This is a genomic window from Allobosea sp., assembly GCF_035999205.1.
Taxonomy (GTDB): domain Bacteria; phylum Pseudomonadota; class Alphaproteobacteria; order Rhizobiales; family Beijerinckiaceae; genus Allobosea.
This window is the reverse complement of record NZ_DASYHA010000015.1, coordinates 169547-258023: the sequence shown is the minus strand read 5'-3', so window position 1 is coordinate 258023 and position 88477 is coordinate 169547. Positions and strand designations below refer to the sequence as shown.

The 88477-nt window shown below is 65.9% G+C and carries 80 protein-coding genes (1 of these 80 only partly in view); 46 read left to right on the top strand and 34 right to left on the bottom strand.

Translation table 11 applies throughout. The features are described from left to right. On the bottom strand, positions 1-753 hold a 753-nt coding region (locus tag VGN82_RS05490; protein WP_327525984.1), incomplete at its 3' end, for an enoyl-CoA hydratase/isomerase family protein. A 121-nt stretch (positions 754-874) separates the two neighbouring features. Here VGN82_RS05490 and VGN82_RS05485 point away from each other — a divergent pair. Genes VGN82_RS05485 through VGN82_RS05470 form a run of 4 tightly spaced genes read left to right on the top strand, consistent with a single transcriptional unit; the run spans position 875 to position 4607 of the window. Then, positions 875-1699 (top strand): IclR family transcriptional regulator, encoded by an 825-nt coding sequence (locus VGN82_RS05485; protein ID WP_327525983.1) that lies wholly within the window; start codon positions 875-877, stop codon positions 1697-1699. 16 nt (positions 1700-1715) lie between these two features. After that, a complete protein-coding gene (locus tag VGN82_RS05480) occupies positions 1716-2099 on the top strand; it encodes a (2Fe-2S)-binding protein (RefSeq protein WP_327525982.1) in 384 nt (127 codons plus the stop codon). Then, entirely contained in the window at positions 2092-3456 is a 1365-nt protein-coding gene (locus tag VGN82_RS05475; RefSeq protein ID WP_327525981.1) for an FAD/NAD(P)-dependent oxidoreductase, read from the top strand. The genes VGN82_RS05480 and VGN82_RS05475 overlap by 8 nt, the downstream gene beginning before the upstream one ends. Then, complete coding sequence (locus VGN82_RS05470) at positions 3453-4607, top strand: NAD(P)/FAD-dependent oxidoreductase (RefSeq protein ID WP_327525980.1); 1155 nt, start codon at positions 3453-3455, stop codon at positions 4605-4607. Before VGN82_RS05475 ends, VGN82_RS05470 begins: the two co-directional genes overlap by 4 nt. Positions 4608-4765: 158 nt before the next feature. On the opposite strand, the gene VGN82_RS05465 is transcribed toward VGN82_RS05470, so the two are convergent. Next, positions 4766-5476, bottom strand: coding sequence for a fumarylacetoacetate hydrolase family protein (locus tag VGN82_RS05465; RefSeq protein WP_327525979.1), 711 nt, complete (start codon positions 5474-5476; stop codon positions 4766-4768). Positions 5477-5641: 165 nt separating this feature from the next. On the opposite strand from VGN82_RS05465, the gene VGN82_RS05460 reads away from it, so the two are divergent. From VGN82_RS05460 to VGN82_RS05445, 4 genes are read left to right on the top strand one after another with little or no spacing between them, the layout of a single operon-like run. Beyond that, a complete protein-coding gene (locus tag VGN82_RS05460) occupies positions 5642-6655 on the top strand; it encodes an ABC transporter substrate-binding protein (protein WP_327525978.1) in 1014 nt (337 codons plus the stop codon). Beyond that, the gene (locus tag VGN82_RS05455) at positions 6652-7452 is read left to right on the top strand and encodes an ABC transporter ATP-binding protein (RefSeq protein WP_327525977.1); all 801 of its coding nucleotides are present in this window, start codon (positions 6652-6654) and stop codon (positions 7450-7452) included. The genes VGN82_RS05460 and VGN82_RS05455 overlap by 4 nt, the downstream gene beginning before the upstream one ends. After that, complete coding sequence (locus VGN82_RS05450; protein ID WP_327525976.1) at positions 7449-8327, top strand: ABC transporter permease; 879 nt, start codon at positions 7449-7451, stop codon at positions 8325-8327. The genes VGN82_RS05455 and VGN82_RS05450 overlap by 4 nt, the downstream gene beginning before the upstream one ends. Positions 8328-8341: 14 nt before the next feature. Continuing rightward, entirely contained in the window at positions 8342-9034 is a 693-nt protein-coding gene (locus VGN82_RS05445; protein WP_327525975.1) for a GntR family transcriptional regulator, read from the top strand. Positions 9035-9222: 188 nt separating this feature from the next. Here VGN82_RS05445 and cynS read toward each other — a convergent pair whose 3' ends face one another. The 4 genes from cynS to VGN82_RS05425 are packed head-to-tail and all read right to left on the bottom strand — an operon-like array spanning position 9223 to position 12877. Beyond that, a complete protein-coding gene (gene cynS, locus VGN82_RS05440; RefSeq protein ID WP_327525974.1) occupies positions 9223-9711 on the bottom strand; it encodes a cyanase in 489 nt (162 codons plus the stop codon). Positions 9712-9770: 59 nt separating this feature from the next. Next, positions 9771-10655 carry an ABC transporter ATP-binding protein gene (locus VGN82_RS05435; RefSeq protein ID WP_327525973.1) on the bottom strand — a complete coding sequence of 295 codons (885 nt, stop codon included), beginning with the start codon at positions 10653-10655 and terminating at the stop codon, positions 9771-9773. Between the two features lie 3 nt (positions 10656-10658). Then, positions 10659-11504: a nitrate ABC transporter permease gene (gene ntrB / locus VGN82_RS05430; RefSeq protein WP_327525972.1), complete on the bottom strand. Its 846-nt coding sequence runs from the start codon at positions 11502-11504 to the stop codon at positions 10659-10661. After that, complete coding sequence (locus tag VGN82_RS05425) at positions 11501-12877, bottom strand: CmpA/NrtA family ABC transporter substrate-binding protein (RefSeq protein WP_327525971.1); 1377 nt, start codon at positions 12875-12877, stop codon at positions 11501-11503. Before VGN82_RS05425 ends, ntrB begins: the two co-directional genes overlap by 4 nt. Before the next feature lie 177 nt (positions 12878-13054). On the opposite strand from VGN82_RS05425, the gene VGN82_RS05420 reads away from it, so the two are divergent. Then, entirely contained in the window at positions 13055-14929 is a 1875-nt protein-coding gene (locus VGN82_RS05420) for a sigma 54-interacting transcriptional regulator (RefSeq protein WP_327525970.1), read from the top strand. Positions 14930-15344: 415 nt separating this feature from the next. Here the strand turns inward: VGN82_RS05420 and VGN82_RS05415 are convergent, their stop codons facing one another. Continuing rightward, complete coding sequence (locus VGN82_RS05415; protein ID WP_327525969.1) at positions 15345-16388, bottom strand: helix-turn-helix transcriptional regulator; 1044 nt, start codon at positions 16386-16388, stop codon at positions 15345-15347. Between the two features lie 180 nt (positions 16389-16568). Here VGN82_RS05415 and VGN82_RS05410 point away from each other — a divergent pair, with 180 nt between their 5' ends. From VGN82_RS05410 to VGN82_RS05400, 3 genes are all read left to right on the top strand, one after another. Further along, on the top strand, positions 16569-16976 hold the full coding sequence (locus VGN82_RS05410; protein ID WP_327525968.1) for a hypothetical protein: 408 nt from the start codon (positions 16569-16571) through the stop codon (positions 16974-16976). 816 nt (positions 16977-17792) lie between these two features. After that, entirely contained in the window at positions 17793-18542 is a 750-nt protein-coding gene (locus tag VGN82_RS05405) for an ABC transporter ATP-binding protein (protein ID WP_327525967.1), read from the top strand. A 1-nt stretch (position 18543) separates the two neighbouring features. Beyond that, positions 18544-20076, top strand: coding sequence for a hypothetical protein (locus VGN82_RS05400; protein WP_327525966.1), 1533 nt, complete (start codon positions 18544-18546; stop codon positions 20074-20076). A 126-nt stretch (positions 20077-20202) separates the two neighbouring features. Here the strand turns inward: VGN82_RS05400 and VGN82_RS05395 are convergent, their stop codons facing one another. The 4 genes from VGN82_RS05395 to VGN82_RS05380 form a co-directional block, all read right to left on the bottom strand. Continuing rightward, positions 20203-20928: an MOSC domain-containing protein gene (locus VGN82_RS05395; RefSeq protein WP_327525965.1), complete on the bottom strand. Its 726-nt coding sequence runs from the start codon at positions 20926-20928 to the stop codon at positions 20203-20205. Then, on the bottom strand, positions 20928-21818 hold the full coding sequence (locus tag VGN82_RS05390; RefSeq protein WP_327525964.1) for an ABC transporter permease: 891 nt from the start codon (positions 21816-21818) through the stop codon (positions 20928-20930). Before VGN82_RS05390 ends, VGN82_RS05395 begins: the two co-directional genes overlap by 1 nt. Continuing rightward, positions 21815-22771 (bottom strand): ABC transporter permease, encoded by a 957-nt coding sequence (locus VGN82_RS05385; protein ID WP_327525963.1) that lies wholly within the window; start codon positions 22769-22771, stop codon positions 21815-21817. Before VGN82_RS05385 ends, VGN82_RS05390 begins: the two co-directional genes overlap by 4 nt. Before the next feature lie 66 nt (positions 22772-22837). Further along, positions 22838-24541 (bottom strand): peptide ABC transporter substrate-binding protein, encoded by a 1704-nt coding sequence (locus tag VGN82_RS05380; protein WP_327525962.1) that lies wholly within the window; start codon positions 24539-24541, stop codon positions 22838-22840. Between the two features lie 445 nt (positions 24542-24986). Here VGN82_RS05380 and VGN82_RS05375 point away from each other — a divergent pair, with 445 nt between their 5' ends. From VGN82_RS05375 to VGN82_RS05365, 3 genes are all read left to right on the top strand, one after another. Further along, complete coding sequence (locus tag VGN82_RS05375; protein WP_327525961.1) at positions 24987-26309, top strand: NAD(P)/FAD-dependent oxidoreductase; 1323 nt, start codon at positions 24987-24989, stop codon at positions 26307-26309. 358 nt (positions 26310-26667) lie between these two features. Further along, entirely contained in the window at positions 26668-27687 is a 1020-nt protein-coding gene (gene ltaE / locus VGN82_RS05370; protein ID WP_327525960.1) for a low-specificity L-threonine aldolase, read from the top strand. Between the two features lie 232 nt (positions 27688-27919). Next, positions 27920-29353, top strand: coding sequence for an MltF family protein (locus VGN82_RS05365; RefSeq protein ID WP_327525959.1), 1434 nt, complete (start codon positions 27920-27922; stop codon positions 29351-29353). Between the two features lie 33 nt (positions 29354-29386). On the opposite strand, the gene VGN82_RS05360 is transcribed toward VGN82_RS05365, so the two are convergent. Further along, a complete protein-coding gene (locus VGN82_RS05360; protein WP_327525958.1) occupies positions 29387-30379 on the bottom strand; it encodes a 2-hydroxyacid dehydrogenase in 993 nt (330 codons plus the stop codon). Between the two features lie 38 nt (positions 30380-30417). Next, positions 30418-31974, bottom strand: a complete 1557-nt coding sequence (locus tag VGN82_RS05355; RefSeq protein ID WP_327525957.1) for an ABC transporter substrate-binding protein — start codon at positions 31972-31974, stop codon at positions 30418-30420. Positions 31975-32207: 233 nt separating this feature from the next. On the opposite strand from VGN82_RS05355, the gene VGN82_RS05350 reads away from it, so the two are divergent. From VGN82_RS05350 to VGN82_RS05325, 6 genes are all read left to right on the top strand, one after another. Continuing rightward, positions 32208-32945 carry a FadR/GntR family transcriptional regulator gene (locus tag VGN82_RS05350; RefSeq protein WP_327525956.1) on the top strand — a complete coding sequence of 246 codons (738 nt, stop codon included), beginning with the start codon at positions 32208-32210 and terminating at the stop codon, positions 32943-32945. 10 nt (positions 32946-32955) lie between these two features. Further along, positions 32956-33897: an ABC transporter permease gene (locus VGN82_RS05345; protein ID WP_327525955.1), complete on the top strand. Its 942-nt coding sequence runs from the start codon at positions 32956-32958 to the stop codon at positions 33895-33897. Positions 33898-33922: 25 nt separating this feature from the next. Further along, positions 33923-34804 (top strand): ABC transporter permease, encoded by an 882-nt coding sequence (locus VGN82_RS05340; RefSeq protein ID WP_327525954.1) that lies wholly within the window; start codon positions 33923-33925, stop codon positions 34802-34804. Further along, a complete protein-coding gene (locus VGN82_RS05335; RefSeq protein ID WP_327525953.1) occupies positions 34797-35558 on the top strand; it encodes an SDR family NAD(P)-dependent oxidoreductase in 762 nt (253 codons plus the stop codon). Before VGN82_RS05340 ends, VGN82_RS05335 begins: the two co-directional genes overlap by 8 nt. Positions 35559-35573: 15 nt before the next feature. Further along, complete coding sequence (locus VGN82_RS05330; protein ID WP_327525952.1) at positions 35574-36764, top strand: enolase C-terminal domain-like protein; 1191 nt, start codon at positions 35574-35576, stop codon at positions 36762-36764. A 79-nt stretch (positions 36765-36843) separates the two neighbouring features. Further along, positions 36844-37584, top strand: coding sequence for a ribonuclease activity regulator RraA (locus VGN82_RS05325; RefSeq protein ID WP_327525951.1), 741 nt, complete (start codon positions 36844-36846; stop codon positions 37582-37584). A gap of 371 nt (positions 37585-37955) precedes the next feature. Here the strand turns inward: VGN82_RS05325 and VGN82_RS05320 are convergent, their stop codons facing one another. Continuing rightward, the gene (locus VGN82_RS05320) at positions 37956-39290 is read right to left on the bottom strand and encodes a dicarboxylate/amino acid:cation symporter (RefSeq protein ID WP_327525950.1); all 1335 of its coding nucleotides are present in this window, start codon (positions 39288-39290) and stop codon (positions 37956-37958) included. A 209-nt stretch (positions 39291-39499) separates the two neighbouring features. On the opposite strand from VGN82_RS05320, the gene VGN82_RS05315 reads away from it, so the two are divergent. The 3 genes from VGN82_RS05315 to VGN82_RS05305 all read left to right on the top strand — a co-directional run bounded on the left by VGN82_RS05315 (position 39500) and on the right by VGN82_RS05305 (position 44869). Then, positions 39500-41323, top strand: coding sequence for a sensor histidine kinase (locus VGN82_RS05315; RefSeq protein WP_327525949.1), 1824 nt, complete (start codon positions 39500-39502; stop codon positions 41321-41323). Next, positions 41320-42687, top strand: coding sequence for a sigma-54-dependent transcriptional regulator (locus tag VGN82_RS05310; RefSeq protein WP_327525948.1), 1368 nt, complete (start codon positions 41320-41322; stop codon positions 42685-42687). The genes VGN82_RS05315 and VGN82_RS05310 overlap by 4 nt, the downstream gene beginning before the upstream one ends. 100 nt (positions 42688-42787) lie before the next feature. Further along, on the top strand, positions 42788-44869 hold the full coding sequence (locus VGN82_RS05305) for an ATP-dependent helicase (protein ID WP_327525947.1): 2082 nt from the start codon (positions 42788-42790) through the stop codon (positions 44867-44869). Here the strand turns inward: VGN82_RS05305 and VGN82_RS05300 are convergent. Continuing rightward, entirely contained in the window at positions 44866-45135 is a 270-nt protein-coding gene (locus tag VGN82_RS05300; protein ID WP_327525946.1) for a hypothetical protein, read from the bottom strand. The two genes, VGN82_RS05305 and VGN82_RS05300, sit on opposite strands and share 4 nt — an antisense overlap. 197 nt (positions 45136-45332) lie before the next feature. On the opposite strand from VGN82_RS05300, the gene VGN82_RS05295 reads away from it, so the two are divergent. From VGN82_RS05295 to VGN82_RS05285, 3 genes are all read left to right on the top strand, one after another. After that, on the top strand, positions 45333-45590 hold the full coding sequence (locus VGN82_RS05295) for a hypothetical protein (protein ID WP_327525945.1): 258 nt from the start codon (positions 45333-45335) through the stop codon (positions 45588-45590). A 204-nt stretch (positions 45591-45794) separates the two neighbouring features. Next, positions 45795-46613, top strand: coding sequence for a glutamine amidotransferase (locus tag VGN82_RS05290; protein ID WP_327525944.1), 819 nt, complete (start codon positions 45795-45797; stop codon positions 46611-46613). Beyond that, complete coding sequence (locus tag VGN82_RS05285; protein ID WP_327525943.1) at positions 46610-47851, top strand: NAD(P)/FAD-dependent oxidoreductase; 1242 nt, start codon at positions 46610-46612, stop codon at positions 47849-47851. The genes VGN82_RS05290 and VGN82_RS05285 overlap by 4 nt, the downstream gene beginning before the upstream one ends. A 149-nt stretch (positions 47852-48000) precedes the next feature. On the opposite strand, the gene VGN82_RS05280 is transcribed toward VGN82_RS05285, so the two are convergent. The 6 genes from VGN82_RS05280 to secA form a co-directional block, all read right to left on the bottom strand. Beyond that, positions 48001-48786: a succinate dehydrogenase iron-sulfur subunit gene (locus VGN82_RS05280; RefSeq protein ID WP_327525942.1), complete on the bottom strand. Its 786-nt coding sequence runs from the start codon at positions 48784-48786 to the stop codon at positions 48001-48003. A 14-nt stretch (positions 48787-48800) separates the two neighbouring features. Beyond that, positions 48801-50633: a succinate dehydrogenase flavoprotein subunit gene (gene sdhA / locus VGN82_RS05275; RefSeq protein ID WP_327525941.1), complete on the bottom strand. Its 1833-nt coding sequence runs from the start codon at positions 50631-50633 to the stop codon at positions 48801-48803. Between the two features lie 4 nt (positions 50634-50637). Then, positions 50638-51030: a succinate dehydrogenase, hydrophobic membrane anchor protein gene (sdhD, locus tag VGN82_RS05270; RefSeq protein ID WP_327525940.1), complete on the bottom strand. Its 393-nt coding sequence runs from the start codon at positions 51028-51030 to the stop codon at positions 50638-50640. An 11-nt stretch (positions 51031-51041) separates the two neighbouring features. Then, complete coding sequence (gene sdhC, locus VGN82_RS05265) at positions 51042-51437, bottom strand: succinate dehydrogenase, cytochrome b556 subunit (protein WP_327525939.1); 396 nt, start codon at positions 51435-51437, stop codon at positions 51042-51044. 261 nt (positions 51438-51698) lie between these two features. After that, entirely contained in the window at positions 51699-52772 is a 1074-nt protein-coding gene (locus VGN82_RS05260) for a MaoC family dehydratase (protein ID WP_327525938.1), read from the bottom strand. A gap of 247 nt (positions 52773-53019) precedes the next feature. Continuing rightward, a complete protein-coding gene (gene secA / locus VGN82_RS05255; protein ID WP_327525937.1) occupies positions 53020-55788 on the bottom strand; it encodes a preprotein translocase subunit SecA in 2769 nt (922 codons plus the stop codon). Between the two features lie 381 nt (positions 55789-56169). On the opposite strand from secA, the gene VGN82_RS05250 reads away from it, so the two are divergent. The 5 genes from VGN82_RS05250 (at position 56170) to mutT (ending at position 60253) form a co-directional block, all read left to right on the top strand. Continuing rightward, a complete protein-coding gene (locus VGN82_RS05250; RefSeq protein WP_327525936.1) occupies positions 56170-57027 on the top strand; it encodes a peptidylprolyl isomerase in 858 nt (285 codons plus the stop codon). A 113-nt stretch (positions 57028-57140) separates the two neighbouring features. Beyond that, a complete protein-coding gene (argJ, locus tag VGN82_RS05245; protein WP_327525935.1) occupies positions 57141-58391 on the top strand; it encodes a bifunctional glutamate N-acetyltransferase/amino-acid acetyltransferase ArgJ in 1251 nt (416 codons plus the stop codon). Further along, positions 58372-59301 carry a DMT family transporter gene (locus VGN82_RS05240; protein WP_327525934.1) on the top strand — a complete coding sequence of 310 codons (930 nt, stop codon included), beginning with the start codon at positions 58372-58374 and terminating at the stop codon, positions 59299-59301. Before argJ ends, VGN82_RS05240 begins: the two co-directional genes overlap by 20 nt. Further along, positions 59298-59822 carry a carboxypeptidase regulatory-like domain-containing protein gene (locus VGN82_RS05235; protein WP_327525933.1) on the top strand — a complete coding sequence of 175 codons (525 nt, stop codon included), beginning with the start codon at positions 59298-59300 and terminating at the stop codon, positions 59820-59822. The genes VGN82_RS05240 and VGN82_RS05235 overlap by 4 nt, the downstream gene beginning before the upstream one ends. Positions 59823-59848: 26 nt before the next feature. Then, a complete protein-coding gene (gene mutT / locus VGN82_RS05230; RefSeq protein ID WP_327525932.1) occupies positions 59849-60253 on the top strand; it encodes an 8-oxo-dGTP diphosphatase MutT in 405 nt (134 codons plus the stop codon). Positions 60254-60275: 22 nt separating this feature from the next. On the opposite strand, the gene VGN82_RS05225 is transcribed toward mutT, so the two are convergent. Together VGN82_RS05225 and VGN82_RS05220 are read right to left on the bottom strand one after the other, a co-directional pair. Beyond that, positions 60276-60950 carry a DUF930 domain-containing protein gene (locus VGN82_RS05225; protein WP_327525931.1) on the bottom strand — a complete coding sequence of 225 codons (675 nt, stop codon included), beginning with the start codon at positions 60948-60950 and terminating at the stop codon, positions 60276-60278. Between the two features lie 156 nt (positions 60951-61106). Continuing rightward, positions 61107-62321 carry a winged helix-turn-helix domain-containing protein gene (locus VGN82_RS05220; RefSeq protein ID WP_327525930.1) on the bottom strand — a complete coding sequence of 405 codons (1215 nt, stop codon included), beginning with the start codon at positions 62319-62321 and terminating at the stop codon, positions 61107-61109. 202 nt (positions 62322-62523) lie between these two features. On the opposite strand from VGN82_RS05220, the gene VGN82_RS05215 reads away from it, so the two are divergent. After that, the gene (locus VGN82_RS05215; protein WP_327525929.1) at positions 62524-62745 is read left to right on the top strand and encodes a hypothetical protein; all 222 of its coding nucleotides are present in this window, start codon (positions 62524-62526) and stop codon (positions 62743-62745) included. Here VGN82_RS05215 and VGN82_RS05210 read toward each other — a convergent pair. The 8 genes from VGN82_RS05210 to VGN82_RS05175 form a co-directional block, all read right to left on the bottom strand. Next, the gene (locus VGN82_RS05210) at positions 62724-63020 is read right to left on the bottom strand and encodes a hypothetical protein (RefSeq protein ID WP_327525928.1); all 297 of its coding nucleotides are present in this window, start codon (positions 63018-63020) and stop codon (positions 62724-62726) included. The genes VGN82_RS05215 and VGN82_RS05210 overlap by 22 nt on opposite strands. Positions 63021-63028: 8 nt before the next feature. Further along, on the bottom strand, positions 63029-64039 hold the full coding sequence (locus VGN82_RS05205; protein ID WP_327525927.1) for a WD40 repeat domain-containing protein: 1011 nt from the start codon (positions 64037-64039) through the stop codon (positions 63029-63031). Positions 64040-64164: 125 nt separating this feature from the next. After that, positions 64165-65127: a CobW family GTP-binding protein gene (locus VGN82_RS05200; protein WP_327525926.1), complete on the bottom strand. Its 963-nt coding sequence runs from the start codon at positions 65125-65127 to the stop codon at positions 64165-64167. A 189-nt stretch (positions 65128-65316) separates the two neighbouring features. Beyond that, positions 65317-66258, bottom strand: a complete 942-nt coding sequence (locus tag VGN82_RS05195; RefSeq protein WP_327525925.1) for a metal ABC transporter substrate-binding protein — start codon at positions 66256-66258, stop codon at positions 65317-65319. A 37-nt stretch (positions 66259-66295) separates the two neighbouring features. Next, positions 66296-67171, bottom strand: a complete 876-nt coding sequence (locus VGN82_RS05190; protein ID WP_327525924.1) for a metal ABC transporter permease — start codon at positions 67169-67171, stop codon at positions 66296-66298. Positions 67172-67341: 170 nt separating this feature from the next. Continuing rightward, entirely contained in the window at positions 67342-68076 is a 735-nt protein-coding gene (aztA, locus tag VGN82_RS05185; protein ID WP_327525923.1) for a zinc ABC transporter ATP-binding protein AztA, read from the bottom strand. A gap of 14 nt (positions 68077-68090) precedes the next feature. Then, on the bottom strand, positions 68091-68240 hold the full coding sequence (locus VGN82_RS05180) for a hypothetical protein (protein ID WP_327525922.1): 150 nt from the start codon (positions 68238-68240) through the stop codon (positions 68091-68093). A gap of 113 nt (positions 68241-68353) precedes the next feature. After that, positions 68354-69973 carry an OpgD/OpgG family glucan biosynthesis protein gene (locus VGN82_RS05175; protein ID WP_327525921.1) on the bottom strand — a complete coding sequence of 540 codons (1620 nt, stop codon included), beginning with the start codon at positions 69971-69973 and terminating at the stop codon, positions 68354-68356. Positions 69974-70241: 268 nt separating this feature from the next. Between VGN82_RS05175 and VGN82_RS05170 the strand changes: the two genes are divergently transcribed. The 3 genes from VGN82_RS05170 to VGN82_RS05160 all read left to right on the top strand — a co-directional run bounded on the left by VGN82_RS05170 (position 70242) and on the right by VGN82_RS05160 (position 74002). Next, positions 70242-71210, top strand: coding sequence for a TAXI family TRAP transporter solute-binding subunit (locus VGN82_RS05170; RefSeq protein WP_327525920.1), 969 nt, complete (start codon positions 70242-70244; stop codon positions 71208-71210). A 100-nt stretch (positions 71211-71310) separates the two neighbouring features. Further along, positions 71311-73626 carry a TRAP transporter permease gene (locus VGN82_RS05165; RefSeq protein WP_327525919.1) on the top strand — a complete coding sequence of 772 codons (2316 nt, stop codon included), beginning with the start codon at positions 71311-71313 and terminating at the stop codon, positions 73624-73626. Positions 73627-73636: 10 nt separating this feature from the next. After that, positions 73637-74002 (top strand): DUF1850 domain-containing protein, encoded by a 366-nt coding sequence (locus tag VGN82_RS05160; RefSeq protein ID WP_327525918.1) that lies wholly within the window; start codon positions 73637-73639, stop codon positions 74000-74002. Positions 74003-74005: 3 nt separating this feature from the next. Here VGN82_RS05160 and VGN82_RS05155 read toward each other — a convergent pair whose 3' ends face one another. Next, positions 74006-74245: a hypothetical protein gene (locus tag VGN82_RS05155; RefSeq protein WP_327525917.1), complete on the bottom strand. Its 240-nt coding sequence runs from the start codon at positions 74243-74245 to the stop codon at positions 74006-74008. 133 nt (positions 74246-74378) lie between these two features. On the opposite strand from VGN82_RS05155, the gene VGN82_RS05150 reads away from it, so the two are divergent. The 5 genes from VGN82_RS05150 to VGN82_RS05130 all read left to right on the top strand — a co-directional run bounded on the left by VGN82_RS05150 (position 74379) and on the right by VGN82_RS05130 (position 78913). Then, the gene (locus tag VGN82_RS05150; protein WP_327525916.1) at positions 74379-75968 is read left to right on the top strand and encodes a gamma-glutamyltransferase family protein; all 1590 of its coding nucleotides are present in this window, start codon (positions 74379-74381) and stop codon (positions 75966-75968) included. A 16-nt stretch (positions 75969-75984) separates the two neighbouring features. Next, on the top strand, positions 75985-77181 hold the full coding sequence (locus VGN82_RS05145) for an amidase (protein ID WP_327525915.1): 1197 nt from the start codon (positions 75985-75987) through the stop codon (positions 77179-77181). Between the two features lie 61 nt (positions 77182-77242). After that, positions 77243-77884: a nitrile hydratase subunit alpha gene (gene nthA, locus VGN82_RS05140; protein ID WP_327525914.1), complete on the top strand. Its 642-nt coding sequence runs from the start codon at positions 77243-77245 to the stop codon at positions 77882-77884. Beyond that, positions 77881-78540 (top strand): nitrile hydratase subunit beta, encoded by a 660-nt coding sequence (nthB, locus tag VGN82_RS05135; protein WP_327525913.1) that lies wholly within the window; start codon positions 77881-77883, stop codon positions 78538-78540. The genes nthA and nthB overlap by 4 nt, the downstream gene beginning before the upstream one ends. Further along, on the top strand, positions 78527-78913 hold the full coding sequence (locus VGN82_RS05130) for a nitrile hydratase accessory protein (RefSeq protein WP_414644206.1): 387 nt from the start codon (positions 78527-78529) through the stop codon (positions 78911-78913). Before nthB ends, VGN82_RS05130 begins: the two co-directional genes overlap by 14 nt. 11 nt (positions 78914-78924) lie before the next feature. On the opposite strand, the gene VGN82_RS05125 is transcribed toward VGN82_RS05130, so the two are convergent. Continuing rightward, positions 78925-79899, bottom strand: coding sequence for a KpsF/GutQ family sugar-phosphate isomerase (locus tag VGN82_RS05125; protein WP_327525912.1), 975 nt, complete (start codon positions 79897-79899; stop codon positions 78925-78927). A gap of 174 nt (positions 79900-80073) precedes the next feature. Between VGN82_RS05125 and VGN82_RS05120 the strand changes: the two genes are divergently transcribed. Both VGN82_RS05120 and VGN82_RS05115 read left to right on the top strand, forming a co-directional pair. Further along, positions 80074-80955, top strand: coding sequence for a hypothetical protein (locus tag VGN82_RS05120; RefSeq protein ID WP_327525911.1), 882 nt, complete (start codon positions 80074-80076; stop codon positions 80953-80955). A 112-nt stretch (positions 80956-81067) separates the two neighbouring features. Beyond that, entirely contained in the window at positions 81068-82597 is a 1530-nt protein-coding gene (locus VGN82_RS05115) for an outer membrane beta-barrel protein (RefSeq protein ID WP_327525910.1), read from the top strand. Positions 82598-82618: 21 nt separating this feature from the next. On the opposite strand, the gene VGN82_RS05110 is transcribed toward VGN82_RS05115, so the two are convergent. After that, the gene (locus VGN82_RS05110; RefSeq protein WP_414644204.1) at positions 82619-84466 is read right to left on the bottom strand and encodes a M3 family oligoendopeptidase; all 1848 of its coding nucleotides are present in this window, start codon (positions 84464-84466) and stop codon (positions 82619-82621) included. 231 nt (positions 84467-84697) lie between these two features. Between VGN82_RS05110 and VGN82_RS05105 the strand changes: the two genes are divergently transcribed. The 3 genes from VGN82_RS05105 to VGN82_RS05095 all read left to right on the top strand — a co-directional run. Beyond that, on the top strand, positions 84698-86191 hold the full coding sequence (locus VGN82_RS05105) for a sigma-54-dependent transcriptional regulator (protein WP_327525909.1): 1494 nt from the start codon (positions 84698-84700) through the stop codon (positions 86189-86191). 106 nt (positions 86192-86297) lie between these two features. After that, the gene (locus tag VGN82_RS05100; protein ID WP_327525908.1) at positions 86298-88256 is read left to right on the top strand and encodes a L,D-transpeptidase scaffold domain-containing protein; all 1959 of its coding nucleotides are present in this window, start codon (positions 86298-86300) and stop codon (positions 88254-88256) included. A 177-nt stretch (positions 88257-88433) separates the two neighbouring features. Further along, positions 88434-88477, top strand: the 5' portion of a protein-coding gene (locus VGN82_RS05095; protein ID WP_327525907.1) for a peptidoglycan L,D-endopeptidase MepK. Its footprint extends 1771 nt past the window's final position; 44 of the gene's 1815 nt are visible here — the first part of the coding sequence; it begins with the start codon at positions 88434-88436; its stop codon lies beyond the right edge, outside the window.

Below are 88477 nucleotides of genomic sequence, written 5' to 3'. Positions count from 1 at the left end.
GCGCTTGGCGAGGAACTCTTCCATCATCCGGGCGGGCTCGCCGGTGGCGTAGGCCTCGCGCTGGTTGCGGATGCCGGCGGCCAGGCACTCGCGGAAGCTGGCCTCCGTCACCTCGCGGAAGCGGGCCTTGTTGAGGCGCATCGCGACCGGCGGCTTGCCGGCGAGCTCGGTGGCCAGCGCCAGTGCGGCCTCCATCACCTGCTCCTGCGGCACGATGCGGTTGATCAGCCCGATGCGGAAGCTTTCCTCCGCATCCATCATCCGGCCGGTCAGCGTCAGGTCGATGGTGCGGGCGATGCCGATCATCTCGCGCATGATCCAGGGTCCAGTCACCGAGGCGATGCCGGAGTTGATTTCCGGCTGGCCCATGGTGACGCCGGGATGGCCGATGCGCAGGTCGCAGAGCAGCGAGACCTGAAAGGCTGAGCCGGCAGCGACACCGTTCAGCGCCGCAATGATCGGCTTCGAGAGCGAGCGGATGCGGTCGTAGAGGCGCTCCCACTCACCCATCCAGACTTCGGCACGGTCGGCGTCGAAAGTCTTGGTCTCGTTGAGATCCTGGCCGGCGCCGAAGGCGCGCTCGCCAGCACCCGTGAGAATGATGGCGCGGACCGCCTCATTCGCCTCGAGCTCATCCAGCGCCTCGACGAGACGCGCCCGCATCGGCGCGTTCCAGGCGTTCAGCTTGTCAGGACGGTTCAGCGTCAGGACGCCGACCGGACCACGGATCTCACTGAGAACGGAATCCTTCACGCCTGTCTCCTGTTGAGTTTTTATCGCTATGAGATAAATCTTATCGTATTCTCGACATGAGCTATCTCCCTTGTCAAGTTGGATTGGGCCAGCCATTCAAACGGTGAGGAGTGAGCCACCGATGTCGATTTCCGAGACGCCCCCGCGCACCCGCCGCCAAGCCGCGCCCGACGAAGCGCAGCAGACGCGCAAGGAAGACGCGCTGATGGTGAATTCGGTCGAGAAAGCCTTCCGCGTCCTTTCGGCCTTCGGCCGCCAGCATCAGACGCTCAGCCTCTCGCAGGTCGCATCCGAGACGGGCATGGACATCAGCTCGGCCCAGCGTTTCACGCACACGCTCAACAAGCTCGGCTACCTGCGCAAGGACGCGCAGACGAAGCGCTTCGAACTGACCGCGCGCACGCTCGACCTCGGCTATCACTTCGTCCGCAGCAGCCGCCTGGTCGACCGGGCGATGCCTTACCTGATGCACCTCAGCAAGGAGACTGAGGAGACCATCAACCTGACGGTGCGCGACGGCACGGAGATCATCTTCGTCTCGCGCTTCCTCAGCCGGAACGTCCTCAACACGGATGTGATCATCGGGACGCGCATGCCGGTTTACTGCACGGCCCCCGGCATCGCCATGCTGTCGCGCCTGCCGGAGGACGAGGCGATGGCCGTCATCGATGCCAGCGACCTCAAGCCCTACACGGCCTCGACGGTCTGGCAGCGTGACGCGCTGCGGGAGAAAATCCGACAAGCGGCCGCACAGGGCTACGCGACGGCATTCGAGGAAGTCTATCTCAGCGACGCCTCGATCGCGGCCCCGATCCTCGACCATCGCGGACAGCCCGAGGGCGCCGTCAACATTGCGGTGTCCTGCTCGCGCTTCAGCCGCGAGGAGGTCATTTCCCGCTTTTCCTCACTGGTCGTGGCCACCGCCCACGCCGTCTCGCGGATCTGAAGCCGATCAAGTCCGCTTGACAGCGCGCGACTGCATTCTATCAATATTCGAACAACTCTATTGCATTGAAATAAAACTGGGGTTCTGGACGATGGGCGGAGGCGGCGCTCAGTTGTTTCGCGTCGCGAAGCGCGACGGCGCTCGGGTGACGCTCACCCTCGACGGCGAACCCATCGGCGCGACGGCCGGGGACAGTGTCCTGGCCGCCCTGCTGAGCCACGGACCGATCTTGCGCCGGCTCGAGTTTGGAGGCGAGCCGCGGGCCGGCTTCTGCCTGATGGGCGCCTGCCAGGATTGCTGGGTCTGGAGCGAGGCCGGCGGCCGGATTCGCGCCTGCACGACGCCCGTGGCTGAGGGGATGCGGCTCTTCACCGAAGCGCAGGTGCAGGCGCGTGGCTGAGATCGTCATCGTCGGCGCTGGGCCCGCGGGCATCGCGGCGGCGGAGGTTCTGGTGGCGCAGGACCAGCGTGTGACGCTGCTCGACGAGGCGGCGCAAGCCGGCGGACAGGGCTATCGCAGGCCGTCGCCCAGCCTCGCCATCGACATGGCCGGCCTGATGGGCAGCGAGGCTGGCAAATATGCCGGGCTGCATGCCCGCTTCGAACGCCTGCGCCCGCAGCTTGACTATCGTCCGGGCACACTGGTCTGGGCGATGGACGGAGACCGTCTGCATGTCCTGACCGGCGGACGTGCCGGGACAGTCCGGTTCGACATGCTCATGCTCGCCACGGGCGCGATGGACCGCATCGCACCACTGCCGGGCTGGACCCTGCCGGGGGTCTTCACGCTCGGCGGCGCGCAGGTCGTGCTGAAGGACCAGGGTTGCCTGATCGGCCGGCGTGTCGCCTTCCTCGGCTCGTCGCCGCTGCTGACGCTCGCAGCCAAGCAATATCGGGCGATGGGTGGCGAGGTCGTCGTTATCGCCGACACCACCCCTCTGTACGCCAAGATCGCGACCTCGCCGGCCCTGCTGCGCGCACCACGGACCTTGCTGCGCGGACTAGCCTACACGGCGCAGGCCATGATTGCCGGCACGCCTCTGCTGAACGGTGTTAAACCAATCGCAGTCGAGGGCACCGAGCGCGTCGAGGCTCTGGTCCTGCGCGATGCGTCAGGCCGCGAGCGACGCTTCGCCTGCGATGCCGTGGCGCTCGGCTACGGGCTGAAGCCTGAGACCCAGCTCGCCGATCTGGCCGGCGCAGAATTCGCCTACGACCGGGACTTTCGGCTGTTCCTGCCAAAGGCCGATGCCTTCGGGCGCGTCCGCCGCGGCCTCTATCTCGCCGGCGACGGTGCCCGGATCGGCGGTGCCGACGCAGCGGAGGCGAGCGGCGCGCTTGCGGCGCATGCGGTGCTCGCCGATCTCGGCCTGCAGCAGGACATCGCCGCGATCCGGCCTCTCGCACGCCGGGTGCAGCGGCTGCGCGATTTCCAGCGCGGGCTGGCGCGCGCCTTCGCCTGGCCGTCACGGCAGATCGGCGCGTTGCCGGACGAGACCGTGCTCTGCCGCTGCGAGCGCGTCACGGTCGGCGAGGTGCGCGGCGCCATGACGAAGGGGCTCGGCCCAGTCGAGGTCAATCGGGTCAAGGCGATGACCCGCTGCGGCATGGGCCGCTGCCAGGGGCGCGTCTGCGGACCGGCTCTGCAGGAGGTAGTAGCAGCGGCCGCCGGTCATGACGTCGAGGCAGGCGGCCGGCTGCGCGGGCAGGCCCCGGTCAAGCCGATCGCGCTCGTCGCAGCCGAGGAGACGCCGTGACCGCCGCGACCACCGATGTCGCCATCGTCGGCGGCGGCCTGATCGGCGCCTGGACGGCGTTCTTCCTCGCGCGCCGCGGCCAGCGCGTGACGCTGATCGAGAAGGGCGTCGTCGGCGCACAGTCGAGCGGAGTAAATTTCGGCAATCTGCGGCTGCAAGGCCGTTATCCCGCACAGTATCCGCTATCCCTGCGCTCCCAGGCGCTCTGGGAGGATCTGGAGGCCCTGATCGGCGAGGACTGCGAGTTCGCGCGGACCGGGCATCTCTACCTCGCCTATGACAAGGAGGAGAGCGAAAAGCTCGAAGGCTACGCCAAGGTCTCGGACTCCTACGGCCTGCAGATCGAGCGCGTCGGCCCGGCGGAATTGCGGAAGCGCTGGCCATGGCTCGGCGAACGCGCCGTGGCAGCGACCTTCTCGGAGCGGGACGCCACGGCCAACCCTCGTCTCGCGACACCTGCCATCGCCAGGGCCGCACTGGCCCAGGGCGTTGAGATCAGGGAGGAAACACGCGTCAGCGACGTTGCGCGCCAGGGCGAGGGCTTCCTGCTGACAATGGCGGACGGATCGCAGCTGAGCTGCGGCGCACTGGTCAACAGCGCGGGCGCCTGGGCGCTGGAGATCGCCGAGCGCTTCGGCGAAACGGCGCCGCTTTTCCCGGCGGGGCCGCCGCAATTCGTCACCGAGCCCGTGCCCTACCAGATCGAACCCTCCATACAGGCGATCGACGGATCGGTGATCTTCCGCCAGATTCCGCGCGGCAACATCATCCTGGCAGGCTATCCGCGAACGGCGGCCGACCCGGTCTCCAACCGCGCGCCCGTGCCGCCGGCAAAGACCCTAGCCGCGATGCGGGCGCTGGCACGTGTCGCGCCCGGGCTCGCGCATTGCCACGTCATTCGCGTCTGGTCCGGCATCGAGGCCTATCTGCCGGACATGATCCCCGTCATCGGGCCGAGCCTGACGCAGCCCGGTCTTTTCCACGCCTTCGGCTTCTGCGGCCACGGCTTCCAGATCGGCCCAGGAGTCGGGCTTTGCCTGAGCGAGATGATTCTCGACGGCGGCACACCGACGCCGCTCGACGCCTTCTCGATCGGGCGCTTCCGGGCCGAGGCGACGGTCAGCGAAAAATTCCGCAAGGAGTTCGATTGAGCGACCGTGCGAGCTCGCCGCGTCGGGCAGCTGACGGCAGGCAGATCAAGCTCGGCCCATTGCTGTTTCGAACCAGCATTGGTTCTGAACCCGGCAACGCGGCTGCTGCGAAGCTGATACAGACAAGTCCGATCAGCCGCGTGCTGGCACTGGCGTAATCAGGCGGCGGCCTCGCCGATCGTGACCGTCAACTGGCCAAGCCCTTCGATCGACCCCACCAGAACATTGCCCGGCATGACTGCGCCGACGCCGTGCGGCGTGCCGGTCATGATAAGATCGCCAGGCTCCAGCGAATAGTACTTCGACAGCGTCGAGATGATCTCGGGCGTGCGCCAGATCATCAGCGAGAGCACCGAATCCTGGCGCGCCACGCCATCGACTTCGAGCTTGATGCCACCCGACGCGGGATGTCCGACCGTCTCGACTGGGTAGATCGGTCCGCAGGGTGCTGAATGGTCGAAGGACTTCTTCAACTCCCAGGGAATGCGCGGGCCATCAGGTGTATCGAGCAGTCGCCGCCGGGTCATATCGAGGCAGATGCCATAGCCGAACACGTGCGACAGCGCCTCTTCCTGCGGAATGTTGTAGCCGCCGCCCTTCATCGCCACCATGAGCTCGAGCTCGAAATGGAAATCGTCGGTCATCGGGGGATACGGCACCGTTCCGCCATCCTGCACGATCGAATCCGCGGGCTTCTGGAAGATCAAAGGAAAGTCACGGGTCTCATCGCCTCCCATCTCGCGGACATGCGCGACATAGTTGCGGCCCACGCAGTAGATTCGCCGCACGGGATAGCGCGCCGATGAGCCGATGACCGGAAGGCTGGACTGAACAGGTGCCGGGACGGCGAATTCTGCGAGCGTGGACATCGAGCGACCATGGCTGATTGACGACGATCGCGGAGCATAGGGCGGACACACGGCGTGTCCAGAAGATTATGCATATTTTTTTCATTTGGCGCAGAATGTGAATTTAATTGACACGTAGCCACGATGATGCATCGTTTCGCTACGAAAAAATGTAAGGGGAATGGCATGAAGCGTAGGCAGTTCATCAAGGGGGCTGCAGCGCTGCCCCTCGCGCTCGCGGCGCCCAAGGCACTGGCGCAGGCTACTGACGAGCTCACCATTGTCTATCCGAGCCCTGGCGGTCTGGGATATTTCGCGGTCTATGCAGCAATCGGCGAAGGCTACTTCGCCGAGGAAAAGATCAAGATTACGCCACGTAGCGTCAACGGCTCTGCGGCTGCGATCCAGGCGCTGCTCGCCGGGCAGGCGCAACTAGCCCACCCCGGGCCGGGACCGCTGATGGCGGCTCGCGAGCGCGGGCAAGACCTCGTCTACATCTATAATTACTTCACGCGCAGCCAGTTCAATCTGGTCGTGCCCGAGACCTCCTCCTTCCAGAAGCCGACCGACCTGAAAGGCAAGGTCATCGGCGTCGGGACGGCCGACGGAGCCGAAGTCGCCTTCGTTCGCTCGATCTTCGATGCGGAAGGCATGAAGGAGGGACAGGACTACAAGTTCATCACGGTGGGCGAAGGCGGCATGGCCGTGGCCGGCTTCATGCAGAAGTCGATCGACGCCTATGCCTCGGATACGGCCGGAGCGGCGACCCTGAACCTGCGCGGAATCAAGCTGCGCTCGCTGACCCCGCCGCGCTTCCAGTCCTTCTTCGGCAACGGCTACGTGGTCACGCGCAAGTATCTGGACGAGAACCGCAGCATTCTTGAGCGCTTCGGTCGCGCTCTGGTGCGCGGCAGCAAGTTCGGCCTCGACCCGGCCAACAAGGCGGCCGTCCTGAAGCATGCGCGCATGGGCAATCCGCAGCAGCTCGAGAATATGCCCTTCGCGGAAGCGCTGATGGACGTCTATTACCGCCTGGCGGCGCCGCTCGATCCCGCCAAGGGCTTCGGATACAACAACCCCGAAGCTTGGGAGCTGTGGCAGAAGACCCTCCTGGCCTCGGGCGATCTCAAGAAGCCGCTCGACGATCTCAGCAAGGCCTACTCCAATGATCTCGTGGCGGCCTGGAACGCGCCGAAATGACATTGGCCTCCGTCGCAACGGCCGGGCACGTAGCCCGGCCGGTCTATGAACTCAGCCGCGTATCGAAAGTCTATGGGGAGCGGGTCGTTGCGCTGGAGAGCGTCGACCTCACCTTGCGCGAAGGCGAATTCCATTCGGTCATCGGTTCGAGCGGTTGCGGCAAGTCCACCCTGCTCAAGATCATGGCCGGGCTGACGCCCCCGTCCAAGGGCAGGGTTATGCTGGCGGGCACGCCGGTACTGGGCGCGCGCGCCGACATCGGCATGATGTTCCAACAGGCGACACTGTTTCCGTGGCGCACAACGCTGCAGAATATCCTGTTGCCAATCGAGGTACGCGAAGGGCGTGCTGCGGCCGAAGCCGCGGCACAGCGTGCGAAGAGCCTGCTCGAACTCGTTGGCCTCAAGGGCTTCGAGACGACCTATCCCTCACAGCTTTCCGGCGGCATGGCGCAGCGCGCTGCGATCTGCCGGATGTTGATTTCCGAGCCGAACGTGCTGCTGCTCGACGAGCCTTTCAGCGCGCTCGACGAGATCACGCGCGATTTCATGAACATGGAATTGCAGCGGATTTGCCGCGAGCGGAACGCCTCGGCCTTCCTGGTAACGCATTCGATCGCAGAAGCGGTGATCCTGTCCGACATCGTGCATGTGATGTCAGCGCGGCCCGGCCGGATCGTCCGCAGCATTGCGATCGACTTGCCGCGGCCGCGCACGCTCGACATGGCGACCCTTCCGCGATTTGGGGCCTATGTCAGCGAGATCCGCGAGTTGCTCGACAAGGGGGCCTTCCTGTGAGCCAAACCGCCGAAACATCATCTGCCGGGCTGCCGGCCGACACCGTCTGGGCGGAGAAGGTCTCGGTCACGTCCAAGCTCCCGCGCTGGATCCTGATGCTCGGGCTGCTCGCTCTCTTTCTCGGCTTGTGGCAGGGCGTCACCGCATCGGGCATCGTCTCGCCTTTGATCCTGCCGTCCCCAGCGGACACGATCCGCGACATCGGGTTTGTCGGTCGCAACCTCACCTCTGGCGACTACATGCTGCCGGCCTTGTGGGTCACCGCGAGCGAGGTCGTCTGGGGCTTCGTCCTGGCGCTGGCGATCGGCGTCTCGCTCGGCGTCCTCGTCGGCGAAACCAGCTTCGGCGAGCGGGCCGTGATGCCCTACATCGTCGCGATCGACACCATGCCAAAGCTTGCCTTCGCGCCGCTCTTCGTCGCCTGGCTCGGCTTCGGCATCATGTCGAAAGTGGCGCTGGCTGCTTTCATCTCGGTCTTCCCGATCATCGTCGGCACGGCTGCAGGCCTGCATGCGGCGGACGAGAATGCCCGAATGCTCTTTAAGAGCATCGGCGCCTCGCGGCTGCAGACGCTGGTCAAGCTCAAGATTCCCACGGGCCTCCCACAGTTCTTCACCGGCCTGAAGATCGCGGCGATCAGTGTGGTGTCGGGCGCGATAGCCGGCGAGTTCCTCGGCGGCGGCGCAGGCTTCGGCGAGCTCATTCGCGTGGCGGCCTCGCAGCTCGATACCCCGAGGGTGTTTTCGCTGATCATCTATCTCAGCCTGCTCGGGCTCGCCATGTTCGGCCTCGTCTCCTGGCTACAATATCGGTTCGTGTTCTGGCAGCGTTCGAGTAACAGCATCTCTGCTAAGACGACACGAACAGCGGCTTGAACCCGAGAACACGCATGGCGAAGGCAAGCGAAAAGACCACGCTGTCGACGACAGTTTACCAAAAGCTGCGCAACGCCATTATTCAGGGCGAATTCCGACCGGGCGCGAAGATGCGGATCGAGTCGCTTGCCGACAGTTATGGCGTCGGCAGCAACGCGGTGCGCGAGGCGTTGTCCCGGCTTTCGGCGGAAAGGCTGGTCGAACGTTACGAACATCGCGGCTTCGCCGTGCCGGCGATTGCGCTCGAAGACTGGCGGATCCTGGTGCGCACGCGCTGCTGGCTCGAGACGAAGGCGCTCGAAGAGGCAATGGCTCATCGCACGGAGAGTTGGGAAGAGGCCATTGTCCTGGCGCTTCATCGGTTGTCACGATTTCGGTCGGACAAGGAGGACGAGCGGGCAGGCTGGGAGGATGCGCACCGGAATTTCCATCGCGCGTTGCTGGCAAATTGTGGCTCACCCTGGCTGCTCGAATTCTGCGATGTCCTTGCAGACCATGCAACGCGCTACGTTTTCGTCTCACATGCTTATGGCAACAAGAAGCGCCAAGGGTTCAGCGAGCATGAAGCCTTGATGAAGGCAGTCCTGCATGGGACATCGAGCCATGCCTGCGATTTACTTCAGTCACACTACATGAAGACATTCGAGAGCGTTGAATCACTTTTCAAAGGCGGAATTCTTGAAGAACTCTCCGATGTGAGCAACTGATTGCGGGAAGCCGCAGGTGATCGGCTTTCGTCTCACGAACACCCCAAATCAAACTTCAGCTTCCCTGCAATGACCCAACGCCCGCGCAAAACGCAACGCGATATTCTGCATATGCGTGGAGCTTAACAACTGTTGGCTGCGCGGGCGCGCCATTCGGCCGGTTGAACGACGCGGTTGGTGCCGAGCGGTCAGGTTTCCTTGAAGCCGTAGTCCGGGATGCCCTGCTCGTTGCCGTAGTATTTGTAGGGCAGGAACTTGCCGGACATTCCGATCTTGACGCGATCGCCCTTGGGATTGGCCTCCCGCTCGAAGGTGATGTTGAAGTCGATCGCCGACATGATGCCGTCGCCGAACTCCTCCTCGATCAGGGCCTTCCAGGCAGGACCGTTGACCATCACCATCTCGTAGAAGCGGTAGATCAGCGGGTCGGTCGGCGGCATCGGCGTGCCGGTGCCGCGATAGGGCACCTCGTTCAGCATCCGCTCTTCCATCTCGGTGAGGCCGAAGAGCTCGCGCGCTGCCTTGGCCAGCGGCTTGGGGAGCTTCATCTGGCCGAGCAGCGCACCGATGATCAGCACCTCCGACATGCCGCCGATTTCGCTGGTGATGTGTTTCCAGCTCCAGCCCTTCTCGCGCTTGATGTCGAGGATCTTCTCGGTGAGTTCTTCGCGCTTCATTGGTTTCGTCCTCCTTGGTGCCGCGCCTGAAGCCCGGCTTGCGATGGGATGAGAGTTGATCAGGCCGCCGCGCGGCCGGCATCAGGGCCGTGGTCGCCGGCGGTTGGACGCACCACGGGCGGATGCCTGCGGTCGTAGCCTTCGGGAATCGCGTCCTTGAACGACTTCGAACGGGTTACGAGGAAGTCGATCAGATGGTTGCGGATGGCGTAGTAATCCGGGTGGTGATGGACCTCCGCACGAACGCGCTCGCGCGGCAGCGGGTTCTCGACGATCTCGGCGATCATTGCCTGCGGGCCGTTGGTCATCAGCACGATGCGGTCGGCGAGATAGATCGCCTCGTCGACATCATGGGTGATCATGAAACCGGTCTGGCCGGTCTCCAGGCAGATGCGGCGCACCTCGTCCTGCAACGTGCCGCGCGTCAGCGCGTCGAGCGCCGAGAAGGGCTCGTCCATGAGCATGATCTTGGGCTCGATCGACAGGGCGCGGGCGATGCCGACGCGCTGCTTCATGCCCCCGGATAGCTCGGACGGCTTCTTCAGCTCCGAGCCCTTGAGGCCGACCTTCTCGATAAAGGCCATGGCATGCGCGGTGACCTGCGCCCGGGACCAACCCTTGTTCCGGGCCGCAACTGCATAGGCGACATTGCCGAGCACGCTGCGCCAGGGCAGCAGCGCATGGCTCTGGAAGATCACGGCCCGGTCGAGCGAGGGCCCTTCGATGGCGCTGCCGTCGACGATCGCCGCTCCTTCATCCGGTGCGTCGAGGCCATTAAGGATGTTGAGCACGGTCGTCTTGCCGCAGCCGGAATGGCCGATGATGCAGGCGAACTCGCCCTTCCGCATCGAGAACCAGAGATCCTCGAATACCGTGGTCGTGCCGCCGCCCGCCTTCGGATAGCGCCGGGCAATTCCCTCGATGGAGATGAACTTCTCGGTCATGGCTCAATCCGGATAGGTCACGGCGCGCTGCAGGCGGGCGAGCGTCTGGTCGAGGATCATGCCCATCAGGCCGATCACGGTGATCGCGACGATCACATTGGTGATCGAGAGGTTGTTCCATTCGTTCCAGACGAAGTACCCGATGCCGGTGCCGCCCACGAGCATCTCGGCCGCGACGATGACGAGCCAGGCGATACCGATCGAGATGCGCATGCCGGTCAGGATCGTTGGCGCCGCCGCCGGCAGGATGACGGTGAGCGCCCGCTTCATCGGTCCGACTTCGAGCGTGCGCGCGACGTTGACCCATTCCCTGCGCACCGCCGAGACCCCGAAGGAGGTGTTCAGCAGCATCGGCCAGACCGAGCAGATGAAGATCACGAAGATCGCCGAGATGCTCGAATCCTTGATCGTGTAGAGCGCGAGCGGCATCCAGGCCAAGGGCGAGATCGGCTTGAGAACCTGGATGAAGGGGTCGAGCGCCTTCGAGATCAGCGGCGAAAGCCCGATCAGGAAGCCGAGCGGCACGGCCACCAGCACAGCAAGCGCATAGCCGAGGAGCACGCGGCCGAGCGAGTAGGCGAGCTGGATGCCGAGCCCCTTGTCGTTTGGCCCCTTGTCGTAGAACGGATCTTTGAGGTGGCCCCATATCGTCTTGCCGACATCGAGCGGGCCGGGCATCGCCGATTTGCCCTGCGTGACCTGCTGGCCCATCAGCTTGGCGTATTCGGGATCGATGTTGGCGGCCGGCGCGCCGCCGCCCGACTGCGTCGCGACGTGCCAGGCCATCAGGAACACGGCGAAGATCGCAAGCGACAGGACGAAGGCGCGGATATTGAGGGGAAGGGTCATGTCCGCTTGATCGCGAAGCTCTTGACGTAGTCCTCCGGCTTCGAGGCATCGAAGCTCTTGCCCATCACGACGATGGTCTTGGAGCCGGGCGTCGGCGGCGTCAGACCCGCCTCCTTCATCAGCTTGGTCGTGTCTGTCTCCAGGAAGACCTGCTTCGCGATGCCGGCATAGTCGACATCGCCCTTGATCTGCCCCCAGCGCTTCATCTGGGTCAGGATCCAAACCGCGAAGCCATCCCAGGGGAAGGGGTCGAAATCGATGCGCTTGGGATCGCGCTGGACGCTGCCGAGCCCATCCGCATAGGTGCCGGTCAGGATCTGCTCCAGAACCGTCACCGGCTGGTTGATGTAGTTCGCCGGCGCGATGGCCTCGGCGATCTGCTTGCGGTTATCGGGGTTCGAGGCGAAGGCGGTGGCGTCGATGATGCCTTTGAGCAGTGCCGCATAGCTGTTCGGCGTCTGCGTGACGAACTCCCTGGATGCCGCGAAGGCGCAGCAGGGATGCCCGTCCCAGATCTGCTTCGACAGGATGTGGATGAAGCCGACGCCGTCGAAGACCGCGCGCTGGTTCATCGGGTCTGGACCGAGGAAGCCGTCGATATTGTCGGCGCGCAGGTTCGCGACCATCTCCGGCGGCGGCACCGCGCGGATCTGCACGTCCGTATCCGGGTCGATGCCATGCTCGGCGAGATAATAGCGCAGTAGGTAGTTGTGCATCGAATAGTCGAAGGGCACGGCAAATTTGAAGCCCTTCCACGACTTCGGATCGCGCTTGTCCTTGTGCTTGACCGAGAGCGTGATCGCCTGGCCGTTGATGTTCTCGATCGCCGGGATCGTATAGGGCGTCGCGGTCGAGCCGACACCCATCGTGATCGCCAAGGGCATTGGCGAGAGCATATGCGCGGCGTCGTATTCCTTGTTCAACGTCTTGTCGCGGATCACCGCCCAGCCGGCCGTCTTGATGACTTCGACGTTGAGACCGTGTTTCGAATAGAAGCCCATCGGATGGGCCATGATGATCGGGGTCGCGCAGGTGATCGGGATGAATCCGACCTTGAGGTCTTTCTTCTCAGGAACGGCCTGAGCGAAGGCCTCGGTGGCCGCTGCGATCGGCAGCAGACTGGAGATCGCCGCCATCGCAGTCGAGGCGCCGACCTGCTGGAGGAAGAGGCGACGCTGCGCGTCGCGCGGGAAGAGCGCTCGCATCACGGCGTTCTCGACGATGCGCCCGTAGCGCGTCTCCTCGTGCTGGGCAGCCTCTACGGATTCGGCCCGCAGTGCGCGCTCATGAGCATCCTGGCTGTCATGCTGGCCGCAGGTGCAGCCGCGGACGATGCGTCGGGTGGCGTCGAAGGCATTCTTGAACAGCGACATACGTGTCTCCTCGGCGACCGCGGAAAAGGCTCGCATTGCTGAGCAAAGAGCGGGCCAGAGCGGAGGCGCCGGTCAAATTCAATGAAATCAGCTGGTTGTTTGAAATTCGGAAATCGCGAAATCTCGCAAAAAACGATATTCCGTGACCTCATTCACGAATTATCGTAATCCTTCCGCATGGAGCATTCATTCGCCGAGCTGTCTTTCGAAAGCGCCTCGGATCCGGCTCTGGCCGTCGAGGCCGGGTCCGGCCGCATCCTTGCCGTCAATGGGCCGGGACGCCGCCTCTTCGCGGCCGATGGCAATCTTGACGGCGCTCGCGTGGTGGAATTGTTTCCGGGGCAGGTTCCGGCACTGACGGTCTTCACCGAGGCCGTCCTGCACAAGGGGAGCTACGTCACGCGCGCGCTGGCTCCCCGACGCGCAGACGGCCTCGCTGGGGCATTCGAATGTCTCGGCACTGTGATCGAGGGCGCGCCGGTTCCCTCGATCCTGCTGTCCTTTTCCGACCTCGACGCGCGCCGACAGCGGGATCTCGACGCCGATGCCGAGGACCACATGCGCGGCGGCATCGCCGAATGGCGGCGAACCGAGCGTCTATTCCAGGACATCGAACGGGGCAACCAGCTCATCCTGCGTGCGGCAGGCGAGGGCATCTTCGGCGTCAATGACGAAGGCCGGACGACCTTCGTCAACCCGGCAGCAGAAGCCATGCTCGGCTGGGAGCCCGGCGCGCTCGTCGGCCGCGACATGCATGCCTGCGTGCATCATCACCGGGCCGATGGCAGCCACTACCCGCATCAGGAATGCCCGATCTACGCCGCCTTCCGCGACGGCTCCGTGCATCATGTCGAAAACGAGATGTTCTTCCGCCGCGACGGCTCCGGCTTCTGGGTCGAGTACACCTCCACGCCGATCCGCGACCGCGGCCGGCTCGTGGGCGCGGTGATCATATTTCGCGACGTGACCGCCCGCCATGAAGCCGACGAGCGGCTGCGCGCCGCGCTCGCCGAGGTCGACAGCCTGCGAGAGCGTCTGCAGAACGAGAATGCCTATCTGCAGGAGGAAATCCGCAGCGAGCGCAGCCATCGCGGCATCATCGGCAGCTCGGCGGCGATCCAGGCCATTCTGAGGCAGGTCGAGCTGGTCGCGCGCACCGACGCCGCCGTCCTGATCACCGGCGAATCCGGCACCGGTAAGGAACTGATCGCCAGCGCGATCCACGAGGCGAGCGAGCGCGGCGCCCGCCCGCTGATCCGTGTCAACTGCGCTGCCGTGCCGCGCGACCTGTTCGAGAGCGAGTTCTTCGGCCATGTCAAAGGCGCCTTCACCGGCGCTTTGCGCGATCGTCTCGGCCGGTTCGAACTCGCCGATGGGGGCACACTCTTCCTCGACGAGGTCGGCGAGATCCCGCTCGAACTGCAGGGCAAGCTGCTCCGCGTTCTGCAGGAGGGCGAGTTGCAGCGCATTGGCGAGGAGCGCACCCGCCATGTCGACGTGCGCGTCGTCGCAGCGACCAACCGCGACCTGCGCCGCGAAGTGCGCGAAGGCCGCTTCCGTGAGGATCTGTTCTTTCGGCTCGCCGTCTTCCCGATCGTCTCCGTGCCGTTGCGTGACCGGCTGGACGATGTCCCTGCCCTCGCCCTGCATTTCCTGGCGATGGCGGAACGCCGGCTGCGCACGAGCGGGCTAAAGCTTTCGAAGAGCGACGTCATGCGGCTCTGCGCCTATGATTGGCCCGGTAATGTCCGCGAACTCCAGAACGTCATCGAGCGCGCGGCCATTCTGGCTCGTGACGGCCGCCTAGCAATCGACCTGCCGGGAGCGCCGCAGCTCCCGCCGAAGGACGAGTCACATCTGATTCCGACCGGCGTCCTGCTCACCGAAACGGATCGGCGTGAGCGTGATCGAGCCGCGCTGGCGGCGGCCCTGGAAGCTGCGCGAGGGCGCGTCAGCGGGCCCGGCGGCGCAGCCGAACTGCTCGGGCTCAGGCCGACGACGCTGGCCTCTCGCCTGAAGAAGCTCGCAATCGACCCGCGCAGCTTCAAATAGCGCATGCTGCGGGACTTGCAGTTTTTCTAACAGAAACACCGAAGCATTCTCAGATTGTCGAATGACGGACAGCCGTCAGCTAGTCTGCGAAAGCTTCCGCTTCCCGGCAGTCAGTGAATGTCCGCACTTGGCGCCGGCTACGCCCCTGCTTCTTCCCACGACAGAGCTCGATATCGGCGCCTTTTCCGTCGTTGGGGCCGGACGCATCTCATCTTGCGTTGCCCGGGAGCGAATGCGGGCAACCAGACCGCGGACATCCGAAGCCTCGACCCGCAGCCTGGCGCTCCAAGGCCTCGCGTCGAGAGCCATAACCTTGGCTCCTTATTGGCGCGAGCGAAAGCTTACGGCCACCTTCATTCCGGTTAGACGGCTCAGCATGCCAGCAACCGGCTCAATTTAATGCCGTTTGGCCACATCAACCGACTTCAGGCTTGGCCCGAGCGGAGGCGTTCCGGACCGTCTCGCTGGGCGTCTTTCCGAACCGGCGGCCATAAGCAGCAGAAAACCGCGTTGTGTTGGTGAAACCGTATCGGCGGGCGATCGTCGTGATCGACGCGTCACTGATGTTTCGTGTGAGTTCGCCTCGCACCAGATCAAGCCGGATGGCATGGAGCACGGCCAACGGGGTCTTGTTGCGGAAGTGTTTGAAGACGGTCGCCAGCGTTCGCAAACTGCAGCCGGCCGCCTCGGCGACATGTGCCATTCGAATTGGCTGCGCTCCATGGGCGCGCATGAAATCCTCCGCGCGTCGGACATAGGCTGGGATCGCCGCGTCTCCTGTGCAGGCGAGTCGATCGCTGTAGTTGTGGCGGGCGCCGTGCAGGACCAGCGAGATCATCGAATCGGTTAGTGATGCCAAGGCGACCGGGCTGCTGGGCACACCGTCCTTCCTTTGAAGTTCAAGCATGACGAAATCGAGCTGGTGTTTCAGGCTGGCCGTGAGGCCCATGCTCCAATCGAGGCCGGTGTCGAATTCGAGTGGCTGGCGTAGCGGCTCGTCCAGCATGTGCTCCAGCGCGATCTCCAGATCGGCGACTTTGAAGAAGACATTGTTGCGCGCATTGTCGTTGCTGATCGAAAGCAGGCCGCCCGGCCCGGGCCTCCAAACAAGCCCTGACCGGGTTGTAGCCGTCGTGGCCGCACCGCCTCTGGTCAAGGTGATTTGGCCAGCCAGCATCGTCGTGAAGCAATACAAGCTGCCATCGTCACCATCGACGGACACGTCGGTTGCAAAACTGCTCTCGGCATAGCTCGCCAGGATCGAGCCCGTTCCCCGCGTGGCGATCGTGAAGATCGGCTGTTCGAACCGCCGGCGCCACAGCGCGCGATCCTGCAGTTGATAGGTATAGATGCGGTTCGAGCGTTCGGCCCGTTCCCGAACGCGAAAATGGCCGTTCAGATCTTCCGGATCATTCGCCCGGACAACATCGAACATCGCCAGTCGGGCGGAATCGGTCATCGGCGCCCCCATCGACATCCCCCGCGCCGGTCGTCATTCCCGCGTCTCGCGCAGCCTTCGACAAAATCGGCAGCGGATCGACAAATTCGGCAACGAAATCCGGCATGTCATCAAAATCATCATCGCCGATTTCGGGCGATATGCAAACGTGAGTTCAGTCGCTTGCCAGTGGGGCTCCCAATGCCTGACGTCTTTCAGACGACGCCAATGACATCACTGAAGTGCCTCCCTGCCTGGCGCGGAAGAGCGACTGCTGGCCTGGTCGCGACTGCCGCGCTCGTGAAATGGTCGATGTTGCTCACGGCGGGGGCGGCCCTGGCGACTGCCGAGCCAAGCCCGTCGAAACAGCACCTGACACGGATTCAGCACGCCTGCCTGAGCTGGGATCTAAACCTGCAGCAGATGCTGAACTGGAGTGAGGCGTATGCGATCCATCCCCACGCTCTGCGATCAGCCGTGCATCAAGAGGCCGCCAAGTTGCGCGAGCGATGCACTCGCGATGTTACGCCTGCAACGATCAATCGCTACGTTGTACTCAGCAAAATGCTGCACGACGACGAAGCAGATGAGGTAGAAAGCTTCGATTGACAATACTCGACAGAAATTTAATCGAGACATTGTGTGCATTTATTAACTCCAACCATGAATTATATCTCGTATATTCAGATGCCAATCTAAAAATGAATTAGATTAACTCCATAATCACACTACAAATTTCACATTATCGACGCCTCTATATTTTAAGTATATCAAATTATTATTTATTAACGCGTCAGGAGGCATTGCCATGGTCGAATTTGCTATGCTCATCGCAGGATTCTTACCCGCATTTGGAGGTGATTATATCAACAACTCAGTCACTCCTTCCCCCGTTATTTATTGTAGAACGAATAGAATAGAATTCTACGACGCAAGCGCCAAATTGACATCAACAAGTACGATCACTAATGACTTATTCAAGCAATATTGCAGCCGACCAAACAGCAGAAAGCAAGTTTGAGCACGGCAGATCAACCGGCGCTTGATGTCATATTGCGAACGAATAGATTGATCCGATCTCGCCGGATTGCACCGGCGCTCCGAGAGCAGTGCAGACCACAGTACGGCTGGGCTTTTGAACGTGTAAGCGACTGGTGTCGGGCGTCCAACGCAATGTCCGCAGGCGGCGCAAGCTGGCCCTCCGTCCTCTCGGGAGGGAATGTCTGCTTGCGAGGCGCGAGCCAAGTTCCGTTAGTGGCGCTAAGCTCAAACGCAGACAGTGCCGGCAGGATTTTGCCTTGCGAGGGCGATAGCTGGTAGCAGGCTGCGAAGTCATCGTGAGCCAGCTCCATCTGGGGGATGTCAGTTTAACCTGAACGTCACCAGCGATGCCGCATAACGCCCCACATTGATGGGAGCGTTCGAATGAGTGGCCATGACGCGCTGGTTGTCCGCGGCCTGGTGAAGCGCTTTGGCGGCTTCACAGCTGTCAACAGCCTTGACCTCAGTGTACGGCGCGGCGAGCTATACGCATTGCTGGGGCCGAACGGGGCGGGCAAGACCACCTCGCTCAGGATTGTCGCGGGGCTGCTCTCTCCGGACGCGGGCGAGATCAGCATTTGCGGGATCAACCGCCTGCGTGATCCGGTGGCGGCAAAACGCGTGGTGGCGTGGCTCCCAGATGAACCGATGGTTTATGACAAGCTCACGCCTGTCGAGTATCTCGATTTTGTCGCCGGCCTCTGGCAAGTAGAGCCAACCGTCGCAAAGCCGCGCCGCGACGCCCTGCTTGAGACCCTCGACCTAACCCGCGTGGCAGATCAACGCTGCGAGGGCTTTTCCAAGGGCATGCGCCAGAAGGTTGCTCTTGCTGGCGCGTTGATTCACGAACCCGAGTTGCTGATCCTTGACGAGCCTCTGACAGGCCTCGATGCCTCGATGGCACGTCACGTGAAGGAACTGCTTCAGGAACGTGTCGCAACTGGCGTGACGGTGATCCTCACCACGCATATCCTCGAGGTCGCTGAACGGCTCAGTGACCGCATCGGCATCATTCGCAATGGCAGGCTTGTCTGCGAAGGCACGATGGCCGAACTGCGCAATGGCGGCGCCTCCCAGGGTTCCACCCTTGAAGATGTTTTCCTCGATGTCGTCGCGCGCGAAGAGGCGGCCTGAGATGAAGGCCCTTGCGTCCGGTGCAACCCGCGCCGTGCTGGCACTCGAAGCCCGTCTGGCATTGCGCGGCATTGCCGACATGGCAGGCCCGAAAACGGCGACGCGTCCCTGGCGCATCGCGGGCGTGTTGGCTGTTGTCTGCACGATCATTTTCGGCGTGTCGCAACTTCTGCTGATGACGGCTGGCGAACTGGACCCTGCCGATCCGCGCCTGCAGATCACGTTGACGATCAATCTCGCCTTCCTGTTCGTCCTCATGATCTCAGCCGCGCTCGATTCCGCCGCCTATGCGCTTTACGCGCGCGGCGACTATGACCTGATGTTCTCCGCGCCCCTGCCTCCGCAAACGGTGCTGCTGGTCAGGGCTCTCAACGTCTTTTGTTTCACGCTTACAAAGGCCGGTCTTTATGGCGCGCCGATGCTAATCCTGTTGGCGGTGCAGCGCGGACCTCATTGGTTGGCTGGCCTGCCCCTGATCCTGGCCCTTGCGCTCAGCGCAACGGCCATCGCGATCGGACTGGCAATGGGCCTGGTTCGCCTTATCGGTATCCGGAGCACGCGCGTCGCCGCGCAGGTGGCGGCAGCGCTGGCCGGTCTGCTGGTGCTTGTGATGGTGCAGTGGGACGCGATTTTTGGGCCAGGCCCAAAGGACGCCCTCGTCGCGGACTATGTGGCCAACCCTCAGTCTCTTGTTTGGCAATTGGCGATGCTGCCTGCCCACGCCATGACAGGCAACGTCGTTGCCCTGTTGGCTGTGGTTGCCTGCGCGGGGCTGATGGCCGTGCTGATGTTCACCGGACTTGCCGAGAGCTTCGTGCGCAATGCGGTCCTCGCAGCAGGATCTGCGTCTGCAGTTCCATCCCGCGCCAGGCGGAGTCGTGCATCCTTCGGTGCGTCACCATTGGCGGCACTGATGCTCAAGGAACGGCGCATCATTCTGCGTGATCCGTGGCTGTTGTCGCAGATCCTGATGCAATGCATCTTTCTGATCCCGATCGCCGTCGTGACAGTCTATCGGGTCGCGAGCGGTGCTGACGATGCCTCGGCGCTCGTGCCGGTCCTGATCATTCTGTGTGGCCAGATTGCCGGTGGTCTGACCTGGATCGCGATATCAGCAGACGAAGCAGCCGAACTTGCCTTGACCGCACCGCTGGACCCGCGCTTACGCGAGCGCGCCCGTTTCGGCGCCATCTCCTGGCTTGCAGTCACATTCGCCGCACCGCCGTTGATGCTCTTGCTGATATTCGATGCCAGGGCCGGCCTGGTCAGTTTACTCGGTGTCGCATGCGCCATCGCCTGCGGCATCTTCGTCAACATCTGGCATCAACCAAGACTGGCGAGGACCGGCATGATCAGGCGGCGCATGAAGAGTCCCATCTCCGTGACGCTCATAGAGCTTCTGGCCTTGACGATGGTCGCGGTCGGACTCTGGCCTTTGCTGGCTGGCGACTACTTGGCGGCGATGCTGGGCGGGCTCCTGGCCATGGCAACGATGGGCGTGCTGTATGCGGCGCGCCCACGCGCAGCAGCCTGAGCAGGGGCGCCATCTTCCACTCCCTCTCGAAGCGGTTCGAGAGGAGGAAGAGCCGACGATTGCAGTGCTGAAGGAGGACCAAGCCGGGATTGCGGTGGTGGATCCTTCCCGCCGCGGACGTTGCCCTTATGACAGCGCCACCGCGTCACCGGGCCTGATCTCGCCCGGCGTCACCACATCACAATAGATGCCGAAGTTGCGGCCATGGCGCCTCACCACGTTGCGCAGCAGTTCGACGTCGAGCGGGATAGCCTCCTGCTCGATGGTGATGAAGCCGCAGCGGCCGCAAGGCTCGCGACCCCTCAAGACGACCGCGCCGATGCGGATGTCCCGCCCGATCCAACCCTGCTCCGGCATCGCTTCGGCCTCATCTGGCCAGTCGACAACGATGTTGGGGCGGAAGCGGCGCTCGTCGATCACGCTGCCCGGCATGTCGCGCTCCAGGCTGCGCATGCCCGCCGTGGTGATCAGATGGATCGGCGCATGCTGGTAGCGCGGCCGGAAGCCCTCGCCGCCGAACGGCGCGAAGGGCCTGAGCACCGGCATGAAGCCGAAGAGCGACGACAACGCCTGCAGCGCGGCCGCATCGTCTGGTGGCGACCATTGCCGGCCGTCCGCCGAGATCGCGACGCCTGCTCCGGTGAAGCGGGCATGGCCGTGCGGAACCTTGACGAAATGCTTCTCCCGGCCCGGCGAGGCGATGCGCTCATTCGCTGCGTCGAGCAGCCCCCAGATCCGGTCGCCGTCGACCCCGGACATGGTGACCGGCGCGCGAACGAGCCGCTCGCCGCCCATCGAACTCACCGGGTAACGCCAGAGCGACGAGACCGAACCGGCGAGGCCAGCTTCCATCACGGCAGATCCATGCGCGGGTCGAGCGCGTCGCGCAGGCCGTCGCCAACGAAGTTGAAGCTCGTCACCGCCAGCGTGATCGCGGCGCCCGGGATGATCGCAAGCCAGGGCGCGCTGGTCAGGTAGCTCTGGGCGTTCTCCAGCATGTTGCCCCAACTCGGCGTCGGCGGCTGGATGCCGTAGCCGAGGAAGGAGATGTAGCTCTCGGCGAGGATCGCATGGGCGACGTTCAGCGTCGCGGCGACGACGATCGGCGCGATCGCGTTGGGCAAGAGCTCGCGCATCATGATGCGCAGATTGCTCGAACCCATCGCCACCGCGGCCTGAGCGAATTCGCGCGTCCTTAGCGAGCGGATCTGCGCCTCGACGACGCGCGCCACCTCCATCCAGGACGTCATCGCGATCAGGAGCACGATCGAGGGGACCGAGGGCTGGATCAGCGCCGAGATCGCCAGCAGCAGGAAGATCGACGGAAAACACAGCATCGCATCGACGAAGCGCATCAGCGCGGCGCCGAGGACGCCCTCATAATACCCGGCGGTGAGTCCGACCATGATGCCGATGCCCATCGCCAGAACCATCGCGCAGAAGCCCACGGAGAGCGAAATCCGGCCCGCCATCAGGAGCCGGGCGAGGATGTCGCGACCGAGCGGATCCGTGCCCAGGATATGAGGCCCGGCGAAGGGCGGAGCGAAGCGCTGGCGGATGTCGATGAAGGTGTCGGTGTAGGGTAGCAGCCACGGCCCGACGACGCAGGCCAGCGTCATCAGCACAATGGTGATCGCGCCGAAAACGGCGAGCTTGTGGCGGCGGAAGCGGCGCATGCCGCGCCTGTTCCAGAAGCCCTCTTCGCGGACGACGAGGGCCTCGACGGTGGGTTCGAGGCTCATCGGCCGCTCCTGGCGATGCGGGGATCGGCGACGCCGTAGAGCAGGTCGGCGAGCAGCGAGCCGAGCAGCACCATCACGGCCGTGAACATCAGGATGCCCATGACGACGGGGTAGTCGCGATAGCTGATCGAATCCAGGAAGAGCCGGCCCATGCCCGGCCAGGTGAAGACCGTCTCCGTGACCAGCGCGCCCGAGAGCAGCGACGGCACATGCAGGCCGGTGATGGTGATCATCGGCAGGAGTGCGTTGCGCAGCACATGCGTCAGCAGGATGCGCCGCTCCGGCACGCCCTTGGCGCGGGCCGTGCGGACGAAATCCTGGTTGATCACGTCGAGCATCGAGGAGCGCATGTAGCGGCTCCAGACCGCGGTCGAGACCAGGGCCAGCACGATGCAGGGCCCGACCAGATGGTGCAGCCGATTCAGGAAGGAGCCGTCGCCTATCGTGAAACGGTTGCCCGAGGGCAGCCAGCCGAGCCCGACCGAGAAGACGTAGATCACGACGAGCCCGAACCAGAAGGTCGGGATCGAGAGCGCGATCATCGTGCCGATGGTCGCGATGGAGTCGAACAGCGAATAGCGCTTAACCGCGCCGATGATCCCGATCCAGGCGCCGATCAGCATGGCGAGCAGCGTCGAGGTCAGCATCAGCTCCAGCGTCGCGCCGAGATGGCTGGCGATGATGTGGAGCACCGGCTGCTGGTCGCGATAGGAGTTGCCCCAGTCGCCGCTCAGCATGCGCCAGAGCCACTCGGCATATTGGATCGGCAGCGGCCGGTTCAGGCCGAGCTGTTCCGCGATGCGGTCGAGATCGGCCTGGGTCATGTCGCCGCCGGCCGCGAATTGCGACATCGGCCCGCCCGGAGCCAGGTGCAGGATTGCGAAGCCGATCATCGAGACGATGAGCAGCAGCAGCAGGGCCTGCATCAGCCTCTGCAGAAGAAAGGAGCTCATGTCGGACACGAGCCCATTTCGAGATGTGGCAGAGGCACGTTCACCCGGACGGAGCGCGTCATCGGCTCACTTCGCCCAGTACCAGGAGCCCATGTTCCAGGTATTCTGGCGTGCATTGACGTTGGGCTCGTAGCCGATGAGGCCCTCCTTGTAGCCCTCAACCGGAGCGTACTGGTAGATCGGCAGGATCGGCAGCTCCTCCCGCACAAGTTCCTGCAGCTTGTAATAGATCGCCTTGCGCTTTGCCTGGTCGAAGGTGGTCTGGCCGTCCTTCATCAGAGCGTCGGCCTCGGCATTCTGCCACTGCATCTGGTTGGCGCCGTTGCCGTTCTTCGCCGGGATCGCGTCCGAACCGAAGCGATGCGCCGGGTCGGGATCGATCACGGTGCGGAAGGCGGTGCCGACGAGCAGCGAGTCGAATTTCGAGCGGGTGTAGAAGTCGCCCCAGATCACAGCGGCCGGCATGTTGTTGATCGTCATCTTCACGCCGATCTGCTGCCAGTCCTGCATCATCAGCTGCTGGGCCTGTTCGCGCAGCGCCGCGCCCGTCGTGGTCGAGACAGCGAAGGTCAACGGCACGCCGTCCTTCATGCGCGTGCCCGAGCCCGAGCGCTTCCAGCCGGCATCGTCGAGGATCTTGTTGGCGAGTGCGAGATCGTAGCTCTGCTTCGGCAGCCCGGGGTTGTAGGCCCAGGACTCTTGCGGCGCGAAGGACTCCGTCGGGGTGTGCAGGCCGTAATAGATGATGTCGATGATCGCCTGCTTGTTGATCGAGGCGTAGAGCGCCTTGCGGACGGCCTTGTCCTTCAGCACCGGGTTCTCGAGGTTCGGCATCAGGATCTCGAGCGAGGCGCTTGGGATCTTCATGACCTTGCGGCCCGGCAGCTTCACCGCCTCGGCATAGAAGTTCGCCGGAATGCCGGTGCCGATGATGAGGTCGACCTGCCCGGTGCGGAACTGTGCGTAGAGCGCCGTCTGGTCGGGCACGTATTTGAGGACCGCGCGCTCCAGATAGGGGCCCTTGCCGTGATACTTCTCGTTGGCGACGAGCTGGATGTTGTCGCCCGGCGTGCGCGTGCCCCATTTGAACGGGCCGGTGCCGACGGGGGCCGCGTTATACGGCGCGGTGTTGGGGTCGGCAGCCTTCTCCAGCAGGTGCTTGGGCACGATGAAGGTGTTGGAGAGCAGCGCGAGATAAGGCGCATAGGCTTTCTCCATCCGCCACGAGATTTCCAGCGGGCCGGTCACCTTGATGTCCTTGACCAGCGAGTGGCCGACGCGGGTGCGCGCCTTGAAGCCCGGCGCATTGATCAGTTCGAGCGTGTATTTGACGTCCTCGGCGGTGAAGGGCGTGCCGTCATGCCAGGTCACGCCCTCGCGCAGCTTCACCTTCCAGGCGAGGCCGCCCTCGGAGATGCCGCCATTGGCCTCGCTGGGGATCTCGACCGCCAGATCCGGCACGAGCGAGCCGTCGGGCTGTGCCAGCCACATCGTGTTGAAGATCTGCATCCAGACGGTCTCGTCGACCTCGATGCCAGGCATCAGCGGGTTGAAGGCGGTCGGCTCCTGCGACAGCCCGACCACGACCTGCCCCGTGGGCTTGGACGGCGGCGGGGGCGCGGCCTTGGTCTGGGCGCGGGCGCCACGGAAACCGGAAGCGGCGAGCAGGCCGCCCGCACCGAGCGCGAGCAAATCGCGGCGATGGATGGCGGGCATCGGCAAGGCCAGGCTCGATGTGCCGCGAGAATTGCGGTCGGAATTCTTCGTCATCGGAAACCCCTCGTTATGAGCGACGAGCCTGCTTCTGCGGCAGGTGATCGCGGTTGACCGATTTTTCGGCCTTCCTCTCAGGCTATGCGGCACCGGCGCTATCGAACACCGATCGTCTGCTGCAGGTGCATAGAATATGCCGATTCAACCGGCGCCCTTGGCATAGGCTTCTGTCAGGATGCGACGACGCCGGCCCCCTGGGGTGCGCCGGTGGCGCACTCTCTGCAGCGCCATGCCGGCACCGCCAACTTCCGCGACCGCTGATCGATCGGCCTGCCGTGCCCGCGGCCGAGCGCGGCGCCGGTCGGCTTGATGCAGACGGACGAAACCGGCAGCAACATAACCTCGTTCGCGGCCGCTCGGGCTCAGCGATGCGAAAATGTTCCAAGGCAGGCCGGTTCAAGCCCGCTAGACCTCGCAGCTTCGACCCGCCCGGAGACCACGCATGAGTCCGACGATCAAGGTCATCGACAGCGACAGCCGGCTGCCGGCCGAAGTCGATATCGCCGTCATCGGCGGCGGCATTGTCGGCGCCGCAGCCGCCTATTTCCTGGCAAAGCGCGGCCGGTCCGTCGCCCTCGTCGAGAAGGGCGTGGTCGGCGGCGAGCAGTCTAGCCGCAACTGGGGCTGGTGCCGCCAGCAGAACCGTGATGCCCGCGAACTGCCGCTCGCGATCCGCTCGATGGAGTTGTGGGACGGGTTTGCCGGCGAGATCGGGGAGGACCTGGGCTTCCGCCGTTGCGGGTTGGTCTATGCCACGAACGATGCCGCACAGATTGCGCAATGGGAGCGCTGGCGTGAGACTGCGAAGCAGTTCGGCGTGGAAACGCGAATGCTGACCGGCCCGGAAGCCTCCGCAATGACGGCCGGGACCGGCCGCGAATGGCTCGGCGGCGTCCATTCGTTCACGGACGGCAAGGCCGAGCCGGCCCTGGCCGCGCCGGTGCTCGCGCTCGGCGCCCGCAAGCATGGCGCGACCATTCATCAGGGCTGCGCCGCACGCGGGCTCGATATCACCAATGGCACGGTCACCGGCGTCGTGACGGAAAGGGGCGTGATCCGCACCAATTCCGTGATTCTGTCAGGTGGCGCCTGGGCGTCCGGCTTCTGCCGCCATCACGGCATCATCTTCCCGCAAGCGTCCATTCGCGCGACCAGCCTGCGCACCGAAGTCGCGCCGGCCTGGCTCGACGCCTTCTACACGCCTGAGATCGCGCTGACGCGCCGGACCGACGGCAGCTACACCATCGCGATCAGTGGCAAAGGCACGCTCGAACTGACGCCGCAGGGTATCCGCTACGCCCGTCAGTTCATGCCGATGTTCATGAAACGGCTGAAGGCCGTGGAACTCGGGATCGGCTCCTCCTTCTTCAACGGCCCCGAAGCTTTCGGCGGCTGGAGCCTCGACAAGGAGACGCCCTTCGAGCGTATCCGCGTGCTCGATCCGACGCCGAGCCGCAAGGCGATGGCGACTCTGCTGGAACGCGCGCATGCGCTGGTCCCGGCACTGCGCAATGTTGCGGTGCGCGAAAGCTGGGGCAGCTACATCGATTCCACCCCCGATGCCGTTCCCGTGATTTCACCGACAGTGGGCTTGAAGGGCCTGGTCCTGGCCGCTGGCCTCAGCGGGCACGGTTTCGGGCTCGGCCCGGGCGCCGGCCATCTCGCCGCGGACCTGGCAACTGGCGACACGCCTATCGTCGATCCCCGCCCCTTCCGCCATGCAAGGTTGCTCGATGGTTCGAGGGGCGAGGTCGGCGAATTCTGAGACCCACGCTCACGGCGCGGCGATCCATGCAGCCGGAGCGGGGCGGTCAACTCCTGCCGACGCGTGCAGCAGCGGGACATGCTTGCGGAGATCGCGCGGCGCAGCCGCCCTGACCTCGTGAGCAAGTGTCGCTGCAGCGCCCACCTCCAAGCAACGACTCTGAGTCCACTCCTGCCGCTACACCGCCGTGAGCCTGATGGCTTCCGGAATGCCCAGCTTCTGTGGGAGGCAGACAATGGCGACCGGACTGGAACCAGAATTCCGGGATGCATCCTCTGATCTTCGCCGCCCCATTTTTGCATGATGGCCCGGACGATCTCTCGATAGGGTGGGCCGATAGCCTGCGAGGATCGGATCGATGATAGTAGATGACTTCCGCTCGGACACGGTGACGCGCCCCGGCGAAGGCATGCGTGCCGCCATGGCGGCTGCCGAGGTGGGCGACGCGGTCTATGACGATTGCCCGACGACCAAGCGTCTGGAATCCATGACCGCCGAGCGGCTGGGCAAGGAAGCCGCGCTCTTCTTCCCCACCGGCACCCAAGCGAATCTCGCCGGGTTGATGGCCCATTGCGGCCGTGGCGATGAATATCTCGTCGGGCAGATGGCTCATACTTATCGGCTGGAAGGCGGCGGAGCGGCCGTGCTGGGTTCGATTCAACCGCAACCTCTCCCAAACGAGCCCAACGGGACGATCGCTCTCGATGCCATCGCCAACGCGATAAAGCCGAACGACTTCCACTTCGCCATCACGCGGTTGCTGACGCTTGAGAACACGTTCAACGGGCTGGTCCTGCCCGATGCCTATCTGGAGGCAGCAACCCAGCTCGCGCGCTCCCGTGGCCTTGCCACCCATCTCGACGGTGCCCGGCTGATGAACGCCGCCGCGGCAAGCAACCGCGATGCGGCGTGGATCGCCGGGCAGTTCGACACCGTATCCTTGTGCCTGTCGAAGGGGCTGGGAGCGCCAATCGGCTCCATCCTCGTCGGCCCGAAGGATTTCATCGAGAAGGCCCGCCGCATTAGGAAAATGCTGGGCGGCGGCATGCGCCAGACCGGCGTGATCGCTGCGGCCGCGATCTATGCTCTAGAGCACAACGTCGCGCGGCTCGGCGAGGATCACCGACGCGCTGCTGATCTCGCGAAGGTGCTGGCGCGTTTTCCCGCGCTCGGCGCGGGGGCAGCGCAAACGAACATGGTGTTCATGACACCAAAGGCGCTGGATACCAGTGCTTTCGCCGCCTTCCTCCGCGACCGCGGCATCGCCGTCAGCGGACGCTACGGTACATTGCGCTGGGTGACCCATCTCGACCTCGGCGACGCGTCCGTCGAGCGCGTCGCCACAGCCTGCGAGATTTTCTTCGATAGGAAACAGTGACGGGGATTGAGGGGGGTGCCGCCCAACAAGCGCGGGATGTCAGCTTCCTCCCGAAGACCCGATGTCCGCTTCTGGCGCATTTCACCAAAGCGAGCGAAGGTCGGTTGTTCTGGCCGCTCGCTGCTGGTTGGCGGCGTCGCGCTTCCGTCGCGGTCATTCGGCGCATCCCGCTCCGGGTTGGCCGACTGTTCCTGACGCGGGATGGATCGTGCCACGCGGAGGAAAAGGTCTGATGCGCTTGCTGGCTTCGCTATGCCTCGCCTTCGTTTGGCTCTCCCCTCCTTCGCTCGCTCAGCCCACTGTGGCGAAGCCCATCATGGCCAGCCTGCCGCAGCTCAAGCCTTGGACGGGCGATCTCGACGGTATGCTCGAACGCCGTGTCATCCGCATCCTCGTGCCCTACAGCAAGACGTTGTTCTTCATCGATCGCGGTCGACAGCTCGGCGTCGTCGCCGAGCTCGGCCAGCGCTTCCAGACTTGGATCAATGCACGTCACAAGACCAAGGCGCTCGCCATCACTGTCGCCTTCGTTCCCGTGCCCCGCGGCGACTTCGAGCGCGCACTGAAGGAGGGGCGTGGGGACATCGTCGCCGGCAACCTGACGATCACGCCCGAGCGGTTGGCACTCGCGGATTTCGCCGAGCCCTGGATGTCGAACGTCAAGGAAGTCGTCGTCACCGGCCCGTCCGCCCCCGCGCTGAACAGCCTCGAGGATCTCGCGGGCCGTGAAGTCTATGTGCGCGAGAGCAGCAGCTACGCCGCCCATCTACGGGAAATGAGCAAGGGCTTCGAGGCCAAGGGCCTGAAGCCGATCATGCTCAAGCCTGCCGACGAGAATCTGGAAGACGAGGACATCCTCGAGATGGTCGGAGCCGGCCTGTTGCCCTTCGCCGTCGTCGATGATCACAAGGCCGCGCTCTGGTCCCTGGTCTTCCCTACGTTGAAGGTGCGTCCCGATCTCGCAATCAACAGTGGCGGCTCGGTCGCCTGGGCGTTCCGGAAAAACTCGCCCCAGCTCAAGGAGGAGCTCGCCGCCTTCGTGCGCGAGCATAAGCTCGGCACCGCCTTTGGCAACGACACCAAGCGCCGCTACTTCGACAGCGACCGCGTGGTGAGGGACGCCTATTCGCCGGAAGATCGGAAGCGGTTCCGGGACCTCGTCTCGCTGTTCCGGACACAGGGCGAGGCCTACCAGTTCGACTGGCTGATGCTGATGGCTCAAGGCTACCAGGAATCGCAGCTGGATCAGAGCCGCAGGAGCCACCGCGGCGCGGTCGGGGTGATGCAGCTGCTGCCCAAGACTGCCGCGGCGAAGCCGATCGGGATCACCGGGGTCGACAAGGACGCGGGCCGCAACATCCAGGCGGGGGCCGCCTATATGCGGCACATCACCGAGACCTACATCGCCAAGGATCCCGCGATCGACCCGCGCAACCGGGTGCTCTTCGCCTTCGCTGCCTACAATGCCGGGCCGGGCAACCTGCGCAAATTCCGGCGTATTGCAAAAGAGAAGGGCCTCGACCCGAATGTCTGGTTCGGCAATGTCGAGCACGCGGCCGCGCAGGTGGTCGGCCGCGAGACCGTCCAGTATGTCAGCAACATCTACAAGTACTTCGTCGCCTATTCGCTCCTGATCGAGCAGCAAGGTCCCGAGACGCGGACGTGATACGCTTGTGAGCGTCTTCGCCTCGGCAAAGACTCAGGGTCGCATTCTTGCGTCGAATGCCTGTGCAAGGGACCGGATGACGCATTCCCCCATTGCATCTCTGGTTTCCATCGTTGCGCTGCCGATATGCGGGGTCAGGACGACGTTCTGCAATGCCAGAAGCTTGGACGGGACATGCGGCTCGTCGGCGAACACGTCGAGCCCGGCGGAACCCAGCCTCCCGGTGGCCAAGGCTTCGATGAGCGCAGCCTCGTCGACGATCTCGCCACGCGCGATGTTGACGAGCGTGCTGTCCGGTCCCAACGCGGCGAGAACGGCAGCGTCGACGAGGCCGCGATTGTGGGCCCCGCCTGGACAGGCCACGACAAAGACGTCGCTGTCGGAGGCGAGCGCCTCGGCATTCGGATAGTAGGGGTACGCGCAGCCCGCCACCGGCCGCCGGGTGCAGTAGCGTGGATGCATGCCCATCGCTTCGGCACGGCGGGCGATGCCGCTGCCGATATGGCCGAGACCGAGCACGCCCAAGCGCGCTCCGCGGACCGAGCGCCCGAGTGGGAAGGCACCGGCCGCCCAGGCGCCGCTACGAACATGAGCGTCGGCCACTACGAGGCGCCGCCGCGCCATCACCATCAGAGCAATGGCGAGATCGGCCACCTCGTCGGCGAGCGCTGCCGAACTGTTGGTCAGCGCGATGCCACGCTCGGCCAGGGCGTCCGTATCGATGTTGTCGAGCCCGGCGCTGTAACTGGCTACGATCTCGAGCGCCGGCAGACGCTGGAGCAACGCCCGGTCGAGCCGGGTCTTGCCGGTCGTCGCGATCCCGCGAATGCGCTCACCTTGGTCCGCAACGAGCCGATCGAGGCCTCCCGGATCGCCCGGATCCAGAACCTCGAAGCGTTGCGCCAGCGCAGCGACCGTGGCTGCGGGCACCCCCTTCGAGAGCACCAGGATGGCGACCCGTGGCCGGTGAGCGTCCTCGACGCCGTCCCCTATGTCGGGCGCTCCGGCGTTTGCGTTCACCGTCATCGAAGTCCCCGAGCTCGAGCCAAAGGTCTCCGCTCGCGTCACGCCTTGCTGAGCCAGGCTTCGGCGAGCTGCCAGGCGCCGCCGGAATCCAGCACGATGTTGTTGAGCTCCTTGCGGGCGACATGGCGAGCCTCGCGGAAGAAGAGCCAGGAGTAGTAGTCGTTCTTGTTCAGGGCTGTCTGGAGATCCTTGTAGATCGCCTTGCGCCTCGCCTGATCGGTTTCCTCGCGGCCCTGATCGACCAGTCTGAAGACCTCCTCGTCCCTGATGCCGGACCAGTTCTGCGATGCGGTTCGGCCGAAGAACGGGCCGAAGACATGGTCGGGGTCGGCGCGAGGGACGTTGACGCGCCCCATCGCCAGTTCGTGCTGCAGGCCGAGCACCTTCGGGACCCAGGCCTGCCGTTCCAGGATCTCGATCTCCATGTTGATCTTGAACTGCTTGAGCTGGGCCTGGACGATCTGCGCGACCTGCGTGTCAGGATCGCGCTGGATGATCGAGAGCTTGCAGGTGAAGCCATTGGGCTGGCCGCCTTCCTTGAGGAAGGCCTGCACCTTGGCCGGGTCGAGCTTGGGTGCAGGGACGCTGGCGTCGAAGGACCAGTCGGTCGGCGGAACCCAGGTCGGCGTCACCGCGCCGAAGCCGCGGGTGATGCCCTTCATCAGCACATTGCGGTCGACACCGTGGTTGACGGCCGCGCGCAGCGCCGGATTGGTGAAGATGCCCTTGCTGACGTTGAAGGTCAGCCATTGCGCGATGCCCGGCGGAACCGCGACGAGCTTGAGCGCATCGTTCTTCTCGACCTCCTCGAAATCGCGCGGGGTCACGCCATCCACCAGATGGACGCCGCCCGATTTGACCTCGACCATCTTCACGGCCGTGGTCGGGATGATGCGGAGCGTCACGGCGTCGGCATAGGGCAGCTTCTTGCCGTCCGCGCCGTCACGCCAGTAGCGCTCGTTGCGCACGAAGCGGATCTGGCTGCCGCCGACCCATTCAGCGAACTTGTAGGGACCGGTGCCGACCGGCTGGCGGCCGAAATCCTGGCCGAGCTTCTTCAGGGCTGCGGGGGAGCACATCATGCCCGCCTCGACAGCGAGCGAGGCCAGCGCCGCACCCGAAGGCTGCTTCAGGTTGATCCGGACCGTCATCGGATCGACCGCCTCGGCGCCGGCGATGTCGGCGAGGTCGGGGCTGCGCGGCGCCGTCGAGCCGGGTGCGACGACGCGGGCGATGTTGAAGACGGCAGCCTCGGCATTGAAGGGCTCGCCATCATGGAAGACGACGCCCTCGCGCAGCTTGAAGACGACCGACTTCTTGTCCTCCGACCAGTCCCACTTGGTCGCGAGGGAGGGCTGAAGATTGCCCTGCACGTCGAATTTCAGCAGGCCCTCGAACATCTGGATCAGGGCATAGCGATCCGAGGTCGGCGCGTCGCCCATGATCGGGTCGAGACTCTTGGGCTGCAGATCCATCGAAGCGACAATGGTGCCGCCGCGGACCGGGGAACCCTGCTGCGCGAAGGCGGGCAGGCCGGCGACGATGCTCAGGCTCGAAGCGCCGAGCAGTATGCCGCGACGTGAAATCATCTCCATTGCGCGATCTCCTTCCATGGCGCTCTTCATGGCGCCGGCAGGCGATTGCCTATCAGATATGTTATGAGATGGGCAAATAGATTTTTGCCTCACTCCGGTATGGTGATCGTCAAATTCATGCTGCATATGCGAAACTACAACGCGCGCGGCCGGGCAAAGCGGCTGCACATGACAAGAGGTGGCGCTCGATCACCCCGTTGACCTGCATCAAGTCACAAGATATCTGATAGGTCATGAGCGACATCGCAGCACTTCAACCCGACAAGCAGCGCCTGACCGAGGCGGTGACGCAATTTGTGATCGACCGCGTCGCGGAGCGCGTCTTCCGGCCTGGCGACTCGCTGCCATCCGAGGCTGATCTCGCGAAGCGCCTCAATGTGTCGAAGCCGGTAGTGCGCGAGGCACTCGGGCGCCTTTCTGCGCTGGGCATCGTCCAGATCCAGCAGGGCAAGCCGACGACCGTGAAGGGTCTTTCGGTCGCGCCGCTCGATCAATTCCTGCGCCTCGCCGTCCGGGTGACCGACAACGGGCTGCGCGAGGCAGTGGAGCTGCGCCGGGCCATCGAGGTCGAGGTCGCCTCGCTGGCCGCCGAGCGGGCGTCGCCGATGCAGCTCGAGCCGGTCGAGGCGGCTCTCGAGAAGATGCGCGCCAATATCGACGGGGATTTCGAGCGCTGGCTGCAGGGCGACCTCGCCTTCCATGTCTCCCTGGCGCGCTGCTCCGGCAATGCCCTGCTCGAACACCTCGTCAATGCGCTGGCCGAGACGATCAAGTTCACCCAGCGCGCGCTCGGCCTGCAGCGCGATCTGCGGGACCCTTCGGCGACCGTCGCGCGCCACCAGGCGATCGTCGACGCCATCCGCGCACGCGACCCGGCGGCAGCCCGCGCCGCGATGACCGCGCATTTCGCCGTGTCCGATGCGGTCATCGCCGAGATCGCGCGCGATCATCGCCGGCTCGATCGCTACTGAGGAACGGGCCGTGCTCAGCTATCTCGGTAGGAAGCTCGTCCAGATGCTGCCGGTGGCCTTCTTCGTCACCGTCATCGTCTTCTCCTTGACCAATCTCCTGCCGGGCGATCCGACGGTGACGATCCTCGGCGAGCAGGCCACGCCCGAGCAGCGTGCCGCCGTGCGGGTCGAGTACGGTCTCGATCAGCCGGCGCCCATTCGCTACGTCACCTGGCTCGCCCGCGTCGCCCAGGGTGAATTCGGCCGATCGCTCAGGACACGCGAGGATGTCGGCGCGATGCTGGCGGCGCGTATCCCGGTCACGCTGCAGCTGGGCGCCCTCTCGATCCTGATCGCGGTGGCGATCGGCGTGCCTGCCGGCATCCTCGCGGCGCGCTTTCGGGGTGGGCTGATCGACGTCGCCGCGAGCCTCGTCGCCATGTCTTCGGTGGCGGTGCCCTATTTCTGGATGGGCGTGCTGCTGATCATGCTGTTCTCGCTGCAGCTCGGCTGGCTGCCGCCATCGGGCTATGTCCGCTTCCTCGACGATCCCGCCCAGAACATGAAATTGATGGTGATGCCGGCGCTGACGATCGGCACCGCCTTCGCGGCGCTGGTGATGCGCCAGACACGAGCCTCGATGCTGCAGGTGCTGTCGATGGACTATGTCCGCACCGCTCGGGCGAAGGGGCTGAGCGAGGGGCTCGTCCTGATCCGCCATGCACTGCGCAATGCGCTGATCCCGATCATCACGGTCATCGGCCTTCAGGTCGGTGCGCTACTTGGTGGCGCGGTCGTGACCGAAACGGTCTTCGCGCTGCCGGGGCTCGGCAGGATGCTGGTCGACGGCATCTTCCAGCGCGACTTTCCGGTGATCCAGGGGGCGATCCTGTTCATCGTCATCGCAGTGTTCCTGGTGAACCTGCTGACCGACATGCTCTACCGGGCTTTCGACCCGCGGGTCGAGGCCTGAGGCGATGGTGGCCGTGATCGGATCGATGCCGCCTTCGCCCGTCCCTGAACAGCGCGCACCGCGCTCGCCGGGCGCGATCATCCTGCGCCGCATCCTGACGTCCTGGCAGGGACAGTTCGGCGTGGTCGTGCTCGCCCTCATCGTCACGCTCGGATTGCTGGCTCCCTGGATCGCGCCCTATTCGCCGACCGACATCGATCCGGACGCCTTCTCCATGCCACCGAGCGCGGCGCACTGGTTCGGCACCGACGAGATCGGACGCGACGTGCTGTCGCGCGTCCTGCACGGGGCCACGGTTTCGCTGCAGGTTGTCGTCTTCGCGATCGGCCTGGCCCTGATCGTCGGCTCTGCGCTGGGGCTTGTGTCCGGCTGGCTCGGTGGGCGCTGGGATGCGCTGATCATGCGGGTGATGGATGCCTTCCTGGCCTTTCCGCTCTTGGTGCTGGCGCTGTCCATCGTCGCCGTGCTGGGCCCGGACCTGATGAATGCGATGCTCGCCATCGCCATCACCAAGATGCCCGGCTTCGCCCGCCTAGTCCGGGCGGAGGTGCTGAGCCTGCGCGAGGTCGACTATGTCGTGGCGGCACGGGCGGCCGGAGCGAGCCCCTCGCGCATCCTGTCTCGCCACATCTGGCCGAACGTCTCCGGCAACGTCATCGTCTACGGTTCTCTCTCGGCCTCGCAGGCTCTGATCACTGAAAGCGCGCTGTCCTTCCTCGGCCTCGGCGTCCAGCCGCCGACGCCGAGCTGGGGCTACATGGTCGCGACGGGCATCCAGTTCTACCAGTCCTGGTGGATGAGCTTCTTTCCGGGGCTCGCGATCTTCATGACCGTGCTGGCGCTGAACTTCCTCGGCGATGCCGTGCGCGACGCCTTCGATGCGAGGCTCGGCGACCGCAATGACTGAGGCGAGCGGGCTGCATCCGGATCTCGCGGGTCGGCGCGTGCTCGTCACGGGCTCGTCGCAGGGGATAGGCATTGCCATCGCGAGGGCGCTTTCCGGCGCCGGTGCCAAGGTCTGCATCAATGCACCCTCGCCCGGCGCGGAACTGGACGATGCCTGCCGCGAGGCCGGCGCCATCCTCGGCATCGCGGCCAACCTGTCTCGGCCCGAAGAAGTCGAGCGGCTGGTGGCAGCGGCCGGGCAGGCGCTCGGGGGGGTCGACATCCTCGTCCTGAACGCTGCGCTGCAGGAGAGGCAGCCCTGGCACGGCTTCGACCGCGCCTCGATCGACCGGCAATGGGAGCTGAACCTCGCGGCGAACTACCGCCTGATCCAGGCTTTCGTGCCCGCCATGGCGGAGCGCGGCTTCGGCCGGCTGATCGCCATCGGCTCGATCCAGCAGGTGCGGGAGCATCCCGAGATGCTGGTCTATGCCGCCAGCAAGGCCGCGCTCGAAAGCATGGTCCGCAACATCGCCCGGCAGGTCGCCGGCCAAGGGGTCACCTGCAACGTCCTGGCGCCCGGCGCGATCGCGACCGCACGCAACCGCGAGGCGCTGGCTGATGCAGCCTATCGCGACGCCGTGCTCGCACGCATCCCGGCGGGGCGCCTTGGCACGCCGGAGGACTGCGCAGAGGTCGCGCTGTTCCTAGCCTCGAACGCCGCCCGCTACGTCACCGGCACGACGCTCTTCGTCGATGGCGGCATGCATCTCTAGGGAGAAACGAGAACGATGAAGATCGTCGACATGAGGGTGCGCTGCGTCGCGATCCCGCTCAACGCGCAGCTTCGCCACAACACCGGCGTTCATCCCGGCTATTTCCTGCGCACCATCCTCGAACTGGTGACGGATGAGGGCATCGTCGGCCTGGGCGAGGTCGGCGGCGGCGACCAGCGCGGCGCGCTGACGAAGCTCAAGTCGCGCATCATCGGCATGGACCCGTTCCATCTCGAGCTGATCAAGCTCAAGACCCTGCGGGCGATCTACTATCTCTCGAACGCCCGGCTCTATGCCGCGATCGAGATGGCCTGCCTCGACATCCAGGGCAAGGCGCTTGGCCGCCCGCTCTGCGACCTGATCGGCGGAGCGGTTCGCGACCGCATCCCGATGATCGCCTATCTGTTCTGGCGCTATGACCGGCCGGGCGGCGGCCATGACGAGCACCCCGAGGACATGGCCGATCTCTGCCAGGAGCTGCACGAGACCCTCGGCGTCACCGCGATGAAGCTGAAGGCCGGCGTCTTCGAGCCGAATGTCGAGGCGCGCGCCGTCGAGCTCTGCCGCGACCGCATGGGCCCTGACTTCGGGCTGCGGATCGACCCAAATGGCGTCTGGTCCGTACCGACGGCGATCCGCATCGGCCAGCGGCTGGAGGCGGTCGGGATGGAGTATTTCGAGGATCCGTCCTGGGGCCTGGAAGGCAATGCCGCCGTGCGCAAAGCGGTCCGAACGCCGATCGCCACCAATATGTATCCGGCGAAGTTCGACGATCTCGGCCCCGCCATCCGGCTCGGCGCCGTCGATATCGTGCTGACCGACATCCACTACTGGGAAGGCCCGCGCGGGGTGAAGGACCTTTCGGCGGTCTGTCGCACCTTCGGACTCGGCGTCGCCATGCATTCCGGCGCCGAGTTCGGCATCGAGCTCGCCGCCATGCTGCACACCGCTGCGACCATCCCCGAGATGAGCTTCGCCGGCGACGCCCACTACCACTACCTGACCGACGACATCATCGAGGGCGGGCTTATGAAGTACGAGGGTGGCGCCATCCGCGTGCCGACGGGCCCGGGTCTCGGCGTCACGATCGACGAGGACAAGATGCGCCATTACGGCGCGCTCTACGAGGAGAAGGGCGACTACTACGCCCGCTTCCACCAGGACCCCTACCGGCCGGACTGGCATCCGGTCGTCGGCGGGCTTTGAGAGGCCCGCCCGCGACTTCGTCGATCGCAAGAGACGTTCAAGAGAACCGGATCACATCGCCAACCATCAGGAACGACACATGTTCGACATTCCCAAGATCAATCGTCCGGCAAAGGCGCTGGTCGACGGGCTCGCCAGCATCGGCACAGCCACCGCATCGAGCGAACTCTACAAGATGGGGATCCGGAACCCTTTGATCGCGGGGGCTGTGCCCCACTCGCGCGGCAAGGTCATTGCGGGCCCCGCAGTGACCCTCCAGTTCATGCCGAAGCGTGAAGATCTCTATGGCGACGACGAATATGCCGACCGCGAGAAGCAGCTTCATCGGCATGCGTTGTATCACATCGAGGCCGGCGACGTCGTCGTCGTCGACGCACGGGGCGACATGGAGAGCGGCATCTTCGGCGAGATGATGCTGACCTACTTCGCCGGCAAGGGCGGGAAAGGCATGGTCATCGACGGCGTCATCCGCGATGCCGCCAAGGCGTTCAAGCTCGACATCGGCTACTGGATGCGTGGCGTCAGCCCGAACTTTCACACGCAGACGGTTCTGATGCCGCACGCGGTGAACGTGCCGATCGCCTGCGGCGGCACGTATGTCAGGCCGGGCGACATCATCATTGCCGACGATGACGGGGCCATCTGCGTGCCGATCGCGTATGCCGAGAGGCTGCTCGAAGCCGGCAGCCATCATGCCGAGTGGGAGGACTTCTCGCGCATGATGCTCTCCAAGGGCGGCGACCTTCGCCGCTACTACCCGCTCGCCCAGGAGGCCGAAGCCGAATACCTGGCCTGGAAGGCGCAGCAGGAAAGGCGCTGAGGGCGCTGGCCGGTGAAGCAGCTCCCGATTGTTCGGCCGGGCACATACCGGAACGTGGAGCGAGATCCCCTTCTGGAGCGCCCGACGCCGACCGGTCACCATTCTGGCGCCGGTGTTTGAATGCTGTCGTCTCCGAGGCAGTTCAGGATGCCCGCTCAAGGCGGGCTCCAGATCTCCGGCAAAGCCTTGCCGACGATCGGCGGGGGCTCGAGGCGATGGCACTGTCGATCGGAGACCATCGATCACGCCCGTGCTGGGCTCGCTTCATTCCATTCACAGGGCAAGTCGATGATCGCCCTGTGCCGTCTGTTGATCGCCCGCGTTGTGCGCAGCGCACTGAACGGACGTCATGCCCCCGGCGACCGGCGCGCTCACTCGGCGGGAGCGAGAAGCGGCTCGTCCAGCGGGTCCGGCAGGCCGCCGCTGAGGGCCGCCTTGAGCTGATCCTGGTCGAGTTCCCCCTCCCAGCGCGCCACCACGATCGTCGCGACGGCATTGCCGATGAAGTTGGTCACAGCGCGGCACTCCGACATGAAGCGGTCGATGCCGAGGATCAGCGCCATGCCCGCGACAGGCACCGCCGGAACGACGGACAGCGTGGCGGCAAGCGTGATGAAGCCCGCGCCGGTGATGCCGGCCGCTCCCTTCGAACTCAGCATCGCGACGAGCAGCAGCAGGATCTGGTCGCCGAGCGGCAGGTGGATGTCCATCGCCTGGGCGATGAACAGGGCGGCCAGCGTCATGTAGATATTGGTGCCGTCGAGATTGAAGGAATAACCGGTCGGCACGACGAGTCCGACGACCGAGCGCTTGCAGCCGGCCGCCTCCATTTTCTCCATCAGGGTCGGCAGGGCCGCTTCCGAGGAGGAGGTGCCGATCACCAGCAGGATCTCGTCCTTGATGTAGCCGATCAACGCCAGGATCGAGAAGCCGTTGTAGCGGGCGACCGCGCCGAGCACGACGAGCACGAAGATCGCCGAGGTCAGATAGAAGGTGCCGATCAGCATCGCCAGATTGGCGACGGACCCGATGCCGTAGCGGCCGATGGTGAAGGCCATGGCGCCGAACGCACCGAGCGGGGCCGCCTTCATCAGGATCGCGACGAGCTTGAAGATCGGGGCCGACAGGGCCTGAAGGAAGTCGATCACAGGCTTGCCGCGCTCGCCGACCATCGAGAGCGACAGGCCGAACAGCACGGAGAAGAACAGCACTTGCAGAATGTCGCCGGAGGCGAAGGCGCCGACGATCGTGTTCGGGATGATGTTCTGCAGGAAGCCGACGACGCTGGCGTCATGAGCCTGCGTGGCATAGCCCTGCACTGCCTTCACGTCGAGGCTGGCTGGGTTGATGTGGAGGCCGCTCCCCGGCTGGACGAGATTGCCGACGACGAGGCCGACGACGAGCGCCAGTGTCGAGAAGGTCAGGAAGTAGATCATCGCCTTCCCGGCGACGCGCCCGACCTTCTGCATGTCGCTCATTCCGGCGATACCGGTCGAGACGGTCAGGAAGATCACCGGAGCGATGATCATCTTCACCAGCTTGATGAAGGCGTCGCCGAGCGGCTTGAGGGCCGCGCCTTGCTCAGGCCAGAAGTGGCCGAGCAGGATGCCGGCCGCGATGGCCGCGAGCACCTGAACGTAGAGGTGCTGGTAGAATTTGCGGGGACGCGCCGGCTGGGCCGGCGCCTGGTCTAGCGTGATCGCCATGATTTCCTCCTTGGGGCGTGCTCGCGGGTTCTTCTGCTCTCGACGCCGCTGCGCCCTGTTTGGCAATCGTTGTGCCAACTTGCTCTTTTGAAATTAGCTTTTTGATTTCAATATCTTATTTGAGTTCAAAGATCGCTCTTCGCTGAGCGAATGGCGGTTTGCCGCACGTGATCATGTTGATCTGTGCGAAATTCCGCACATAATAAGTCATGAGCAAAACGCTGCCGGACGAGAGTGGTCGACGGGCCGCCGGGCGCCGCCTCTGGGTCGCCTTGGCGCTTCTGATGGTGGCTGTTGCCAGCGTCGCCTTCGTGATCGCGAGCGATGCCGGCCGCAGCCAGGCCATCGCGACGATGCGCGCCCGCGCGGCGGATGCCGGGACGCTGGGGCTCGCGATCCTGCGTGGCGAGCTGGAGAAGCAGCGCGCACTGCCCGTGATTCTGGCGCGCGACCCGGACGTGCGCACGGCCCTGCGAGGCGGTGACAAGCACGCGCTCGACCTGAAGCTGGAGGCGATTGCCCGCGAGACGCGCGCGGCGGTAATCTATGCGCTGGGCAAGGACGGGGTCGCAATCGCCGCCAGCAATTGGCGCGAGCCGACGAGTTTCGTCGGCAACGACTATGCCTTCCGGGACTATTTCAGCGGTGCGGTCGCGGGCGGCATGGCGGAGCAGTTCGCGCTCGGCACGGTCAGCAAGCGGCCGGGCCTGTACATCACCAGCCGCGTCGATGACGGCAGGGAGCCGCTCGGCGTCATCGTCGTCAAGGTCGAGTTCGATCAGGTCGAGGCCGATTGGCGGGCCCTAGGCGGCCAGACCTATGTCGTCGATGGGCGCGGCGTCGTGCTGCTCTCGACCATCCCGGACTGGCAGTTCCGGACGCAGATCGAACTCGCCCCTCAGGTGGCGGCCGAGATCAGGCAGTCGCTGCAGTTCGGCGCAGCGCCCCTCACTCTGCTGCCCTTGCGGCGCGATGGCGAGATCGTGCGCGGCGCGGGCGCTGCGGCCGGCCGGCATGTCAGCGCGCGCATTCCGATCCCGACCACAGACTGGCAGCTCGAAGTGCTCATGCCGGTCGACGCGGCGATCCGTAACGACCAGGTCCGTCTGCAGACCCTCGTTGCGCTCTTGCTCATGCCCGGCGCCGCGCTCGGCGCGCTTGTCCTGTGGCGCCGCCAGGTCAATCTCGCCAGGCGCAGTGCCGAAGCGCAGGTCAAGGCAGAACTCGAACGGCGTGTCGCCGAGCGCACCGTCGCGCTGGCCGGCGCGAACGACCGGCTCGTCGAGGAGATGGCCGAGCGTGCCCGAGCGCAGGAACGCCTGTCCGATGCGCGCGAGGAGCTGGCGAAGGCCAACCGCCTGGCGACGCTCGGCCAGGTCACGGCAGGCGTCGCACATGAGATCAACCAGCCGCTCGCTGCGATGCGAACCTATGCCGAGAATGCCCGCGCCTTCCTCGGTCGCGCCGATGCGGCTGGCGCCGATGGCGCATTGGCCAAGGTCGTCGGGCTGACCGAGCGCATCGGCACAATCACTGACACCCTGCGCGGCTTCGCCAGGCGTGGCAGCGGCCCGCATGCCCCCGTCGATCTCGGCGAGGCGATCGACGGCGCGCTGATGATCATCGACGCCGCGCTTCGACAGGCGGGCGTCGCGCCGAAGCTCCCGTCATTGGCCGAGCCGGTCCGCGTGCTGGCCCGGCCGGTCGAGCTCGAGCAGGTCCTCGTCAATCTCATGCGCAACGCGATCGAGGCCATGGCGGCGGGGCGCGACGGACGAGCGCCACGGCTCGCGATCGAAGTCGCGATACGAGCCGAGGACGTCGACATCGCCATCGTAGACAATGGGCCGGGCCTTGATGAAGGCGCCCTGGCCGCGCTCTTCGCTCCGTTCCGCACCACAAAGCCGCGCGGGCTCGGCCTCGGGCTGGTGATCTCGCACGACATCGTAACCTCCTTCGGCGGCACGCTCTCCGCGACGAGTCGCCCAGGCGAGGGCAGCACCTTCACCATCCGCCTGAAGAGAGCCACATGACCGGTCCCGCCAGCGACCAGAGCGCCATCGAAGTCGCCTTCGTCGACGACGATCCGGACCTGCGCGACGCGAATGTGCAGGCGCTGCGCCTCGCCGGCTTCGCGGCGGTGCCGTTCGCCTCGGCCCAGTCGGCTCTTGACCACATTGGTGCGGACTATGCGGGCGTCGTCGTCACCGATGTGCGCATGCCCGGCATGGACGGCATCGCGCTTTTCAGGCGCTTGCGGGGGCTGGACGCCGATATTCCGGTGGTCGTGATCTCCGGCCACGCCGATGTCGCCATGGCGGTTGAGGCGATGAGCGAGGGCGCTTACGACTTCATCGCCAAGCCCTATTCCACCAGCCGCCTGGTCGAGACCTTGAGGCGTGCGGTCGAGAAGCGCGCGCTCGTCATCGAGAACCGGCGGTTGCGCTCGCTCGCTGCGGCGCCGGAGGAGGACACCGCGCTGCTCGGGGAGGCTCCAGCGATCGTGCGCCTGCGTCAGACCATCCGCGATCTCGCCGATGTCGATGTCGACGTGCTGGTCCTGGGCGAGACCGGCACGGGCAAGGAGGTCGTCGCCAACCTGCTGCACCAGCAGGGCCGCCGCCGCGACAAGCCTTTCGTCGCGCTCAACTGCGGGGCGCTGCCCGAGAGCGTGATCGAGAGCGAGCTCTTCGGTTACGAAGCCGGCGCGTTCACCGGTGCCCAGAAGAAGCGCGTCGGCCGGATCGAGCATTCGAGCGGCGGCACGCTCTTCCTCGACGAGCTGGAAAGCATGCCGCCGGCGGCGCAGGTCAAGCTGCTGCGGGTTCTGGAAGGCCGTGAAATCACGCCGCTAGGCTCGAATGAGCGGCGCCGCGTCGATCTGCGCGTCGTCGCGGCGACGAAACTCGATCTCGGCGATCCGGCACAGCGAGGGGACTTCCGCGAGGATCTGTTCTACCGTCTCAACGTCGTGACATTGCGAATTCCACCGTTGCGCGAGCGCCGTCGCGATGTACCGCTGCTCTTCGCTCAGTTCCTCGCCCGCGCGGCGCGGAAATATGGGCGCGACGTGCCGGTGCTGGACCGCGGCGTCGAGCGCCATCTCGTCGAGAACGCCTGGACCGGCAATGTCCGCGAGCTCGTCCATTTCGCGGAACGGGTGGCGCTCGGTGTCGTCGCCGACATGCCGGCGGCGGCGGTTCAAGGTGATGTCGCTGCGGCGAGCCTGCCCGAGCGTCTCAACGTGATCGAGGCCAACCTGATCCGGGATGCTCTGGAAGCCAATCGTGGCGATGTCCGCGCAACCCTTGAAATGTTGGGCATCCCCCGCAAGACCTTCTACGACAAGCTCGCCCGCCACGGCATCGATCGCGTCTCCTATGTCGTGACGGAGTGAGGAGCCCGGCAATCTGAGCGCGCCGGCGCATGCCCCGCCGTTTCAAGCAGCAAGCGAATCCGCATTGCGAACAAAGCACGAATCATGATCGATTCCGGGCATGCTCGCCATTGATACGCCAACCGCGGCGCCAAGCTATCTCGACGCCTTGAACCCCGCACAGCGGCGGGCGGTCACGCATGGCGGTGGGGCAACGCCTGCGCCGCCGCTGCTCATCATTGCCGGGGCCGGCTCGGGCAAGACCAACACGCTGGCCCACCGCGTCGCTCATCTCCTCGTTAGCGGCGCCGACCCGCGCCGTATCCTGCTGATGACGTTTTCCAGGCGCGCGGCCGCCGAGATGTCGAAGCGTGTCGAGCGGATCGCGCGCAAGGTGCTCGGCGACGGGGCAGGCGTGCTGGCGGATGCGTTGACCTGGGCCGGGACATTCCACGGCATCGGCGCCCGCATCCTGCGGGACCAGGCAGACCGGCTCGGGCTCGATCCGGCCTTCACCATCCATGACCGCGAGGACGCGGCCGACCAGATGAATTTGGTCCGGCATGAGCTCGGCTTCTCGAAGACCGAGGCACGCTTTCCGACCAAGGGCACCTGCCTCGCCATCTACTCGCGCTGCGTCAATGCCGAACAACCGATCGAGGATGTGCTGGGGCGCTCCTATCCCTGGTGCGTGGCCTGGGCGGCCGAACTGAAGGAGCTGTTCGCCGCCTATGTCGAAGCCAAGCAGGCACAGAACGTCCTCGACTACGACGACCTGCTGCTCTACTGGGCCCAGGCCATGACGGTCCCTGCGATCGCGGCCGAGATCGGCGAACGCTTCGATCACGTCATGGTCGACGAATATCAGGACACCAACCGCCTGCAGTCCTCGATCCTGCTGGCGATGAAGCCCGATGGCCGGGGACTGACCGTCGTCGGCGACGATGCACAGTCGATCTATTCGTTCAGGGCTGCGACGGTGCGCAACATCCTGGATTTTCCGGCGGCCTTCGCACAGGCGGCCGAGATCATCACCCTCGATCAGAACTATCGTTCCACCAGCGCCATTCTCGCGGCCGCGAACGCCGTCATCGACCTCGCCGCCGAGCGCTTCACGAAGAACCTCTGGACCGACCGGGCGAACGGCACGCCGCCGCAACTGGTCCATGTCAGGGACGAGGCCGATCAAGCTCGGTTCATTGCCGAGACGATTCTGGAGAACCGTGAGGGGGGCTCGACGCTCAAGCAGCAGGCCGTGCTGTTCCGCGCCTCGCATCACAGCGGCCCGCTCGAAATCGAACTGACGCGGCGAAACATCCCCTTCGTGAAGTTCGGCGGCCTGAAGTTTCTCGACGCCGCGCATGTGAAGGATCTGCTCGCCCTGCTGCGCTTCGTGGAGAACCCACGAGACCGCGTCGCCGGCTTCCGCGTGCTACAATTGCTGCCGGGCGTTGGGCCGACATCGGCCCAGCGCGTGCTCGATCATCTCGGGGATGCTGCGAACCTTGTCGAAGGACTCGCCCAGGTGCCGGCTCCGCCCCGCGCGGGCGACGACTGGCCGGAGTTCGTGGATGCGGTCGCCGAGCTTCGCTCGGCGCGCGCCGGCTGGCCAGGCGAGATCGAGCGCGCGCGGCGATGGTATGAGCCGCATCTCGAGCGCATTCACGAGGATGCTGCGACGCGCCAGGCCGATCTCGTGCAGCTCGAGCAGATCGCCGGCGGCTATCCGTCCCGCGAGCGCTTCCTGACGGAGCTGACACTGGACCCTCCCGATGCCACCAGCGATCAGGCCGGGATACCTTTGCTCGACGAGGACTACCTGATCCTGTCGACGATCCATTCAGCCAAAGGGCAGGAGTGGAAGTCGGTCTTCGTGATGAATGTGGTGGATGGCTGCATTCCCTCCGACCTCGGCGTTGGCACGTCCGAGGAGATCGAGGAAGAGCGGCGCCTGCTCTATGTCGCGATGACCCGCGCCAAGGATGATCTGCGTCTCATGGTGCCGCAACGGTTCTTCACGCACGGCCAGTCATCGACCGGTGACCGCCACGTCTACGCCAATCGCACGCGCTTCATCCCGAATGCGATGCTGGGGCAGTTCGAGCGCTGCCAGTGGCCGCGGGCCGTCGCCGAGGCGAGCCGATCGGCGAGCGCCGGTCCCAGGATCGACATCCGGGCCCAGATGCGCGGCATGTGGCGCTAGCGTTCGCACCACGCGTCGCCTGCCCGGTCGCTCCATCTGGCGAAGGCGGTCGACGCTTTCGCGAGCTTCTTCGAGCCGCGCGTCGGCTGCACCAGCTCGGTCGCGACCGGCTCGATGCCAGCGGGCTCGGGCGTTGCCGCCGGCACCATCGGCAAGGCATCGCCGATTGTGGCGAGGCGTCGAGAGCCGATCCGCGACAGCGTCGCTTCGAACTCGCGTGATTGGTCCTCGATACGGTTGGAAAAGGCCTCGAACAGATTGAACATGATCTGCGCTCCGGGTGCCGCCCGAGAGCGGCTTCGGCAATGGAACGCTGGTGGGGCATCATTTGGTTCCCTGCAGCGAATGATCGAATGGCGCGAACAGCACGCGCCGACATGCTGTAGCCAAGCGACACTGGCTGGTGAGTGCTACCAGCAAACCCGCCCGCCCTGCCCTGCGCGAGGATGCAATGATGTCCGAATTGAACGCCAAGGAAGCTGAACTGCTTGCGCGCCTCCTCGACATCATCGCGACGGAGGGGCTTGTCGATCGGGCCGCACTGCGGCTCGACGCCGCCCTCGATGATGTCAATCTGACGGCCGACGACCTCATCCTCATCGGAAACGCGATCGAGCGTGAATTCGACAAGGACCTTTCCCCGGCGGATGACGAACTGCAGCAAGTGACGACCGTCCGTGGACTGGTCGAACTGATCGCCCGCCGCATTCGGGACGCGTAGCGCGAAATCGAGCGGAACAGCGACGTTGGACCGCAGTCGTGGCAGGTTCCACGCCTCCGGCATGCATTCCGAGCGGCCTTGCCATGCGGCAACGGCCCACTAATTGCTTGCCTCCCCCATCATGCGACCGCATTCTCCCATCATGGCATGGCGTGTTTGCCCACCGACCCTTCGAGACCGCGCCCGGACGCATTTGATCCCGCGATGAACGACCACGCCTTCCTCGCCAGCCCGATCGTCCCGGTGCGCACGCGCAGAGCACGGCAGGCTCGGACCGGTTCCGCCCGGCCGCGCAAGCCAGCCCCCAAGCCGGTTCTCGTCGTCCTGCACCAGGAGCAGTCGACGCCGGGCCGTGTCGGGCGCCTGCTTCAGGCGCGCGGCCATGCCCTCGACATCCGCAAGCCCCGCTTCGGAGATCCGCTGCCGCAGACCATGCGCGAGCATGCTGGCGCGGTTATTTTCGGCGGGCCGATGGGAGCCAATGATCCCGACGACTTCGTCAAGACCGAGATCGACTGGATCGGCACCTGCCTGAAGGAGGACGCCGCCTTTCTCGGCATCTGCCTGGGCGCGCAGATGATGGCCAAGCACATGGGCGCGCGCGTCTATACCCATGGCGAGGGCCGCGCCGAGGTCGGCTACTACAAGCTCGACCAGACCGATGCCGGCCGCGACCACGCGCTTGAGGCCGGCTTCGACTGGCCTGGTACAGTGTATCAATGGCATCGCGACGGTTTCGACTGCCCGACCGGCGCGGACTGCCTCGCCACCGGCGGCGATTTTCCGGTGCAGGCGATCAAGGCTGAATCGCGCTGCTACGGCATCCAGTTCCACCCCGAGGTCACCCCGGCGATGATGTGCCGCTGGGGCGTGCGCGGCCATGAGCGCACGCTGATGCCCGGCGCCCAACTCCGGCACCAGCATCTCGAAGGCTGGTACCAGCACGACCCGGCGATCCGGCTCTGGCTCGACCGCTTCCTCGACCATTGGCTGAAAGCCCCGGCAGAGACTGAATCCGCGTGACACGCACAGCCCTCGTTCTCGGCGCCGGCATGGTCGGCGTCTCCTGCGCGCTTTCGCTCCAGAAGCGCGGCTTCGACGTCACCCTGATCGACCGGCGCAAACCCGGCCGCGAGACCTCCTATGGCAATGCCGGGGTGCTCGCGCGTTCCTCGATCGTGCCGTTGAACAATCCCGGCCTGTTCGGCAAGCTCGCGAGCTATCTCGGCAATCGCCACCCGGCGCTGAACCTGAACTGGAAGCGGGCCGTAACCCGCCCCGGTTGGCTGCTGCGTTTCCTCTGGGAGGCGCGCCCCTCTCAGGCCTCCGCCCGCATCGCCGCGCTCGAATCCCTGACCGCGAGCACGGTCGAGCGCCATCGCGCCCTGATGGCGGAGGCCGGTGTCTCGCATCGCCTGCGCGAGACCGGCACGCTCAAGGTCTGGCGCACCGAAGCCGGACACGCCGCCGCCAAGGCGGAGCAGGACTTCCTGGCGGCCCATGGCATCACCTCTCAGGTGCTCGACCGGCAGGCTATCTCGGGCGTCGAGCCCGGGCTCAACCCGATTTTCCACGCCGGGCTGCTCTGCCTCGAGAACGCCTCGGTGGATTCGCCCGGTGCCGTCACTCAGGCCTATGCCGAGCTCTTCGCCAAGCGCGGCGGCAGGATCGTGCAGGCCAAGGTCGAAGCCCTCGCCCGCAACGGTGACGGCTGGCAGGCGCGGACAGACAAGGGCACCTTCGATGCGCAGATCGCGATCGTCGCGCTCGGCCCCTGGAGCATGGACCTGCTCGCGCCGCTAGGCCTCGACAGCAAGCTCGATGTCGAGCGCGGCTATCACCGCCATCTTCAAGCGGAGAAAGGTGCGAGCCTGGCCCGCCCGGTATACGACGTCGACGCCGCCTATTTCATGGCGCCGATGGAGCAGGGCTATCGCATCACCAGCGGCGTCGATCTCAGCCATCGCGACGCCGCCGACGAACACCGCCAGATCGACGCTGTGACGAAGAGCGCCCGCGAGGCCTTCCCCTTGAAGGAATTCGCCGGCGAAACCTGGCGCGGCGCCCGTCCGACCCTGCCGGATTCCCTGCCGATGATCGGCGTGGCTCCGCGCCATCCCGGCCTCTGGCTCGCCTTCGGCAACCAGCATCTCGGCTTCTCGACTGGCCCGATCACGGCCGAGATCATCGCCGCGCTGGTCTGCGGCGAGACGCCGCCGGTCGACCCGACGCCATTCAGGCCGGGGCGGTATATCAACTGAATATGCGACCGGCGGGCCGCAGCGTAAATTCGCCAGCGTGAGTCGGCTGGCGTGGCGGCCGAGAGCCGGAGCGGGGCGTACATCAGTACGTGAGCACCGGAAGCGCAGGCCGTCGCGTCAGACGGCCGCGCTCGCGGATTTTCGCTCGCTCAAACCTGGCGCGTCACCATCATCTTCTTGACCTCAGCGATCGCCTTGGCCGGGTTCAGGCCCTTTGGGCAGGCGTTCGCGCAGTTCATGATGGTGTGGCAGCGATAGAGCCGGAAGGGGTCTTCCAGATTGTCGAGGCGCTCGCCGGTCGCCTCGTCGCGCGAGTCGATCAGCCAGCGATAGGCCTGCAGCAGCGCGGCCGGGCCGAGATAGCGGTCGCCGTTCCACCAGTAGCTCGGGCAGGAGGTCGAGCAGCAGGCGCACAGGATGCACTCATAGAGGCCGTCGAGCTTCTCGCGGTCGTCCTTGGCCTGGGCCCATTCCTTCTCGGGTGCCGGCGTCGTCGTCTTGAGCCAGGGCTCGATCGAGGCGTGCTGGGCGTAGAAGCGCGTCAGGTCCGGGACGAGGTCCTTGATGACGGGCATATGCGGCAGCGGGTAGATCGCGACCTTGCCCTTCGAGCCACATTCGTCGATGCCGGTGGTGCAGGCGAGGCCGTTCTTGCCATCCATGTTCATGGCGCAGGAACCGCAGATGCCTTCGCGGCAGGAGCGGCGGAAGGTCAGCGTCGGATCGACCTTGGACTTGATCCAGATCAGCGCGTCCAGGACCATCGGCCCGCAATCCTCGCGGTCGACGTAATAGGTGTCAGAGCGCGGATTCTCGCTGTCGTCCGGGCTCCAGCGATAGACCTTGAACTCGGTCAGCTTGCTGGCGCCGGCCGGCTTCGGCCAGGTCTTGCCCGCGACGAGGCGGGAGTTCTGCGGGAGATTGAATTCGGCCATCTGTCAGATCGTCCTCAATACACCCGCGCCTTGGGCTTGATGTACTCGATGTCGTTCGAGAGCGTGTAGGTGTGCACCGGCCGGTCATCGAGCGTGACGGTGCGCTTCTCGTCGTCAATCCAGGCGAGCGTGTGCTTCATCCAGTCCTTGTCGTCGCGGTTCGGATAGTCCTCGCGCGCATGGGCGCCGCGGCTCTCCGGACGCTGCAGCGCCGAGTCCATGGTGACGACGGCCTGGGTGATCAGGTTCTCGAATTCGAGCGTCTCGATCAGATCCGAGTTCCAGATCAGCGAACGGTCGGTAGTGCCGATATCGGTGATGCCAGCCCAGACCTCGTGGATCAGCTTGTGGCCCTCTTCCAACGTCTCGCCGGTGCGGTAGACCGCGCAATTGTCCTGCATGGTGCGCTGCATGCGGCCGCGCAGTTCCGCAGTCGGCGTACCGCCCGAGGCGTTGCGGTAGCGGTCGAGGCGGGTCAGCGAGAGATCGGCCGAGTTCTTCGGCAGCTCCGGCTGCTTCTCGCCGGCAGTGACCGTATCGGCGCAGCGCAGCCCGGCCGCACGGCCGAAGACGACGAGGTCGATCAGCGAGTTGGAACCGAGGCGATTGGCGCCATGCACCGAGACGCAGGCCGCCTCGCCGATCGCCATCAGGCCCGGCACGACCTGGTCCGGATTGCCGTCGACCTTGGTCAGCACCTCGCCGTGGAAGTTCGTGGGTATGCCGCCCATGTTGTAGTGCACCGTCGGCAGCACCGGGATCGGCTCGCGCGTGACGTCCACGCCGGCGAAGATCTTGGCGCTCTCGGAGATGCCCGGCAGGCGCTCATGCAGGATCTTCGGGTCGAGATGGTCGAGATGCAGGTAGATGTGATCCTTGTTCTTGCCGACGCCGCGGCCAGCCCGGATCTCCATCGTCATCGAGCGCGAGACGACGTCGCGCGAGGCAAGGTCCTTGGCCGACGGGGCATAGCGCTCCATGAAGCGCTCGCCCTCGGAATTCGTCAGATAGCCGCCCTCGCCGCGTGCGCCCTCGGTGATCAGGCAGCCGGAGCCGTAGATGCCGGTCGGGTGGAACTGCACGAACTCCATGTCCTGCATCGGCAGGCCGGCGCGCAGCACCATGCCGCCGCCGTCGCCGGTGCAGGTATGGGCCGAGGTCGCGGAGAAGTAGGAGCGGCCATAGCCGCCGGTCGCCAGAATCGTTTGCTGGGCACGGAAGCGATGGATCGTGCCGTCATCGAGCTTGAGCGCGATCACGCCGCGGCAATGGCCGTCATCGTCCATGATCAGGTCGATGGCGAAATACTCGATGAAGAACTCGGTGTTGTAGCGCAGCGCCTGGCCGTAGAGCGTGTGCAGCATGGCATGGCCGGTGCGGTCGGCCGCGGCGCAGGTGCGCTGGGCCGGCGGCCCCTCGCCGAATTCGGTTGTCATGCCGCCGAAGGGGCGCTGGTAGATCTTGCCGTCCTCGGTACGCGAGAACGGCACGCCCCAATGCTCGAGCTCGTAGACCGCAGCCGGCGCGTTGCGGACGAGATATTCGATCGCATCCTGGTCGCCGAGCCAGTCCGACCCCTTCACGGTGTCGAACATGTGCCACTGCCAGGTGTCCTTGCCCATGTTGCCGAGCGAGGCAGCGACGCCGCCCTGGGCCGCGACGGTGTGCGAGCGCGTCGGGAACACCTTCGAGATGCAAGCCGTGCGCAGGCCGGCCTGCGAGCAGCCGACGGTGGCGCGAAGGCCGGCGCCGCCAGCGCCGACGACGACGACGTCGAAGGTGTGGTCGGTGATCGGATAGGCCTGGCCGGCATAGGCCGGGACCGGGCGGGCTCTGGTGATCGCCATCGGATCAGCCTCCAAACGAGAGCTTCAGCACCGCGAAAGCGCAGGCGGCGCCGATCGCGATCGCGAAGAAGGTGTTGGCCATGACTGCCAGGATCTTGAGACCCTCGCCATGGATGTAGTCCTCGATGATGACCTGCATGCCGAGCCGCATATGGATGCAGCCCGAGATGATGAAGAGCAGCATCAGGATCGCCACCAGCGGATGCGCCAGGATCGCGATCGCGGCCGGATAGGGCTTGCCGACGAGGCAGATCACGACGCCGAGGAAGATCACCGTCAGGATGACGTTGGCAACGGCGGTGACGCGCTGGAGCCAGAAATGGCCGGTGCCGGACTTGGCCGAGCCGAGACCGCGGACGCGGGCCAGCGGCGTGCGCATGGACGAGTTGGAAAGCATCGTCTCGCTCCTCAACGAACCGCGTAGGCGACGATCCAGACGAGCACGGTCAGCCCGCCTGAAACGAAGACGCTGTACTTGGCCAGATTCATCCGGGTCTGCGGGTCGTAGCCGTGGCCCATATCCCAGACGAAATGGCGCAGGCCGCCGACCATGTGGTGCAGCAGCGCGAAGGAATAGAGGAACAGCACGAGCCGGCCGAGGAAGGAGCCGGCGATCGCCTGCGCTGTCGCGAACGCCTCCGGCCCCGACGCCGCAGCCACCAGCCAGGCCGCGATCAGCACCGTGCCGGCATAGAGCGCGGAGCCGGTGACGCGATGCGCGATCGACATCGCCATGGTCCAGGACCAACGGTAGATCTGCAGATGCGGCGAGAGCGGGCGCGCCGCCTGTTTGACCTCGGCCAAGATCGTTCTCCGACTAGAGTGGCCCGTCAGCAGGCCTTATCCATTTGGGATCGTTCTAGAGTGTTTGGCTCTGTAACGAAACCGGAACCCTGCTGCAATGCGGCATCCCCCCGGCCAAGTGACAGAATACAAAATCTGTCATTCGTTACCGTTAGCTGTCGCTCGCCGCACGGGTAAGACGCGCGCCTTGTCGCAGAAGATCGACTCCAAACCATTAAGTGCGACTGCTCCCCGCACGGCGCGGCGCCGACAAGGCCTGAGCTAGCGCGGCAGCAACGCCCAATAATCGAGGTCGAGGATGACATCCGGCGCGTACTGCTCACCCAACTTCAGCGGATGATCGCCACAAGGCAGGTTCTTGGTCGCAACCAGCCGCAGCCGCAAGGCGCCGACATCTGCGCGCTCGGGCAGTTCCGCCACCTCGAGAACCTCGCTCCAGGCGAAGACCGTATCGCCCGCAAAGAGCGGCGCGACATGGCGCCCGCCATTGATCGCGGCGATGTGGAAGGCGTTGCCGAGCCCGTTGAAGGAGAGCGCCCTCGCCAGGCTGATGACATGGCCGCCATAGATCAGCCGCTTGCCGAAACGGGTTTCGCGCGCACCGTGCGCATCGAAATGCACCTTGGCGGTGTTCTGGTAGAGGCGCGTCGCGATCTGGTGCTCGGCCTCCTCCACCGTCATGCCGTCGACATGGTCGATGCGCTCGCCCACGGCATACTCGCCCCAGCGAAAGGCCGATCCGGCCAGCGCATCGTCATAGGCCGTGAGTTCGACCGTAGGACAGCCGCCGCCGAGCTGCTCCGGCAGCACCGCCTTCGGCAGCTCGGGCACCTGCTCGGCATGGGCCGGCGTGCCTGGCTGACGCTTTCGCACCAGAACCCAGCGGGCGTAACTCAGCACGATCTCGCCATGCTGATTGCGGCCGACCGAACGGACATAGACGATGCCGGCATCCCCGGCCGAGGTCTGTTTCAGCCCGATCACCTCGGATGTCGCCGACAGCGTGTCTCCGGGGAAGACCGGCTTCAAAAAGCGGCCATCGGCGTAGCCGAGATTGGCAACCGCGTTGATCGAGATATCCGGCACCGTCTTGCCGAAGACGATGTGGAAGACGAGCAGGTCGTCGATCGGCGCGGCCGGATAGCCGATCGCCCGGGCGAAGGCATCCGAGGACTGGACCGCGAAACGAGGACCGTAGATCGCCGTGTAAAGCGCGACATCGCCGGCGGTCACCGTGCGCGGCGTCGCATGCACGATCGCATCGCCGAGATGGAAATCCTCGAAGAAGCGCCCTTTGCTGGTCTTCGGGAGGGGATGGCTGGCCGATCCGGGCATGGGCTCACTCGCGCTGCGCTACGGTACGCGATTGTGCGACGCGACAGCGGCCAGCGTCCAGCCCCGCCATGATTCGACGAAGGCTCAGGGGTTTGGTGGTCGGCCCATCCCGACCTCGCCATTCCGGACGCGGCGAAACAGAGCCCGGAATCCATCGTCGAGCTGGGCGACCTCCGATGAATTCCGGAGCGACGCGGCTGCGCGGCCTGTCCGGAAGGACGTCACGAATGCCCCCGGAAAGGCAGCCTTAGACGTACTGCCCGTGGCAGTGCTTGAACTTCTTGCCGGAGCCACAGGGGCAGGGCTCGTTGCGGCCGACGCGACCCCAGCTCGAGGGGTCGTTGGGGTCGCGGTCGAGCACGGCGGTGTCGGCCTCGATGGCCGCGAATTGCGTGCCACCGCCGCCATATCCCCCGAAGGGCGAAGGCAGCGTGTCCTGAGGCGGCGCGACCTCCTCCGGCTGCTCGAAGCGGACCTCGATGCGCATGAGGTTGCCGGTGACCTGCTCGCGCAGCCGGCCGATCAGGCTGTCGAATAGCTCGAAGGCTTCCTGCTTGTACTCCTGCAGCGGATCGCGCTGGGCATAGCCGCGCCAGCCGATGACCTGCCGGAGATGATCGAGTGTGACGAGGTGCTCGCGCCAGAGCGTATCGAGCGTCTGCAGCAGCACCTGCTTCTCGACATAGGTCATGACCTCGTCGGTGTTGCGCTCGATGCGCGCGGCATAGTCCTCGTCCGCGAGCTTGCGGATGCGCTCGCGCAGCTCCGCATCGGCGATGCCCTCTTCCTTCGCCCACTCCTCGATCGGGAGGTCGAGATTGAGGTATTGCAGCACCCCTTCCTTGAGGGCCGCGGTATCCCACTGCTCGGGATAGGCTTCCTCGGGAATATGCCGGGCCACGAGATCCTCGCAGACGCCGTGGCGCATGTCGTCGGTGGTCTCGCGCACGCTCGCCTGCTTCATGAAGTCGCGGCGCTGCTCGAAGACGACCTTGCGCTGGTCGTTCATGACGTCGTCGTACTTCAGGATGTTCTTGCGGATGTCGAAGTTGCGCGCCTCGACCTTGCCCTGCGCCTTCTCGACCGCCTTGTTGATCCAGGGATGGACGATCGCCTCGTCCTCCTTGAGGCCGAGCTTCTGCAGCATCCCGTCCATCCGGTCGGAGCCGAAGATCCGCATCAGGTCGTCCTGAAGCGACAGGAAGAACTTCGAGCGGCCGGGGTCGCCCTGGCGGCCGGCACGGCCACGCAGCTGGTTGTCGATGCGCCGGCTCTCATGACGCTCGGTGCCGACGATGTAGAGCCCGCCGGCCTTCAGGACGCGCTGCTTGAAATCGGCGACCTCGGCGCGGATCGCGGCGGCCTTGGCATCGCGCTCCGGCCCGGCCTCCATTCCGGCGAGGTCGTGGTTGATCCGCATCTCGGCATTGCCGCCGAGCTGGATGTCGGTGCCGCGGCCGGCCATGTTGGTCGCGATGGTGATCGCGCCGGGCACGCCGGCCTGGGCGACGATATAGGCTTCCTGCTCGTGGAAGCGGGCGTTCAGCACGGCAAATGACTTGGACGGCTTGCCCTGCCGCGCGGCCTCGTAGATCGGCTCCAGCGCCTTGGGATCGGTGAAGTCGATGAGCTTGAAGCCCTCCTTCTCCAGCATCTCGGCGACCAGCTCGGAGCGCTCGATCGAGGTCGTGCCGACGAGCAGCGGCTGCCCATTCTCCTGCGCCGCCTTGATCTCGCGGATGACGCCGCGAACCTTTTCCTCGAAGGTGCGGTAAACCTCGTCGTCCTCGTCCTTGCGGGCGACCGGGACGTTGGTCGGGATTTCGACAACCTCGAGCTTGTAGATCTGGAAGAACTCGTCGGCCTCGGTCGCGGCCGTGCCGGTCATGCCCGCCAGCTTGGAATAGAGCCGGAAATAGTTCTGGAAGGTGATCGAGGCCAGCGTCGCATTCTCGGGCTGGACAGTGACGTGTTCCTTGGCCTCCAGCGCCTGGTGCAGGCCTTCCGAGTAACGCCGCCCCTGCATCATGCGGCCGGTGAACTCGTCGATGATGACGACCTCGTCGCCGCGGACGATGTAGTCCTTGTCGCGGGCGAAGAGCGTGTGCGCCCGCAGCGCCTGGTTGACGTGGTGGACGAGCGTGACGTTGTGGGCGTCGTAGAGGTCGCCCTCCTTGAGCAGCCCCGCCTCGCGCAGCAGCTCCTCGATATGCTCGTTGCCGGCCTCGGTCAGCGAGACGGTGCGCTGCTTCTCGTCGACATCGTAGTCGCCGGCGACCAGACCCGGCAGGACCTTGTCGATCGAGACGTACAGGTCCGACTTGTCGTCGAGCGGGCCGGAGATGATCAGTGGCGTGCGCGCCTCGTCGACCAGGATCGAATCGACCTCGTCGACGATCGCGAAATGGTGGCCGCGCTGGGACATCTGCGCGACCTCGTACTTCATGTTGTCGCGCAGGTAGTCGAAGCCGAATTCGTTGTTGGTGCCGTAGGTGATGTCGCAGGCATAGGCGCGCTGGCGCTCCTCGTCCTCGATGCCATGGACGATGATGCCGACGGACAAGCCCAGGAAGTTGTAGAGCTTCGCCATCCACTCCGCGTCGCGGCGGGCGAGGTAGTCGTTCACCGTGACGACGTGGACGCCCTTGCCTTCGAGCGCGTTCAGATAGGTCGGCAGGGTCGCGACCAGCGTCTTGCCTTCGCCGGTCTTCATTTCGGAGATGGCGCCCTCATGCAGCACCATGCCACCGATGAGCTGGACGTCGTAGGGGCGCTGGCCGAGGACGCGCTTGGCCGCCTCGCGCACCGTCGCGAAGGCAGGCACCAGCAGATCGTCGAGCTTGGCGCCGTCGGCCAGCTTCTGCCGGAACTCGCCGGTGCGAGCCTGCAGCGCCTCGTCGCTGAGCGCCGCCAGCTCCTTTTCCAGCGCATTGATCGCCGCGACCCGGGGGCCATAGCCCTTGACGCGGCGATCATTCGCCGAGCCGAAGAGTTTCTTTGCGAGCGCGCCAAGCATGTTGGGCCTTTCGGTGATATCGGTTTCCGGCCTCGCGGCGTCGATGCCGCGTCCAGCCGAAACCCTGAATTCTCGATGCGACGCGTGTTTAGACGCGTGCGGGTGCGCGGTCCAGCGCCGCCTTGCACTCGTTACGCGCCTTGTGCGGGCGCGCGGCCAAAGAGCACCGGACGGTGCCCGATGTAAGGTTTCCCGTCGCCTCTTCCAAGGCCGCCGGCAACGGGTCTCTGCACGACGCAAGGGAAGCCAACGCTGGCGCCCCCTCGGGCAAAGCTTCGTGATGGCGCACGACAACGCACTCAGACGCCTTGCCTTTGCCGCGTTCAACTGGCAGTGCAGCCGCGATCAACGCTTTCGGCATACTCCGTAAAGGGCGCCCCCATGAAGTTGTCACGTCTCGGCATGCTCTCGCTCGGCCTCGCCCTCGTCGCGACGCCGGTATTCGCACAGGCCGACAAGGTCATCGCCAAGGTCGATGGCATCAACATCACCGAGCGCGAGATCGCGCTGGCGACGGAAGACCTCGGCGAGCGCCTCGCCCAGCTTCCGGACGAGCGCAAGCGCGACGAGGTGATCAACTATCTCGTCGACCTCAAGCTCGGCGCCAAGGCCGCCGCGGCCGCCAAGATCGCCGACACCCCGGACTTTGCCGCCCGCCTCGCCTATTTCCGCGAGAAGGTCCTGCTCGACCAGTATCTGACCGCCGAGGGCAGGAAGGCTGCGACGCCGGAGGCCGCCAAGAAGCTCTACGACGAGACCACCAAGGCCATGGCGCCCGAGGAGGAGGTCAATGCGCGCCACATCCTCGTCGAGGACGAGGCCCAGGCCAAGGCCGTCGCCGAGCGCCTGAAAAAGGGTGAGGACTTCGCCAAGGTTGCGGCCGAACTCTCTAAGGACCCGGGCTCGGGCAAGGAAGGCGGTTCGCTCGGCTGGTTCACCAAGGACCGCATGGTGCCGGAATTCGCTGACGCTGCCTTCAAGCTGAACAAGGGCCAGGTCTCCGAGCCGGTGAAGAGCCAGTTCGGCTGGCACGTCATCAAGCTCGAGGACAAGCGCACCAAGCCGCTGCCGGATTTCGCGGCCGTCAAGCCGCAGATCGACCAGTATCTCGAGCGCAAGGCCCAGCAGGACATCATCGTCGCCCTGCGCGAAAAGGCCAAGATCGAGCGCCTCGACCAGCCTGCCGCGCCTGCGACGCCGGCCGCACCGGCCGCACCGGCCGAGCCGAAGAAGCCCTGAGCCGCAGGACACGCCGCAGCTTCGGTCAAATTGGAAGGGCGGCCTCGCGGCCGCCCTTCTTGTTTTCGTCATCGGCCTGCGGCAAACCGGCCTCCCGCACAGGAGACGCCACGATGGCCGGCAAGGATGTTCCCGTTTCCCCGCTCGCGCCCAAGCGCCAGCCCAAGGTTCCCCCGGTTCCCGGCGTCCGCTTCGCCACGGCCGAGGCCGGCATCCGCTACAAGGGCCGCCAGGACGTCTGGTTCGCCCTGCTCGACGAGGGCACGCAGGTCGCCGGCGTCTTCACCCGCTCGAAATGCCCCTCCGCCCCGGTCGACTGGTGCCGCGAGAACCTGAAGCAGGGTTCGGCCCGCGCCATCGTCGTCAATTCCGGCAACGCCAACGCCTTCACCGGCCTGAAGGGCCGTGACTCGGTCGCGCTGACCGCGAAGATCGCGGCCAAGGCCGCCGGCTGCAGGCCGGAGGAGGTCTTCATCGCCTCCACCGGCGTGATCGGCGAGCCGCTCGACGCGACCAAATTCGAGGGCGTATTGCAGGACTGCGCCAAGCGCGTCGCCGACGGTCCCTGGATCGACGCCGCCCGCGCGATCATGACCACCGACACCTTCCCCAAGGCACTGACCCGCAAGGCCAAGATCGACGGCAAGGAGGTCGTGCTCGCCGGCATCGCCAAGGGCGCGGGGATGATCGCGCCGGACATGGCGACGATGCTCTCCTTCGTCTTCACCGATGCGCCGATCGCCGCCCCCGTGCTGCAGGCCCTGCTCTCGAAGGGCGTGAAGGGTTCGTTCAACGCCGTGACGGTCGACAGCGACACCTCGACCTCCGACACGCTGATGCTCTTCGCCACCGGCAAGGCTGCCGCCCGCGGCGTTCCCGCGATCACCGAGATCGGCGATGCCCGCCTCTCCGGCTTCAAGCGCGCCCTGAACTCGCTCCTGCTCGAACTCGCCCATCTCGTCTGCAAGGATGGCGAGGGTGCGCGGAAATTCGTCGAGGTGCAGGTCAAGGGTGCGGCTTCCGCGCGCTCGGCCAAGCGCGTCGCGCTCTCGATCGCCAATTCACCGCTGGTCAAGACCGCGATCGCCGGCGAGGACGCCAATTGGGGCCGCGTCGTCATGGCCGTCGGCAAGGCCGGCGAGCCTGCCGACCGCGACCGCCTCGACATCTCCTTCGGCGAGATCATGGTGGCGCAGCAGGGCGCCCGCGCCCCATCCTATGACGAGACCGCCGTCTCCGACTACATGAAGGGCGAGCACATCGTCATCACCGCCGATCTCGGGCTGGGGCGCGGCAAGTCGACGGTCTGGACCTGCGACCTGACCAAGGCCTATGTCGAGATCAATGGCGACTATCGCTCCTGAGGGCTCGCCAGCGCTCGAGCCCAGCCGCGGCTTCATCGCCACAAACTTGCTGGTCTGCTCCTTCTTCTGGGGCTCGAGCTATCTCTTCATCAAGCTGATGAGCGGGCAGGTCTCGCCCTTCGCCATAGCGGCGGGGCGTGGTCTGCTCGGCGCGGCGTCGCTCGCGCTGTGGATCCGCTGGCTCGGCCAGAGCCCGCTGCCACGACGCCATGAGGTCCGTCACTGGCTGATCCTCGGCGCGACCAATGGCTGGCTCCCCAACATCCTCGTCGCCTACGCCTTGATCCAGCTCGCGAGCGGGCCGGCGGCGATGATCCAGGCCGCGGGACCGCTGGTCACCGCCCTCGTCGCGCACATGATCTTCGCCGAGGAGCATCTCAACGGGCGCCGGCTCGCCGGCATCCTGATCGGGCTGGCCGGCGTGGCGCTGCTGATCGGCCCTCGCCTGTTCGAGGGCGGCGCAACGACGCTGAGCGTGCTCGCCATGGTCGGGACCATGCTCAGCTATGCCGCAGGCAATCTCTATGTCCGCGCCGTGCCGGCCGCCTCCGGCGACCCGATGCGGCTCGCGCTCGGCCAGCAGGTCTGCTCGGGCGGCGTCGCCCTGCTCCTCACGCTCATTGTCGTCGGGCCGGCCAGCCTGCTCGTGCTGTCCGATCACTGGGCCGCCATGCTGATGCTCGGCATCATCTGCACCGCGATTCCGATGACGGTCTTCATGCGGCTGATCCGCGCCGCCGGGCCGACGCGCGCTGCGATGACCGGCTATCTCGTTCCGACCGTGGCAGCGATCATGGGCGTCCTCGTGCTCGGGGAAACGCTGGAGTTGCGGCAGGTCGCGGCAGGTTGCATCATCCTCCTCGGCGTCTTCCTGGTGACGACGGCGCCGCGGGGGGCAAAGACAGCATGAAGATCGGACGCATCGCGGCCGCATCGCTGGCGGCTGGCATGGCTGTTGTCGTGGCGGGCTGCCAGAGCCGCCAGCCAGCGACCGTCGCCTTTTCCGTCGAGGAAGCCGCCTTCATCAAGAAGCCGGGCACGACGGCCGTCGTCGGCCACGCTTTCCGCACCAAGCCGAGCGGCGTGGTCGTCAACGCGGCCGGCGAAGTGGTGCGGCTCGTACCGGCCACCGCCTATTCCCGCGAGCGCTTCCGGAATTTCTACGGCAGCCGCAAATATGTGCCGCATCGCGACTATCCGCGCGACGACAATCCCGATCCCGCCTATGGCGAATACACCCGCACGACCAAGGCGAAGGCCAATGGCCGCTTCGCCTTCGAGAACGTCGCGCCGGGCGAGTACTTCGTCACGACGCAGGTGATCTGGGGCGATGAGGACGCCTTCTTTCGCGAGGGCGGCTCGGTCTATGACAGCGTGACCGTGACCGGTAAGGAGAAGGAACCGGTCCAGGTCATCCTCTCCGGGTACTGAGACCTCGCCCTAGGACAAGCCGCCAAGTGAAACTGCTCCTCGTCGTCGCCTGCGCCCTGATCGATTCCGACAACCGCGTCCTCGTCGCGCAGCGCCCCGAGGGCAAGGCGCTGGCCGGCATGTGGGAGTTTCCCGGCGGCAAGCTGGAGCAGGGTGAGCGGCCCGAGCCCGCACTGATCCGCGAACTGGCCGAGGAGCTCGGCATCACCGTCAAGGAGGAGTGCCTCGCGCCACTGACCTTCGCCAGCTACGCCTATCCCGATTTCCATCTGCTGATGCCGCTCTACATCTGCCGGCGCTGGGAAGGCACGGTCGCCTCGCACGAGGGGCAGGCGCTGAAATGGGTCCGCCCCGCCAAGCTCCGCGAGCTCGACATGCCGCCTGCCGACGAACCGCTGATCCCGCACCTGATCGACCTGCTCGGGGCCTAGACCCGCCGGAGCCCTGTCGGCCTCAATGAATCTCGGGCAGGTTGAGCTGCCGCCATAGCGCCCTCGGTACAGGCTCGCCGACGCGGAACTCGAACGCGACCACGCGGCTCCGATCCGGGCTGAACTCGCAGCGGAAGCGCAGATCGTACCAGCGCCGTCCACTGCGAAACACCGCGCCTTCCGCCTGAAGCGTTCGTCCGGACACCTTGGCCTCGGACCGGGCATAGGCAGTCACCCTGTCCGGCGTGAACTCGGCCTTCCAGGCATGGATCTGGCTCATCGCCTCGAGCCCGCAGAGCTGCTCGACCCGTTCATCCGCATCGAGTTGTGGCAGCAGCTCCCGCGCCTGACGGCTCAAGGGGTTGGCCAGCGCATCGGCCGCCATCAGCCTGCTTGCCCGCACCATCCCGCCCGGCTCGGCCTGCGGAGCTTCAGCCAACGGCCGCTGTTCCTGTGTCGCATGTGGTGCAGCCGGTGACGGGGCCGGCGGCGGTTCGGCCGGCTTTGGCCGCATCATCGCGTCGAATTCGCCGGTCGTCAGAAGTTCGATGTCGACGCTGCTCTCCGGATGGTCAGGTAGCTCGATCCGCGGCCGCATGGACATGTGTGCGAACGCCGCGAGCAGCAGGCCATGCAGCAACAGCGCTGCCGGAACCGAAGTCCATGATGTGCCGGTCCACGTCGAAATCTGCCGCATTCAGCGCGCCACCGCAGCGATGGCTGCTATCAGGACGAGAAGATCGGGGCTCACCGCACGGCTCCCATATGCATGCCGTTCGGCGATGCAAACAGCGCTGCGCAAATCGGCGATTTTGCGGCGGCTTCGGTGAAATCCGTCAACGCTTCGGAACGATCACGGCCCTTCTCGAGCGATCTCGGTCTGCTCCGGCTCGGCATCGCCGCCGGCGCTGCCATTGGCGAGCTGGAACCGCTCGAACCGCTCCAACTCCGCCTCGACACGTGCCTTCCGCTCCGCGCTCTCCTGCCCGTCGAGCCAGGTCCATTGCTGGATCAGGAGCTTGCCGGCCTGGCGGTCCGTCTTGAGGTCGAGCACGGCAACGATCTCGTCGCCGATCAGGACCGGCAGCCCGAAATAGCCGAAGACGCGCTTCTCCTTCGGCAGATAGGCCTCGAAGACGTGGTCGTAGCCGAAGAACAGCTTCAGCCGCTTGCGCTGGATGATGAGTGGGTCGAAGGGCGAGAGGATATGGACGAGGTCGACTTCGGGCAGCGACCCCGGCTCGAGCACCTCCGGCCTCGCCCAATGCGCCGTCTTGCCCGCACCCTCGACTGCAACCGGTACAAGTTCGCGGCGCTTGACGCGCGCCTCGATCAGCTCGGCGACCGCCTTCTTGCTGGGCGCGTCGAGATGACAGACCGAGTCGAGGCTGACGACACCCTGCGCACGCAGCGCCCGATCGAGCAGATAGGCCGTGACCTGCCGCTCCGTGGCGGGCGTCGGCCGCTTCTCCCAGGCGAAATGCCGGTCCAGTAGCTCATAGGTCTTGAGCATCCCCGAGCGCGCCGAGATGACGAGCTCGCCATCATAGAAGGCCAGCTCCAGCAGGCCCTTCGACGGCTTTTTGCTCGCCCAGAGATGCGCCTTCTCGACCAGCACGTCGGTGTCGATGTCGCGGATGGTCAGCGCCCCGTCCTTACGGATGCGGCGCAGCAGTTTGCGGGTCTCCTCGCGCCCCCCCACAGCCGACCAGCGCTTGGGCTCCTCGCGATGCGCCTTCATCGCGCCGAGGAAGCAGCGGATATCGCGCGTCGGCACGTAGGAGAGCGCATGCGTCCAGTATTCGAAGACGCTCTTCTCGACCGATTGCGCCTGCGCCAGATGCCCGCGCTCGTAAGTGGGGATGCGGGCGTAGAGGATGTGATGGTGGCAGCGCTCGATCACATTGATCGTGTCGATCTGGACGTAGCCGAGATGCTCGACCGCCGCCCGCGTCGCCTCAGGCCCCGCACCGAAGGGCTCGGCCACGTCCAGTCTTTGCGCCTTCAGCCAGATGTGGCGGGCCTGGCCCTTCGTGAGGGTGATCGTTCGCGACTTCCGGGGCGGCATGGCAGGCCTGTGCTGGGGCGGTCCGAGGGGAATGCTGCCGGAGCTTAGCGGGCTGCGTCCAGGGATATGTCAGCAGGCTACGGCTGCTCGCCGCGCACCCAGCCGCCATCTGCTGTCACTCCGGGAACAGCGCCTGCGCCCCGCCCTGCCTACAGCTTCTCCATCGGCGGAACGGGTTCGCCGGCCCGAGAAGGACGCCGCCATGTTCCGCAAAGCCGTCAGAACGGCGCTGATCATCATGGTCTCGGCCGGCACGTTTCTGGCCAAGGCTCCGGGCGACGGCGCGACGCGAACGGCTGCCCTCTCCCAGCACATCCTGACGGAGCAGGCCGGTCCGACGAAGACCTTGCGATTCAAGGCGCCGCGCGCGGTCCAACTGAGGACGGCCGAGATCGAGCGGGTTCAGCCCCCGGCGGTCGGCTGAGGCGACGCGTTCAGCATGTCCTGCAACGCCTCACGCGTCACATCCGCCATCTCCATCTGCAATTTGAAGGCGCGGGTCTTCTCGCCCGGGTTCATCACCAGGATGACCGTCTCCGTGCCCGGACAGGCGGGATCGGCGCAGACGATTTCGTTGACCGCGATCGCAGCCGCATCCGGCAAGCCCAGAAGCTCTCGCACGAGCGGTTTGATTCGTCCGGCCTGCTCAGAGGTCTGCGCCTTGCCGGCCCCGCCCTTGCCGAAGAGCCCGAAGCGCATCGGACTGCTCAGGCCGCCGGCAGGGTCAGCACGCCGGCCGCGCCATCCTCCGCCCCGAAGGCGAGCCGCTTGCCGCCCTTGTCCCAGGCGAAGGCGGTGATGCCGCTGCCGCGCAGGGCCGGGCGCACCAACAGTTCGGAGGCATCGGTCAGGCGGATCATCAGGATGCAGCCGTCATCATAACCCACCGCCAGCACCAGCGCCTTGGGATGGAAGGCGACGCGCGTGACCTTGGCATGGCGGGCGCCGCATTCGCGCGGTGCCTTGCCTTGCGGCCCCTCGCCCTGGAACGGCCAGACGATCGCGGCATCCGCCCCGCTGGAGGCAAGCCAGAGCCCGTCATGCGACCAGGACAGCGAGCGCGGCTTGGCCGGATAACCGGTCATCCGCATATGGCTCGGCTTGTCGCCGAGGCGCCAGCCATGCAGCGCGTTCTCCTGCATCGAGGAGACGACGAAACGCCCGTCCGGCGACCAGACCACGTCGAGATGCGAGCCCTTCCACTCCAGGAATTCCGGCTTGGCCTCGGTGTTCGGATACCAGAGCGAGACGCCGTTCATCTGTCCGATGGCGAGCCGATAGCCCTTCGGAGCGAAGACCAGGCCCTGCGGCGTCGTCGCGACTTCGAGCGAGCGGACCTTGCCCTTGTCGTCGCGGGCATGGACGATTCTGCCGGTGTTCCAGGCGATGCTGCCGGAGGCGGAGAGCGTCACCGTGTCGATCCAGCGGCGCTTCGGATCGCGGGCGATCTCGCTCGCCTCGCCTGCGGCCGACACCGCGACCACGCGCCCGTCATCGCCGCCCGTGACCAGCCGCTCGCCATCGCCGGTCGCGCAGAGAATGCCGCCGGCATGCGCCTCGACCTCGTCCAGCGCCCCGTCCGTCCAGCGCAGCACGCGGCCATCGGCGAGCGCCAGCGCCAGCGTTGTCTTGAGCCAGTGGGCGCCGACGACATGCTCCCCCGCCTCGACGGGGACGACATGCTCGCGCAACGAGACGGGTTTGCTGATCGTGTCCATGGGCGGGGTCTAGCGCAGCTTGCCTTGCATGAAAACCGCGCCGTCATTCTCGGGCACAGCGAAGCGCAGACCCGAGAATCTCCGGCAAGAAATGCTCGGGTCGAGCCCGAGTATGACGCGCTTTCTTACGCCGCGCAGGCCTCGAAGCCCTTGCGCAGCTCGTTCTCGTTCAGGTCGCGCCCGATGAAGACCAGCCGGCTCTGGCGGGCCTCATCGTCCTTCCAGTCGCGCTGGAGGTCGCCGTCGAGGATCATATGGACGCCCTGGAAGACGAAGCGACGCGGCTCGTCCTTGAAGGCGAGGATGCCTTTCGAGCGCAGGATGTTGGGGCCTTGCGCCTGGCTGATGTCGTTGATCCAGGGCATGAACTTCTCGGGATCGACATCGCCGGGGATCGTGAAGGACATCGAGCGCACTTCATCGGAATGATGATGGTGATGCCCGGATTCGAGAAAGTCAGGCTCGATGTCGAGGATGCGGTCGAGATCGAAGGCGTTGCGGTCGAGCAGGTTCTCGATCGGCACGTCGCAGCGCGTCGCCTTGTGCAGCTTGGCATAGGGGTTGATCGCGCGGATCGCGGCCTCGACCGAGGCCAGTTCCTCAGCCGTCACCAGATCGACCTTGTTGAGGACGATGACGTCGGCGAAGGCGATCTGATTCTTGGCTTCCGGCGCGTCCTTCAACCGTTCCAGCAGCCACTTCGCGTCCGTCACCGTCACGACCGCGTCGAGCTTGGTGGCGTCGCCGACATCCTGGTCGACGAAGAAGGTCTGAGCGACCGGCGCCGGATCGGCCAGGCCCGTCGTCTCGACGATGATCGCGTCGAACTTGCCCTTGCGCTTCATCAAGCCGTCGAGGATGCGGATCAGGTCGCCGCGCACCGTGCAACAGATGCAGCCATTGTTCATCTCGAAGACCTCCTCGTCGGCACCGACGACGAGGTCGCCATCGATTCCGGCCTCGCCGAACTCGTTGACGATGACGGCGAATTTCTTGCCGTGCTTCTCGGTGAGGATGCGGTTCAGGAGTGTGGTCTTGCCGGCGCCCAGATAGCCGGTGAGCACCGTGACGGGAATTTTCTCGGACATGGTCGATCCTGTTTTCATCAGCGACTTGCCTGTCACGCCGTCTGGATCATCCACCACCGTCATCCCGGATGGAGCGAAGCGGAACTCCGGGATCCATCGTAAGGCACCGGCGATGCCCTATGATGGATCCCGGAGCTGCGCCGCTGCGCGGCTTGTCCGGGATGACAGTGTGTTTCCTGCGGGTAACTCTCAGGCTGGGTTGGCGGCGAGCGCCTTTTCGATCTCGCTTATATTGTACTTCATCATCGCGATGTAAGTCCCGGCGGGGCCCGACGCGTCGGACAGGGCGTCCGAATAGATCCGCCCGCCGATCTTCGCACCGCTCTCCCGCGCGATCTGTTCGACCAGACGCGGATTCGTGACGTTCTCCAGAAAGACGGCCGGAACCTTCTCTGCCTTAACCTGCCGGATGATCCGCGCCACATCGCGGGCGGAGGCTTCGGCTTCCGTCGAGACGCCCTGCGGCGCGATGAAGGCGATGCCATAGGCCTTGACGAAATAGCCGAAGGCGTCGTGCGAGGTGATGGCCTTGCGCCGGCCGGCCGGAATGCGGGCGACCGCCGCCCTGATCTCGCCCTCGACCGCGTCGAGTTCCGCCAGATAGCGCGTCGCATTGGCCTCATAGGCGTCCTTGCCCGCGGGATCGGCCTTTACCAGCGCGTCGCGGATGTTGGCGACATAGACCTTGGCATTGGCGACGCTCTGCCAGGCGTGCGGATCGATGTCGTGGTCATGGCCGTGTCCGTGGGCGTGGCCGGCCTTGCCGTGGTCGTCATCGCCCTTCAGTGGCGTGATCCCGGTCGTCGCCGTGGCGATCATAGCCTTGGTCCCGGAGGATTTGATCAGCCGGGTCATCCAGCCCTCGAACTTCAGGCCATTGACGACGATCAGCTTGGCCGTCGCCATCGTCTTCGCATCGGCCGGCGTCGGCGAATAGACATGGGCGTCGCCATCGGGCCCGACCAGTGTCGTCACGTTGACCCGATCGCCTCCGACCTGACGGACGAAATCACCGAGAATCGAAAAGCTTGCGACGACCGGCAGCTTCTCCTGTGCGATGGTCGCGAACGGCGTGGAGGCAGCAACCAATCCGGCAGCAAGCCCGCTCAGTACGGAACGGCGATTGAACATGGAAAGCTCCAGCAGTCGATGAAACACTATAACGTCACTACCTCTGGAGATGGGGGCGAGGCAAGATGCGCCGCGCAAGCCCGCCCTGCGAACCGAGCAGAAGCGAGCCAAGATAAATCGCGCCGGCTCCCAGGATGATTGCCGGCCCCGCCGGAAGATTGGCTCCGGCCGAGTAGGAGACCACGAGCCCGGCGTAGCCCGCAAGCATGGCGAAACCGCTGGCGAGCAGGATCAGCATGGTGATGTCGGCGGTCCAGAACCGTGCCGCTGCGGCTGGCAGCATCATCAGTCCGACGGCGAGCAGCGTTCCCAGCGCATGGAAACCGGCGACGAGGTTGAGCACGACGAGGCCGAGAAAGGTGAGATGCACGATGCCGCCGGAACGGCTGACCGAACGCAGGAAGCCCGGATCGACGCATTCCATCACCAGCGGGCGATAGAGCGCAGCGAGCGCCAGCAGCGAGATGCTCGCCACCGATGACAGCAGGATCAGCACTTCGTCGTCGAGCGCCAGCACATTGCCGAACAGGACATGGAAGAGGTCGACCGCAGAGCCGCGCAGCGAGACGATGGTGACGCCGAGCGCCAGCGAGATCAGGTAGAAGGCGGCGAGTGAGGCATCCTCCTTGATAACAGTGACGCGCGCCACCGCACCGGCTGCCAGCGCCACCGCGAAGCCGGCCGCGAGCCCGCCCAGCGTCATCGCCGGCAGCGAGAAGCCGGCGACGAGATAGCCCAGCGCGGCGCCGGGCAGGATCGCATGCGCCATCGCATCGCCGGTCAGGCTCATCCGCCGCAGCATCAGGAAGACGCCGATCGGCGCCCCCGAGACGGAGAGCGCGAGGATGCCGACCAGGGCCCGCCGCATGAAGTCGAACTCGGCGAAGGGGCCGATGAGGAGATCGTAGAGCATTGGTGAGCGCTTCGGTTCAAACGCGCCGTCGTCCCGGGCGGAGCGACCAGGGTCGGGACCTGTTCCTGAGCGCTGATCGGCGAGGCTCAGGCGTGGATCCCGGGTCTCCCCGCGCTCTCCCGGGATGCCCCGGCATGGGATGTCTCAGAAAAAGCGAAAAGACGCCGGCCTCACGCCGCGTCGCGCTCGCAAGGGGCGGCGTGACTGTCGAAGGCTTCGACCATGCGGCGCGCCCTCAGGAGGTTCGCCGGCGTCAGCACCTCGGCCGTCTCGCCCCAGGCAACCGGTTCGCGCGCCAGCAACAGCGTATGCGGGAAGGCGCGGCGCACGGTCTCGATATCGTGCAGCACGGCGACGACGGTGCGGCTCTCGCCATGCCAGCGCTGCACCAGCTCCAGCAAATCAGCGGTGGTGCGGGCATCGATCGCCGTGAAGGGTTCGTCGAGCAGGATGATGTCGGCGTCCTGCAGCAGGAGGCGCGCGAACAGCGCCCGCTGCATCTGGCCACCGGAAAGCGCCCCGATCGGCCGGCGCTCGAAGCCGGAAAGCCCGACGGCTGCGATCGCGGCCTCGACCTTGGCGGCGGAGCCGCGGCCGATGCGTCCGAAAATGCCGGCGCTGTTCCACAAGCCCATGGCGACGAGGTCGTAGACATGAATCGGGAAGGACCGGTCGAGCTCGGCCGATTGCGGCAGATAGGCCAGGCGCTTGCCGCGCGTCACCGAGACATCACCGCCGAGTGGCGCAAGCGCGCCGGCAATGCCCTTCAGCAGGGTCGACTTGCCGGCACCGTTGGGACCGACGATCGCCGTCAGGCTGCCCGCTGCAATCTCGCCCGACAGGTGATGCACCGCCGGGTGGCGATCATAGCCGAGCGTGAGATCTTGCAGGCGAATGGCGGACACGGACGAAAACTCACTCACAGAATGACGGCCAGCGTCGCGGCCCACACCAGCGCCACGACAACGCCGGCGAGCCCGATGCGCCCGAGCGCCGACAGGCGCAACAGCGACCAGCCCGGATCTTCCGGAGCGGCAGGGGAAACGTGATGGGCATGCGCATGAGCCATGCGGATGATATAATGTTACATGCGAGAGCGAGCAAGTGGAGTCTGTGGATACCCGCATTTCGCCGTCATGGTCGGGCTTGTCCCGACCATGACGGTCAGAGCGGCCTCCCCGCTCAGAACGGCAGATACTGATACAGCCAGGTCTCGGTCAGCACCGTCTCGCCCGCTTTCAGGAAGCAGCGCATCTCGACCGGGTCGCTGCCGTCGACGGTCAGGTCGAACTGAGCCCGCCAATGGCCGGGCACGTCGTTGGGCACCGCTTCCGCGAAGATGTAGGAGAAGCTGCCCCGCGACGCCGAGAGCATGACCTCGGGCTTCACGCCGAAGGGGATCGTCTCCAGCGCCGGTCCCTTGAACTCGATCATGAACTTGCGCACGCCCTTGGGACGCGTGGTGCCGGGCTGGCCGCCATTGCCCAGGCGCGTCGCGACGACGCGGCCGAGCTGCGTCGGGAACGGCTCGTCGGCGAGCCAGTGCAGCCGGTAGCGAAAGGCATAGGACGCGCCCGCCCTGGCCTGCCCTGCCGGCACCCACATCGCGACGATGTTGTCGTGGATCTCGTCATCGGTCGGGATCTCGATGAGCTGGACCGCGCCCTTGCCCCAGTCTCCCTGCGTCTCGACCCAGAGGCTCGGCCGGCGCTCATAGAAGACGCCGTCGAGATAATGCCCGACCTCGCGGTCGCGCTGCATCAGGCCGAAGCCACGCGGTCTCTCGTCCATGAAGGATGAGGCGGTGGTGCGGGAGGGATTGTTGAGCGGCCGGAAGGCGCGCTCGCCGGCGCCGGTCCAGAGCGCCAGCCCATCGGAATCATGCACCTCCGGGCGCCAGTCGACGGCCGTCGTCTTGGCCGTCTCGGAATACCAGTACATCGAGGTCAGCGGCGCGATGCCGAGCCGCTCGACATCCTTGCGCAGATAGAGCGCCGTCTCGATCTCCATCACCACGCCCTTGCCGCGATGCATGCGGAAGCGATAGGCGCCGGCGACGCTCGGCCCCGAGAGCAGCGCGTAGACAACGACGAATTCCGCGCCGGGTGCCGGCGTCTCCAGCCAGATATGGGTGAAGTCGGGAAACTCCTCCGCCTTGCCGCCGACAGCCGGATCGATCGCGAGTCCGCGTGCCGAGAGCCCGTACTGGTAGAGTTCGCCGATGGCGCGGAAATAGGAGGCGCCGAGGAAGGCGACCCAGTCGTTCTTCTTCCAGTCGAGCTTCTCGCCCTTGCGGCCGGGATGGCCGCTGCGGCTTTCCTGAAAGCGGAAGCCGGCGAAGCCCGCGCCACGCGGCAATTCGCGCGCCGGCGAATCCGCCGGCATGTCGAAATAGCTTTCGTCATAGACGATCTCGCGCGCCTTGCCATCGTCCAGCACATGCATGCGCACCGGCTTCTGGAAGTAGCGGCCGAGATGGAAGAACGTTACCGGCCAGGGCGAGGGACCGTCCGCCCAGAGCGCCATCTCTGGCCGGAACCGGATCTTGCCATGGGCATCGTAGTCGATGCGCTCGAGGATGTCCGGTCGCGGGCTCGGCGGTGCCTGATAGGGCTTCGCCGCAAGATCGCGAGCCCGCGTCTTCAAAGTCTCGAAGGTGAAGGCCTCGGCCTCTCCGAGCTTAAGGCCCTGCTGGGCCAGCGCCTCCGGCGCGAAGCCGAGCGCGGCCAGGGCAGCCGTGGCGCTGGCGCCGGCCAGGAGCATGCGACGGTCGGGGCGGGGCTGGCTGGCGCGGGAATGCATGGCTGGAGGGGCTCATCGGGATGGCGACGGCGGCGCCGTCAGGGTTAAGTCGGGCTAGCCTGTCCAAGCAGCAAGGGCAACCGGGAAGGCAAGCATCACTCGATGGCGCCAAATCGTGGCGAAACCGTCACGCCGCCATGACATCCGCAGAATGAATGGCATCCGCCGAATGGCGGATGGGCCGGCGCTTTTCAATTTCCCGATGGCCTGATCTAAAAGGGGCACAGACCAGCACGCAATGTTGGCGTGGAGACCCCAGGGAGGTTGCATGACACCGTTCGTATCCAGCCGGACACTCGCCGGCGTTACCGTTGCGGCCCTGATCGCGTTCGCCCCGGCGGCAGCCCGCGCGCAGGATTTCATCAATGTGCTCACCGGCGGCACCTCGGGCGTCTATTATCCGCTCGGCGTCGCGCTTTCCAAAATCTATGGCGAGAAGATCGCCGGCAGCCGGCCGACCGTGCAGGCCACCAAGGCCTCGGTCGAGAACCTGCAATTGCTGCAGCAGGGCAAGGGCGAGATCGCCTTCACGCTCGGAGACTCGCTCGACGCCGCCTGGAAGGGCGATGAGGAGGCCGGCTTCAAGAGCCCGCTGAAGAAGCTGCGCGGCATCACCGCGATCTATCCGAACTATGTCCAGATCGTCGCCTCGAAGGACAGCGGCATCAAGACGCTGGCCGACCTCAAGGGCAAGCGTCTCTCCGTCGGCGCACCGAAATCAGGCACCGAGCTGAACGCCCGCGCGATCCTCGCCGCCGCCGGCCTGTCCTACAAGGATCTCGGCAAGATCGAGTATCTGCCCTTCGCGGAATCGGTCGAGCTGATGAAGAACCGCCAGCTCGACGCCACGCTGCAATCGGCCGGCCTCGGTGTCGCCTCGCTGCGCGATCTCGCGACCGCCGTCGAGATCACGGTGGTCGAGGTTCCGGCCGCCGTGGTCGACAAGGCGGGCCCGCCCTTCGTCAAGGTCTCGATCCCGGCCAACACCTATACCGGCCAGACCGCCGCCGTCCCCGCCGCGGCCGTGGTGAACTACCTCGTGACCCATGAGGGCATGAAGGAGGAGACCGTCTACCAGATGACGAAGGCGGTCTACGAGAGCCTGGGTGATCTCGGCGCCGCACATGCCGCCGCGCGCTCGATCAAGCTCGAGAACGCACTCGACGGCATGCCGCTGCCGCTGCACCCAGGCGCGGCCCGCTATTTCAAGGAAAAGGGCCTGAAGGTCGGCTCCTGAGCCACCGTTCTTCCCGAGACAAGGGCGGGGCCGGTCGCACCGGCCTCGCCTTTTTGCATGATGTAGCGACCAGCAAGCTGAAGACTGGGGGCGACACGCCATGAGCCGCGACGAAACCAGACCACTAGCCGTGCCCGACATTGCCGGCGCCCATCCCGCAGCGGCCGTGCCCTACGATCCCGAGCACGGCCTGCCCGCAACCTTCGGCACGGGCTGGAAGGGGCGGCTGCTGTTCTGGCTGGCTGTGGGCTTCTCGGCCTTCCAGGTGGTCACCGCCTTCGGCATCCCGCTCGACTTCAGGCTGATCGGCTCCGTTGCCTGGCTGACGCCGATCACCCTGATCCGGATCGCCTTCGTGCTCTGGTTCGCCTGGATCGTGCTGGGCGCGCTGCGCGGCCAGACCATGGTCGAGCCGGCCATCGCCTTCCTGGCCATGCTCGGAGCCTTCGAGCTCGTCTCGCTCTATACGGGCACGCTGCCGAACCAGGTGCTGCGCACGGTCCATGTCGGCTTCCTCGCCCTGATCGCCTGCGGCCTGCTGGCGAATGCCGAGGAGACCTCGCGCCCCGGCCGCCTGTTCTGGTGGGCGGTCGGCGTCATCGGCTTCGCCGTCGGCCTCTATCACTGGTGGAACTATATCGCGCTGGTGAACCGGGCCGGCGAGCTGACCGACGCCGACATGGCCGTCGGGGTCGCAGCGCTCGCCGTCCTGTTCCTGCTGGTCTGGCGCGCCATGGGCATCGCTCTGCCGCTCGTCGCCGGCACCTTCCTGGCCTATTGCCTGTTCGGCCGCTACCTGCCGGCGCCGTTCGACCATCGCGGCTACAGCCTCGAACAGGTCATCGAGCAGATGTCCTTCGGCACCGAGGGCATCTACGCGACGCCGACGGCTGTCTCGGCGACCTTCATCTTCCTGTTCATCCTGTTCGGCGCCTTCATGGAGCGCGCCGGCGTGATCGACTTCTTCAACGACATCTCGATGGCGCTGTTCGGCGGCAAGCAGGGCGGCCCCGGCAAGGTCTGCGTCGCCTCCTCCGCGCTGATGGGTACGGTCTCCGGCTCGGGCGTCGCCAATGTCGTGGCCTCAGGCCAGTTCACGATCCCCTTGATGAAGCGCTCGGGCTTCACCGGCGCCTTCGCGGGCGGCGTCGAGGCGACCTCCTCGATGGGCGGCCAGATCATGCCGCCCGTGATGGGCGCCGTCGCCTTCATCATGGCCGAGACCATCGACGTGCCCTATTCCAAGATCGTCGAGGCGGCGATCATCCCGGCGATCCTCTATTTCGCCGCCTGCTACTGGGCTGTGCATCTCGAAGCCGGCAAGCTCGGCCTCACGGGCCTTCCCAAGTCCGAACTGCCCAGCGCACGCGCCGAACTGCGCAGGAACTGGTATCTGATCGCGCCGCTGCTGGTGCTGGTCTATCTGCTTTTCGCGGGCTTTACCCCGCTCTTCGCCGGTGCGATCGGCCTTGCCCTGACGGTGGCGCTGATCCTCGCGCTCGCCATCTCGGCCGGGCTTGGCTCCACGGCTCTGCGGGTCGCCTTCTGGATCGGCTTCGCGCTGGTCTCGGCCGCGTCGATGGCGATCAGCGTCGCGACCGTGCTCGGCGTCGTCCTGGCGCTGGTCGTCTGGAACATGCTGCGCGGCCGCTCCGGCCGCGAGGTCCTGACGGCCTGTATCGAGTCGCTCGCAGACGGCGCCCGCCAGGCCCTGCCGGTCGGCCTCGCCTGCGCACTGGTCGGCATCGTCATCGGCACGATGACGCTGACCGGGATCGGCACGATCTTCGGCTCCTGGCTGATTGGGATCGGCAAGGAGAGCATGTTCCTGGCGCTCGTCCTGACGATGGTCTTCAGCCTGATCCTCGGCATGGGCATCCCGACCATCCCGAACTACATCATCACCTCCTCGCTGGCCGCGCCGATCCTGCTCCAGCTCGACGTGCCGCTCATCGTCAGCCACATGTTCGTGTTCTATTTCGGCATCATGGCGGACCTGACGCCGCCGGTCGCCCTCGCCGCCTTCGCCGCGGCCCCGATGGCCAAGGTCTCTGGCATGAAGATCGGCGTGCAGGCAGTGAAGATCGCCCTGCCCGGCTTCGTTATCCCTTTCATGGCAGTCTACGATCCCAACCTGATGCTCCAGCCGGTCGCCGGGCTGGCCGGTGCCGCCTACTGGCTCTCGGTCGTCTACATCGTCGCGAAGGCGAGCTTCGCGATGCTGCTTTGGGGCGTCGCCGTCGTCGGCTATCTGCGCGCGCCGCTGCCGGGCTGGCAGCGCATTTGGGCAGCGCTGGCGGCCGCGCTCCTGGTCGCGGCGCTGCCGATCACCGATGAACTCGGCTTCGGACTCGGCGCCCTCCTGGTCGGTCTGCATCTCTGGCGCACGAAAGCCGCCGCGCCGAGACCGGCATGAGCCTGCACGCATGAGTCTGTGTCTGGCCGCCGGCGCACTCGTCGTCGCGCTCGGCGTCGACGAGATCACGCTGCGCTGGCGTCACTCAGTGCAGAAGACGCTGTGGGAGGAGGTCTGGCGGGAAACACCCGCCGGGCTGGTCCTAACGGAAGCCCGGATCGAGGGCTCCGGCGCCGGCATGGATCCGCCCGATGGCGCCAGGCTGATCGACGGCTTCTGGCGCTGGACGCCGAAACTGCCGCCGCAGCGCGAAATCGTCATGCGCCGTTCGGGCGCGACGGCGGATTGGCAGATCTGCATCGCCGGAGCCTGCCGGCCGATGGAGCAGCATCTGCCGCCGGAGGCCGATCCGGTCGTCCTGAAAGCCTGCGGCTGAAGCTCAGCCGCCTTCGGTCAGCCGCTCGATCTTGAGCACGCGGCGCATCAGGTTGATCATGGCGTAGCCGGCGAACACCGAGAACACCGCCATCAGCACATAGCTGACGATCTCGCCGAGCTCGAACAGACCGGCCAACGCCCAGCCGGAAGCCAGGGCCACGCCGAACAGTTCGACCGCGATCAGGATGCCCAGCGAAACCACCATGATCAGGTTACGCCAGTTGGTGCGCCTTTCGGCCATGCTGTCTGTCCTCGAGGTGGGTGCGCCCGCACCCGTTTTTCGGGGGCAAGCTCTAGCGAAGGCGGCTGCGGCATGCAACAAAATCGCATCGCTCGGCCGAGATGGTCGTTCCTGCCACGTTTGAAAAGACCTGATGATCGATACGCCTGTCTTTGGCGCGGCCGCCGCTGCCGCACCCCACCATCTCGCTTCAGAAGCCGGACGCGCCGTTCTTGCCGAGGGCGGCAACGCCATCGAGGCGATGGTCGCGATGGCGGCGACCATCTCGGTGGTCTACCCGCATATGAACGCGATCGGCGGTGACGGCTTCTGGCTGGTGCATGAGCCCGGCGGCAAGGTCCACGCCATCGAGGCCTGCGGCCCGGCCGGCTCGCTCGCCACCATCGAGCGCTACCGCGAAAGGGGTTGCGACGTGATCCCCTCGCGCGGTCCGGACTCGGCTGTGACCGTCGCGGGTGCGATCGGCGGCTGGGAGGCGGCACTGTCGCTGTCGAAGTCTCTCGGCGGCCGCATGCCGCTGAAGGACCTTCTGGCGGACGCCATCCGTCACTGCGACGAAGGCTACGAGATCTCCCCGTCGGAGCTGCGGACCTGGCCGCAGCAGGTCGAGGCCGTGAAGGAGGCGATCGGCTTCAGCGAGTTCTTCTGGCCGGGCGGAGAACAGCCCAAGGCCGGCGCACGCCGCAAGCCGGATGCCCTCGGCGCGACCTTCCGCCAGCTCGCCGATGCAGGCCTCGCCGATTTCTACCGCGGCGATGTCGGCCGCGAGATCGCCGCCGATCTCGAGCGGATCGGCGCCCCCGTCACCCGCGCCGACCTGGAAGCTTTCAAGGCTCGTGCCGTGGCGCCGCTCTCGATCAGGCTACCGGAACTGACCGTCTACAACTTCGCCCCGCCGACCCAGGGCGTCGCCGCGCTGCTGATTCTGGGCATCTTCGAGAAGCTCGGCGTCACCCGCGCCGAGGGTTTCGACCATCATCACGGCCTGGTCGAAGCGACCAAGCGCGCCTTCGCGATCCGCGACAGGATCGTGACCGACCCTGCCTTCGCGACGGTCGACCCGACGAGCGTGCTGACCGAGGAGGTCTTCGCCCGCGAGGCGGCCGCGATCGACCGCAGGCGTGCCGCCGCCTGGCCGTTCAGGACCGGCGACGGGGACACCGTCTGGATGGGCGCGATCGACGGCAACGGCATCGCCGTCTCCTATATCCAGTCGATCTACTGGGAATACGGCTCGGGCTGCATCCTGCCGCGCACCGGCATCAACTGGCAGAACCGCGGCGTCTCCTTCTCGCTCGACAAGAAGGCAGTGAACCCGTTGCAGCCGGGCCGCAAGCCCTTCCACACGCTGAACCCCGCATTCGCGCGCTTCGACGATGGCCGTATCATGCCGTACGGCGCCATGGGCGGCGACGGCCAGCCCCAGTTCCAGGCGCAGATCCTGTCACGCTACCGCTTCGGCCAGAGTCCTGCGGCCGCCGTCGACGCACCGCGCTGGCTGTTCGGCCGAACCTGGGGCGCCGGCTCGATCTCGCTCAAGCTGGAGAGCCGCTTCGACCCGATGCTGCTTGCACGCCTGACCGGCTCGGGCCACCCGGTCGAGGAATATTCGGAAGCATATTCCGACCAGTTCGGTCATGCCGGCATGCTCGTGAAGCATCCGAAGGGCCATGTCGAGGCGACGCACGACCCGCGCTCCGACGGCGATGCCAAGGGCTGCTAGAGGACACCGAATTCAGATGCTCGTCGACGATCCGTTCCGCTGCTTCGTCCCCTATCCGGAAGCGCCCGTGAAGCACGCGGCTGCCGGCCCGCTTGCCGGGCTGTCCTTCGCGGTCAAGGACCTGTTCGACGTCAAGGGCTACCCGACCGGTGCCGGCTCGCCGCTGGTGCTGGCGCAGTCCGGCATCAAGGCCAAGACCGCCCCGGTGGTGAAGGCGCTACTCGACGCCGGAGCGCGCTTCGTCGGCAAGACCCACACCGACGAACTCGCCTTCTCGTTGAACGGCAACAACGCGCATTTCGGCGCGCCGATCAATCCGGCCGCGCCCGATCGCATCACCGGCGGCTCCTCCTCCGGCTCGGCTGCTGCGGTCGCCGGGCGGCTGGCCGATTTCGCGCTCGGCTCGGATACGGGTGGCTCGGTGCGCGCGCCGGCGAGCTATTGCGGCCTCTTCGGCATCCGGCCGAGCCATGGCCGGCTCTCTCTCAAGCGCGTCTGGCCGCTGGCCGAAAGCCTCGACACCGCCGGCTGGTTCGCGCGCGACGGCGAGGTCTTCGCCCGCGTCGGCGAGGTTCTGCTCGGCGATGACAAGGTCACCTTGCCCGAGACGCCGCGCCTCCTGCTTGCCGACGAGCTCTGCGCCCAGGCCGTGCCCGAGGCCGAAACCCTGCTACGCAACGTGGTGCAGCGCATCGTGCCGCTGCTCGGCGAGCCGCAATCGGTCACCGTCGCGCGCGATCTCGATCCGCTCTACTGGGCCGTGCGCCGCATCCAGGGCCGTGAGGCCTGGGCCTCGGACGGCCGGATGATCGAGCGCTTCGGCATGCCGCTCGGCCCGGGCGTCGCGGAGCGCTTCGCCTATTCCAAGGCTGTCAGCGACGCAGATGTCGCCAGCAGCGAGATGGTGCGAAAGCGCTTCCGCAGCAAACTCGCCAAACTGCTCGGCAGCGACGGCGTGCTGCTGCTGCCGACGGTCCCGGACATTGCCCCCCTCGCCGGCGCCAGCGAGAAGGAGCTCGAGGATTTCCGCAACCGGGCGATCCGGCTGCTCTGCCTTGCCGGTCTGTCGGGCTTCCCGCAGATCTCCGTCCCTGTCGCGCGGCGCGAGGGTGCGCCGCTTGGCCTGTCGGTGATCGGCCCCAAGGGCTCGGACAAGTCGCTGGTCGCGTTCGCCGTCCGCCTGGAGCGGGCGGCCCGCATTCGGATAGCTTGATCGCTTGATAGCGATTGTGTCAGCCCCCATCCTCTGGAGCGGGCTGGACGGGAGAGACGCCATGAGTGGCCACCATCACCACGACCACGATCACCATCACGACAACCACTTCACCCCGATCGAGGCGCGTGTGAAGGCTCTGGAATCGCTGATGGTCGCGAAGGGCTATGTCGACCCTGCCGCGCTCGACGCTATCGTCGAGACCTACGAGACGAAGATCGGCCCACGCAACGGCGCCCGCGTCGTCGCCAAGGCCTGGACCGATCCGGCCTATGCCGCACGACTCAAGGCGGATGGCTCGGCGGCCGTGGCCGAGCTCGGCTATGGCGGGCGCGGCGGCGAGCACATCGTCGCCTGCTTCAACACCCCCGAAGAGCACAACCTGATCGTCTGCACCTTGTGCTCCTGCTATCCGTGGCCGGTGCTGGGCCTGCCGCCGGTCTGGTACAAATCGCCGCCCTATCGCGCCAAGGCCGTGATCGACCCACGCGGCACGCTGGCCGATTTCGGCGTGACCTTGCCGGAAGGCCAGCGCATCCGCGTCTGGGATTCGACTGCCGAGACCCGTTTCATCGTCATCCCGATGCGCCCCGCCGGCACCGAAGGCTGGTCGGAGGAGAAGCTCGCCTCGATCGTCAACCGTGACGCGATGATCGGAACCGGGCTGCCGCGCGTTGAAGATGCCGAGGAGAAGCTGTCGTGAACGGCGGGCAGGATCTCGGCGGGCAGATGGGCTTCGGCCCGGTCAACCCTGAGCCGAACGAGCCGATCTTCCATGCCGATTGGGAAAAGCGCGTGCTCGCGATCAATGTCGCCGCCGGCGCCATGGGTGCCTGGACGATCGACGGAATCCGCGCCGCGCGCGAGAGCCTGCCGCCGGCGCAGTATCTCTCCTCCTCTTATTACGAGATCTGGCTGGCCGGGCTCGACAAGGTGCTCGTCCAGCACGGCTTCCTGACGCCGCAGGAGCTGGAACAGGGAACGCCCCTCGCTCCCGCCAAGCCGCCCAAGCGCGTCCTCAAGGGCGAGGAGGTCGAAGGCGTCCTGCGCCGCGGCTTCCCCTATGAGCGCGAGGCACAGGCGCCGGCGAAATTCGCCGTCGGCGACAAGGTCCGCACCCTCGTGATGCACCCGAAGCATCATACCCGTCTGCCACGCTATGCCCGCGGCAAGCTGGGCGTCGTCGAGCGCATCACCGGCTGCCATGTCTTCCCCGACACCGGCTCGCAGGGCCTGCCGGAAACGGCGCAATGGCTCTACACGATTGTCTTCACCGGCCCGGAGCTCTGGGGCCGCGATGCCGATCCGACTTCGACGGTCTCGATCGAGGCCTGGGAGAGCTATCTTGAGCCGGCCTGATACGGACCTCGCGGTTGCGCTCGCCGCCGATACGCCGATTCCGCGCGACGCCGACGGGCCGGTCTTCGCAGAGCCCTGGCAGGCCCAGGCCTTCGCGCTCGTCGTCGCCTTGCAGAACGAGGGCGTGTTCAGCGCCGATGAATGGGCGCAGGCGCTCGGCGCCGAGATCCGCGAGGCGGTCGCTGCTGGCGGCTGCCGCGACGGCTCGGATTATTACGAACGCTGGTGCGAGGCTCTGGAGCACCTGCTCATCGCGAAGGGCCTCGCCTCGCATGACGGCGTCGATGCGCTCGCGGCCTCATGGGCTCGCGCCGCCGAGGCGACGCCGCATGGCAAGCCGATCCTGCTGGAGAACGATCCGCAGAGGAGCTGAGCGGGCGCTGCTCAGGCGACCCCGAGCGACAGGAGGTCGTGCACATGCACGAGCCCGACCGGGCGCTCCTGCCCGTCGGCCACGATCAGCGCCGTGATGCGCAGCCGGTTGACCATTTCGAGCGCCTCGCCGGCCAGCGCATCGGGCGCAATCCGACGCGGATTGGGGCTCATCACGTCGCGCGCCCGCTGGGCGATGCCCCCACCGGCCATCAGCTTGCGGCGCAGGTCGCCATCCGTGACCACGCCGACGAGCTTTCCGTCCGGGTCGATCACGATCGCGCAGCCAAAGCCCTTGGACGAGATCATCTCGATCACGTCCGGAACCGCCGCATCGAGCCCGACCACCGGCAGGGCGCTGTCGCGATGCATGATGGTCTCGACAGTCTTGAGCTGCGCACCGAGCTTTCCACCCGGGTGGTAGACGAAGAAATCCTGGCGCGAGAAGCCGCGCGCCTCGAGCAGCGCGACCGCCAGCGCATCGCCGAGCGCGATCTGCATCGTCGTCGAGGTCGTCGGGGCAAGCCCGTTGGGGCAGGCCTCCTGTGCCTTAGGCAACAACAGCGTGACGTCGGCCTCGCGGCCGAGCGCGCTGTCGGCATTGGCGGTGATCGCGATTAGCCCGACGCGGAAGCGCCGTGTATGGGCGACGATGGCTGCGAGCTCCGCCGTCTCGCCCGACCAGGACAGTGCGACGACGACGTCCTCGGGCTGGACCATGCCGAGATCGCCATGGCTTGCCTCGGCCGGATGGACGAAATGGGCGGGCGTGCCGGTCGAGGCCAGCGTCGCCGCGATCTTGCGCCCGACATGGCCGGACTTGCCCATGCCGGAGACGACGACGCGCCCGCCGGCGGCCTGGATCATCGCCACCGCAGCGCTGAAGGGCTCGCCCAGTCCATTGGCCAAGGCGCCGTGAAGGGTATCGAGGCCGGCGCGTTCGGTCGCGATGGTGCGGAGCGCGGAAGCGCGAATATCGGCTGTCATGGCGCGCGCTCTAGCACAGTCCCTGCCGCGCTTGCCACCGCCATGGCGAGCCCACGACCCGTCATCCGTTTGGAGGATGCCTCTGGACGCGCCGCGCCACTAATGTCGAAATCGCGGGACGGACTTGTCCATGCAGCGAGGGCCTGAAGGAACGCATCCAGCGAGGATCGTGCCATGCCGCTGACGCCGAAAGAATATCTCGATCGCTACACCACGATCGTCGTCAAGCACCCGCTCGACGGCACGCAGGTGACGACCGGCCTGACCGGCTACGGTTCGGGCTGGGGCCCGGAGCCGGGTTGCAACCGCAAGACGCTCGGACCGAAGGCGCAGCAGGAATTCTTTGCCCTGAAGACCGCGCTGCAGAAGCACCTCAGCGGTGGCACCGGCAAGCTCAAGCCACTGCCCAAGGAGATCTATTTCAAGGACCAGCCCCTCGGGAATATTCCCTCGCTCGAAGCGTTCTATCCGATCACGCTGATCAACAGCTTCGTCGGCAAGGGCAGCCCGGACGAAATCCGCGACACGTTGCGGCTGGCGATCGCCCTCGGCCGCATCGGCGGCAAGCGGGACAAGGCCGGCCAGGCCGCCGGCGCCTCGACCATCGGCGAGTATATGGAGCGCTTCCTCACCCTCGACTGCAACGGGCTGGTCGGCAACTATTACGGCCTCAACAAGATCCCGAACGTCTCGGTGGGCAGCTACGCGGTCCCCGCCCGCTGTCGCAAGACGATGAACGACGTGCGCCAGGGGGACTGCATCGTCACCCACAGCAAGACCAGGCCCTATGAGCACATCGCCCTCGTCGAGCTCTGGCAGGTGACCGAGAACGTGCCGACGAAGGACATGAAGGGCACCGTCTTCGCCAAGATCGTCGAATGGGGCCAGGCCGGCGGCGAGGAAAAGCACTATACCGGCGCCACAGCGAAGACGATCAAGGTTGGCCCGGGGCCCGAGAAGGCCTGGGGCGTTGGCTTCGACGGAGCCAACGGCACCTATCGCTATGTGTTCGCGCCGCCGCCCTCCTTCTCGGAGCACAATGGCTGGCCCGATTAGGGTCTGAGGCCGATCCATTGACGCGTCGTTAACCGAGTTCGTTCTAACTCCGTTAACCATGCGCGCTCTCCCAGGCGTGCCCAAGCTCATGCCTTGGAGCGACGAAAGCCTCGTGTCCCGCCGCCTAACGCCCCTGCTTCTGACCGGCGTCGCCGCCGCGAGCCTCGCGCTCGCCGCGACGGCCGTGCAGGCGCAGCAGGCCCGCCGGACGGCGTTGCGGCCGAGCGTTCCCGCCTATGTCGCCCAGCAGCCCGCGCCGGAATTTCCCGTCGCCACCTCGATCTCGGCGACGCCCGATTCAATCGGCGACCCGGCAGCGCTGATCCAGCAACAGCGCTCGACGATTTCACGCGCCGCTCCGCCCCGTGCCAGTCGGTCGGTGCGTGGCGAATCCGTGCGCGGGGTCACCCAGCGCCAGTTCCGGCGGCCGCAGCCGACGGTGACCGGCCTGCCGCCGTCTCCGCCGCCGCCACCGCCCGTCCGCCGCGCCAGCACGGAGACAGACCCCTACGCACCGCTCGGCCTGCGGCTGGGCAATGTCGTGCTGAAGCCTGCGCTGACCAGCGGCATCGGCTACGACACAAATCCGCAGCGCACCGCCGGCCCAGACCGCAAGGGCTCGCCCTTCAGCCGCTTCGACGGCGAAACCGAGATCCAGTCGGACTGGAACGTCCACGAGCTCAAGGGCAAGCTGCGCGGCGGCTACAGCTCCTATTTCCGCAACCACGAGGCCTCGCGGCCCGATGGCGAGGGCGCTCTCGACTTGCGGCTCGATGCCTCGCGCGACACTCGCATCTTGCTCGAATCGCGCTTCAGGCTCGACACGCAGCGCCCCGGCTCGCCGGACCTCAACGCGCCCGTGGTGGGCCGCCCACTGGTCTATCAGTATGGCGGCTCGGCCGGCGTCACCCATGACTTCAACCGCCTGCAGATGACGCTGCGCGGCTCGATCGACCGGTACGACTACGAGGACGCGACCCTGATCAGCGGCGCCACGCTGAGCCAGGCCGATCGCAACCAGACCCAGTACGGCCTGCGCCTGCGCGCCGCATACGAGGTCACTCCCGGCTTCAAGCCCTTCGTCCAGGGCGAGATCGACACGCGGGAATTCGACGAGCCGGTCGATTCGAGCGGCTACCAGCGCTCCTCCGACGGCGCGACGGGCCGCATCGGCACGACCTTCGAGATCAGCCGCCAGATTACCGGCGAAATCTCCGGCGGCTACCAGAACCGCAAATATGACGACCCGCGCCTGCGCAACCTGAAGGGCTATGTCGGCGATGCCGCGATCCTTTGGGCGCCGACGCCGCTGACGACCGTGACCCTGCGCGGCACCTCAGAACTCGGCGACACCACCATCGCCGGCTCCTCGGGCACGCGGGTCCACCGTGCTGCGCTCGAGATCGCTCACGCGCTGCGGCGCAACCTGATCGTCACCGGCATCGGCGTCTTCAGCCGCACCGTCTATGAGGGCCCGAACCCGCGGGAGGATTATGCCAGCCTCGGCGCCCGCATCGAGTACAAGCTGACGCGCACCTTCTCGGTGCGCGCGAGCTTTACCCATGAAAGGCTGAACTCGACCGCCGTGGGCTCCGACTACACGGCGAATGTCGCGCAGGTGGGTCTGCGGGTGCAGTTCTAGGGACGCAACCCCGACTGCCCCCTACTCCATCCCCTCCAGCTCGACGATCAGCCCCTCGATCATCGAGAGTCCGATCTGCCAGAAGGCCGGATCGCGCGCGTCGAGCCCGAAGGGCGCCAGCAGCTCGGAATAGGGCTTGCTGCCACCTGCCGAGAGCAGGGCGAAATAGCGTTCCTGGAAGCCCTCCGCCGCGTTCTGGTAGACGCCGTAGAGCGAGTTCACCAGGCAATCGCCGAAGGCATAGGCGTAGACATAGAAGGGCGAATGGATGAAGTGCGGGATGTAGCACCAGAACGGCTCGTAGCCGGGGCCGAGCCGGATCGCCGGACCGAGGCTTTCGGCCTGCACGCTCATCCAGAGTTCGCACAACGCCTCGGCCGTCAGTTCGCCTGATCTGCGGGCCTCATGCACCTTCCGCTCGAAGGAGTAGAACGCGATCTGGCGCACGACCGTGTTGATCATGTCCTCGACCTTGGCCGCCAGCATCGCCTTGCGCTGCTTGGGGTCGGTCGTGCCGTCGAGCAGGCGGCGGAAGGTCAGCATCTCCCCGAAGACGCTCGCGGTCTCGGCCAGGGTCAGCGGCGTCGGCGCCATCAGCGCGCCATTGGGCGCCGCCAGCACCTGGTGCACGCCATGGCCGAGCTCATGGGCGAGCGTCATCACGTCGCGTGGCTTGCCCTGGTAGTTGACGAGGACATAAGGGTGCGCGGATGGCACCGTGGGATGCGCAAATGCGCCCGGCGCCTTGCCCGGGCGGACCGGCGCGTCGATCCAGTGCTCGTCGAAGAAGCGCCGCGCGATCCCGGCCATCGCCGGTGAGAAGGCACCATAGGCGTCGAGCACCGTGTCGCGCGCCTCGGTCCAGGGGATCGTGCGCTGCTCGACCTGCGGCAGCGGCGCGTTGCGGTCCCAGAAATCGAGCTCCTCGCGGCCGAACCACTTCGCCTTCAGCTTGTAGTAGCGGTGCGACAGTCGCGGATAGGCTTCGCGCACGGCGGAAACGAGGGCGTCAACGACTTCACGTTCAACCCTATTGGCGAGGTGGCGCGAATCCGCGACATCCTCGAACTTGCGCCAACGGTCGGAGATTTCCTTGTCCTTGGCGAGCGTATTGGTGATCAGCGCGAAGATGCGCAGATTGCCGCGGAACACCTCGCTCAGCGCCTCGGCGGCGGCCTTGCGCACGGCGCCATCGGCGTCCTGCAGCTTGTTCAGCGTCAGTTCGAGAGTCAGCTCCTCCTCGCCGAACTTGAAACGCAGCGAGGCGATGGTCTCGTCGAAGAGACGGTTCCAGGCGGCATGCCCGGTCATCGACTTCTCGTGGAACAGGGCCTCGATCCGGTCCTCGAGCTGATGCGGCTTGTCCTTGGCCAGATCCTCGATCCAGGGCTTCCAGTGCGACAGCGGCGGCTGCGCCACGACGCGCGCCAGCAGATCGGGCTCGATGCGGTTAAGTTCGAGCTCGAAGAACAGCAGCTCGGTTACCGCCGCATTCAGCTTGTCCTGCGTGTCGCCATAGAACTTGGCGCGCTGCGGGTCGGTGGTGTCGCCGGCATAGACGAGCCCGGCATAGGCGCCGATCCGTCCAAGCAGGTCGCTCAGTTTCTCGAAGGTTCCGACGGCCTCGGCCAGCAGCGCGCTGGCGTCCTCGCGCTCGGCCAGCGCTGCCAGCTTGCCGCGATAGAGCGCAGCAAAGCCCTGCGCCTGCGTCATCGCGCCCTCAAGATCAGCCTTCAGGACGGCCGAATCCATCGACGGGTAGAGATGGCTGAGGTCCCACTCCGGCAAGGGGCCGAGTGCCCTGGCCGCACGGGCCGCGGCGGTCTCGGCGGCGCTGGCGCGCATCGCCCCGTCAAACGCAGTCGTCATCTCTGAATCACCTCGCAGGATCGGGCTGGCTCTACACTCATATGCGCGGGCGAGGTGACGCGATCAACGCTGGCGTGAGGCTGGCGTGGTCGCAGGCCGCCGCCGAGGCCGTGATGCCGCCGCACTTCGCTTAAGCACCGCTTAACCGTTCTGGCCGAGGATGCCCCAGAACGGAACAGCGATTCCGCTGCTGATCGCATTCAGCATCCCGTGCCCGGCTACCGAGGTGTCATGACAGCCACCGTCCTCGTCGTCGACGACGATCCCGTCCAGCGGCGCCTGCTCGACGCCATGCTCAAGCGCTTCGGCTATGACGTCGTCACCGCCGAAACCGGCCACGATGCGCTCCAGCAAATCGCCGGGCCCGGCGGCGAGCGCTTCGATGCGGTCGTCCTCGACCTCGTCATGCCCGAGCTCGACGGCATGGGCGTGCTCGCCGCCCTGCGCGAGCGCGGCATCGAGACCCCCGTCATCGTGCAGACGGCCAATGGCTCGATCGAGACCGTCGTGCAGGCGATGCGTGCCGGCGCGATCGACTTCGTCGTCAAGCCGGTCGGCGCCGAACGCCTGCAGATCTCGCTCAAGAATGCGCTCAAGCTCGGCGCCCTCGAGCACGAGCTGCGCCACATCAAGCGGCGCAACGCCGGCACGCTCGGCTTCCGCGACCTCGCCACCAAGAGCGCCGACATGGCCCGCGTCGTGCGCCTCGCCGAACGCGCGGCGAAGTCGAACATCCCGATCCTGGTCGAGGGTGAGTCCGGCGTCGGCAAGGAGGTGCTTGCCCGCGCGATCCAGGGCTCCAGCGACCGCAAGGGCAAGCCCTTCGTCACCGTGAACTGCGGTGCGATCCCGCACAACCTCGTCGAATCGATCCTGTTCGGCCACGAGAAGGGCTCATTCACCGGCGCGACCGAACGCCATGTCGGCAAATTCGTCGAGGCCAATGGCGGCACCCTTTTCCTCGACGAGGTCGGCGAACTGCCTCTCGACGCGCAGGTCAAGCTGTTGCGCGCCATCCAGGAGGGCGAGGTCGATCCGGTCGGCGGCAAGAAATCAGTGCGCGTCGACATCCGCATCATCTCCGCGACGAACAAGAGCCTGCTCGACCAGGTCAAGGCCGGTGAGTTCCGCGAGGACCTCTACTACCGGCTCAACGTCTTCCCGATCACCCTGCCGCCGCTGCGTCAGCGCCGCGAGGACATCCCCGATCTGGCGCGCGGCTTCCTCGCCCGCTTCGCTGCCGAGGAAGGCAAGAAGCTGCGCGGCATCTCCGCCGAGGCGCTGTCCCTGATCGGCGGCTATGACTGGCCGGGCAATGTCCGCCAGCTCGAGAACGCGATGTTCCGCGCGGTGGTGCTCGCCGATGGCGACGAGCTCACCGTCGCCGAATTCCCGCAGATCGCGGCGCAGATGGACGGCTTCGACGTCCGCATCCCGCCGGCGCCCGCGCCGCTCGGACCGGCGGAGGCGCGCAGCGAGTCGCCGCGCATCATCCAGATGCCGGTGCGCGACCCCAATGCTCTCGACCTCGTCGAGGGCTCCGACATGCGCAAGCTCGACGAGCTCGAGCGCGAGATCATCAAATTCGCGCTGGTGCATTATCGCGGCCACATGTCCGAGATCTCGCGCAAGCTCGGTATCGGCCGCTCGACCCTCTACCGCAAGCTCAAGGATTACGGGCTGATCGAGCCTGAATCGGGCGCGGATGAAACCGACGCGGCCTGAGCCGCGACCAACCGAATGCAGCCGCGTGTTGCGCTGCCGCATCTTGTCGTAACGGACCGAGTCACGCAGGAATGGCGGCACTCGGCAGAATTCAGGGATAGCGACCATGCGTCGTCGCCAATGGGCGAATCTGGCTTGCGTCTCGGCTCTGGCGCTCTCTCTCGGATGTGCCGCAGCCCTCGCCGAGGGCGGCGCCGGCACCGATCCGACGCTGGGGATTCCGCTGCCGGAGCAGCCTGCGCTCGTTATCCTTGACGGTGAAAAGCCGGCCGCAGCTCAGCCGCAGGCCAGGGCCGAGGCGACGCCGGACACACCCGCCGACGCCCGCTCTGCGACGGCCGGCACCGCCGATTCCGAGCCCGGCATGGTGACCGGCGCGGTCACGCCCTCGGCCCAGCCGCATGGCAGCCTCGTCACGCCGGACCTGCCCGCAGCGCCGGCCGCGACGCCGGACGAGCCCGTCGAACTCGACATACCCGAGATCGAGTTGCCGCCCGCCGACCCGGCGCTGACCCCGGTCATCAAGCCCGAAGCCGCCCCTGAGCCCACGACTCCGCCGATGCGCTCGGCCGAACCGCTGATCGCGCCGCCCGACCTGCCCAAGGTCGTGGTCGATCTGCCCCCGGCCTCCGAATTCGCCGCGGACATCACGAAGCGTGCCGCCGAGGCCCTGGCCCTGCCGCGCCTCGGCGAGCGCGAGCGCGCCGACATCCTCGCCGCCTATGAGGCCAACGGCAACAAGCCACTCTGGATCGACGGCAAGGGCTGGAGCGAGGCCGGCAAGCGCCTGACAGCACGGCTCAGCCGCGCCACCGAGGACGGGCTGCGCCCGGCCGACTACCCGCTGCCGGCCTTCGAGGCCAGCGACAAGGGCAGCCTCGCGGAGGCCGATGTCAGGCTCTCCGCGCTCGTCGTGCTCTATGCCCGCGATGCGCGCGGCGCCCGCATCGAGCCTCGCCGTCTCTCGAAGCTGCTGACGCCGACGCTGTCTCTGCCTTCGGCCACCGAGGTCCTGTCGGAGCTGAGCGGCGCGACAGATGCCGGCGCCGTTCTCGCCGGCTACAACCCGCAGCATGAAGGCTATCGCCGCCTCAAGGCCAAGCTCGCGGAGCTCCGTGAACATCTCGACGATACGCCGCTGGTGCGGATCCCGGCCGGCCCTGCCCTGAAGCTCGGCATGCGCGACGAGCGTGTTCCGCTGGTGCGCGCCAGGCTCGGCCTCGGCCCGACCGAAGAGCCGGTCTTCGACCGCTCGACGGCGACCGCTCTCGCCGCCTTCCAGAAGCAGGCCGGCCTTCCCGCCAACGGCATCCTCGGCGCGCAGACGCTGGCCGCGCTCGGCACGCCGGCGCGAGCCCGCGGCGAGCAGGATATCGTCGCCCAGATGGAGCGCTGGCGCTGGCTGCCCGTCGATCTCGGCGCCAAGCACATCATGGTCAACGTGCCCGAGTTCCGCGTTCGCGTCGTCGAACAGGGGCGGGTCGTCCATGAGACGCGCGCCATCGTCGGCAAGCCCGAAACCGCGACGCCCATCTTCTCGCACAAGATGGACCATGTGATCGTCAACCCGTCCTGGTATGTGCCGCCCTCGATCCTGAAGAAGGAATTCATCCCGGGTCTGGCTGCGGATCCGGAATACGCGGCCAAGCGCGGCTATGTCGTGACCCGCAGCAAGGGCGGCGGCATCTCGGTGCGTCAGCCGCCGGGCGAGCGCAACGCGCTCGGCTGGATCAAGTTCATGTTCCCGAACGAACATGCGGTCTACCTGCACGACACGCCCAACCGCCGGCTCTTCGCCAATGAGCGGCGCGCCTTCAGCCATGGCTGCGTCCGCGTCGACAACCCCTTCATGCTCGCCGACCAGGTGCTCGGCGCGGAATGGACGCATGAGCGGCTCAAGCGCCTGATCGGCTCCGGCGAGCGCCGCATCAACCTGCCGCAGCCGCTGCCGATCCACCTCGTCTACAACACCCATGTCGTCGGAGCGGACGGCAAGCTGACGACCTTCGAGGATCTCTATGGCTTCCACCGCATGGTGCGACAGGCGCTCGAACAGCAGGGCTGATCCAACTGGCTGAAATTTGGGCACCTTTTCGCCACGATCCACAGCTAGCCAGCGGAACGCAAAAAATGTTGGCATGCCAAATCCCGGCTTGCTAACCAATCGTTAACGCTTCTCCGCAACTGTTCGTTCACGTTCATTCGCGCCGCTCAGCCGGGGCATCGAGACGGGTCAGGCAGATTGGGCAGGTCAAACGCCACGCTTTCGGGACGGCCTCTGTCGCG

Coding starts and splice junctions, on each gene's coding strand:
- VGN82_RS05155 (WP_327525917.1), bottom strand. CDS start 74,245: ATGGCCGAAAGGCGCACCAACTGGCGTAACCTGATCATGGTGGTTTCG.
- VGN82_RS05465 (WP_327525979.1), bottom strand. CDS start 5,476: ATGTCCACGCTCGCAGAATTCGCCGTCCCGGCACCTGTTCAGTCCAGC.
- VGN82_RS05145 (WP_327525915.1), top strand. CDS start 75,985: ATGCTCGTCGACGATCCGTTCCGCTGCTTCGTCCCCTATCCGGAAGCG.
- VGN82_RS05420 (WP_327525970.1), top strand. CDS start 13,055: ATGGAGCATTCATTCGCCGAGCTGTCTTTCGAAAGCGCCTCGGATCCG.
- VGN82_RS05240 (WP_327525934.1), top strand. CDS start 58,372: ATGGCGACTATCGCTCCTGAGGGCTCGCCAGCGCTCGAGCCCAGCCGC.
- VGN82_RS05175 (WP_327525921.1), bottom strand. CDS start 69,973: ATGCATTCCCGCGCCAGCCAGCCCCGCCCCGACCGTCGCATGCTCCTG.
- VGN82_RS05405 (WP_327525967.1), top strand. CDS start 17,793: ATGAGTGGCCATGACGCGCTGGTTGTCCGCGGCCTGGTGAAGCGCTTT.
- VGN82_RS05305 (WP_327525947.1), top strand. CDS start 42,788: ATGCTCGCCATTGATACGCCAACCGCGGCGCCAAGCTATCTCGACGCC.
- VGN82_RS05280 (WP_327525942.1), bottom strand. CDS start 48,786: ATGGCCGAATTCAATCTCCCGCAGAACTCCCGCCTCGTCGCGGGCAAG.
- VGN82_RS05210 (WP_327525928.1), bottom strand. CDS start 63,020: ATGCGCTTCGGGCTCTTCGGCAAGGGCGGGGCCGGCAAGGCGCAGACC.
- VGN82_RS05235 (WP_327525933.1), top strand. CDS start 59,298: ATGAAGATCGGACGCATCGCGGCCGCATCGCTGGCGGCTGGCATGGCT.
- VGN82_RS05250 (WP_327525936.1), top strand. CDS start 56,170: ATGAAGTTGTCACGTCTCGGCATGCTCTCGCTCGGCCTCGCCCTCGTC.
- VGN82_RS05180 (WP_327525922.1), bottom strand. CDS start 68,240: ATGGCTCATGCGCATGCCCATCACGTTTCCCCTGCCGCTCCGGAAGAT.
- cynS (WP_327525974.1), bottom strand. CDS start 9,711: ATGAAGCGCGAAGAACTCACCGAGAAGATCCTCGACATCAAGCGCGAG.
- VGN82_RS05215 (WP_327525929.1), top strand. CDS start 62,524: ATGTTCCGCAAAGCCGTCAGAACGGCGCTGATCATCATGGTCTCGGCC.
- ntrB (WP_327525972.1), bottom strand. CDS start 11,504: ATGACCCTTCCCCTCAATATCCGCGCCTTCGTCCTGTCGCTTGCGATC.
- VGN82_RS05340 (WP_327525954.1), top strand. CDS start 33,923: ATGCCGCCTTCGCCCGTCCCTGAACAGCGCGCACCGCGCTCGCCGGGC.
- VGN82_RS05125 (WP_327525912.1), bottom strand. CDS start 79,899: ATGACAGCCGATATTCGCGCTTCCGCGCTCCGCACCATCGCGACCGAA.
- VGN82_RS05385 (WP_327525963.1), bottom strand. CDS start 22,771: ATGAGCTCCTTTCTTCTGCAGAGGCTGATGCAGGCCCTGCTGCTGCTG.
- sdhA (WP_327525941.1), bottom strand. CDS start 50,633: ATGGCGATCACCAGAGCCCGCCCGGTCCCGGCCTATGCCGGCCAGGCC.
- VGN82_RS05300 (WP_327525946.1), bottom strand. CDS start 45,135: ATGTTCAATCTGTTCGAGGCCTTTTCCAACCGTATCGAGGACCAATCA.
- VGN82_RS05225 (WP_327525931.1), bottom strand. CDS start 60,950: ATGCGGCAGATTTCGACGTGGACCGGCACATCATGGACTTCGGTTCCG.
- sdhD (WP_327525940.1), bottom strand. CDS start 51,030: ATGCTTTCCAACTCGTCCATGCGCACGCCGCTGGCCCGCGTCCGCGGT.
- VGN82_RS05110 (WP_414644204.1), bottom strand. CDS start 84,466: ATGACGACTGCGTTTGACGGGGCGATGCGCGCCAGCGCCGCCGAGACC.
- VGN82_RS05105 (WP_327525909.1), top strand. CDS start 84,698: ATGACAGCCACCGTCCTCGTCGTCGACGACGATCCCGTCCAGCGGCGC.
- VGN82_RS05150 (WP_327525916.1), top strand. CDS start 74,379: ATGATCGATACGCCTGTCTTTGGCGCGGCCGCCGCTGCCGCACCCCAC.
- VGN82_RS05205 (WP_327525927.1), bottom strand. CDS start 64,039: ATGGACACGATCAGCAAACCCGTCTCGTTGCGCGAGCATGTCGTCCCC.
- VGN82_RS05355 (WP_327525957.1), bottom strand. CDS start 31,974: ATGGAGATGATTTCACGTCGCGGCATACTGCTCGGCGCTTCGAGCCTG.
- VGN82_RS05400 (WP_327525966.1), top strand. CDS start 18,544: ATGAAGGCCCTTGCGTCCGGTGCAACCCGCGCCGTGCTGGCACTCGAA.
- VGN82_RS05200 (WP_327525926.1), bottom strand. CDS start 65,127: ATGTCCGAGAAAATTCCCGTCACGGTGCTCACCGGCTATCTGGGCGCC.
- VGN82_RS05350 (WP_327525956.1), top strand. CDS start 32,208: ATGAGCGACATCGCAGCACTTCAACCCGACAAGCAGCGCCTGACCGAG.
- VGN82_RS05375 (WP_327525961.1), top strand. CDS start 24,987: ATGAGTCCGACGATCAAGGTCATCGACAGCGACAGCCGGCTGCCGGCC.
- VGN82_RS05425 (WP_327525971.1), bottom strand. CDS start 12,877: ATGTCGCTGTTCAAGAATGCCTTCGACGCCACCCGACGCATCGTCCGC.
- ltaE (WP_327525960.1), top strand. CDS start 26,668: ATGATAGTAGATGACTTCCGCTCGGACACGGTGACGCGCCCCGGCGAA.
- VGN82_RS05380 (WP_327525962.1), bottom strand. CDS start 24,541: ATGACGAAGAATTCCGACCGCAATTCTCGCGGCACATCGAGCCTGGCC.
- VGN82_RS05165 (WP_327525919.1), top strand. CDS start 71,311: ATGAGCCGCGACGAAACCAGACCACTAGCCGTGCCCGACATTGCCGGC.
- nthA (WP_327525914.1), top strand. CDS start 77,243: ATGAGTGGCCACCATCACCACGACCACGATCACCATCACGACAACCAC.
- VGN82_RS05120 (WP_327525911.1), top strand. CDS start 80,074: ATGCCGCTGACGCCGAAAGAATATCTCGATCGCTACACCACGATCGTC.
- VGN82_RS05445 (WP_327525975.1), top strand. CDS start 8,342: ATGGCGAAGGCAAGCGAAAAGACCACGCTGTCGACGACAGTTTACCAA.
- VGN82_RS05460 (WP_327525978.1), top strand. CDS start 5,642: ATGAAGCGTAGGCAGTTCATCAAGGGGGCTGCAGCGCTGCCCCTCGCG.
- secA (WP_327525937.1), bottom strand. CDS start 55,788: ATGCTTGGCGCGCTCGCAAAGAAACTCTTCGGCTCGGCGAATGATCGC.
- VGN82_RS05330 (WP_327525952.1), top strand. CDS start 35,574: ATGAAGATCGTCGACATGAGGGTGCGCTGCGTCGCGATCCCGCTCAAC.
- VGN82_RS05410 (WP_327525968.1), top strand. CDS start 16,569: ATGCCTGACGTCTTTCAGACGACGCCAATGACATCACTGAAGTGCCTC.
- VGN82_RS05365 (WP_327525959.1), top strand. CDS start 27,920: ATGCGCTTGCTGGCTTCGCTATGCCTCGCCTTCGTTTGGCTCTCCCCT.
- VGN82_RS05455 (WP_327525977.1), top strand. CDS start 6,652: ATGACATTGGCCTCCGTCGCAACGGCCGGGCACGTAGCCCGGCCGGTC.
- VGN82_RS05195 (WP_327525925.1), bottom strand. CDS start 66,258: ATGTTCAATCGCCGTTCCGTACTGAGCGGGCTTGCTGCCGGATTGGTT.
- argJ (WP_327525935.1), top strand. CDS start 57,141: ATGGCCGGCAAGGATGTTCCCGTTTCCCCGCTCGCGCCCAAGCGCCAG.
- VGN82_RS05160 (WP_327525918.1), top strand. CDS start 73,637: ATGAGTCTGTGTCTGGCCGCCGGCGCACTCGTCGTCGCGCTCGGCGTC.
- VGN82_RS05320 (WP_327525950.1), bottom strand. CDS start 39,290: ATGGCGATCACGCTAGACCAGGCGCCGGCCCAGCCGGCGCGTCCCCGC.
- VGN82_RS05325 (WP_327525951.1), top strand. CDS start 36,844: ATGTTCGACATTCCCAAGATCAATCGTCCGGCAAAGGCGCTGGTCGAC.
- VGN82_RS05395 (WP_327525965.1), bottom strand. CDS start 20,928: ATGGAAGCTGGCCTCGCCGGTTCGGTCTCGTCGCTCTGGCGTTACCCG.
- VGN82_RS05360 (WP_327525958.1), bottom strand. CDS start 30,379: ATGACGGTGAACGCAAACGCCGGAGCGCCCGACATAGGGGACGGCGTC.
- VGN82_RS05310 (WP_327525948.1), top strand. CDS start 41,320: ATGACCGGTCCCGCCAGCGACCAGAGCGCCATCGAAGTCGCCTTCGTC.
- VGN82_RS05260 (WP_327525938.1), bottom strand. CDS start 52,772: ATGCCCGGATCGGCCAGCCATCCCCTCCCGAAGACCAGCAAAGGGCGC.
- VGN82_RS05335 (WP_327525953.1), top strand. CDS start 34,797: ATGACTGAGGCGAGCGGGCTGCATCCGGATCTCGCGGGTCGGCGCGTG.
- VGN82_RS05415 (WP_327525969.1), bottom strand. CDS start 16,388: ATGACCGATTCCGCCCGACTGGCGATGTTCGATGTTGTCCGGGCGAAT.
- VGN82_RS05100 (WP_327525908.1), top strand. CDS start 86,298: ATGCGTCGTCGCCAATGGGCGAATCTGGCTTGCGTCTCGGCTCTGGCG.
- VGN82_RS05435 (WP_327525973.1), bottom strand. CDS start 10,655: ATGACCGAGAAGTTCATCTCCATCGAGGGAATTGCCCGGCGCTATCCG.
- VGN82_RS05485 (WP_327525983.1), top strand. CDS start 875: ATGTCGATTTCCGAGACGCCCCCGCGCACCCGCCGCCAAGCCGCGCCC.
- VGN82_RS05315 (WP_327525949.1), top strand. CDS start 39,500: ATGAGCAAAACGCTGCCGGACGAGAGTGGTCGACGGGCCGCCGGGCGC.
- VGN82_RS05390 (WP_327525964.1), bottom strand. CDS start 21,818: ATGAGCCTCGAACCCACCGTCGAGGCCCTCGTCGTCCGCGAAGAGGGC.
- VGN82_RS05220 (WP_327525930.1), bottom strand. CDS start 62,321: ATGCCGCCCCGGAAGTCGCGAACGATCACCCTCACGAAGGGCCAGGCC.
- VGN82_RS05170 (WP_327525920.1), top strand. CDS start 70,242: ATGACACCGTTCGTATCCAGCCGGACACTCGCCGGCGTTACCGTTGCG.
- VGN82_RS05190 (WP_327525924.1), bottom strand. CDS start 67,171: ATGCTCTACGATCTCCTCATCGGCCCCTTCGCCGAGTTCGACTTCATG.
- VGN82_RS05290 (WP_327525944.1), top strand. CDS start 45,795: ATGAACGACCACGCCTTCCTCGCCAGCCCGATCGTCCCGGTGCGCACG.